General features: G+C 71.1%; 96 protein-coding genes and 5 pseudogenes (2 of these 101 only partly in view). 67 read left to right on the top strand and 34 right to left on the bottom strand.

Going from position 1 to position 115,343, the window contains the following annotated elements; genetic code table 11:
• Together ACIBL4_RS01040 and ACIBL4_RS01035 are read right to left on the bottom strand one after the other, a co-directional pair.
• Positions 1 to 117 carry the start of a SpoIIE family protein phosphatase gene (locus ACIBL4_RS01040; protein WP_399405177.1) on the bottom strand. The gene continues 2,322 nt to the left of window position 1, outside the view, so the window shows 117 of its 2,439 coding nt (coding positions 1-117); its start codon is at positions 115 to 117; its stop codon lies off the left edge, out of view.
• Positions 118 to 314: 197 nt separating this feature from the next.
• Positions 315 to 2,546, bottom strand: a complete 2,232-nt coding sequence (locus ACIBL4_RS01035) for an alpha-L-fucosidase (RefSeq protein ID WP_399405175.1) — start codon at positions 2,544 to 2,546, stop codon at positions 315 to 317.
• Positions 2,547 to 2,833: 287 nt separating this feature from the next.
• On the opposite strand from ACIBL4_RS01035, the gene ACIBL4_RS01030 reads away from it, so the two are divergent.
• Together ACIBL4_RS01030 and ACIBL4_RS01025 are read left to right on the top strand one after the other, a co-directional pair.
• Positions 2,834 to 3,571, top strand: coding sequence for a FadR/GntR family transcriptional regulator (locus ACIBL4_RS01030; RefSeq protein ID WP_399405173.1), 738 nt, complete (start codon positions 2,834 to 2,836; stop codon positions 3,569 to 3,571).
• Positions 3,572 to 3,820: 249 nt separating this feature from the next.
• Positions 3,821 to 5,347 (top strand): non-reducing end alpha-L-arabinofuranosidase family hydrolase, encoded by a 1,527-nt coding sequence (locus ACIBL4_RS01025; protein ID WP_399405171.1) that lies wholly within the window; start codon positions 3,821 to 3,823, stop codon positions 5,345 to 5,347.
• A 137-nt stretch (positions 5,348 to 5,484) separates the two neighbouring features.
• On the opposite strand, the gene ACIBL4_RS01020 is transcribed toward ACIBL4_RS01025, so the two are convergent.
• The 4 genes from ACIBL4_RS01020 to ACIBL4_RS01005 form a co-directional block, all read right to left on the bottom strand.
• Positions 5,485 to 6,507 (bottom strand): LacI family DNA-binding transcriptional regulator, encoded by a 1,023-nt coding sequence (locus ACIBL4_RS01020; protein WP_399405169.1) that lies wholly within the window; start codon positions 6,505 to 6,507, stop codon positions 5,485 to 5,487.
• A 77-nt stretch (positions 6,508 to 6,584) separates the two neighbouring features.
• Positions 6,585 to 7,412, bottom strand: a complete 828-nt coding sequence (locus ACIBL4_RS01015) for an ATP-binding cassette domain-containing protein (protein ID WP_399405166.1) — start codon at positions 7,410 to 7,412, stop codon at positions 6,585 to 6,587.
• Positions 7,409 to 8,422 carry an ABC transporter permease gene (locus ACIBL4_RS01010; RefSeq protein WP_399405164.1) on the bottom strand — a complete coding sequence of 338 codons (1,014 nt, stop codon included), beginning with the start codon at positions 8,420 to 8,422 and terminating at the stop codon, positions 7,409 to 7,411. Before ACIBL4_RS01010 ends, ACIBL4_RS01015 begins: the two co-directional genes overlap by 4 nt.
• Positions 8,423 to 8,674: 252 nt before the next feature.
• Positions 8,675 to 9,691 (bottom strand): sugar ABC transporter substrate-binding protein, encoded by a 1,017-nt coding sequence (locus tag ACIBL4_RS01005; protein ID WP_399405161.1) that lies wholly within the window; start codon positions 9,689 to 9,691, stop codon positions 8,675 to 8,677.
• Between the two features lie 244 nt (positions 9,692 to 9,935).
• Here ACIBL4_RS01005 and ACIBL4_RS01000 point away from each other — a divergent pair, with 244 nt between their 5' ends.
• Both ACIBL4_RS01000 and ACIBL4_RS00995 read left to right on the top strand, forming a co-directional pair.
• Positions 9,936 to 10,922 carry a carbohydrate kinase gene (locus tag ACIBL4_RS01000; RefSeq protein WP_399405159.1) on the top strand — a complete coding sequence of 329 codons (987 nt, stop codon included), beginning with the start codon at positions 9,936 to 9,938 and terminating at the stop codon, positions 10,920 to 10,922.
• Positions 10,923 to 10,936: 14 nt separating this feature from the next.
• A complete protein-coding gene (locus ACIBL4_RS00995; RefSeq protein WP_399405157.1) occupies positions 10,937 to 11,239 on the top strand; it encodes a putative quinol monooxygenase in 303 nt (100 codons plus the stop codon).
• Between the two features lie 48 nt (positions 11,240 to 11,287).
• On the opposite strand, the gene ACIBL4_RS00990 is transcribed toward ACIBL4_RS00995, so the two are convergent.
• Complete coding sequence (locus tag ACIBL4_RS00990; protein WP_399405155.1) at positions 11,288 to 11,623, bottom strand: hypothetical protein; 336 nt, start codon at positions 11,621 to 11,623, stop codon at positions 11,288 to 11,290.
• 368 nt (positions 11,624 to 11,991) lie between these two features.
• Here ACIBL4_RS00990 and ACIBL4_RS00985 point away from each other — a divergent pair, with 368 nt between their 5' ends.
• The gene (locus ACIBL4_RS00985; RefSeq protein WP_399405153.1) at positions 11,992 to 13,224 is read left to right on the top strand and encodes a GNAT family N-acetyltransferase; all 1,233 of its coding nucleotides are present in this window, start codon (positions 11,992 to 11,994) and stop codon (positions 13,222 to 13,224) included.
• A gap of 25 nt (positions 13,225 to 13,249) precedes the next feature.
• On the opposite strand, the gene ACIBL4_RS00980 is transcribed toward ACIBL4_RS00985, so the two are convergent.
• Positions 13,250 to 13,708, bottom strand: a complete 459-nt coding sequence (locus ACIBL4_RS00980; RefSeq protein WP_399405151.1) for a DUF4396 domain-containing protein — start codon at positions 13,706 to 13,708, stop codon at positions 13,250 to 13,252.
• A gap of 160 nt (positions 13,709 to 13,868) precedes the next feature.
• Positions 13,869 to 14,546: a TetR/AcrR family transcriptional regulator gene (locus ACIBL4_RS00975; RefSeq protein ID WP_399405149.1), complete on the bottom strand. Its 678-nt coding sequence runs from the start codon at positions 14,544 to 14,546 to the stop codon at positions 13,869 to 13,871.
• Between the two features lie 111 nt (positions 14,547 to 14,657).
• Between ACIBL4_RS00975 and ACIBL4_RS00970 the strand changes: the two genes are divergently transcribed.
• The 9 genes from ACIBL4_RS00970 (at position 14,658) to ACIBL4_RS00930 (ending at position 23,923) form a co-directional block, all read left to right on the top strand.
• A complete protein-coding gene (locus ACIBL4_RS00970; protein ID WP_399405147.1) occupies positions 14,658 to 15,299 on the top strand; it encodes a DUF2218 domain-containing protein in 642 nt (213 codons plus the stop codon).
• A 227-nt stretch (positions 15,300 to 15,526) separates the two neighbouring features.
• Positions 15,527 to 15,904 carry a hypothetical protein gene (locus tag ACIBL4_RS00965; protein ID WP_399405145.1) on the top strand — a complete coding sequence of 126 codons (378 nt, stop codon included), beginning with the start codon at positions 15,527 to 15,529 and terminating at the stop codon, positions 15,902 to 15,904.
• A gap of 728 nt (positions 15,905 to 16,632) precedes the next feature.
• Positions 16,633 to 17,733: a PLP-dependent cysteine synthase family protein gene (locus ACIBL4_RS00960; protein WP_399405143.1), complete on the top strand. Its 1,101-nt coding sequence runs from the start codon at positions 16,633 to 16,635 to the stop codon at positions 17,731 to 17,733.
• Positions 17,730 to 19,031, top strand: coding sequence for an MDR family MFS transporter (locus tag ACIBL4_RS00955; RefSeq protein WP_399405141.1), 1,302 nt, complete (start codon positions 17,730 to 17,732; stop codon positions 19,029 to 19,031). The genes ACIBL4_RS00960 and ACIBL4_RS00955 overlap by 4 nt, the downstream gene beginning before the upstream one ends.
• A gap of 236 nt (positions 19,032 to 19,267) precedes the next feature.
• Positions 19,268 to 20,353, top strand: a complete 1,086-nt coding sequence (locus tag ACIBL4_RS00950; RefSeq protein WP_399405139.1) for an S-(hydroxymethyl)mycothiol dehydrogenase — start codon at positions 19,268 to 19,270, stop codon at positions 20,351 to 20,353.
• Positions 20,353 to 20,988: an MBL fold metallo-hydrolase gene (locus ACIBL4_RS00945; RefSeq protein WP_399405137.1), complete on the top strand. Its 636-nt coding sequence runs from the start codon at positions 20,353 to 20,355 to the stop codon at positions 20,986 to 20,988. The genes ACIBL4_RS00950 and ACIBL4_RS00945 overlap by 1 nt, the downstream gene beginning before the upstream one ends.
• 214 nt (positions 20,989 to 21,202) lie before the next feature.
• Complete coding sequence (locus tag ACIBL4_RS00940; RefSeq protein ID WP_037673830.1) at positions 21,203 to 21,565, top strand: bifunctional 3-phenylpropionate/cinnamic acid dioxygenase ferredoxin subunit; 363 nt, start codon at positions 21,203 to 21,205, stop codon at positions 21,563 to 21,565.
• Positions 21,562 to 22,725, top strand: a complete 1,164-nt coding sequence (locus ACIBL4_RS00935; protein ID WP_399405135.1) for an NAD(P)/FAD-dependent oxidoreductase — start codon at positions 21,562 to 21,564, stop codon at positions 22,723 to 22,725. The genes ACIBL4_RS00940 and ACIBL4_RS00935 overlap by 4 nt, the downstream gene beginning before the upstream one ends.
• 37 nt (positions 22,726 to 22,762) lie before the next feature.
• On the top strand, positions 22,763 to 23,923 hold the full coding sequence (locus tag ACIBL4_RS00930; RefSeq protein WP_399405134.1) for an aromatic ring-hydroxylating dioxygenase subunit alpha: 1,161 nt from the start codon (positions 22,763 to 22,765) through the stop codon (positions 23,921 to 23,923).
• Here ACIBL4_RS00930 and ACIBL4_RS00925 read toward each other — a convergent pair.
• Positions 23,895 to 24,641: an IclR family transcriptional regulator gene (locus ACIBL4_RS00925; protein WP_399405132.1), complete on the bottom strand. Its 747-nt coding sequence runs from the start codon at positions 24,639 to 24,641 to the stop codon at positions 23,895 to 23,897. The genes ACIBL4_RS00930 and ACIBL4_RS00925 overlap by 29 nt on opposite strands.
• A gap of 208 nt (positions 24,642 to 24,849) precedes the next feature.
• Between ACIBL4_RS00925 and betA the strand changes: the two genes are divergently transcribed.
• From betA to ACIBL4_RS00870, 11 genes are all read left to right on the top strand, one after another.
• Positions 24,850 to 26,508: a choline dehydrogenase gene (betA, locus tag ACIBL4_RS00920; protein ID WP_399405129.1), complete on the top strand. Its 1,659-nt coding sequence runs from the start codon at positions 24,850 to 24,852 to the stop codon at positions 26,506 to 26,508.
• 197 nt (positions 26,509 to 26,705) lie between these two features.
• Complete coding sequence (locus ACIBL4_RS00915) at positions 26,706 to 28,175, top strand: aldehyde dehydrogenase family protein (protein WP_399405127.1); 1,470 nt, start codon at positions 26,706 to 26,708, stop codon at positions 28,173 to 28,175.
• A 19-nt stretch (positions 28,176 to 28,194) separates the two neighbouring features.
• Complete coding sequence (locus ACIBL4_RS00910; RefSeq protein WP_399405125.1) at positions 28,195 to 29,283, top strand: glycine betaine/L-proline ABC transporter ATP-binding protein; 1,089 nt, start codon at positions 28,195 to 28,197, stop codon at positions 29,281 to 29,283.
• On the top strand, positions 29,283 to 31,283 hold the full coding sequence (locus ACIBL4_RS00905; RefSeq protein WP_399405123.1) for an ABC transporter permease: 2,001 nt from the start codon (positions 29,283 to 29,285) through the stop codon (positions 31,281 to 31,283). The genes ACIBL4_RS00910 and ACIBL4_RS00905 overlap by 1 nt, the downstream gene beginning before the upstream one ends.
• Positions 31,284 to 31,296: 13 nt before the next feature.
• Positions 31,297 to 32,259, top strand: coding sequence for an ABC transporter substrate-binding protein (locus ACIBL4_RS00900; RefSeq protein WP_399405121.1), 963 nt, complete (start codon positions 31,297 to 31,299; stop codon positions 32,257 to 32,259).
• Between the two features lie 225 nt (positions 32,260 to 32,484).
• Positions 32,485 to 34,923, top strand: a complete 2,439-nt coding sequence (locus ACIBL4_RS00895; protein WP_399405120.1) for an FAD-dependent oxidoreductase — start codon at positions 32,485 to 32,487, stop codon at positions 34,921 to 34,923.
• An 89-nt stretch (positions 34,924 to 35,012) separates the two neighbouring features.
• A complete protein-coding gene (locus tag ACIBL4_RS00890) occupies positions 35,013 to 35,873 on the top strand; it encodes a bifunctional methylenetetrahydrofolate dehydrogenase/methenyltetrahydrofolate cyclohydrolase (RefSeq protein WP_399405118.1) in 861 nt (286 codons plus the stop codon).
• Entirely contained in the window at positions 35,870 to 37,153 is a 1,284-nt protein-coding gene (glyA, locus tag ACIBL4_RS00885; RefSeq protein ID WP_399405116.1) for a serine hydroxymethyltransferase, read from the top strand. The genes ACIBL4_RS00890 and glyA overlap by 4 nt, the downstream gene beginning before the upstream one ends.
• On the top strand, positions 37,150 to 38,382 hold the full coding sequence (locus ACIBL4_RS00880) for a sarcosine oxidase subunit beta family protein (protein ID WP_356927683.1): 1,233 nt from the start codon (positions 37,150 to 37,152) through the stop codon (positions 38,380 to 38,382). Before glyA ends, ACIBL4_RS00880 begins: the two co-directional genes overlap by 4 nt.
• 20 nt (positions 38,383 to 38,402) lie before the next feature.
• Entirely contained in the window at positions 38,403 to 41,975 is a 3,573-nt protein-coding gene (locus ACIBL4_RS00875) for a sarcosine oxidase subunit alpha family protein (protein WP_399405113.1), read from the top strand.
• Positions 41,968 to 42,573: a sarcosine oxidase subunit gamma gene (locus tag ACIBL4_RS00870; protein WP_399405111.1), complete on the top strand. Its 606-nt coding sequence runs from the start codon at positions 41,968 to 41,970 to the stop codon at positions 42,571 to 42,573. Before ACIBL4_RS00875 ends, ACIBL4_RS00870 begins: the two co-directional genes overlap by 8 nt.
• A 207-nt stretch (positions 42,574 to 42,780) precedes the next feature.
• Here ACIBL4_RS00870 and ACIBL4_RS00865 read toward each other — a convergent pair whose 3' ends face one another.
• Positions 42,781 to 43,572, bottom strand: a complete 792-nt coding sequence (locus tag ACIBL4_RS00865; RefSeq protein WP_399405109.1) for an IclR family transcriptional regulator — start codon at positions 43,570 to 43,572, stop codon at positions 42,781 to 42,783.
• 103 nt (positions 43,573 to 43,675) lie between these two features.
• Entirely contained in the window at positions 43,676 to 44,548 is an 873-nt protein-coding gene (gene purU / locus ACIBL4_RS00860; protein WP_399405106.1) for a formyltetrahydrofolate deformylase, read from the bottom strand.
• Positions 44,549 to 44,742: 194 nt separating this feature from the next.
• Between purU and ACIBL4_RS00855 the strand changes: the two genes are divergently transcribed.
• Positions 44,743 to 45,864, top strand: a complete 1,122-nt coding sequence (locus ACIBL4_RS00855; RefSeq protein WP_399405104.1) for an aromatic ring-hydroxylating dioxygenase subunit alpha — start codon at positions 44,743 to 44,745, stop codon at positions 45,862 to 45,864.
• A gap of 52 nt (positions 45,865 to 45,916) precedes the next feature.
• Here ACIBL4_RS00855 and denD read toward each other — a convergent pair whose 3' ends face one another.
• The 5 genes and pseudogenes from denD to ACIBL4_RS00830 all read right to left on the bottom strand — a co-directional run.
• Complete coding sequence (gene denD, locus ACIBL4_RS00850; protein ID WP_399405102.1) at positions 45,917 to 46,963, bottom strand: D-erythronate dehydrogenase; 1,047 nt, start codon at positions 46,961 to 46,963, stop codon at positions 45,917 to 45,919.
• A gap of 22 nt (positions 46,964 to 46,985) precedes the next feature.
• On the bottom strand, positions 46,986 to 47,141 hold the full coding sequence (locus ACIBL4_RS00845; RefSeq protein WP_399405100.1) for a hypothetical protein: 156 nt from the start codon (positions 47,139 to 47,141) through the stop codon (positions 46,986 to 46,988).
• Between the two features lie 299 nt (positions 47,142 to 47,440).
• On the bottom strand, positions 47,441 to 48,562 hold the full coding sequence (locus ACIBL4_RS00840) for a PP2C family protein-serine/threonine phosphatase (RefSeq protein ID WP_399405098.1): 1,122 nt from the start codon (positions 48,560 to 48,562) through the stop codon (positions 47,441 to 47,443).
• Positions 48,563 to 48,665: 103 nt separating this feature from the next.
• On the bottom strand, positions 48,666 to 48,797 hold the full coding sequence (locus tag ACIBL4_RS00835) for a hypothetical protein (RefSeq protein ID WP_399405096.1): 132 nt from the start codon (positions 48,795 to 48,797) through the stop codon (positions 48,666 to 48,668).
• A 312-nt stretch (positions 48,798 to 49,109) separates the two neighbouring features.
• Positions 49,110 to 49,199, bottom strand: a pseudogene (locus ACIBL4_RS00830) (TetR family transcriptional regulator); the annotation flags it as partial.
• Positions 49,200 to 49,298: 99 nt separating this feature from the next.
• Between ACIBL4_RS00830 and ACIBL4_RS00825 the strand changes: the two are divergent.
• From ACIBL4_RS00825 to ACIBL4_RS00815, 3 genes are all read left to right on the top strand, one after another.
• Positions 49,299 to 53,621, top strand: coding sequence for a helix-turn-helix domain-containing protein (locus tag ACIBL4_RS00825; RefSeq protein ID WP_399405094.1), 4,323 nt, complete (start codon positions 49,299 to 49,301; stop codon positions 53,619 to 53,621).
• Positions 53,622 to 53,746: 125 nt separating this feature from the next.
• Positions 53,747 to 55,201 (top strand): polysaccharide deacetylase family protein, encoded by a 1,455-nt coding sequence (locus ACIBL4_RS00820; RefSeq protein WP_399405092.1) that lies wholly within the window; start codon positions 53,747 to 53,749, stop codon positions 55,199 to 55,201.
• Between the two features lie 96 nt (positions 55,202 to 55,297).
• The gene (locus ACIBL4_RS00815) at positions 55,298 to 56,137 is read left to right on the top strand and encodes an alpha/beta fold hydrolase (RefSeq protein ID WP_399405090.1); all 840 of its coding nucleotides are present in this window, start codon (positions 55,298 to 55,300) and stop codon (positions 56,135 to 56,137) included.
• Here the strand turns inward: ACIBL4_RS00815 and ACIBL4_RS00810 are convergent.
• On the bottom strand, positions 56,118 to 56,285 hold the full coding sequence (locus tag ACIBL4_RS00810) for a hypothetical protein (RefSeq protein ID WP_399405088.1): 168 nt from the start codon (positions 56,283 to 56,285) through the stop codon (positions 56,118 to 56,120). The genes ACIBL4_RS00815 and ACIBL4_RS00810 overlap by 20 nt on opposite strands.
• Positions 56,286 to 56,433: 148 nt before the next feature.
• Here ACIBL4_RS00810 and ACIBL4_RS00805 point away from each other — a divergent pair, with 148 nt between their 5' ends.
• Together ACIBL4_RS00805 and ACIBL4_RS00800 are read left to right on the top strand one after the other, a co-directional pair.
• Complete coding sequence (locus ACIBL4_RS00805; RefSeq protein WP_399405086.1) at positions 56,434 to 57,507, top strand: SMP-30/gluconolactonase/LRE family protein; 1,074 nt, start codon at positions 56,434 to 56,436, stop codon at positions 57,505 to 57,507.
• A gap of 171 nt (positions 57,508 to 57,678) precedes the next feature.
• A complete protein-coding gene (locus ACIBL4_RS00800) occupies positions 57,679 to 58,245 on the top strand; it encodes a TetR/AcrR family transcriptional regulator (RefSeq protein WP_399405084.1) in 567 nt (188 codons plus the stop codon).
• Between the two features lie 19 nt (positions 58,246 to 58,264).
• Here ACIBL4_RS00800 and ACIBL4_RS00795 read toward each other — a convergent pair whose 3' ends face one another.
• The 3 genes from ACIBL4_RS00795 to ACIBL4_RS00785 form a co-directional block, all read right to left on the bottom strand.
• Positions 58,265 to 58,603: a hypothetical protein gene (locus tag ACIBL4_RS00795; RefSeq protein WP_399405082.1), complete on the bottom strand. Its 339-nt coding sequence runs from the start codon at positions 58,601 to 58,603 to the stop codon at positions 58,265 to 58,267.
• Positions 58,604 to 58,741, bottom strand: coding sequence for a hypothetical protein (locus ACIBL4_RS00790; RefSeq protein WP_399405080.1), 138 nt, complete (start codon positions 58,739 to 58,741; stop codon positions 58,604 to 58,606).
• Positions 58,742 to 58,920: 179 nt separating this feature from the next.
• Positions 58,921 to 61,602: a cellulosome protein gene (locus ACIBL4_RS00785; protein ID WP_399405078.1), complete on the bottom strand. Its 2,682-nt coding sequence runs from the start codon at positions 61,600 to 61,602 to the stop codon at positions 58,921 to 58,923.
• A gap of 321 nt (positions 61,603 to 61,923) precedes the next feature.
• Between ACIBL4_RS00785 and ACIBL4_RS00780 the strand changes: the two genes are divergently transcribed.
• From ACIBL4_RS00780 to ACIBL4_RS00755, 6 genes and pseudogenes are all read left to right on the top strand, one after another.
• Positions 61,924 to 62,946 (top strand): LacI family DNA-binding transcriptional regulator, encoded by a 1,023-nt coding sequence (locus tag ACIBL4_RS00780; RefSeq protein ID WP_399405076.1) that lies wholly within the window; start codon positions 61,924 to 61,926, stop codon positions 62,944 to 62,946.
• Between the two features lie 119 nt (positions 62,947 to 63,065).
• On the top strand, positions 63,066 to 64,307 hold the full coding sequence (locus ACIBL4_RS00775) for an extracellular solute-binding protein (protein WP_399405074.1): 1,242 nt from the start codon (positions 63,066 to 63,068) through the stop codon (positions 64,305 to 64,307).
• A 10-nt stretch (positions 64,308 to 64,317) separates the two neighbouring features.
• Complete coding sequence (locus ACIBL4_RS00770; RefSeq protein WP_399405071.1) at positions 64,318 to 65,304, top strand: carbohydrate ABC transporter permease; 987 nt, start codon at positions 64,318 to 64,320, stop codon at positions 65,302 to 65,304.
• Positions 65,301 to 66,125, top strand: a complete 825-nt coding sequence (locus ACIBL4_RS00765; RefSeq protein ID WP_399405069.1) for a carbohydrate ABC transporter permease — start codon at positions 65,301 to 65,303, stop codon at positions 66,123 to 66,125. The genes ACIBL4_RS00770 and ACIBL4_RS00765 overlap by 4 nt, the downstream gene beginning before the upstream one ends.
• 83 nt (positions 66,126 to 66,208) lie before the next feature.
• Entirely contained in the window at positions 66,209 to 67,948 is a 1,740-nt protein-coding gene (locus ACIBL4_RS00760) for an amylo-alpha-1,6-glucosidase (RefSeq protein WP_399405067.1), read from the top strand.
• 321 nt (positions 67,949 to 68,269) lie between these two features.
• Positions 68,270 to 68,563: pseudogene (locus ACIBL4_RS00755) on the top strand (glycoside hydrolase family 97 C-terminal domain-containing protein); the annotation flags it as partial.
• 73 nt (positions 68,564 to 68,636) lie between these two features.
• Here ACIBL4_RS00755 and ACIBL4_RS00750 read toward each other — a convergent pair.
• Both ACIBL4_RS00750 and ACIBL4_RS00745 read right to left on the bottom strand, forming a co-directional pair.
• A pseudogene (locus ACIBL4_RS00750) lies at positions 68,637 to 68,897 on the bottom strand (alginate lyase family protein); the annotation flags it as partial.
• Between the two features lie 49 nt (positions 68,898 to 68,946).
• Positions 68,947 to 70,620: an NAD-dependent malic enzyme gene (locus tag ACIBL4_RS00745; protein ID WP_399405065.1), complete on the bottom strand. Its 1,674-nt coding sequence runs from the start codon at positions 70,618 to 70,620 to the stop codon at positions 68,947 to 68,949.
• Between the two features lie 161 nt (positions 70,621 to 70,781).
• Between ACIBL4_RS00745 and ACIBL4_RS00740 the strand changes: the two genes are divergently transcribed.
• The 9 genes from ACIBL4_RS00740 (at position 70,782) to hypA (ending at position 78,446) form a co-directional block, all read left to right on the top strand.
• Entirely contained in the window at positions 70,782 to 71,249 is a 468-nt protein-coding gene (locus ACIBL4_RS00740) for a DUF6069 family protein (protein WP_399405063.1), read from the top strand.
• Positions 71,250 to 71,466: 217 nt separating this feature from the next.
• Complete coding sequence (locus ACIBL4_RS00735) at positions 71,467 to 73,506, top strand: hypothetical protein (RefSeq protein WP_399405061.1); 2,040 nt, start codon at positions 71,467 to 71,469, stop codon at positions 73,504 to 73,506.
• Positions 73,506 to 74,594, top strand: a complete 1,089-nt coding sequence (locus tag ACIBL4_RS00730) for a hydrogenase expression protein HypE (protein WP_399405059.1) — start codon at positions 73,506 to 73,508, stop codon at positions 74,592 to 74,594. The genes ACIBL4_RS00735 and ACIBL4_RS00730 overlap by 1 nt, the downstream gene beginning before the upstream one ends.
• 49 nt (positions 74,595 to 74,643) lie before the next feature.
• On the top strand, positions 74,644 to 76,437 hold the full coding sequence (locus ACIBL4_RS00725) for a nickel-dependent hydrogenase large subunit (protein WP_399405057.1): 1,794 nt from the start codon (positions 74,644 to 74,646) through the stop codon (positions 76,435 to 76,437).
• Positions 76,430 to 76,975: a NifU family protein gene (locus ACIBL4_RS00720; protein ID WP_399405055.1), complete on the top strand. Its 546-nt coding sequence runs from the start codon at positions 76,430 to 76,432 to the stop codon at positions 76,973 to 76,975. The genes ACIBL4_RS00725 and ACIBL4_RS00720 overlap by 8 nt, the downstream gene beginning before the upstream one ends.
• On the top strand, positions 76,972 to 77,568 hold the full coding sequence (locus ACIBL4_RS00715) for a DUF5947 family protein (protein WP_399405053.1): 597 nt from the start codon (positions 76,972 to 76,974) through the stop codon (positions 77,566 to 77,568). Before ACIBL4_RS00720 ends, ACIBL4_RS00715 begins: the two co-directional genes overlap by 4 nt.
• Positions 77,569 to 77,609: 41 nt before the next feature.
• On the top strand, positions 77,610 to 77,816 hold the full coding sequence (locus tag ACIBL4_RS00710; protein WP_399405051.1) for a hypothetical protein: 207 nt from the start codon (positions 77,610 to 77,612) through the stop codon (positions 77,814 to 77,816).
• Between the two features lie 116 nt (positions 77,817 to 77,932).
• The gene (locus tag ACIBL4_RS00705; RefSeq protein ID WP_399405050.1) at positions 77,933 to 78,082 is read left to right on the top strand and encodes a hypothetical protein; all 150 of its coding nucleotides are present in this window, start codon (positions 77,933 to 77,935) and stop codon (positions 78,080 to 78,082) included.
• Positions 78,083 to 78,089: 7 nt separating this feature from the next.
• The gene (gene hypA / locus ACIBL4_RS00700; protein ID WP_399405048.1) at positions 78,090 to 78,446 is read left to right on the top strand and encodes a hydrogenase maturation nickel metallochaperone HypA; all 357 of its coding nucleotides are present in this window, start codon (positions 78,090 to 78,092) and stop codon (positions 78,444 to 78,446) included.
• Between the two features lie 54 nt (positions 78,447 to 78,500).
• On the opposite strand, the gene hypE is transcribed toward hypA, so the two are convergent.
• The 7 genes and pseudogenes from hypE to ACIBL4_RS00665 form a co-directional block, all read right to left on the bottom strand.
• A complete protein-coding gene (gene hypE / locus ACIBL4_RS00695; protein WP_399405046.1) occupies positions 78,501 to 79,571 on the bottom strand; it encodes a hydrogenase expression/formation protein HypE in 1,071 nt (356 codons plus the stop codon).
• Positions 79,564 to 80,706, bottom strand: a complete 1,143-nt coding sequence (hypD, locus tag ACIBL4_RS00690; RefSeq protein WP_399405044.1) for a hydrogenase formation protein HypD — start codon at positions 80,704 to 80,706, stop codon at positions 79,564 to 79,566. The genes hypE and hypD overlap by 8 nt, the downstream gene beginning before the upstream one ends.
• The gene (locus ACIBL4_RS00685; protein ID WP_356928148.1) at positions 80,703 to 80,984 is read right to left on the bottom strand and encodes a HypC/HybG/HupF family hydrogenase formation chaperone; all 282 of its coding nucleotides are present in this window, start codon (positions 80,982 to 80,984) and stop codon (positions 80,703 to 80,705) included. Before ACIBL4_RS00685 ends, hypD begins: the two co-directional genes overlap by 4 nt.
• Before the next feature lie 3 nt (positions 80,985 to 80,987).
• On the bottom strand, positions 80,988 to 83,300 hold the full coding sequence (gene hypF / locus ACIBL4_RS00680) for a carbamoyltransferase HypF (RefSeq protein WP_399405041.1): 2,313 nt from the start codon (positions 83,298 to 83,300) through the stop codon (positions 80,988 to 80,990).
• The gene (gene hypB, locus ACIBL4_RS00675) at positions 83,297 to 84,034 is read right to left on the bottom strand and encodes a hydrogenase nickel incorporation protein HypB (RefSeq protein ID WP_399405039.1); all 738 of its coding nucleotides are present in this window, start codon (positions 84,032 to 84,034) and stop codon (positions 83,297 to 83,299) included. Before hypB ends, hypF begins: the two co-directional genes overlap by 4 nt.
• Positions 84,035 to 84,077: 43 nt before the next feature.
• Positions 84,078 to 84,661, bottom strand: a pseudogene (locus ACIBL4_RS00670) (hydrogenase maturation protease); the annotation flags it as partial.
• Positions 84,658 to 86,403, bottom strand: coding sequence for an enoyl-CoA hydratase-related protein (locus ACIBL4_RS00665; protein ID WP_399405037.1), 1,746 nt, complete (start codon positions 86,401 to 86,403; stop codon positions 84,658 to 84,660). The pseudogene ACIBL4_RS00670 and the gene ACIBL4_RS00665, both read right to left, overlap by 4 nt.
• 329 nt (positions 86,404 to 86,732) lie before the next feature.
• Between ACIBL4_RS00665 and ACIBL4_RS00660 the strand changes: the two genes are divergently transcribed.
• From ACIBL4_RS00660 to ACIBL4_RS00645, 4 genes and pseudogenes are all read left to right on the top strand, one after another.
• Complete coding sequence (locus tag ACIBL4_RS00660) at positions 86,733 to 87,467, top strand: dienelactone hydrolase family protein (protein ID WP_399405035.1); 735 nt, start codon at positions 86,733 to 86,735, stop codon at positions 87,465 to 87,467.
• Positions 87,468 to 87,569: 102 nt separating this feature from the next.
• Positions 87,570 to 88,604, top strand: a pseudogene (locus tag ACIBL4_RS00655) (LacI family DNA-binding transcriptional regulator).
• A 55-nt stretch (positions 88,605 to 88,659) separates the two neighbouring features.
• Entirely contained in the window at positions 88,660 to 89,418 is a 759-nt protein-coding gene (locus tag ACIBL4_RS00650; protein WP_399405033.1) for an IclR family transcriptional regulator, read from the top strand.
• Between the two features lie 118 nt (positions 89,419 to 89,536).
• Complete coding sequence (locus ACIBL4_RS00645) at positions 89,537 to 90,730, top strand: PP2C family protein-serine/threonine phosphatase (RefSeq protein WP_399405031.1); 1,194 nt, start codon at positions 89,537 to 89,539, stop codon at positions 90,728 to 90,730.
• Between the two features lie 8 nt (positions 90,731 to 90,738).
• On the opposite strand, the gene paaK is transcribed toward ACIBL4_RS00645, so the two are convergent.
• Entirely contained in the window at positions 90,739 to 92,028 is a 1,290-nt protein-coding gene (paaK, locus tag ACIBL4_RS00640) for a phenylacetate--CoA ligase PaaK (RefSeq protein ID WP_399405029.1), read from the bottom strand.
• A 184-nt stretch (positions 92,029 to 92,212) separates the two neighbouring features.
• Between paaK and paaA the strand changes: the two genes are divergently transcribed.
• From paaA to paaE, 5 genes are read left to right on the top strand one after another with little or no spacing between them, the layout of a single operon-like run.
• Positions 92,213 to 93,199: a 1,2-phenylacetyl-CoA epoxidase subunit PaaA gene (gene paaA, locus ACIBL4_RS00635; protein WP_399405027.1), complete on the top strand. Its 987-nt coding sequence runs from the start codon at positions 92,213 to 92,215 to the stop codon at positions 93,197 to 93,199.
• Positions 93,196 to 93,489, top strand: coding sequence for a 1,2-phenylacetyl-CoA epoxidase subunit PaaB (gene paaB, locus ACIBL4_RS00630; protein ID WP_020274713.1), 294 nt, complete (start codon positions 93,196 to 93,198; stop codon positions 93,487 to 93,489). Before paaA ends, paaB begins: the two co-directional genes overlap by 4 nt.
• A gap of 9 nt (positions 93,490 to 93,498) precedes the next feature.
• Entirely contained in the window at positions 93,499 to 94,326 is an 828-nt protein-coding gene (gene paaC / locus ACIBL4_RS00625) for a 1,2-phenylacetyl-CoA epoxidase subunit PaaC (RefSeq protein ID WP_399405024.1), read from the top strand.
• Positions 94,320 to 94,835 (top strand): 1,2-phenylacetyl-CoA epoxidase subunit PaaD, encoded by a 516-nt coding sequence (paaD, locus tag ACIBL4_RS00620; protein WP_399405022.1) that lies wholly within the window; start codon positions 94,320 to 94,322, stop codon positions 94,833 to 94,835. The genes paaC and paaD overlap by 7 nt, the downstream gene beginning before the upstream one ends.
• Entirely contained in the window at positions 94,835 to 95,950 is a 1,116-nt protein-coding gene (gene paaE / locus ACIBL4_RS00615) for a 1,2-phenylacetyl-CoA epoxidase subunit PaaE (protein WP_399405020.1), read from the top strand. Before paaD ends, paaE begins: the two co-directional genes overlap by 1 nt.
• A 140-nt stretch (positions 95,951 to 96,090) precedes the next feature.
• Here the strand turns inward: paaE and ACIBL4_RS00610 are convergent, their stop codons facing one another.
• Positions 96,091 to 97,713: a PucR family transcriptional regulator gene (locus tag ACIBL4_RS00610; RefSeq protein WP_399405017.1), complete on the bottom strand. Its 1,623-nt coding sequence runs from the start codon at positions 97,711 to 97,713 to the stop codon at positions 96,091 to 96,093.
• A gap of 226 nt (positions 97,714 to 97,939) precedes the next feature.
• On the opposite strand from ACIBL4_RS00610, the gene ACIBL4_RS00605 reads away from it, so the two are divergent.
• From ACIBL4_RS00605 to ACIBL4_RS00595, 3 genes are read left to right on the top strand one after another with little or no spacing between them, the layout of a single operon-like run.
• The gene (locus ACIBL4_RS00605; RefSeq protein ID WP_399405015.1) at positions 97,940 to 99,208 is read left to right on the top strand and encodes an aspartate aminotransferase family protein; all 1,269 of its coding nucleotides are present in this window, start codon (positions 97,940 to 97,942) and stop codon (positions 99,206 to 99,208) included.
• Positions 99,205 to 102,081, top strand: coding sequence for an FAD-binding and (Fe-S)-binding domain-containing protein (locus tag ACIBL4_RS00600; RefSeq protein WP_399405013.1), 2,877 nt, complete (start codon positions 99,205 to 99,207; stop codon positions 102,079 to 102,081). The genes ACIBL4_RS00605 and ACIBL4_RS00600 overlap by 4 nt, the downstream gene beginning before the upstream one ends.
• Positions 102,078 to 103,517: an NAD-dependent succinate-semialdehyde dehydrogenase gene (locus ACIBL4_RS00595; RefSeq protein ID WP_399405011.1), complete on the top strand. Its 1,440-nt coding sequence runs from the start codon at positions 102,078 to 102,080 to the stop codon at positions 103,515 to 103,517. The genes ACIBL4_RS00600 and ACIBL4_RS00595 overlap by 4 nt, the downstream gene beginning before the upstream one ends.
• 322 nt (positions 103,518 to 103,839) lie before the next feature.
• On the opposite strand, the gene ACIBL4_RS00590 is transcribed toward ACIBL4_RS00595, so the two are convergent.
• Positions 103,840 to 104,586 (bottom strand): IclR family transcriptional regulator, encoded by a 747-nt coding sequence (locus ACIBL4_RS00590; RefSeq protein WP_399406522.1) that lies wholly within the window; start codon positions 104,584 to 104,586, stop codon positions 103,840 to 103,842.
• A 294-nt stretch (positions 104,587 to 104,880) separates the two neighbouring features.
• Positions 104,881 to 105,627: an IclR family transcriptional regulator gene (locus ACIBL4_RS00585; RefSeq protein WP_399406519.1), complete on the bottom strand. Its 747-nt coding sequence runs from the start codon at positions 105,625 to 105,627 to the stop codon at positions 104,881 to 104,883.
• A gap of 279 nt (positions 105,628 to 105,906) precedes the next feature.
• On the opposite strand from ACIBL4_RS00585, the gene solA reads away from it, so the two are divergent.
• From solA to ACIBL4_RS00540, 9 genes are all read left to right on the top strand, one after another.
• On the top strand, positions 105,907 to 107,043 hold the full coding sequence (gene solA, locus ACIBL4_RS00580; RefSeq protein WP_399405009.1) for an N-methyl-L-tryptophan oxidase: 1,137 nt from the start codon (positions 105,907 to 105,909) through the stop codon (positions 107,041 to 107,043).
• Between the two features lie 12 nt (positions 107,044 to 107,055).
• Positions 107,056 to 108,027, top strand: coding sequence for a succinylglutamate desuccinylase/aspartoacylase family protein (locus ACIBL4_RS00575; RefSeq protein WP_399405007.1), 972 nt, complete (start codon positions 107,056 to 107,058; stop codon positions 108,025 to 108,027).
• Between the two features lie 84 nt (positions 108,028 to 108,111).
• Positions 108,112 to 109,215: an ABC transporter substrate-binding protein gene (locus ACIBL4_RS00570; RefSeq protein WP_399405005.1), complete on the top strand. Its 1,104-nt coding sequence runs from the start codon at positions 108,112 to 108,114 to the stop codon at positions 109,213 to 109,215.
• The gene (locus ACIBL4_RS00565; protein WP_399405003.1) at positions 109,208 to 110,347 is read left to right on the top strand and encodes an ABC transporter ATP-binding protein; all 1,140 of its coding nucleotides are present in this window, start codon (positions 109,208 to 109,210) and stop codon (positions 110,345 to 110,347) included. The genes ACIBL4_RS00570 and ACIBL4_RS00565 overlap by 8 nt, the downstream gene beginning before the upstream one ends.
• A 3-nt stretch (positions 110,348 to 110,350) precedes the next feature.
• On the top strand, positions 110,351 to 111,247 hold the full coding sequence (locus tag ACIBL4_RS00560; RefSeq protein WP_399405001.1) for an ABC transporter permease: 897 nt from the start codon (positions 110,351 to 110,353) through the stop codon (positions 111,245 to 111,247).
• Positions 111,247 to 112,110, top strand: a complete 864-nt coding sequence (locus tag ACIBL4_RS00555; protein WP_399404999.1) for an ABC transporter permease — start codon at positions 111,247 to 111,249, stop codon at positions 112,108 to 112,110. Before ACIBL4_RS00560 ends, ACIBL4_RS00555 begins: the two co-directional genes overlap by 1 nt.
• Positions 112,107 to 113,462 (top strand): aminotransferase class III-fold pyridoxal phosphate-dependent enzyme, encoded by a 1,356-nt coding sequence (locus ACIBL4_RS00550; RefSeq protein ID WP_399404997.1) that lies wholly within the window; start codon positions 112,107 to 112,109, stop codon positions 113,460 to 113,462. Before ACIBL4_RS00555 ends, ACIBL4_RS00550 begins: the two co-directional genes overlap by 4 nt.
• 37 nt (positions 113,463 to 113,499) lie before the next feature.
• The gene (locus ACIBL4_RS00545) at positions 113,500 to 114,453 is read left to right on the top strand and encodes a succinylglutamate desuccinylase/aspartoacylase family protein (protein ID WP_399404995.1); all 954 of its coding nucleotides are present in this window, start codon (positions 113,500 to 113,502) and stop codon (positions 114,451 to 114,453) included.
• Positions 114,450 to 115,343, top strand: partial view of an aldehyde dehydrogenase family protein gene (locus ACIBL4_RS00540; protein WP_399404993.1) — the 5' portion only. Its footprint extends 600 nt past the window's final position; 894 of the gene's 1,494 nt are visible here — the first part of the coding sequence; the start codon lies at positions 114,450 to 114,452; its stop codon lies beyond the right edge, outside the window. The genes ACIBL4_RS00545 and ACIBL4_RS00540 overlap by 4 nt, the downstream gene beginning before the upstream one ends.

Below are 115,343 nucleotides of genomic sequence, written 5' to 3'. Positions count from 1 at the left end.
GACCGCGTCCTCGGCAGTCCAGCCCAGCAGCAGCCGCCCGCTCTCGCTCCAGCCGCTCACCACGCCGTCCGGGTCCACCACGAGAGCGGCGGCGCGGACGTCCTGCTCATCGGCCATGTCCACGCGCCTCGCCTCCGTCCGGACACCCTGAGCCCGTCAGGACCGGTTTCCAGCCGCAGCTTCCAGCGTAGGTCGGCTCGTGCTCCACGGCGCTCCGGTCGGGGCGTGCCGGATCGCCGGGGCGTCCCGTACGCCTCCCGCCACCCGCCTCGACCCGTCGAATGCCATATGCATGCCATCCCCTTCCCTGCGGGCTACAGCGCGGTGAAGGTCCACAGCAGGTTGGTGCTGTTGCCGTAGGTCCACTGCTTGGTGAGGGAGCCCGAGGGGACGTTGCCGCCGCCGTCGAGGACCAGGCCGGTGGTGCGGTTGGCGATCGAATAGCGGTCGCCACCCCGGTGGGTGACGGTCCACTGCTGGTTGGTGCCGCCGTTCCAGGGGGCCTGCCGGGCGGGGGAGCCGTCGGCGGTGGCGCCCCAGCCGTCGGCGACCATGCCGTTCGTGCGGTTGACCAGCCTGTAGTAGCCGCCACCGACAGCCTCCGCATGCCACTGCAGGTTCGGACTGCCGTCCCAGGTCCACTGCTTGAGGTCGGAGCCGGAGGCGACGTCGCCCCCGCTGTCCAGGGCGAGGCCGTTCGTGGCGTTGGTGATCCGGAAGGACGTCGCCGGGTTGAACTGGACCCTCAGCGAGGTGATCTGGTCGTTGTTGCCGGTGTCCCTGAGGTCGGGGTTGTCGGCGGCGAAGGTCCAGGAGGTACCGGTGAAGTCGTCTCCGGAGTAGCCGACCACCTGGTACCCGGGAGCCGGCCGGAGGGAGGAGACGGTGCGCGGGCCCGGTCCGGCGGCGGACAGGTCGGCCGCGGTGTGGTCGCCGACCGCGAGGACGGCGGAGCCGCCGGTGTAGTGGACGTCCGTGAAGGCGACGGCTCCGGCGAGCGGCCGCAGGCCGGGGATCGTGCCGGAGAAGGTGAGCTTGAGGACATAGGCGTTGGCGCGGTACGGCGCCGAGGACGGCAGGGTGACCTTGAGGCCGGACGCACTCCGGACCGGCGTGGGCAGGTCGATGTAGGTGCCGGCGGTGGTGCCGAGGAGCTTCACTGAGGTCAGCGAGGACAGGTTGATCCGGTCCGAGCCGAGAGTCTTGATCGTCAGAGAGCTGCCGGGCCAGCCCAGAACGGTGGCGTACAGGACGTCGTTCGCCTTGTTGCGGGTGAAGCGGATGTCCTGCGCGGTACCGGCGTGCGGGGTGGTGAACGAACCGCCGCCCATCTTCGTCGGGCCCTCGCCGTACGCCGTCCAGGCGCGGGTCGCGTACACCGACTCGCCGAAGCGCTTCAGATGGTCCCCGATACCGAGCAGGATGTCCTTCTGCGCCTGCGGGATGGTGCCGTCGGCCATCGGCGCGATGTTCAGCAGCACGTTGCCGTTCTTGCTGACCCGGTCGATGAACGAGTGCAGCATCTGCTGGACGGTGTAGTAGCCGATGCCCTGGGTGTAGCACCAGCTGCTGCTGGAGATGCTGTCGTCGGTCAGCCAGTACGGGGTGGTGAGATCGGCCGGGCCGCCGCGTTCGTAGTCGAAGACCTCGCCCTTGCCGTTCATGCCGTCCTTGTAGGTGGCGACGACTTCACGGCCCCAGCTGTCCGCCTGGTTGTAGTAGTACGCCAGGAAGTTCAGGCGCTGTTTCTCGTCGACGGCGTCCAGATTGAAGTCCTGCCAGAGGATGTCGGGCCGGGCGCGGTCGATGACCTCCTTGAGCTTGTCGAACCAGAGCTGGTTCTGTGCGGCCGGCGCCAACTGCCCGTAGAGCTTCTTGAGGCTGGGGTCCGTCTGGGCGGGGGCGTACTCGTAGAAACCGGTGAAGTTGTACGCGTGGTGCATGGCCACCAGCAGCTTCAGGCCCTTGGCGCGGATGGCCGTGGAGAACAGCCGCAGCAGGTCGAGACCAGGGCCCTTCTTGACCGAATTCCACTCGTTGACCTGGCTGTCCCACATGGAGAAGCCGTCGTGGTGCTCGGCGACCGGACCGGCGAACCTGGCGCCGGCGTCGACGAACAACTGCACCCACTCGTCGGGGTCGAACTTCCCGCCGGCCGACTTCAGCTTCGGCGCGAACTTCACCGCGTTGCCCGCCAGGTCCTTCGCTCCGTCGATGAAGTTGTGGTACGGCCACGCCGACGGCCGGCCGTAGGTCGCGATGTGGTGCTTGTTGGGCGAGCTCCCGGCCTGGTACATGCTGCGCGGGTACCACTCGTTGTCGAAGGCGGGGACGCTGAAGGCACCCCAGTGGAAGTAGATCCCGAACTTCGCGTCCTGGAACCACTCCGGAGCCGGCGGGTGCCGGTCGACCGAGTCCCAGTCGGGCGTGTAGGCGCGGGGCGCCGCCTCGGCGGCACCGGCAGCCCACACATCTCCGGCAACGGCCGTCGCGGCCACGCCGGTTGCGGAGGCCACGAACTGGCGTCTGTTGATCGAGCTCGACATGGACACATCCCTGATGCGGAAGGGGCAGGGGAACGCAGGGCCACGCATGAAGGTCGGTCATGCCGCCCTGGGATGTCAACCAGCGCGCAGGGATGAAAGTGGCCATTGGTGTAGGTGAGTTGACTGATTTGCGGTGATGTGGCGAGTGTTTCGATCACCAGACATGGCATGTCTGGCAGTGCTCCATGTCTGGGTGATCGCCGCCCCGCACCCGCGTCCCAGTATCATCAGCGTCACGCTGATCAGGCCGGACGTGCTCACGGGCACGGCGGGGGGAGGGGCGAGCGGTGTCTCTGACGGACAAGGCCATCGAGCAGATCCGTGAACTGATCCGGACCGGTGCCCTGCCTCCGGGCTCCAAGCTCCCTCCGGAGCCGGACCTGGCCGTCCAGCTGGGCCTTTCCCGCAATCTCGCCCGCGAAGCCGTCAAGGCCCTGGCCGTCGCCCGGGTCCTGGAGGTCCGGCGCGGTGACGGCACGTATGTGACCAGCCTGCAGCCGAGCCTGCTGCTGGAGGGTCTCGGCGGCGCGGTGGAACTGCTGCAGGGCGACTCGGTCGCCCTGCAGGACCTCATGGAAGTACGGCGGCTCCTGGAACCGGTCGCCACGGCGCTGGCCGCGACCCGGATCTCCGACGCCCAACTGGCCGAGGTGAAGCGGCACTTGGACGCCATGCGCGACGCCCGCGACGACGTCGAACAGCTCAACGCCCACGACGCCGCCTTTCACCGCGCCGTCGTCTCGGCCACGGGCAACGAGAGCCTCCTCACCCTCCTGGAAGGGATCTCCGGCCGGACGCTGCGCGCCCGCATCTGGCGCGGTCTGGTCGACGACAAGGCCGCGGGCCGCACTCTCGCCGAGCACGAGGCGATCTTCAACGCGCTGTCCACCCGCGACGCCGCCCTCAGCCAGGCCGCCGCGCTCCTCCACGTGAGCAACACCGAGCAGTGGCTGAGGGAACACCTGCGCTCAAGCGAACCGCTCCCCGTGGGAACGCCCCGGCGTAGCCGGTGCCCAGGACCGTAATACATGGGATGTATTAGAGGGTGCAGGCTGGGTCAATCCCTGACGTCCCGGAGTTTTGCGGCTCAGGTAGCGGCTTCCTGCTTCCCATCATGGGATGTATTACCTCGGGTAGCTCTTGACGAGGGCATGTCGCATGCCTACTGTCCTGCGACGGAACCGAACAGGTTCCAACAATCAAAGAACCCTGGCCGCCCCTGGCCCGCACCTGCCGCGAGGCACTCACGCTGTTGAAGCGCAAAGGAGAGACGGATGAAGGGCATGCTCAGGGCAGGTGGGAGACGCACGGGAGTGCTCGCCGCCGTGACCGCCTTGATGGCGGCGCTCCTGACCGGGCTGGGTGCCGCTGGGACGGCGCAGGCGGCCACGGTGGACACCAACGCGTGGTACGTGCTCGTCAACCGGGGCAGCGGCAAGGCGCTCGACGTGTCGGGAGGGAGTACCGCCGACGGAGCGGCCCTGTCGCAGTGGACCCGTCACGACGGCGCCAACCAGCGCTTCCAGTTCGTCGACTCGGGTGGCGGCTACTACCGGCTGAAGGCGCAGCACTCGGGCAAGGTCCTGGACGTCCACAACTTCTCCGTCGCCGATCACGCCGACATCGTGCAGTGGGGTGACGCAGGCGGCGTCAACCAGCAGTTCCGGCTGGCCGATTCACCGGACGGTCACATCCGGCTGATCAACCGCAACAGCGGCAAGGCCGTCGAGGTCCAGAACGCCTCGACCGCCGACGGTGCCAAGGTCGTGCAATTCACCGACTGGGGCGGGGCCAACCAGCAATGGCAACTGGTCCGCGTCGGCAGTGGCAGCAACGCGCTGCCGTCGACGTTCCGGTGGTCCTCCAGCGGCGTCCTGGCCGGTCCGAAGCCGGACGCCCAGCACCCGGACGTGGCGGCGATCAAGGACTTCTCGGTCGTGCGGTACAACAACCAGTGGCTGGTCTTCGCGACCACCGCCAGCCCCACCTCCCACTGGGGGCTGGCGCAGTTCAGCTTTTCCGACTGGTCTCAGGCAGCCTCGGCGCCGCACACCTACCTCGACGAGACCACGCCCATAGGTGGCAACTACCGGGCCGCGCCCCAGGTGTTCTACAACGCACCACAGAAGCTGTGGTACATGGTCTATCAGACCGGTCCGCCCACCTACTCCACCAGCACCAACCCCGCCGACCCCCACTCCTGGTCCGCGCCGCGCCTCCTCATGTCCGAGGAGCCGCAGATCGTCAAGGACAACAAGGGCGATGGCACGTGGATCGACTTCTGGGTCATCTGTGACACCACCAACTGCCACCTGTTCTTCAGCGACGACAACGGCCACATCTATCGCGCCCAGACCAGCCTGGCGAACTTCCCGAACGGATTCGGCAACACGCAGTTGGTGATGTCGGACACCAAGAACAACCTGTTCGAGGCCACCAACGTGTACAAGGTCGCCGGCAGCAACCAGTACCTGCTGCTCCAGGAGGCCATCAACAACACCACATGGCGGCGCTACTTCAAGGCCTTCACCGCCACCAGCCTCACCGGCAACTGGACCCCCCTGGCCGCCACGGAGAACCAACCCTTCGCCGGCCGTGACAACGTCACCTTCCCCGACGGCGTCTGGACCGAGGACATCAGTCACGGCGAGATGGTCCGCGCCGGCAACGACCAGACCCTCACCATCAATCCATGCCGACTGCAGTACGTCTACCAGGGCATAGACCCCAAAGCCAACGGCGACTACCTCACCAAGCCCTGGCGGATGAGCCTGCTCACCCAGACCAACTCCCCCTGCTGACCGCCCACATCCCCGTCACCCCGCCGGGCAACTCACCCGGCGGGGCCGATGCCGACCTGGGCGGCCTGGATGCCGGTGCCGGTGCCGGCGTCGGCCAGCTCCTTGTGCAGGTTCATCACGCGTTGGCGGCGCCCCCCTTATCGACGGGGCGCGGCCTGCTCCCCCGAGCCGCGGACGATCAGCCGGGTGGGAACGGTGATGGTGCGAGCGCGGGAGCGGTCGCCGTCGAGGCGGGCCAGTGCGGTGTTCGCGGCGCTGCGGCCGAGTTCTTCGGGGTCCTGCGCGACGACGGTCAGGGCCGGTTCGAGTGCCTCGGCGAGGGAGACGTCGTCGAAGGCGACGACCGCCACGTCCTTGCGCTTGCCGCGGGCGAGTTGGGCGACGATGCCGAGCGCCATGATGTTGTTGCCGGCGAACAGGGCGGTGGGGGGATCGGCCAGTTCGAGGAGGCCGGCGGTCGCGGCCTCGGCGCCCGGCTGGTCATGAGCGTTGGCGACCAGCGAGCGGTCGTAGGGGAGGCCGGCTTCCCGCAGCGCCGCCCGGTATCCGGCGAGGCGCTCGCGGCGGGTGTACAGCTTGACGGGCAGGTCGCCGACGAATCCGATGCGGCGGTGCCCGTGGGCGATGAGATGGGCGACGCCCTCCTGGGCCCCGGCGCGGTTGGAGCTGACGATGCTGTCCGTGGGCAGGCCGGCTCCCGGGCGGTCGAGGAAGACCACGGGCAGTCCGGCCCTGCGGTGGGGCTTGAGGTGGGAGTGGTCGGCGCCGACGGACGGCACGACGACGAGGATGCTGACGCGACGGGCGAGGAACTTGTCCGTCAGGGCGCGTTCGCGGTCGGGGTCGTCCGCGGACGAGCCCATGAGCAGGGTCAGTCCACGTTCGCGGACCGTGTCCTCGATGGCGCGGGCCACCGCTCCGAAGAAGGGGTTGCCGAGGTCGGGGATGACCAGTCCGATGGTGGTGTCCGGGCCGCCGACGCGCATGTTGCGGGCCATGAGGTTCGGCTGGAAGCCCAGCTTGGCCACCGCGGCCAGTACCTGTTCCCGCGTCTGCGCCGAGACGGGACCGTCCTCGTTGAGGACGCGCGAGACTGTCTTGGCGCTGACGCCGACTTCTCGTGCGACATCGGCAAGGGTGGGGCGGCGGCTCGCTGCCATGGAGGAAACCGTCTCCTGAGTGCTCCCGGGTTCCGGCCGCGGCCTCGGCCGGAACATGCGAGAGCGGGGTTGAGCTGTCAAGTGGCCTGGACTCCGGCGGCCTTCGCCGCCGCGGAATCCGCAACGACAGTATCTCCGGCCTCGTCGACGCTGAGTGCGCCGGTCATGATGGCGACGACCTCCGCCATGGAGTAGTCGGAGGGCTTGATCACGGCGGCCCGCCTGCCCAGCCGGTGGACGTGGATCCGGTCGGCGATCTCGAACACGTGGGGCATGTTGTGGCTGATCAGGACGACCGGCATGCCCTTGTCGCGGACGCGGCGGATGAGGTCGAGGACCTGTCCGGACTCCTTGACGCCGAGCGCGGCGGTGGGTTCGTCCATGACGACGACACTGCGGGCCCAGGCCACGGCCCGGGCGACCGCGACGGCCTGCCGCTGTCCGCCGGAGAGCGTCTCGACCGACTGGGTCAGCGAGCGCAGCCCGATCTTCAGGTCGGCCATGTGCTCGGCGGCCTCCTTCCGCATGCGCTTCTTGTCGAGCATGCGGAAGGCGCTGCCGAGGATGCCGGGGCGGCGCAGTTCGCGGCCGAGGAACATGTTGGAGGCGATGTCCATCGAGGCGGCCACGGCCAGGTCCTGATAGACCGTCTCGATGCCGTGGGCGCGTGCGCTCTGCGGGCCGGAGAAGGTGATGGGCTCACCGTTCAGGCGTATCTCGCCCGCGTCGGGGACCACCGCGCCGGTGAGGGCCTTGATGAGGCTGGTCTTGCCGGCGCCGTTGTCGCCGATGACGGCGAGGACCTCGCCGGGCAGCAGGTCGAAGTCGGCGCCGTCGATGGCGGTGACATGGCCGTAGCGCTTGACCAGACCGCGGGCCTGAAGGACAGGGGTGGGGGAGGTCATCGGGCCTTCTTCCGGGAGATCTGGTCCACGGTCACCGCGAGGATCACCAGGACACCGGTGATGAGGGTCTGGTAGATGGAGGCGACGCCCATCAGCTGAAGGCCGTTGCGGAAGACGCCGACGATGAGGACGCCGATGAACGTGCCCAGGACCGAGCCGCGTCCGCCGAAGAGGCTGGTGCCGCCGAGCACCACGGCGGTGATGCTGTCGAGGTTGTCGGTCTGGCCGGCCTGGGGGTCACCGACTCCGGTGCGGGAGATGAGCAGCAGGGCGGCAACGCCGTACATCAGGCCGGCCACGGTGTAGACGCCGATGGTCAGCCGCGAGGTGCGGATGCCGTTCAGCCGCGCCGCTTCCGGGCTGTTGCCGAGGGCGTAGACGTGCCGGCCCCAACTGGTGCTGCTCAGCGCGTAGGCGAAGAGGAGGAACAGGGCGATGGTGACCAGCGAGCCGTAGGTGATGTCGGTCTTGCCGAGCGGGAAGGTCTGGCCGAGAGCCGTCAGCGGGCCGGGCAGGTTGGTGACGGTCTGTTCCTCGGAGTAGATGTGGGTCAGCGCGAACGCCACGTTGAGCATGCCGAGGGTGACGATGAAGGGCGGGAGCGGGATCCTCTGCACGAGCGCGCCGTTGAGCAGGCCGAAGCCGCCGCAGACCACCAGGCCCAGCGCGATCGCGGCGAGCGGCGGCAGGGAGCCCTCGGCCGCCATCTTGGCGATCACGATGCTGCCGAACGCCATCACCGCACCGCAGGACAGGTCGATGCCCGCGGTGAGGATGATCAGCGTCTGGCCGATGGCGAGGGTGCCGACGACCATGACCTGCTGCACGATCAGCGAGAAGTTCCCGCCGGTGAGGAACTGGTCGGTCGAGACGGAGAAGAAGACACAGGCCAGGAGGAGGGCGGCCAGCGGGCCGGTGGTCGGTTGCGTGAGCAGTCTGCGGACCGTGGTCGGTGCTTTGAGCTCTGCGTACGGGGAGGACGTGGAGGGTGGCGTGGACGTGGCAGTCATGCGAGGTCCTTGTCGGAAGACAGAAGTCCTTGCCGGTCCTTGTCGGATCTGAACGTCAGTCCGTGTCGGACGGGAGGACCAGTCCGTGTCGGACGGGAGGACCAGTCCGTGTCGGGCTGGAACGTCAGTCCTTGTCGGGTGGCAAGAGGACGAGGGGGCGGCCGTCCCCGGTCGGGGAGGAGGGGCGGGCCGCCCCGCTGAGGGGTGTCGAACGGCGGCGGCTACGGCGGCAGCCGGGGATCGGCCGGCGGCTCAGCCCCAGCAGTTGTCCAGGCCGTAGGCGGTGTCCTTGGACGTGACACCGTCCTGCGCCTTGTCGGTGATCAGTGTGACGCCGGTGTCGGTGTAACCCGACGCCTTCTTGCCGTCCTTGGCGAACGTCGCGACGGCCTTGACGCCCTCGGCGGCCATCTTCAGCGGGTACTGCTGCGAGGTCGCGGCGATCTTGCCGTCCTTGACGGCCTTGGTGCCCGTGCAGCCGCCGTCCACGGAGACGATCAGCACGTCCTTCTCCCGGCCCTTGGCCTTCAGCGCGGTGTACGCGCCCAGCGCGGCCGGTTCGTTGATGGTGTAGACGACGTTGATGCCGGGTTCCTTCTGGAGACAGTTCTCCATCGCGGTCTGGCCCTTGGACTGGTCGCCGCCGGTGTCCTGAGCACAGGCGACGTCCTTGTCGGTGGCGCCGAAGCCCTTGAGGAAACCGTTGTGCCGCTGAACGCCGACGGACACACCCGGCGCGAGGTCGAGGGCGGCTATCTTCGCGGTCTTGCCCTTCATCGCGGCCTTGGCGTACTCGCCGATCAGCTCGCCCGCCTTGAGGTTGTCGGTGGCGAACAGGGCGTCGGCCGCGCTCTCCGGGTCGGTCGGGGTGTCCAGGGCGATGACCAGCACACCCTTGGCCTTGGCCTTCTCGATCGCCGGCACGATCGCCTTGGAGTCGCTCGGCGTGATCAGGATGCCCTTCACCCCGGAGGCGACCATGTTCTCGACGGCGGTGACCTGCCCGGCGTTGTCCCCGTCGAACTTGCCCGCAGCGGTGACGAGTTGGACGCCGTTCTGCTTGGCGGCCTTCTCCGCGCCTTCCTTCATCTTCACGAAGAACGGGTTGGTGTCGGTCTTGGTGATCAGACCGACCTTGACGCTGCCCGATCCGGCGTTCGCCGTGCCCGATCCGGATCCGGATCCACAGGCGGTCAGGGTGAGGGCGGCGATGCCCGTGCACGCGGCGACTCTGAGCATGGAGGAAGGCAGACGAGAGATACGTGACATGAACGACTCCTGCGGGATTGCGGACGAGCGGCCTGCATCGGGCGCATGCCGCCCGAGGTGTCATCGTTGACTCATGTCAGCGTTGACACTGCTTGGCGAGGATGATGGACTCCGCCTTCAGGCAACGTCAATGCCTTTCACCCGTCACAAATCGGCAACGCCGTGGCCGCCGCCCGCCCGAACCCCTCCAGGGACTGCCCGAAACGTGCCCGTCTCACCGGCGCGTCCGAGAGAAGAGCCGCCCATGTACCCGCCTCGGATCACCGTCCTCGGGGAGTGCGTCGCCGACGCGTTCACCGCATCCGCAGGGGCCCGGAACGAACTCGCCCTGCGTGTCCTGCCGGGCGGCGGACCAGCCAATACAGCGGTGGCCCTGGCCAGGCTGGGCACCCCGGCCCGCTTCCTCGCCCGGCTGTCCGGCGACGTGTTCGGCCGCCTCTTCCGGACCCACCTGGAGTCGTCCGGCGTGGACCTGTCGCACGCCGTCGAGGCCGCCGAGCCCAGCACCCTGGCCGTGGCCGAGCTGGACGACCGGGGGCAGGCCGCGTTCTCCTTCCACGCCCAGGCCACCGCGGACTGGCAGTGGACGAGCGCGGAACTGGCCGGGGTGGATCCGGCCGGCACCGCTTGCGTCCATACGGGGTCACTCGCCCTGGTCAAGGAACCCGGGGCAGGGGTCGTGGAGGACTTCCTGGCAACGGCCGCGCCCCACGCGACCATCAGCATCGACCCCAACGTCCGCCCCCTCCTGGTGCACCCCGAGGTCTACCGCGCCCGGCTGGCGCACTGGTGCGGTCTCGCGGATGTGCTGCGGCTCAGCGAGGACGACCTGGAGCTCCTGCTGCCCGGGACGCCGCCCGAGCGGGCGTGCGACACCTGGCACGCGGCGGGGGCTCGGCTCGTCGTGATCACGCGCGGTGCCGACGGCGCCCTGGCCTCACTCGACGGCGAACGGGTGCGGGTGCCGGCGGCGCCGGCGCAGGTCGTCGACACGGTCGGGGCAGGGGACTCCTTCACGGCGGGACTGCTGCACCACCTCGGCGCCCGCGGACTCCTCGGCGGCAGGCTGACGGACCTGCGTCTCGGCGATGTCGAGGCGGCCTGCCTGTTCGCCGCGCGGGTCGCGGCCCTGACCTGCTCGGCAGCCGGCCCGAACCCGCCGTGGCGGGACCAACTGGCGCCACTCACGACGGACGAGGCCGTCGTCCGGCACCTCGACTCCACTCACTGAAAGGACTGGAAACCATGACAAAAACCCTGCTCGCCGAGTTCACCGCCCGAGAGGGAGCGGAGGGCGAGGTCGCCCGCCTGATCCGGGAGTACGCCCTGAAGGTGCGCGAAGAGGAAGGCAACCTGGCCTTCGACGTCTACACCAAGGCGGCCGACCCGCGCGCCTACTGGATCTTCGAGGTCTACCGTGACGAGGACGCCTTCAAGGCACACCTGGACGCCCCGTACGGCGCCCCGTTCAACGCCGCCCTCACTCCGCTGATCGAGGAGGACGCCTCGGTGCTGACGTTCCTCGATCCCCTGGACGCGCGTCCGTAGCGGGCGCTGTCCGAGAACTCTCAGCACGCCGCTTCCGTGACGGGATCCCTACGCGTATCCCATGGCCGGGACGACGCCGCCAAGTGCTCGTTCGACGAACTCGCGGGTCGCGCGGTCGAATTGGCCCTGGCGATGGTCAAGCCTGTGTGACTGGAACGTCGACATGGTCGCGAAGTCGTCGACACCGAGCAGTTCGAACAGGGCGCGGCGCTGCACGGGCCGGCCGGCCGCGAGATCCTGGGCCTTTACCTCCACGTACCGCTTGGCCGTCAGATCGGCCGTGGCCTTCCAGGCGAGCCATCGGTCATAGACCGGTTTGAGCCATGCCAGCGCTCCGTCGACCGTGGGCGGTGCCCATGGCTGGTCGACATGGGACGCGACCACCGCGACCGGGTGGCGCTTGATGTGGACGATGGTCGCCTCGGAGAAGAGCTCCTCGTCACCACCCGCCGGTGACTTCGAGGCTCGAACGGCCCGGCAGGCCAGTCGCCGTGCCCGAACCCCGCGGGTGTTCGCCGAGCATGGTCGCGAGGTGCGATGTTCCCGAACGGCCCGTACCCGCGACGAAGATCGGTGAGGGGGCAGACATGGCGTTCAGCCAAGTCCCGACACCGCGCCCGCGCAACGAAAATATCCCGGGAACGCCAGCGGGCCGAGCCGTAATTCGTTTGACCGTGCCACGGGTCGGACGCTGCACTGTGGCGGGAGACCACGAGTCGTGGTGCAGGTATCCCGAGGAGGCAGCCGCCGCAATGGAGATCCGTTCCACGACCGACGAGGATCTCGACGTCTTCGTCGACACGGTCCATGCCGCGTTCGGGCGCTTCCCGGCAACCCCGGTCGAGGGCGGCGGGCTCTGGTGGTCGGCGCTCGAAATGGACCGCTGCCTGCTCGCCCTGACGGCGGACGGGCGGCCCGTCGGCACCGCCGCCACCCACCCTTTCGAACTCACCCTGCCCGGTGAGACCCTCGTCCCGGCCGCCGGGGTGACCGCCGTCGGCGTCCTGCCCTCCCACCGGCGCCAAGGCGTGCTCGGCACGATGATGCGGCACCAGCTCACCGAGCTGCGGGCCCGAGGAGAATTCCTCTCCGTGCTGCTGGCCTCCGAAGCCACGATCTACGGCAGGTTCGGCTACGGACCGGCGACTTACACGCAGCAGCTGACGGTGCCGCGCCACCGGGCCGCCCTCACCGTTCCCCGGGCCCGCACCATGGCGGGCGCCCCGGCGGTCGGCTCGGACGACGACTCGGTCGAGGTACTGCGCCGTGCCGAGTGCGGCGACATCCTGGAAGAGGTGTACGACCGGTACCGCCGCGCCCAGCCCGGCGCGCTGTCCCGGCCGCATCGCTGGTGGGCGCTGCGCGCGGGGCAGCCCCCGATCTCGCCGGCGCCGCGCTACATCGCCGTCCACCGTGACGTCGACGGTGTCCCGGACGGGTACGCCAGCTACTCGATCGGCGAAACCAACACCTTGACGGTCGACGAGACCATCGCCACCGACGACGCCGCCTTCACGGCCCTGGCCCGGTTCGTACTCGGACACGACCTGGTCACTCAGGTCGTGTTCAAGCACGTCCCGCGCGAGCACCCGCTGCGATGGCAGCTTGCGGACTTCCGCGCCGGTCAGGTGGGCGACGACATGGACTGGCTCTGGGTACGGCTCCTCGACATCCCGCAGGCGCTGACCGCACGTGGCTGGTTCACGGACGGCGCACTCGTCCTCGACGTCGACGACCCGTTCCTCGGCGAGCGAAGCCGCTACCTGCTGACCGTCCAGGAGGGCAAGGCCGACTGCATCCCGACGGACCGGGAGCCCGACCTGTCCCTGGACGTACGCGACTTGGGCTCGGTCTACCTCGGCGGCACCGCCCCGAGCACGCTGGTGCGTGCCGGACACATCCGGGCCCACCACCCGGGAGCGGCCACCCTCGCCGACGCCCTCTTCCGCGCCGACCGTCCCCCGCACTGCCTGCACTGGTTCTGACCGCGCGCTCGCCGAGGGCTGATCGTCAGTGGTAGGCGTGGACGACGGCGTGGCCCTTGCCGCGGCCGATCATCCACTTGTTGACCGGCGTGGTGATCACGAAGGCGACCGCGAAGCCGCCCAGCAGGGCCGACCAGAACAGCCCGTCGGACAGCTGGGCGTCCATCGCGCCGGGCGTGAGGGCGATGATGCCGTTGTCGACGAGCTCCATCACGGCGATGGAGACGGTGTCGGCGGCGAGGGCGACCTTGATCGCGGTCTTGAAGTCCAGGCCGGCCCGGCGGACCGCGAACAGCGTGAACGAGTAGCCGAAGAGGAACGCGAGCGCGATCGCCAGGATCATGGTGGGCACGTTGCCCCACGTCAGGGCTGTGCCGATGACCATGCCGAGGATCTCGCCGATGGCGCAGCCGGTCAGGCAGTGCAGTGTCGCCTTGACCGCCGTTCCCCAGGACGCTCCGGCGTGGTGATCGGTGTGGTCCATGACCTTCTTCCCCAATCCCGTCGATTGTGGCCCGTTCCTTGAGCCCCACAGTCCGAAACAATATACCCCCCCTGGGTATATTCCTAGATGCTCGGTATCGGAAACGGGCACAGCAAGGAGGTGCGGCTCGAAGGGCCGCTGTGTCTTGGTGTCGGCGCGCTTACGGACGGGCCGAGCGGCCCTCATGGGCTGCGCCGTGCCGAGCGCGATGCGGCGCTTGCGCGGTGGCGTCGGTGTGTGGGGGAGTGCCCGATGTGCCGACGCCGCCCGGCCGCACCCCGGTGAGGGACACGGTGACGAGCCGGTGCACCGCGGCCTCGGACGCCAGGTCGCCGGCCGCGGTGAGGGCGTGCAGGCAGTAACTCGCGAGTTCGCCGGGAGCGATGTCGTCGCGGACGTCGCCGGATCGCGCACCGTCGGCCAGCAGGTCCTCGATCATCCTGTGGAGTCGCTGCCGGGCCTGGCTGACCTGGCGGTCACGGTGCAGGAACGCGGCCATCTCGCCGTCCTGGTGCTGCCGTGACCGCCGTGAGACGAGGGCGAACTCCCGGAGCACCGCTTCCAGGCGAGCTCCGGCACCTTCGGTCCGGTCGCGGACCTCGGCCAGGTGGTCGAGGTGATGGCTGATCTGTTGCTCGTGCCAGGCGAGGAGGATCGACTCGACATCCGGAAAGTACTTGTACAGCGTGGCGCGGCCGATCCCGGAGTCCTTGGCGATCCGCGACATCGTCACCGATGTCAGCCCGTGCTCGGCCACCAGTGCCGCGGTGGTTTCGAGGACCGCCTTGCGTACGGCGGCGCGGTGCGCGTCGATCGTCTCGTTCCAGAGCTTGGGCACGGCCCCAGCATACGATTCGGCAGTGCCGTGACACTGTGCATTGACAGAGACACTATGTCTCGATAAAGCTGAGGCCGTTACCGGGGGACCCGGACGATAGGACAGAAAGCCATGCCGACCGCCGAAGCCCGTGTCGAGACCGAACGGCCCAGCCGGTACCTCGTCCAGCTCTGCAAGCACTTCTCCACCAAGGGCCGCCACCTCGGCCGGCGGCTCCACGGTCATCCGGGCGGCGATGGGCAGGCGCTCCGCGAGATGAGGGCCGTGGCGGAGCGGGCGCAGGTCTCGTGGTCCGACGCCGAGGGGCACGTCGACCTCCCCTGGGGACAGATCGATCTGCGTGCCGTCCCAGGGATGCTGGTTCTGCGTGTCGAGGCAGCCGAAGAGGACGACCTACGGCGGCTGCGGGACCTCGTCGCCGGGCACGTGGAGAGGTTCGGCCGGCGCGACCGGCTGCGGGTGAACTGGGAGGCAACCGACTCTGCCACGGGTTCACCCGCAGCCCGTGGCGTCGGCGACGGGCTGCCCTCGGCGCCTGGTTCCGGGGCGCGCGGCAGTCGTCTCAAGGTGGTGGGCATCGCGGCCGTCATCGCCATCGTCCTCGCTGTCCACCTGGGACTCGGCGATGTCCTCCTGTCGAACTGGCGGTGGACCGGCTGGGCCGCAGGCGGCCTTCTCGCCCTTGTGCTGGTGAAGGCCGCGCTTCTGGGAGGGTTCGCCGTCCGCCGAGGCCGGGCCTCGAAGGGCCACTGAAGCCCCTGCGGCGCGGCGACGTCCGCTGTGACACCGGCCGTTGACCCGGTCCATGATCTCCGCCGAAGCGAACCGGTCATGTGTGTGGCTCGTTGACGCGCTGTACCACGCGAGTTGGCGGACCAAGGTCGACGAGCCGTTAGTATCACGGCATGATTACGGCCTGGTCACTCCCGCGCCTGGTGCGGGCTCGCGCGTCTGCGGGTCCGTTGCTTCGCGTGCTGGCCATGGTCGTGTTGCTGTTCGGCATCGTGTCCGCCCATGGACTGAGCGCCGAGAGCACGGCAGGACACCTGGTGACCAGCGCGGCGGCGCCTGTGACCCCGTCGGACGAGGAGCCCCTCGGAGCCGAGGACGAGCAGCCTCCTCCACGGCTCGTTGCGATAGATGAGCCGGACGGCGGCCATGGCGCCTCGCACACCGGTGAGCACTGCGTGTCCGGCCAGCCGCAGCAGGGTCCGGTGCTGACACCGCCGTGCCTCGCGGTGTCGGTCGCCGAATCGACCGGCGTCGGGCGCGGTCCGGGCAGGCCGAGCCTCGACGGACCGGCGCCGCCCGCCGCGTCGTCGTCCGCTTTGAGATTGTCCGTGGTCCAGCAGGTCTAGACACAGCAGCCCGCTTCTCCCTGCGGCTGCTCCGGCCACGCCTTCCACCGGGCGTGGGCGCCGCGTCTCGACGCCGTACTTCCCCCACCCATGCCCGCCGTTCCTCTCTGCCGTGGCTGCCACTGCGGCGAAGGGGACGAGCGCACGGAGAACCTGTGCCGGCACACTCCCGTACCCCCATGCCCGCCCTGCGCGCCCCGGCCGGCTCGCGTCGGCGGCGTCCGCTGCTCGCTCTGCTGTCCGGGGCTCTGCTCGTGATGCTCGGGCTGTGCAGCCTCCCGCATGGACAGTTCGAAGAGCGGGAGCGGCTGACACCCGCCGTCGCCACGGACTTCGGACGGCCGGCGGTGGCGGGCGATGTGGTGCCTCACGGGCCGCATCGGCACCATGAGGCCGAGGAGTGCGGCCTGGACGGGGCTGCCCGCATGACGGCGCAGGTCGCTCACCAGCCACCCGCCGAGGCCGGGGCGACGGTGTTCGCCGCCCTCCCCGAGGCTCTGGTACGGACGCGGCCTCGGCGTCGGCAGTTCCGAACCCGCACGAGACGTACAGGAAGAACCGCGCTCGTCCGCACCTCGCGGTGGCGTATCTAGACCTCTCGCTCGCAGCCGGCCCCGCCCGGCTGCCGCGCCACGGCCCCGCGGACTCGGACGGACCGACCGTCCCCCCTGTGGTCGTGGCGCGAGATGACCGTGCACCGCGTAATCATCGAGCGAGAGCGAAAAGACATGCAGTCGATGACGAACACCGACGCCCTGCCCGAGCGGTCCGCCTTGTCCGCACTGGTGGGCAACACGCCGCTGCTGCGGGTGTCCCAGCCACTGACGCCTCCGGACCGCGGCTTCTGGGCGAAGCTGGAGGGCTTCAACCCCGGCGGCATCAAGGACCGGCCGGGTCTGCACATGGTGGAACGGGCCCGCGCCCGGGGCGACCTGCGCCCCGGCGCCCGGATCATCGAGTCCACCAGCGGCACCCTCGGACTGGGTCTGGCCCTGGCCGGAATGGTGTACGGCCACCCGGTCACCCTGGTCACCGACCCCGGCCTGGAGATGTCGATGACCCGGCTGCTGACCGCGTACGGCGCCCAGATCAACGTCGTCTCCGAGCCGCACCCCACCGGCGGCTGGCAGCAGGCCCGCCGTGAGCGCGTGGAGCAGCTCATGGCGCGGCGCCCCGGTGCGTGGTGCCCGGACCAGTACAACAACCCGGACAACACCACCGCCTACACCCCGCTCGCCCTGGAACTGGCGTCCGAGCTGGGCCACGTCGACGTCCTCGTGTGCAGTGTCGGCACGGGCGGGCACTCCGCCGGCGTCTCCCGCGTGCTGAAGCAGCTCTACCCCGAGCTGAAGGTGGTCGGCGTCGACACCATCGGCTCCACGATCTTCGGCCAGCCCGCCCGGCCACGGCTGATGCGGGGCCTGGGGTCGAGCATCCACCCCCGCAACGTCGCCTACGACAACTTCGCCGAGGTGCACTGGGTGGCCCCGGCCGAAGCGGTGTGGACCTGCCGCCAACTGGCCGGCTCGCACTACGCCACCGGCGGGTGGAGCGTCGGCGCCGTCGCCCTGGTCGCCGGATGGCTGGCCCGCACCCTGCCCGCCGACAGCCGGATCGCCGCGATCTTCCCCGACGGCCCGCAGCGTTACCTCGGGACGGTGTTCGACGACGACTACTGCGCCGCGCACGGCCTCCTCGACGCCCCTCCTGCTCCGGAACCGGAGGTGATCGGACGCGCGGACGAGAAGGAGGTCGCACGCTGGACCCGGTGCACCACCGTGGTCGACCCGCTCACCCTGGCCGACGCCGCTGCGGAGGAGAACCGGTGAAGGGCACCCTCGCACAGGTACGCGGTCACGAACGCAGCGTCCAGCTGCTGATGGTCAATCAGTTCACCATCAACCTGGGCTTCTACATGCTGATGCCCTACCTGGCCGCTCACCTGTCCGGCACCCTCGGACTGGCCGGCTGGATCGTCGGGCTGATCCTCGGCGTGCGGAACTTCAGCCAGCAGGGCATGTTCCTGGTCGGCGGGACGCTCGCCGACCGGTACGGCTACAAGCCGATGATCGTGGCCGGATGCGTGCTGCGCACGGCCGGCTTCGCGACGCTCGGCATGGTCGACTCGCCGGCCGCTCTGATCGCCGCGTCCGCGGCCACGGGGCTTGCCGGGGCACTGTTCAACCCGGCCGTCCGGGCGTATCTCGCCGCGGACGCGGGGGAGCGCAGGGTCGAGGCGTTCGCCCTGTTCAACGTCTTCTACCAGGCCGGCATCCTGCTGGGTCCCCTCGTGGGCGTGGTGCTGACCGGCGTGGACTTCCGCGTCACCTGCCTGGTCGCGGCCGGGATCTTCGCGCTGCTCAGCATCGTGCAGATCCGTGCCCTGCCGGCGCGACGGGCCGACGACTCCAAGGGGGGCAATGAGGGGCAGGACCGCGACGGCGTCCTGGCCCAGTGGCGCGGCATCCTCGCCAACCGGCCGTTCCTGCTCTTCTCCGGCGCGATGATCGGCTCGTACGTCCTCTCCTTCCAGGTCTATCTCGCGCTGCCGCTTGAGGTACGACGGGTCGGCGGTGACGGGGAGTTCGGCATGGCGGCGGTGGCCGCGCTCTTCGCCGTGTCAGGGCTGAGCACGATCGTCGGTCAGACGCGGGTGACCGCCTGGTGCAAGGCCCGTTACGAGCCGGGTCAGGCCCTGACCCGGGGACTGGCCGCCATGGGCCTGGCTTTCGTGCCCCTGTCGCTGGCCACCGCGGTGCCCGTTGCGGACTCGGGCGTGGGCCTGTGGCTGCCGGCCGCGGTACCGCCCATGCTGGCGGCGCTGCTGCTGGCCGTTGGCACGATGATCGCCTACCCCTTCGAGATGGACACCATCGTCCGTCTCTCCGGTGACCGGCTCGTGGCCACCCACTACGGGCTGTACAACACCATCTGCGGCATCGGCATCACCCTCGGCAACCTCCTCACCGGCGCGTCGCTCGACGCAGCCCGAGAGGCGGGGATGCCCGCGCTGCCGTGGATCTGCCTGGGCGCGTTGGGCCTCGCCTGCGCGGCCGCCCTGTACGGCCTGCACCGCACGGGCCGGCTGGCTGCTCAGGTGGCCGGGCCGCAGCCCGTCGCCGCCTGACCGCCTGACCGCCTGACCGCATCACCGAATGACCGCCTGACCGTGTGCGGCTGAATCCGATCGGCCGCACACGTGTCGGCAGCGGCGGCTCGGGCGCCGGCCATGGCCGAGTCGGCCCGGGTGGAACCAAGCCCTTGACCCTCGGTGCGCTCCTCCGGGATGCTCGGTTGCGTATAGCGGTGCGTGTAGCGAATGAGGCAACGCGCTCGCGAGGATCCCCGCTTGAGGAGCAGCTCATGGCTCACGAGGTTCGTGCCGTCGTCGCCCGAAAGAAGGGCGCACCGGTCTCCGTCGAAACGATCGTCGTCCCCGACCCCGGTCCGGGTGAGGCGTTGGTCGAGGTCGAGGCCTGCGGCGTCTGTCATACCGATCTCCACTACCGCGAGGGCGGGATCAACGACGAGTTCCCCTTCCTGCTGGGACATGAGGCGGCAGGTCGCGTCGAGGCGGTCGGAGAGGGAGTCACCGGCGTCGAGCCCGGCGACTTCGTCATCCTCAACTGGCGTGCGGTGTGCGGCCAGTGCCGGGCCTGCAGCAGGGGCAGGCCGTGGTACTGCTTCGCCACCCACAACGCCACCCAACCGATGACGCTGCTCGACGGCACCCCGCTCTCGCCGGCGCTCGGCATCGGCGCGTTCGCGGAGAAGACGCTGGTCGCCGCCGGACAGTGCACCAAGGTGGACCCGGCAGCGCCCGCGGCGGCGGCCGGTCTGCTCGGATGCGGCGTCATGGCGGGCTTCGGCGCGGCCGTGAACACCGGGGCCGTCGGTCGGGGCGACTCCGTCACCGTCATCGGCTGCGGCGGCGTCGGGATGGCCGCCGTCGCGGGGGCGAGGCTCGCCGGAGCGAGCAAGGTCATCGCCGTCGACATCGACCGGCGCAAGCTGGACCGGGCCATGGCCATGGGGGCCACCCACACGGTCGACGGGGCGAAGGACGACGTCGTGGAAGCGGTGCGCGAGCTGACCGGCGGCTTCGGCGCGGACGTCGTCGTGGAGGCGGTCGGCCGCCCCGAGACGTACCGGCAGGCCTTCTATGCCCGCGACCTGGCGGGCACGGTCGTGCTGGTCGGCGTGCCCACCCCGGAGATGAAGGTGGAGCTGCCCCTGCTCGACGTCTTCGGGCGGGGCGGCTCGCTGAAGTCCAGCTGGTACGGCGACTGCCTGCCCTCGCGCGACTTCCCGGCCCTCATCGACCTGTATCTGGGAGGCCGTTTCGACCTGGACGCGTTCGTCTCCGAGACCATCGGCCTCGGTGACGTCGAGGAAGCGTTCGAGAAGATGCACCACGGTGACGTGCTGCGCTCGGTGGTGGTGCTGTGATGGCCGGCGCACCGCGTGTCGAACACCTCGTCACCCGCGGGACCTTCAGCCTCGACGGCGGGACCTGGGACGTGGACAACAACGTCTGGATCGTCGGTGACGACGACGAGGTGGTGGTCATCGACGCGGCACACGACTCCGACGCCGTCCTGGCGGCCGTCGGTGACCGTCGGTTGTCGGCCATCGTGTGCACCCACGCCCACGACGACCATGTGCGCGCCGCGCCGGACGTCGCCCTGGCCACGGGCGCGCCCATCCTCCTGCACCCTGACGACCAGGTCCTGTGGAAGATGGTGCACCCCGGCCGGCGCCCCGACCGCCCGCTCGCCGACGGTGCCGAACTCACGGTGGCGGGCATCGGCCTGCGCGTCCTTCACACGCCCGGACACGCTCCCGGTGCCGTGTGCCTGTACGCACCGGACCTGGGCGCGCTGTTCAGCGGTGACACGCTGTTCGCCGGCGGTCCCGGCGCGACCGGACGCTCGTACAGCGACTTCGGCACGATCGTCAGCTCCATCGGTGACCGGCTGCTGACCCTCCCGGGCGAGACGGTCGTCCACACCGGACACGGTGGGACGACGACCGTCGAGGCCGAAGCACCGCACCTGGAGGAGTGGGCCGCCCGCGGCTGGTGACCCAGCTCCGCCAAGCCGACCGGGGCGCTCGCGCCCCGGTTCTCAGAGGTGCTATGCCCTGACCTGCGTTTCCTATGGCGCAGAGCGTTTCGCATCGCGCAACCGAAAATGAGGCCGTCAGGTGTCCCTCGAACTCCTTGACAAGCGTTTGAAGGCGCCCTCAAACTGGCGTTGCGTTCACCGCAATCCGTTTCGCTATACGCACCGAGGTGTCATGATGATTGCCGCGTGCCGTCTCGTGGATCTGCCCCGAGGCGAGGCCCACAGGCTCGACATCGACCCGCCGGTCTCGGTGTTCCACACCGACGACGGCGAACTCTTCGCCATCGACGACACATGCACCCACCAGGACGCCTCGCTCGCCGACGGCTGGCTGGAGGGCTGCGAGGTCGAATGCCCGCTGCACGCCTCGAAGTTCAACCTCAAGACCGGAGCCGTGGACGCCCCGCCGGCCAAGCTCCCGGTGCGCACACACGAGGTCTTCGTCGAGGACGGCATGATCTACGTCCGGCTGTCCACGGCAGCCCCGAACCTGCCCCCCTGCATCGCCGCCCGGCTCGCCGGGGGCGTCGCGTGAGGACAGTGGCCGTGGTGGGCGCGTCGCTGGCGGGCCTGTCCGCGGCGCGCTCCTTGCGCAATCGGGGATACGACGGACGGCTGGTCGTCATCGGCGACGAAATCCACCGCCCCTACGACAGGCCGCCCCTGTCCAAGGAGTTCCTGGCCGGCGGCATCGGTGAAGCCGAGCTCGCACTGGAGCCGGACGACGAGGACCTGCGAGCGGAGTGGCTGCTCGGAGCCCGCGCCGCCGGACTCGGCACCACGCCCCGAGCCGTGCGGCTCACCGACGGCCGCGAGGTGCGGGCCGACGGCGTCGTCATCGCCACCGGCGCCGCCGCCCGGACCCTGCCCGGCATGGACGGACTGGCCGGTGTGCACACCCTGCGCACCCTGGACGACGCCCGCGCCCTGCGGGACGAACTGGCACAGGGTGGACGCCTGGTCGTGATCGGCGGCGGCTTCATCGGTGCCGAGGTCGCCTCCACCGCCTCTGCTCTCGGCCTCGACGTGACCATCGTCGAGGCGGCGCCCACCCCCCTGGCCGGACCGCTCGGCGCGGCCATGGGACGCATCGTCTCCGCCCTCCACGCGGACCACGGCGTACGCCTGTTGTGCGGCGTGGGTGTCAAGGGGCTGAGCGGCGAGACCCGCGTCGACGCCGTCCTGATGGAGGACGGCCGCAGCATCCCCGCCGACATCGTCGTCGTGGGTGTAGGGGCCCGTCCCTGCGTCGACTGGCTGGCCGGATCCGGCATAGAACTCGACGACGGCGTCCGGTGCGGTGCGGACGGCCGTACGAACCTGGCCGGGGTGGTGGCAGTCGGCGACTGCGCCTCCTGGTACGACCCGCGCGCGGGCACCCACCGCCGCGTCGAGCACTGGACCGGCGCCCGGGAACGCCCCGACGCGGCCGTGGCCGCCCTGCTGTCCTGGGGCGAGAGCGAACCGGGCCTGCCCCGGCCGCCGTACTTCTGGTCCGACCAGTACGGCGTGAAGATCCAGTTCGCCGGCAACGCGGCCCGCGCCGACAGCGTCACGATCGAGGCGGGCACCGCGGACGACCGCGACGTCCTCGCCGTCTACCGGCGTGCCGGACACCCGGTCGCCGTACTCGGGATGAACCAGCCGAAGCTGTTCACGCGCTGGCGCAAGCAACTCGCGGCCAAGGCGCCCTGACAGGGGCGATCCACCACGTCTCCCCGAGGAGTGCCCAGTGACCTCGACCGGCCTGCCGGACAGCCTGATCGCCACCCTCCCCGGCTCGTCCTACACGGATCCCGCGGTCTTCGCCCAGGAGCAGGAACACATCTTCGAGGCGATGTGGTTCTGCGCCGTGCGCTCCGCCGACCTCGCCAGGACAGGTGCCTTCCGCACCGTCGAGGTGGGCCGCGAGAGCGTCCTGATCACCCGGGCACGGGACAACTCCGTCCGTGCCTTCCTCAACGTCTGCCGGCACCGCGGAGCCAAGCTCTGCACAGCGGAGACCGGCGAGGTCAAGCGCGCCTTCCAGTGCCCCTATCACGCCTGGACGTACGACCTGACGGGCAAACTCGTCGCGGCGCCCAACCTCACCAAGATGCCCGACGTCAGCCGCACCGAGTACGGCCTGGCCCCTGTGGCCGTGCGGGAATGGCTCGGCTATGTGTGGGTGTGCCTCGCGGCGGACCCGCCCCCCTTCGACGAGGTCGTGGGGGAGGTGGTCGCGCGCCTGGGCGACACGGAGTCGATCGAGCACTACGACATCGACAACCTCGAAGTCGGCCGGCGCATCGTCTACGACGTGCGGGCGAACTGGAAACTCATCGTCGAGAACTTCATGGAGTGCTATCACTGCGCGACGATCCACCCCGAACTGACCGAGGTGCTCCCCGAGTTCGCCGACGGATACGCCGCCCAGTACTACGTGGGACACGGCGCGGAGTTCGGCTCCGAGGTCAAGGGCTTCACCGTCGACGGCTCCGAAGGACTCGACCGCATACCGGGCATCACCGAGGGCCAGGACCGCCGGTACTACGCGATCACCGTCCGGCCGCAGGTGTTCATCAACCTCGTGCCCGACCATGTGATCTTCCACCGGATGTATCCGGTCGCCGTGGACCGCACCGTCGTCGAGTGCGACTGGCTCTACCTCAAGCATGTCGTCGAGAGCGGCAGGGACGTCAGCCGGTCGGTGGAGCTCTTCGACCGGGTCAACCGGCAGGATTTCGACGCGTGCGAGCGCTGCCAGCCCGCGATGAGCTCACGGCTGTACGCCAAGGGCGGGGTGCTCGTGCCCAGCGAGCACCACATCGGCGAGTTCCACACCTTCGTCCAGGAACGTCTGGGCGTGGGGCGGCCGCAGGAGGTCAGCCCAGGTAGCCCATGCGGTGGCTGATCTCGTCCGCGCCCTTGACCAGCACGGGGGCGAGCTCGTGCATCCGGTCCTCGGTGAGCCGGTACGCCGGTCCAGAGGCGCTCAACGCCGCGATGACCTCGCCGTCCCTGTTACGGACCGGGGCGGCCATGGCGTGCAGTCCCACCTCGAACTCCTCCAGGGTCCAGGAGTAACCGCGTTCGAGCGCCTCGGCGAGGTTTTTCTCGAGCTTCGTCTTCGCGGTCAGGGTGCGGGGGGTCAGCTTCTTCAGACCCGCCTCCGACAGCAGCGCGGCACGCTCCTTCGGTGGCATGTGGGCCAGCAGGATCTTGCCGCTGGAGGTGGCGTGCAACGGCGTCAGCTGGCCGACCCAGTTGAACGCCGTGACAGCGCCGGGACCGCGCACTTGGTACAGGTTGATCGCGTAGTGCTCCTGCATCACGGCGAGGTTCACGGTCTCACCGATCTCCTCGGCGAGACGCTCGCAGACCGGGCGGCTCTGCTGGGTGATGTCGATGCGGCCGGTGACCGCGCCGGCGAGCCGCACGAGGCCGAAGCCGAGGCGGTACTTGCCGCGCTCGCCCGCCTGTTCCACCAGACCGCGCACCTCCAGGGCGCCGAGCAGCCGGAACGCGGTCGACTTGTGAACATCGATCTCGGCGGCCACCTCGCTGACTCCCGCCTCGCCGCGCCGGGCCAGGATCTCCAGCACGGTGATGGCGCGGTCGACGGACTGCACCCCACCAGTCGGTGCAGTTGTCGTTTCCGTTTCTGCATGGTAGTTGCTCACAACGCAACTATACGGGCGTTAAACATAGCGGCCAGCGATGCAGGTCAAGGCCTTGTGCAGGCCTCGGAGAAGTTGCGCGTTCCGCAACCTGGTGCACATAGAGGTACGAGTACTAGCATGCCGCGCATTCTCAACGGCGCGAGCGAGACGAGGCCCCATGGCTGACTTGCAGTACGACTTCGTCATCGTCGGTGGTGGATCCGCCGGCAGTGCGCTGGCCAACCGGCTCTCCGCGGATCCGGGCAACCAGGTGCTGGTCCTGGAGGCGGGTCGGCCCGACTACCCCTGGGACGTCTTCATCCACATGCCCGCGGCACTGACCTACCCGATCGGCAGCCGGTTCTACGACTGGAAGTACGAGTCCGAACCGGAGCCCCACATGGGCGGCCGGCGCGTCTACCACGCGCGAGGCAAGGTGCTGGGCGGTTCCAGCAGCATCAACGGCATGATCTTCCAGCGCGGCAACCCCCTGGACTACGAGCGCTGGGCGGCCGACCCGGGCATGGAGACCTGGGACTACGCGCACTGCCTGCCGTACTTCCGGCGGATGGAGAACTGTCTCGCCGCCGACCCGGACGACGAGTTCCGCGGTCACGACGGCCCTCTCGTCCTGGAGCGCGGCCCAGGAGCCGGCCCGCTCTTCGAGGCCTTCCTGAAGGCCACCGAGGAGGCGGGCCACGCTCCCACCGACGATGTGAACGGCTACCGGCAGGAAGGTTTCGCCCGGTTCGACCGCAACGTCCACCGCGGCCGTCGTCTGTCGGCCTCCAAGGCCTACCTCAAACCCGCACGCAAGCGCCCCAACCTCACGGTCAGGACACGCGCTCTGGTCACCCGCGTCCTCTTCGAAGGCAAGAAGGCCGTCGGCGTCGAGTACCGGCGGGGCCGCGGCAGGCCCCAGCGGGTGCGTGCCCGCGAAGTCATCCTGTGCGGAGGCGCGATCAACTCCCCGCAACTGCTGCAGCTCTCGGGCGTCGGCAACGCCGGGGAACTGCGCGCCCTCGGCGTCGACGTCGTACACGATCTGCCGGGCGTCGGCGAGAACCTCCAGGACCACCTGGAGGTGTACATCCAGTACGCCTGCAAGCAGCCGGTCTCGATGCAGCCGTACCTCGCGAAGTGGCGCGCCCCCTTCATCGGACTCCAGTGGCTCTTCCGTACGGGCCCCGCCGCCACCAACCACTTCGAAGCGGGCGGCTTCGTCCGCGGCAACGGGGACGTGGCCTACCCCAACCTGATGTTCCACTTCCTGCCCGTCGCGGTCCGCTACGACGGCTCCGTGCCCGCCGGCGGACACGGGTACCAGGTGCACGTCGGGCCCATGTACTCCGACGCCGTCGGCTCGGTGAAGATCAAGAGCACGGATCCGGCCGAGCACCCCGCGCTCCGCTTCAACTACCTGTCCACCGAGCAGGACCGCCGCGAGTGGGTGGAGGCCGTCAGGGTCGCCCGCGAGCTGCTCAACCAGCCCGCCATGGCTCCCTACAACGCCGGGGAGATCTCGCCGGGACCGTCTGTCGAGACCGACGAGGAGATCCTCGCCTGGGTCGCCAAGGACGGCGAGACCGCGCTGCATCCGTCATGCACCTGCAAGATGGGCACCGACGAGATGGCCGTCGTGGATCCGGCCAGTATGCGGGTCCACGGGGTGGAGGGGCTGCGCGTCGTCGACGCGTCGGTGATGCCGTACATTACCAACGGCAACATCTACGCACCGGTGATGATGATCGCGGAAAAGGCGGCCGACCTCATCCTCGGGAAGGATCCGCTGCCCCCGTCCGCCGCCGCCTATTACCGGCACCGTCCCCTGCCGTAACCAGCGCTTTTCAGACAGCCGACCGGCCCGGAGGCAAGGCGTTCCGGGCCTGCCGGCGCTGCGTCCTCGTGGCTGTCGCCTTGGCTAAACCGTCACCGTCAACCCCTTGACGTGGGTTGCCGCCTTCTCCAGAGTGTTCCACCACAAGCAATTCGATGCACGATGCGCAACGCGATTCAGCTCGAAGGGCCCTCGACGTGGCAGACCTGTACGTGGACGGACAATGGCGGGATCCCGTGGCCGGCGGCCGGCGGGAGATCCGCTGCCCCGCCGACGGCTCGCTCTCCGTGACGGTGTCCGAAGGCACCCGCCCCGACGCCGAGGCGGCCATCGCCGCGGCCCGCCGGGCCTTCGACGAAGGGCCCTGGCCACGCACCCCCGAGCGCGAGCGCGGCGCCCTCCTCCTGCGCACCGCCGACCTCCTCGAACGCGACGCCGACGCCTTCGCCCGCGCCGAATCGCTGGACACCGGCAAACGGCTCGTGGAGAGCGAGTACGATATCGCCGACGTCGTCTCCTGCTTCCGCTACTACGGAGGGCTCGGCGGCACCGACGCCGGCCGGGTGATCGACACCGGCCGCGACGACGCCGTCAGCCGCGTCGAGTACGGGCCGATCGGCGTGTGCGCACTGATCACCCCCTGGAACTACCCGCTGCTCCAGGCGAGTTGGAAGGTCGCGCCCGCTCTCCTCGCGGGCAACACGATCGTCCTCAAGCCCAGTGAGCTCACCCCCTCGACGTCCGTCCTGCTGATGAAGGCGCTGACCGAGGCCGGGCTCCCGGCCGGTGCCGCCAACCTCGTCCTGGGGGCCGGACCCGAGGTGGGCGCACCCCTCGCCGAGGACCCGGCCGTCGACCTGGTCTCCTTCACCGGCGGCCTGGACACCGGCAGACGCATCATGGCCACCGCCGCCGCGACCGTGAAGAAGGTCGCGCTGGAACTCGGCGGCAAGAATCCCAATGTCGTCTTCGCCGACGCCGACTTCGAGACGGCCGTGGACTTCGCGCTCACGGCCGTCTTCCTGCATTCCGGCCAGGTCTGCTCGGCCGGCGCCCGGCTGATCGTCGAGGACTCGCTGCACGACCGGTTCGTCGACGAGGTGGTCCGCCGCGCCCGCCGGATCCGGCTCGGCGGCCCCTTCGACCCGCAGGCCGAGACCGGCCCGCTGATCTCCGCTCAGCACCTGGCGAAGGTCGAGGCGTACGTCGCGGCCGGACTCGCCGAGGGCGCCGTCCTGCGCTGCGGTGGCGAACGCCCCGACGACCCGGCCCTCGCCGACGGCCACTACTACCCGCCCACCGTGCTCGACGAGTGCGGTCAGGACATGCGGGTGGTGCACGAGGAGTCCTTCGGGCCCGTGCTCACCGTGGAGCGCTTCACCGACGAGGACGACGCCGTACGCATCGCCAACGACACCGAATACGGGCTCGCCGGCGCCGTCTGGACGCAGGACGCCGGGAAGGCCCAGCGGGTCGCCCGCCGACTGCGCCACGGCACGGTGTGGATCAACGACTACCACCCCTATGTGCCGCAGGCGGAATGGGGCGGGTTCGGGCACAGCGGCGTGGGCCGCGAGCTGGGCCCGACCGGCCTGGACGAGTACCGGGAGCCCAAACACATCTGGCAGAACATCCAACCCAGGCCGCAGCACTGGTTCCGCGGCTGAACGCCGAAAGAGGTCGAACATGACCCCAGCAACGACCGAGGTGCCGCAGCGGCGCGGCACACCCCAGGACGCGGCAGGCACGCCGGTCATCTCCGTACGCGAGCTGTGGAAGGTGTTCGGACCGAAGGCGGACCAGGTACCGGGCTCCGAGGAACTGCGCGGGCTCACCCGCCGCGAACTGATGGACCGCACCGGATGCACCGCCGCCGTGCGCGACGTGAGCTTCGACGTCGCGCCGGGCGAGGTGTTCGTCGTCATGGGCCTGTCCGGCTCCGGCAAGTCCACCCTGGCGCGCTGTCTGACCCGGCTCATAGAACCCACCGCCGGGGAGATCCTCTTCGAGGGCGAGAACATCCGCGACGCGGACGCGGGCCGCCTGCGCGAACTGCGCCGGAGCAAGTTCTCCATGGTCTTCCAGCACTTCGGGCTGCTGCCGCACCGGCGCGTCGTCGACAACGTGGCGTTCGGGCTGGAGATCCGCGGCATGAGCCGGGCCCAGCGCACCAAGCGGGCCATGGAGGTCGTCGAACTCGTCGGCCTCTCCGGATACGAGAACTCCTACCCCGACCAGCTCTCCGGCGGTATGCAGCAGCGCGTCGGTCTCGCCCGCGCGCTGGCCGGCGACCCGGACGTGCTCCTCTTCGACGAGCCGTTCTCGGCGCTCGACCCGCTGATCCGCCGCGACATGCAGAACGAGGTCATCCGGCTGCACCACGAGGTCGGCAAGACGATGGTGTTCATCACCCACGACCTGTCCGAGGCGCTCAAGCTGGGCGACCGCATCCTCATCATGCGCGACGGCAGAACGGTCCAGTGCGGCACCGGCGACGAACTGGTCGGCGCCCCCGCCGACGACTACGTACGCGACTTCGTCAGGGACGTGCCCCGCGGTGACGTCCTGACCCTGCGGTGGATCATGCGCCCGGCGGAGCCCGACGACCCGCTGGACGGGCCCGAGCTCGGTCCGGACGTCGTGGTGAAGGAGGCCACGCGTGCGGTGCTCGCCGCCGAGAAGCCGGTCAAGGTCGTCGAGGACGGCAAGCTGCTCGGCATCGTCGGCGACGAGGAGATCCTCGCGGTGGTCGCCGGGCAGGAAGGCGACGCCTGATGACCGTCGCGATGGAGAAACCGGAGAAGACCGGGACCGCGGAGCCACCCGCTCCCGCCCGGCCCGCGCGCACGGTCAACCGCGCCGTGGTGGTGGCCGCGATCCTGCTCCTGTGGCTGGTGCTCTTCGCCGTGCTGCGCGGCAGGCAGACCCTGTCCCTCGCGGCGGCCGACCTGACCGATCTGCACCGGTGGTTCAACGACGTCAACGATTCGATCGGCGCCGACCGCAACTCCAACCCCCTCTTCCTCTACTTCTTCAACGAGATCCGCCTGGTCATCGACACCCTGGTGACCTTCGTCCAGGAGCTGATCTCCCAGCCGTCCGCTGATCGCCCGGTTCCGCAGATCGGCTGGCTCGGTGTCGTCGGCATCGCCGGCTATGTCTCCTGGGCGGTGGGCAACTGGCGGGTGGCGCTGCTGGCCGTGGCCGGCTTCACCTTCCTCGGCCTGCAAGGGCTCTGGCAGGAGAGCATGGACACGCTGGCGCTGACCCTCTCCGCGGTCTGCGTGGCGCTGCTGTTCGCCATTCCCCTGGGTGTGTGGGCCGGGCTGTCGGAACGGTTCCACCGGATCGTCACGCCGTTCCTGGACTTCATGCAGACGATGCCGACCTTCGTCTATCTGGCGCCGCTGACCCTGTTCTTCCTGATCGGCCCCGCCTCGGCCACGATCGCCACCGCCATCTACGCGGCGCCACCGGCGATCCGCATCACCGCGCACGCCATCCGCTCCGTACCGCAGACCACGGTCGAGGCGGCCAACTCGATGGGCGCGACGCGGCGGCAGGCCCTGCTCAAGGTCCTGCTGCCGATGTCCAAGCGGACCGTGGTGATGGGCGTCAACCAGACCATCATGGCCGCCCTGGCCATGGTGACCATCGCGGCCCTGATCGACGCACCCGGACTCGGCAAGACCGTCGTCCAGGCCCTGCAGTCGCTGGACGTCGGCACGGCCTTCAACGCCGGTCTGGCCATCGTCGTCATGGCCATCGTGCTGGACCGGGTCACCACCGCGGCGAGCACACGGGCGGAGACGGCCCGGGGCTCGGACAGTCCCTTCCTCAAGTGGCGGCGGCAGCTGCTCGCAGTGGGCGCGGTGGCGGCGCTGGTGCTGGCGTACCTGTCGCACACCTATGTGTGGGCGGCCGAGTTCCCCGGCGACGGCGGCATCGGCAGCAGCATCGCCAAGACGACAGCCGATGTGACCACCTGGGCACAGGACAACCTGTCGGGCCTGACCAACGCCTTCCGCGACGCCCTCACCAACGGCCTGCTCAATCCGTTCCAGACCGTGCTGACCGACTCCCCGTGGTGGCTCGTCGGGGCCGCCCTCGTCGCCCTCGGCACGGTGCTCGGCGGGTGGCGCGCCGGGGTCACCACGGCCGTGTGCGTGGGCCTGCTCGTCGGTACCGGTGTCTGGTCGGACGGCATGACGACGCTGGCGTCCACCGCGGTGGCGACGGTGCTCGTGATGCTGCTCGGCGTCGTCCTCGGGGTGTGGATGGGACGCAGCGCGCTCGTGGACCGGCTGCTGCGGCCCACCCTGGACGCGGCCCAGGTCATGCCGCCGTTCGTCTATCTCGTGCCGTTCCTCGCGCTGTTCGGCGCGACCCGGTTCACGGCCATCGTCGCCGCCGTCGTCTACGCGGCACCGGTCGCCATCAAGATCATCGCGGACGGGGTGCGGGCCGTGCCCGAGACCACCGTCGAGGCGGCCACGTCCACCGGGTGCAACACCTGGCAGATCATCACGAAGGTCCAACTGCCCATGTCGCGGGGCGCCCTGACCCTCGCGACCAACCAGGGCCTGATCTACGTGCTGTCGATGGTCGTGGTGGGCGGTCTGGTGGGCGCGGGCGCCCTCGGCTACGACGTCGTGGCCGGGTTCTCACAGGGCCAGCTGTACGGCAAGGGACTCGCGGCAGGGCTCGCCATCGTCCTGCTCGGAGTCATGTTCGACCGGATCACTCAGGCAGCGGCTCGCCGCGCCGGCGCATAAGGAGCACCACACCATGGCACGACACTTCAGAGCCGGCGCTGCCGGCCTGGCCGTCCTCGGCCTCACCCTCACGGCCTGCTCAGGCGCGAAGGTCGGTGACGACAGCGCGGGCAGCTCGGGCAGCTCGGGCAAGTGCGGCACCTTCAACCTCGCGATCAACCCCTGGGTGGGCTACGAGGCGAACGCGGCGGTCCTCGCCTACGTCGCCGAGCACGACCTCGGCTGCAAGGTCGAGCAGAAGGACCTGAAGGAGGAGATCGCCTGGCAGGGCTTCGGGACGGGCGAGGTCGACGCCGTCGTCGAGAACTGGGGCCACGACGATCTGAAGAAGAAGTACATCACCCAGCAGAAGACCGCCGTCGAGGCGGGCCCGACCGGCAACAAGGGCCTCATCGGCTGGTATGTGCCGCCGTGGCTGGCGAAGGCGCACCCGGACATCCTCGACTGGAAGAACCTGAACAAGTACGCGTCGAAGTTCAAGACCTCCGAGTCGGGCGGCAAGGGCCAGCTCCTCGACGGCGACCCGTCGTTCGTCACCAACGACGAGGCGCTCGTGAAGAACCTCAAGCTGGACTTCAAGGTGGTGTACGCGGGCAGCGAGACCGCGCTCATCCAGGCGTACCGCAACGCCGAGAAGAACAAGGAATGGGTGATCGGCTACTTCTACGAGCCGCAGTGGTTCATGTCCGAGGTGCCGCTCAAGAAGGTCACCCTGCCCGAGTACAAGACGGGCTGCGACGCCGACGCCGAGAAGGTCGCCTGCGACTACCCGGTGTACAACCTCGACAAGATAGTCAGCGCCAAGTTCGCCAAGTCGGGCAGCCCGGCCTATGACCTGGTGAAGAAGTTCAGCTGGACCAACGACGACCAGAACACCGTGGCCAAGTACATCGCGGTGGACAAGATGGCCCCCGAGGCCGCGGCGAAGAAGTGGGTCGAGGCCAACCGCGGCAAGGTCGACGCCTGGATCAAGTAGGCGCACGACTGTCTGTGTGAACCCCGCCGGAAAGGCCCGGCAGGCTGCGTGTCCAGCCTGCCGGGCCTCTGCGTTTTCCGGTGGTTCCTCCCCGCCGCTTCCGGGGGCTTTCCGGCGTCGCGGACCCCTTGACACGCCTGTCCACGGCGGGCACATTGAGTTGCGCAACCTGAACTCTGTTGCGCAGACAGCAACTGCATCGCTTTCAACGTCGGAGGTGCGGCGATGGCGGGACCCCGGGTGATCATCATCGGAGCGGGCGTCGTGGGAGCAGCGCTCGCCGATGAGATCTCCGCGCGAGGCTGGACCAACGTGACCGTCGTCGACCAGGGCCCACTGCCCGCCACCGGGGGATCGTCGTCACACGCCCCGGGCCTGGTCTTCCAGACCAACCCCTCCAAGACCATGACCGAGATGGCCCGCTACACCGTCGAGAAGCTCTGCTCGCTCGACGTCGACGGTGAGCCCTGCTTCCTCCAGGTCGGCGGCCTGGAAGTGGCGACCAGCCCGGAGCGCGTCAAGGAACTCCAGCGGCGCCACGGCTGGCTCACCTCCTGGGGCATCGAGTCCCGGCTGCTGAGCACCGAGGAGTGCGTGGCACAGCACCCGCTCGTCAACCCGGACAAGGTCCTCGCCGGCCTCCACGTGCCCACGGACGGCCTCGCGAAGGCGGTCCTCGCCGTCGAGGCGCAGATCCGCCGGGCCACCGAGCGCGGCGTGCGCTTCCTCGCCCGCCACGAAGTCCTCGACGTCCGGCGGGCCGACGGCGAGGTGACCGGCGTCCTCACCGACCAGGGCGAGATTCCCGCCGACATCGTCGTGTGCTGCGCCGGCATCTGGGGCCCGAAGATCGCCCGCATGGCCGGTATGAACCTCCCGCTCACGCCGCTCGCCCACCAGCTCGCCTGGACGGGCCCGGTACCGGCCCTGGCGGGCCAGACGCAGGAGGCGGTCCGCCCGATCCTGCGCCACCAGGACGCCGACCTCTACTACCGCGACCGCTTCGACGCCCTGGGTATCGGCTACTACGGCCACCGCCCGATGCCGGTCTCCGCCGACGACATCCTCTCCGTGGGCGAGTCCGAGGACATGCCGTCCGTCCTGAAGTTCACCGAGGAGGACTTCGAAGCGGCCTGGAGCGAGACCCAGTCCCTGCTTCCCGCGACGAAGGACGCCAAGGTCGAAGAGGGCATCAACGGCCTGTTCTCCTTCACCACCGACGGCCTGCCGCTGCTCGGCGAATCCCCGGACCTCAAGGGCTTCTGGGTCGCCGAGGCCGTCTGGGTCACCCACTCCGCGGGTGTCGGACGGGCCATGGCCGAGTGGCTGGTCGACGGCCACTGCTCCTCGTTCGACCTGCACGAGTGCGACGTCAACCGCTTCGAGCCGCACCAGCTCTCGCCCGAGTACGTGCTGGCCCGCGACTGTCAGAACTTCGTCGAGGTCTACGACATCCTCCACCCCCTCCAGCCGTCGGGAGATCCGCGCCCGATCCGCACGAGCCCGTTCCACACCCGCCAGCAGGAGCTCGGCGCCTTCTTCCTGGAGGCCAACGGCTGGGAGCGCCCGCAGTGGTACGAGGCCAACGCGGGCCTGGTCGAAGGCCGTTGCATCCCGACCCCGAACGACTGGGCCGCGCGCTACTGGTCGCCCATCGTCGGCGCCGAGGCCCAAGTCACCCGCGAGACCGTCGCGATGTACGACATGACGGCCCTCAAGCGCCTGGAGGTGAGCGGCCCCGGTGCCGCCGCCTTCCTGGAGCGGCTGTGCACCGGCAAGGTCGCCAAGTCCGTCGGCTCGGTGACGTACACGCTGCTGCTCGACCACGACGGCGGCATCCGCAGCGACATCACCGTCGCCCGCCTGGCACCCGACCGCTTCCAGGTCGGCGCCAACGGCAACCTGGACCTCGACTGGTTCACACGTCACCTCCCCGCCGACGGCACGGTCCAGGTCCGCGACATCACACCCGGCACGTGCTGCGTCGGCCTGTGGGGGCCGCGCGCCCGCGAGGTCCTCCAGCCGCTCACCGACGCCGACTTCTCGGCGACCGGCCTGAAGTACTTCCGCGCCCGGAGTGCCTATATCGGCTCCGTCCCGGTGACGGCCATGCGTCTGTCGTACGTCGGGGAGCTCGGCTGGGAGCTGTACACCACCGCGGACCTGGGGCAGAAGCTGTGGGACACGCTGTGGGGGGCGGCCGAGCCGCTGGGCGGCATCGTGGCGGGGCGGGGTGCGTTCAACAGCCTCCGCCTGGAGAAGGGCTACCGCTCCTTCGGCACCGACATGACCTACGAGCACGACCCCTACGAGGCCGGAGTCGGGTTCGCCGTCAAGCTCGACAAGGACGACTTCATCGGCAAGGCGGCGCTGGAGCGGCGCAGGGCCGACGTACGGCGGAAGCTCACGTGTCTCACGATCGAGGACCCGAGGGCCGTCGTGATGGGCAAGGAGCCGGTGTTCAACGGTGACCGTGCGGTCGGGTACGTCACGAGTGCGGCGTACGGCTACACGATCGGCAAGGGGGTCGCCTATGCGTGGTTGCCGGTGGAGCTTGCGGCTCCGGGGACGGTTGTGCACATCGGGTACTTCGACCAGAGCATCGAGGCGGTTGTCGCCGAAGAGCCGCTGTTCGATCCGGCCATGTCCCGTCTTCGCGGGTGAGTTTTCGGGTGCGGCTTCGTCGTGGCTGGTCGCGCAGTTCCCCGCGCCCCTGGGGGCGTCAGCCACAGCCTCGTTGGAAGGAACTCCAGGTGACCGCACAACTCCTTGACGGCAAGGCGACCGCTGCCGCCGTTCGGCTCGAACTCGCCGAACGCGTAGACAAGTTGACCGTTACCACCGGTCGGGTGCCGGGGCTCGGTACCGTGCTGGTCGGGGACGATCCCGGCAGTCGCGCCTACGTCGGCGGCAAGCACCGGGACTGCGCGCAGGTGGGTATCGCCTCCATACGGCGGGAGCTGCCCGCCGACGCCTCGCAGCAGCAGGTCGAGGAGACGATCGACGAGCTCAACGCCGACCCCGCCTGCACCGGCTACATCGTCCAGCTGCCGTTGCCGGGCCATCTCGACGCGGGCACCGTACTGGAACGGATGGACCCGGCCAAGGACGCCGACGGACTGCACCCCGTCAACCTCGGCCGGCTCGTCCTCGGCGTCGAGGCCCCGCTGCCGTGCACCCCGCGCGGCATCGTCGAACTGCTCCGCCGCCACGACGTGCCGCTCGCGGGAGCGCGGGTGTGCGTGATCGGCCGGGGCATCACCGTCGGACGGCCCATCGGGCTGCTGCTCACCCGCAGGTCCGAGAACGCCACCGTGACCCTGTGCCACACCGGAACCAAGGGCCTGGCCTGGCACGTCCGCGAGGCGGACATCGTCGTCGCGGCGGCCGGCTCGCCCGGACTGATCACCAAGGACATGCTGCGCCCCGGCGCGGCCGTCCTGGACGTCGGCATCACCCGCACCGACCAGGGCCTGGTGGGTGACATCCACCCGGACGCCGCCCGGGTCGCCGGATGGCTGGCGCCGATGCCCGGGGGAGTGGGCCCCATGACCCGGGCCATGCTGCTCGCCAATGTCGTCGAGGCCGCCGAGAGGAATGCGAACGCCGTATGAACGCGCTGAACACACCCCTGGCGGAGCTGGACCCCGAAGTCCACGCCGCGCTCCGCGCCGAGCTGCACCGCCAGCAGTCCACCCTGGAGATGATCGCCTCCGAGAACTTCGCGCCCACCGCCGTGATGGAAGCACAGGGCTCGGTCGCGACCAACAAGTACGCCGAGGGCTACCCCGGCCGCCGCTACTACGGCGGCTGCGAACACGTCGACGTCACCGAGCGGCTGGCCATCGAGCGCGTCAAGTCCCTCTTCGGCGCGGGCTTCGCCAACGTGCAGCCGCACTCGGGCGCCCAGGCCAACACCGCCGTCTTCTTCGCCCTCCTCCAGCCCGGCGACACCGTCCTCGGCCTCGACCTCGCGCACGGCGGGCACCTCACGCACGGCATGCGCATCAACTACAGCGGCAAGATGCTGAACATCGTGCCGTACCACGTGTCCGAGGGCGACAATCTCGTCGACATGGACGAGGTCGAGCACCTCGCCAAGGAACACCGCCCCAAGATGATCATCGCGGGCTGGTCGGCGTACCCGAGGCAGCTGGACTTCGCGGCCTTCCGCCGGATCGCGGACGAGGTGGGCGCCCTGCTCATGGTCGACATGGCGCACTTCGCGGGACTGGTCGCGGCGGGACTGCACCCCAACCCCGTACCGCACGCCCACGTCACGACCACCACGACCCACAAGACCCTCGGCGGCCCGCGCGGCGGCGTCATCCTCACCAACGAGGCCGACCTCGCCAAGAAGATCAACTCGGCGGTCTTCCCAGGGATGCAGGGCGGCCCCCTGGAGCACGTCATCGCCGCGAAGGCGGTGTCGTTCAAGGTCGCCGCGTCACCGGAGTTCGCCGAACGCCAGGCCCGCACCCTCGCCGGCTCCCGCATCCTCGCCGAACGCCTCACCCGGGCGGACGCGGCGGCGGCCGGGGTACGTGTCCTGACCGGAGGCACGGACGTCCACCTCGTCCTGGTCGACCTGCGCGACTCGGAACTCGACGGCCGGCAGGCCGAGGACCTGCTCCACGAGATCGGCATCACCGTCAACCGCAACGCCGTGCCCTTCGACCCGCGCCCGCCCATGGTCACCTCGGGCCTGCGCATCGGCACCCCGGCCCTGGCCACCCGCGGCTTCACAGAGGAGGACTTCGCCGAGGTCGCGGACGTGATCGCCCTCGCCCTCCAGCCGGCCCCGGACGTCGCCGCCCTGCGCGCCCGCACGGAGGCCCTGGCCGCAAAGCACCCGCTCTACCCGCACCTGTCCGAGGACGGAGACGCCCGATGAGCCCCCGCACCCCCGGCGCCGAGCTCCCCGAACACCCCGACTGGCTGTGGCGCAACCCCGAGCCGAAGCGCTCGTACGACGTCGTCATCGTGGGCGGCGGCGGCCACGGCCTGGCCACCGCGCACTACCTGGCGAAGAACCACGGCATCACCAACGTCGCCGTGCTGGAGAAGGGCTGGCTGGCGGGCGGCAACATGGCCCGCAACACCACGATCATCCGCTCCAACTACCTCTGGGACGAGAGCGCCGGCATCTACGAACACGCCCTCAAGCTGTGGGAGGGCCTGGCCGAGGAACTCGACTACCCGATCCTCTTCTCCCAGCGTGGCGTGCTGAACCTCGCCCACAGCCTCCAGGACGTCCGCGACAGCGTGCGCCGCGTCGAGGCCAACCGCCTCAACGGCGTGGACGCGGAATGGCTCGACGCGGACGGCGTCAAGGACGTCTGCCCCATCGTCAACATCTCCCCGGACGTGCGCTATCCGGTCCTGGGCGCGACCTACCAGCCACGCGCGGGCATCGCCAAGCACGACCACGTGGCATGGGGCCTCGCCCGCTCCGCCGACGCCGCCGGGATCGACATCATCCAGAACTGCGAGGTCACCGGCCTCGACGTCGTCGGCAACCGGGTGGTGGGAGTCCGGACCACCCGCGGCCCGATCGCGGCGGGCAAGGTCGCGCTCTGCTCGGCCGGCCACACCTCGGTCCTGGCGGCCATGGCGGGCATCGAACTCCCCGTCCAGAGCCACCCCTTGCAGGCGCTGGTGTCGGAGCTGCTGGAACCCGTCCACCCGACGGTCGTCATGTCCAACGCCGTCCACGTGTACGTCAGCCAGGCCCACAAGGGCGAGCTGGTCATGGGCGCGGGCATCGACGCGTACAACTCCTACACCCAGCGCGGCGCCTTCCACATCATCGAAGAGCAGATGTCGGCGGCCCTGGAGCTCTTCCCGGTCTTCGCCCGGGCCCACGTCCTGCGCACCTGGGGCGGCATCGTCGACGTCAGCCCCGACGCCTCACCGATCATCGGCCTCAGCCCGGTCGACAACCTCTACCTCAACTGCGGCTGGGGAACCGGCGGTTTCAAGGCCACCCCCGGGGTCGGCTGGGTCTACGCCCACACCATCGCCCACGACACACCGCATCCGCTGAACGCCCCCTTCTCGCTCGACCGTTTCACCACCGGCGCGCTCGTCGACGAGCACGGCGCGGCCGCGGTGGCCCACTAGGACCATCAGGGAGCCGACCCATGCTGCTCATCCCCTGCCCGTGGTGCGGGCCCCGCGACGAGGCCGAGTTCCACTACGGCGGCCAGGCCCACGTGCCGTACCCGCAGGACCCGTCCTCCCTCACCGACGAGGAGTGGGCCCGCTACCTCTTCTTCCGCGACAACCCCCGGGGCCCCTTCGCCGAACGCTGGACCCACGCGGCGGGCTGCCGCCGCTGGTTCAACGCGGTGCGGGATACGTCGACGAACGAGATCCTGACGGTGTACCGGGCGGGGGAGGAGCGCCCGGAAACGGTGGAGTCGCGTGCGAGCACTGTTGGATCGCGTGCGGGCTCTGTTGACTCGCCTCCGGCCACTTTCCAGGCGAGTTCGGATCAACCAGCCCGTCCGGCGTTTGAGGACGAGGCCGTTCAGGCCGAAGCGGGGTCCGGGGCGGAAGCCCCGGCGGGGGTGCAGGGGGCGAAGCCCCCGCGGGGGCCCGGGCTTGAGGCGGCAGCGCCGGTCGGGGTGCAGGGGGCGCAGCCCCCGGTGTCCGGGCTTGAGGCGGCAGCGCCGGTCGGGGTGCAGGGGGCGCAGCCCCCGGTGTCTGGGCTTGGGGCGGCGGCCCCGGTGGGGGTGCAGGGGGCGCAGCCCCCGGTGTCTGGGCTTGGGGCGGCGGCCCCGGTGGGGGTGCAGGGGGCGCAGCCCCCGCGGGGGTCTGGGGGCGCAGCCCCCAGCGGGGTCGAAGGGGCGGAGCCCCTGGAGGATGGGACGGGTAGGGGCGGCGGGGGCGAGGAAACCCAGCCGTTCCGCCACCCCACCCACGGCCGAATCCACCGCGACACCCCGATCACCTTCACCTTCGACGGCACCGCATACCAGGGCTACAAGGGCGACACCCTCGCCTCCGCCCTCCTCGCCAACGGCGTCATCCAGACAGGCACCAGCATCAAACTGGGCCGCCCCCGCGGCATCTTCTCGGCCGGCGCCGAGGAACCCAACGCGGTCGTCCAGATCGAGGCCCCGTTCCCCGAGCCCATGCTCCCCGCCACCACCGTCGAGCTCTACGACGGCCTCGCCGCGACCGGCCTCCCCGGCCAGGGCCGCCTCGCCACCACCCCGGACCCGGCCCGCTACGACGCCGTACACGCCCACTGCGACCTCCTGATCGTCGGCGCGGGCCCGGCAGGCCTCGCCGCAGCGGCAGCCGCCGCCCGCTCAGGCGCCCGCGTCATCCTCGCCGACGACCAGCCCGAACCCGGCGGCAGCCTCCTCGGCACCGGCGAACTCCTCGACTGGGTGGACGACACGACCGCCCTACTCGACGCAGCCCCCGACGTACGCGTCCTGCGCCGCACCACCGTCTTCGGCTACTACGACGACAACCACCTCCTCGCCGTGGAGCGCCGCACCAACCACCTCGGCGCCGAGGCCCCGGAGCACGTCTCCCGCGAACGCGTCTGGCGCATCCGCGCCCGCCGGGTCGTCCTCGCCACCGGCGCGCACGAACGCTCCCTGGCCTTCGCGGACAACGACCGCCCCGGCGTGATGCTGGCCGCCTCGGCCCGCGCCTACGTCAACCGCCACGGCGTCCTGCCCGGCCGTCACGCGGTCGTCTTCACCACCAACGACAGCGCCTACGCGGCAGCACTGGACCTCGCCGCGGCGGGCGTCGCCGTCGAGGCCGTCGTCGACACGCGCGCCGAGCCGGGGGAGTGGGCGGAGCGTGCCCGGCAGGCCGGCATCGAGGTGCTGGCGGGCCACGCCGTCACCGGCACGGAAGGCGCTCCCCGCCTCACGGCCGTGACCGTCGCCCCGTACGGCGAGACAACGGGCCGACGCCAGTTCGCCGCCGACCTGCTCCTCGTCTCAGGCGGCTGGAACCCGGTCGCGCACCTGTTCAGCCAGGCGGGAGGCAAGCTCCGCCACGACGAGGAACTCGGCACCTTCGTCCCCGACACCTGCCGTCAGGCCGTCGAGGTCGCGGGCGGCGCGAGCGGCGTCTTCGACCTGGCGCGAGTTCTCGCGCAAGGGGCCGCCGCCGGAGCCCGCGCGATCGAGGCCGAGGGCTGCACCCCGGAAGAGGCCCACCCGCCCCAGGTGGTCGGCACGCCGCAGACGCCGCCCATGCGGGTCTTCACCGTCCCGGGCCGCGAAGGCGCCCCACGCTTCGTCGACCTGCAACGCGACGTCACCGTCGACGACCTGGCCCGGGCGACCGGTGCCGGCATGCGCTCCGTGGAACACACCAAGCGCTACACCACGGCCGGCACGGCGAACGACCAGGGCAAGACCTCCGGCGTCCTGGCCAGCGGCGTCGTCGCCGAACTGCTCGGCGTGGACATCTCCGCGCTCGGCACCACCACCTTCCGGCCGCCGTATACCCCCGTCTCCTTCGCCGCCCTCGCCGGCCGCGACCGTGGTGCCCTGCTCGACCCGATCCGCACCACCGCCCTGCACGAGTGGCATGTCGCGCACGGCGCCCTGTTGGAGAACGTCGGCCAGTGGAAGCGGCCCTGGTACTACCCGCAGGACGGCGAGGACATGGAGACGGCCGTACTGCGCGAGTGCGCAGCCGCCCGCGAGGGCGTCGCCTTCATGGACGCCTCCACCCTCGGCAAGATCGACGTGCAGGGCCCGGACGCCGGCGTCTTCCTCGACCTGCTCTACACCAACATGATGAGCACGCTGAAGGTCGGCATGATCCGCTACGGCGTGATGTGCCGCCCTGACGGCATGGTCTTCGACGACGGCACGGTGATCCGCCTCGACCAGGACCGCTACCTCGTCACCACCACGACGGGCAACGCCGCCGCCGTACTGGACTGGATGGAGGAGTGGCTCCAGACGGAGTGGCCCGAACTGCGCGTCCACTGCACGTCGGTGACCGAACAGTGGGCCACCGTCGCCCTGGTCGGCCCGCGCTCCCGCGAGGTCCTCGGCTCGCTCGCGCCCCGACTCGCCGTCGCCAACGAGGACTTCCCGTTCATGGCGTGGCGCGAGACGACCGTCGCCGGCATCGACGCGCGCGTGTGCCGGATCAGCTTCTCCGGCGAACTCGCCTATGAGATCAACGTGTCACCGTGGGAGGCCCTCGCCCTGTGGGAGGCGCTGTACGAGGCCGGCGCGCCGTACGGCATCACCCCGTACGGCACGGAGACCATGCACGTCCTGCGCGCGGAGAAGGGTTATCCGATCGTCGGCCAGGACACCGACGGCACGGTGACGCCGCAGGACCTCGGCATGAGCTGGGCGGTGTCCAAGAAGAAGAAGGACTTCATCGGCAAGCGTTCCTTCGCCCGCGCCGACACCGCCCGCCCCGACCGCAAGCACCTGGTCGGGCTGCTACCGGAGGACCCGGGCACGTTCCTCCCCGAAGGCACGCACCTGGTCACCGGCAGTGTGCTGCCCGCGCCGCCCGTCCCGATGCTCGGTCACGTCACCTCCAGCTACCGCAGCGCGGCCCTCGGCCGGACCTTCGCCCTGGCGCTCGTCAAGGGCGGCCGGGACCGCATCGGTGAGCGCCTCTACGCCCCCGTGGGCGACCGGCTGGTCCCGGTGACCGTCGCGAGCCCCGTCCTCTACGACCCCGAAGGAGCCCGCCGCGATGGCTGACACCGCCGTTACCACCCCGCTCCGCAGCCCCTTGTCGCATGCCGCCGGCCGGCTGGCCGCCGCGACCCGCGCCTCCGGGGGCGCGATCCGGCTGGCGGAACTGCCCTTCCTGACCCAGATCAATGTGCGTCTCGACCCCAAGGGAGCCGCGGCGGACGCCGTGGGGCTGGCGCTGGGGCTCCCACTCCCCGTCGAACCCGGCACCGTGGTCCGGGCCGGGGAACTGACCGCGCTGTGGCTCGGCCCCGACGAATGGCTCGTGGTGGGACCGCCGGGCGGTGGGCGGGACCTGGAGAGCCGGATCCGTGAGGCCGCGGGCGAGGAGCCCGTGTCCGTCATCGATGTCTCGGCTCAGCGCACCACGCTCCTCGTCGCAGGCCCCCGGGCCCGCGACCTGCTGGCCCACGGCTGCTCGCTCGATCTTCACCCGCGGCTCTTCGGCCCGGGGCGCTGCGCCCAGACGAACCTGGCCCGCGCCCAGGTCGTCCTGGTCGCCCGTGACGAGCCCAGGGCCGGGTTCTGGGTGCTGGTCCGTTCGTCCTTCGCCGGCTACCTGACGGACTGGCTGCTGGACGCGGCCGTGGAGTGGACGGGCTGACGCGGGCAGCGTGAAGCGGGGGGGGGGGGGGGGGGGGGGCCCCCCCGCCCCCCCCCCCCCCCCCCGGGGGGGGGGGGGGGGGGGGGGGGGGGGGGGGGGGGGGCGCGGGGGGCGGGGGGGGGGGGGGGGGGGGCCCCCCCCCCCCCCCCCCCCCCCCCGCCGCTCGTCGCTTGTCGTGAGGGGCCTGTTCGGCGCTTGTCGTGAACCTCAGTCCGCATGGGCGAGACGGTGGCCGAGCTCGTCCGCTCCCGCGACCAGCAGCGGCGCGAGTTCGTGCATCCGCTCCACGGTGAGCCGGAAGGCCGGCCCCGACGCGCTGAGGGCGGCGACGACCTCGCCGCCGTCCGAACGCACGGGGACGGACAGGGCGTTGAGACCCTCCTCGTATTCCTCCAGCGTGATGGCATAGCCCTGCTCACGGGCTTCGGACAGGTCCGCCTCCAGCTTCTTCCTGGAGGTCACCGTGCGCGGTGTCAGACGGGGGAGGCCGGCCTCGGCGAGGAGCGCGTCACGTTCCTCGCGGGCGAGGTGGGCCAGGAGGATCTTGCCGCTCGACGTGCAATGCAGCGGCGTCAGCCGTCCCACCCAGTTCTGCGCGGCGATGGCCGACGAGCCGCGCACCTGGTAGAGGTTGATCGCGTGGTGGCCCTCGAGCACGGCGATGTTCATCGTCTCGCCCACGTCGTCGACGAGACGCTCGCAGATCCCGCGCCCGTGCCTGGTGACGGCGATACGGCCGGTCACGGCACCGGCCAGGCGTACGACGCCGAAGCCGAGACGGTACTTTCCCCGGTCGCTCTCCTGCTCGACCATCCCATGGGCTTCCAGCGCGCCGAGCAGACGGAAAGCGGTGGACTTGTGGACGTCGATCGCCGCGGCCACCTCACTCACGCCCGCCTCGCCGTGTTGGGCGAGGATCTCCAGCACGGCGACAGCACGGTCAACGGATTGCACTCCGCCACTCGGAGCGCCTGAGGTCTCAGCGCCGTGGTTGCTCATGGCGAAACCCTAGGTGAACTGGGCAACAGGTGTGAGGGGGTGGGAATGATTTTCCTCAGGGGATTCCTCAGGGGATTCCTCAGGCGATACCTCAGGGGATTCCTCACCGGAAGACGACCGTGCGGTTGCCGTTGACCATGACGCGGCTCTGACTGTGCCATTCCACCGCCCGCGCCAGGACCTGCGCCTCGACGTCGCGCCCCAGAGCGACCATGCTGTCGGGCCCCTGCGAGTGGTTCACGCGGATGACGTCCTGCTCGATGATGGGGCCCTCGTCGAGGTCCGGGGTGACGTAGTGGGCCGTCGCCCCGACGAGCTTGACGCCGCGCTCGTACGCCTGGACATAAGGGCGGGCGCCCTTGAAGCTCGGCAGGAACGAGTGGTGGATGTTGATCGCCCGGCCCTCGAGCTGCTTGCACAGGTCGTTCGACAGGATCTGCATGTAGCGGGCGAGGACCACCAGGTCGATGTCCAGCTCGTCGACGAGCTCCAGCAGCCGCGCCTCCGCCTCCGGCTTCGTCTCCCTGGTGACGGGCACGTGGTGGAAGGGGATCCCGTAGCTCTCGGCGAGCGGCTCGAAGTCGCGGTGGTTGGAGACGATCGCCGGCACCTCGATGTTCAGCGCGCCGGTGCGCCGGCGGAAGAGCAGGTCGTTCAGGCAGTGCCCGAACTTCGACACCATGATCAGCGTGCGCGTCGGCGTCGACGCCTCGTACAGCTGCCAGGAGATGCGGTACGCCTCCGCCACCTGCGCGAAGCCGGACTTCAGGTCCTCCAGCGATGTGCCGGGCTCCGATACGTCGAAGTGCACCCGCATGAAGAAGCGGTCCTGCAGCCGGTCGTCGAACTGCTGGCTCTCCTGGATGTTCCCGGAGTGCCGGACCAGGAAGCCGGTGACGGCGTGGACGAGGCCCGAGCAGTCGGGGCACGACAAGGTGAGGACGAACTCGCGGCCGGTTGTGGGTCGAAGAGACACGGAGCCCTCCCGGAGGGAAGTGCGTATTACGCAACGAGCTGACTGATACGCAACATGATCCTGGCTGCGGCGGTCCGCGGTCAAGGGCTTGACAGCGCTTCGGACGGACTGCACCGTGAGTTGCGTAGCAAGCAGCACGTTGCACATGAGGCAACCACTCGCCTGCCCCGAGGCGCTTCACTCCGAGGTGAACCATGACGACGACCGGCCTGCCGGAGAGCCTGATCGCGACCCTCCCCGGTGACCACTACACGGACCCGGAGATCTTCCGCCTGGAGCAGGAGCACATCTTTGAATCCATGTGGTTCTGCGCGGCACGCGCGTCGGAACTGTCGAAGCCGGGCGCCTTCCGGACCGTGGACGTGGGGCGGGAGAGCATCCTGCTGACCCGGTCGCGGGACGGCTCCGTCCGGGCCTTCTTCAACGTGTGCCGGCACCGGGGCGCGAGGCTGTGCACGCAGGAGTCCGGCGAGGTGAAGCGGGCCTTCCAGTGCCCGTACCACGCCTGGACGTACGGCCTCGACGGCAAGTTGGTCGCGGCCCCCAACCTGACCAGGATGCCGGACGTCGGCCGCACCGAGTACGGCCTGGCGAGCGTGGCGGTACGCGAGTGGCTCGGCTATGTGTGGGTGTGCCTGGCCGAGAACCCGCCCTCGTTCGAGCAGTCGGTGATCGCGGACGTGGTCGCCCGCCTGGGCGACGTGGAGTCCATCGAGCGGTACGACGTCGAGAGCCTGGAGGTCGGCCGGCGGATCGTCTACGACGTCAAGGCCAACTGGAAGCTCATCATCGAGAACTTCATGGAGTGCTACCACTGCGCGACGATCCACCCCGAGCTGACGGAGGTCCTCCCGGAGTTCGCCGACGGCTACGCGGCGCAGTTCTACGTGGGGCACGGCGCCGAGTTCGGCTCGGACGTCCAGGGCTTCACCGTGGACGGCTCACAGGGCCTGGACCGCATCCCCACTGTCTCCGAGGAACAGGACCGCCGGTACTACGCGATCACGGTGCGCCCGCAGGTGTTCATCAACCTGGTCCCCGACCACGTGATCTTCCACCGGATGTTCCCGGTGTCGGTCGACCGCACGATCGTGGAGTGCGACTGGCTGTACCTGAAGGGCGTGGTGGAGAGCGGCCGGGACGTGAGCCGGTCGGTCGAGCTGTTCGACCGCGTCAACCGGCAGGACTTCGACGCCTGTGAGCGCTGCCAGCCCGCGATGAGCTCCCGGCTGTACGCCAAGGGCGGCGTCCTGGTCCCCAGCGAGCACCACATCGGCGAGTTCCACGACTGGGTCCAGGTCGCGCTGTCGGAGTAGCCCGGCCTGGCAGCGACCGGTGACGCCCTCCCACCTTGGAAAGCAAGGTTTTCTATGGACCCTCGCTCGGCTGCCCCGCCGTGAGCGGCCCGTCGACCAGGACCGCGTCACGGTGGTCGGCGACGTAGTCCCGCACCACCGCCGCGAAGTCCGGATCGGGCCGGAGCCCGAGTGCCGCGGCCCGCGTGTGGTCGAAGACGGAAGGCCACGAACCCACGATGGCCTCGATATCAGGGTCGGGCGCGATCGTCACCAGGTCGGCGACGACGTCGCCCGCAAGCTGCCGCAGCGTGGCCAGCATCTCGGCGACCGAGACCGTGAGCCCCGGAAGGTTGACCGGCAGTCCGCCCTCCAACCGGCCCCTCCCGGTACCGCGCTCGGCCTCCGCGATGCGGAGGATCCCCTCGACCGTGCGCCGGGGCGACGCCAGGGCCACCCGCAGATCGGGACGCACGGGGCAGACCGCGAGCAGGCCCGCGAGCGGCTCGCGGATGATGCCGGACAGGAAGCCGGAGGCGGCCGCGTTCGGCTTGCCGGGCCGCACCGACACGGTCATCAGACGGGCCACGCGCCCGTCGAGGAAGCCCCGGCGGGTGTAGTCCGCGACGAGCTGCTCGCAGACGAGTTTCTGGCTGCCGTAGCTGGAGCGGGGCGTGGGCAGCGTCGACTCGCCGACCACCGGCGGGAGCGGCAGCGCCGGGTCGGAGCCGTAGACCGCCACACTGCTGGCGAACACCAGGCGCGGTGCGGGCCCGCCGGCGGCCGACTGCGCCCGGGCGGCTTCGAGCAGCGCGCGGGTGGTGTCCAGATTGGCACTCATGCCCAGGTCGAAGTCGGCCTCGCACTCGGCCGAGACGGCGGCGGCGAGGTGGATCAGCACGTCCACCCGTTCCGCGAACACGTCGTCGAGGCACTCGGCCAGATCACCCCGCACCGTCTCCACGAGCGGGTCGGTCGTCTCCGGGGCACCGGGCGGCACGATCCGGTCCGCGAGCACCAGCCGGTCGATCGGTGCGCCGCGGAAGGTCCGCGTCCTGAGCAGGGTGCCGGTGACCTGTCGTCCAAGGAAGCCGAAGCCGCCCGTGATGACGATCCTCATGCGGTGTCCCCTCGGTAGTCGTTCAACGGTAGTCCCTCAGCGAGCCGAGGCCTTCGCTCGTGCCGGCGAGGGGGACGTATTCGCAGCCGGTCCACCCGTCGAAACCCAGGTCGTCGACGACACGGAGCAGGTGACTCACATCGAGTTCGCCCCGGTCGGGCTCGTGCCGGTCGGGCACACCCGCGATCTGCAGATGACCGACCCGGCCGGTCGGCAGGTCGCGGCGGAGGGTGGTGAGGTCGCCTGATCCCGCGTTCTCCGGACTCCCACGCTCCGGGAGGGGCGTACCGAGGCCGTGGTCGTCGAGCCGGCGGCGCAGTTCCTCGGCGTCGTACGCGTAGGGGAAGAGGTATTCGACGGCGGTGAAGCCGTCCGCCGAGGCCGCGGCGAAGCGGTCGCGGAAGTCGTGCTCGGGGTACAGGGGTACATCAGGGACAGGTTCGCTGCGAACCTCGGCATGCCGGCTCCAGGACCTAATCAGCGGTACGGAGAGCGGCGGACGGTCAGGACGGCGACGTCGTCGTGCTGGTTGACGTCGCCGGCGAAGGCGCGGGCGTCCTCGTACAGGGCCCGGGGCAGTTCGGTGGGGGAGAGGGCGAGGTGTTCCGTCAGCCGTTCGTCGACCGGGTAGAACGTGCCCTCCGTGGCCCGGGTTTCGGTGAGGCCGTCGGTGGTCAGCAACAGGGTGGACCCGGCCGGGAAGTCGAACCAGCCCACGGTCGTCGGTTCGGAGGCCAGCTCGGCGAGACCGAGCGGCACACCGGACTCCAGCGGCGGTACCGTGACGACGCCATCGTGCATCAGGCGGGGCGGGATGTGCCCGCAGTTGACGATCTGCGCCTCGGCGTGGGCGTCGACGGAGACGACGAGCGCGGTGACGAACCGCTCGTCGTCGCCGTTCTGTTCGGCGTAGGAGTTGTGCCGGACGACCGAGGCGTCCAGCGTGTCGACGAGCGCGGTGAGCGTGAGTTCCCGGTGGGCCGCCTCGCGGAAGGCGCCGATCACGGCGAACGCGGCCCCCACGGCGGCCAGCCCCTTGCCCTGCACGTCACCGATCAGCACCCGGGTCCCGAAGGGCGAGGCGACGACCTCGTAGATGTCGCCGCCGACAAGCCGGTCCTCCTGTAGGGGCTCGTAGACGCCGTTGACCAGGACGTCGTCGGTGACCAGGGGCAGGGGGCGCAGGATGTGCCGCTGCATGGCGGCGGCGGTGGAGCGCAGGCGGAGCATCTCGTGCTCGCGCCTGATGCGGCGCTGGCAGGCGTAGACGGAGGTCACTCCCAGGGCGAGGGTCAGCAGGACCAGCAGGGCGCGGTCGAGCGACCGGCCCACGTCACTGCCGCGCAGCAGCACGGTGAGGGTGACGATGACCGTGGTCCAGGCGGCGACGAACCTCGTCTGCGCGGCGGTGCACAGCGCCGACGCCGTACCCGGGAGGAAGACCAGCAGGCCGAGGAGCCACACCGCGGACCCCGACAGGGCGCCCAGGATCTCCACCAGGGCCGTCACCGCGACCACGCCGGCGGCCAGCTCCAGGTTGCCCGGAGGCTCGATCGCCTCGAGGGCGTCCGACGGCCTTCTCCGGCGGGTGTCGATCATGGGAACTCCCGGGCAGCTCGTGATCTCTCCCGTACGTTAAGCAGGCCCGGCGCTCGCGGGCGGGCGCCCCGCCGCGCTCTTGTCCGCCCGGGTGGCGCTTCCCTTACTGGTTTTCCCGGTCGTCCCGGTCGCCTCCGTCGCCCTGGTCGAGCAGCAGACGGACGAAGTCGTTGACCGGTCCGATGATGTCGAGGTCCTGGTCCAGGACCCACTGTAACTGGAGGCCGTTGAGCACGGCGTGGAAGAGAGCCGCGGCGCCCGCCGGGCTGCCCCCTCGCGCAGCCGGCCGCGGGCCGCCTTGTCGAGGAATCCCTCGGCGAACTGTGTGCGCCCGCGTTCGTAACGCTCGACGAAGTAGGCGTGGGCCGGGTGATCCGTGCGGGAGGCCGCCGCGGCGAGTTCGATCCACAGGCGCATCAGCTCGGGCGCCTTCTGGTGGTGGCGGATGAGCTCGTCGAGGTAGGGACGCGAGCTGGTCGACGCTGTCGACCTGTGCGGCGCCGTGCTGCCACTCCTCGGAGTCCCGCTCGGCGAGCACTTCGGCGAGGATCTCGTCCTTGTTGCGGAAATGATGGAGGAGTCCGGCGTGGGTGATGCCGGCCCGTTCCGCGATGTCCCGCTGGGAGGCCTTGGCGTAGCCGTTCTCGGCTTGCGCTCACGCGGAGATTGCGAGAGATGGGGCGAAAACGTAACTTGAACGCCTGTTCGTCGAGCTGCGTGTTTGAGAGGTGTCCCGGTGGGGCGACGCGAGAAGCCGGTCGACCCCGACGCCGGTCCGATACAGCGGCTTGCGCACGATCTGCGGGTGCTTCGGGAGAAGGCCGGCAAGCCCCCGTACCGGGAGATCGCCCAGCGGGCCGGCTACTCGATCACAGCGGTGTCCCAGGCGGCGGCCGGTGAGCAGCTGCCGTCCCTGGCGGTGGTGCGCGCCTACGCCGAGGCGCTGAACGGCGATCCGGACGAGTGGGAGCGGCGATGGCGGGCGACGGACGCCGAGGTCCGTGGGCCCGCGCCGGACGAGAGGCCGCCGTACCGGGGGCTGGCCCGCTTCGAGCCGGACGACAGCGATCTGTTCTTCGGGCGGGAGGCGCTCGTCACCGACCTGATGGGGCTGGTGCGCGAGCACCGGTTCGCGGCGGTGTTCGGGGCGTCCGGCAGCGGTAAGTCGTCGTTGCTGCGGGCGGGACTGATTCTGCGGTTGCGGCAGGCGGCGGGGGCGGAGCGGCCGGCGGTGATCCGGGTGCTCACACCGGGGGAGCGGCCCGCGCGCACGCACGAGCAGGCGCTCGTCGCGCGCGACGGCGACGCGGAGACCTGGGTGATCGTCGACCAGTTCGAGGAACTGTTCACCCTGTGCCACGACCGCGCGGAACGCGACCGGTTCCTCGCTCTGCTGCTGGCGGCCTCGCGGCCGGAGAGCCGGCTGCGCGTGGTGGTCGCGGTCCGCGGCGACTTCTACGGTCACTGCGCCGACCACCGTGAACTGGCCGAGGCCGTCTGCCGGGCGAACCTGCTGGTCGGGCCGCTGGGCCGGGACGAACTGCGCGAGGTGATCACCGGGCCGGCCGCCTGTGCCGGCCTGACCGTGGAACGTGCTCTCACCGCTCGGATCATCGACGAAGTCGTCGACCAGCCGGGCGCGCTGCCGATGCTCTCGCACGCCCTGCTGGAGACCTGGCGGCGCCGTCGCGGCCGGATGCTGACCGTGGCGGCGTACGAGGAGACGGGCGGCGTACGCGGCGCGATCGCCGCCACTGCCGAGGAGGTGTACGGCGGACTGTCGGCGGCGCAGGGGCGTATTGCCCGGCGGATTCTGCTGCGGTTGATCGCGCCGGGCGACGGCACGGCCGACACTCGCCGTCCGGCATCCCGGACCGAACTCGGCAGCGGTGCGCGGGACGTGCTGGAGCGCCTCGCCGGCGCCCGTCTGGTCACCCTGGACGGCGACACGGTGGAGCTCGCGCACGAGGCGCTGATCACCGGGTGGCCGCGCCTGGCCGGCTGGATCGAGGAGGGCCGCGACCGCCTGCGCGCGCAACGCCGGCTCGGGGAGGCGGCGCGCGGCTGGGAGGAACTGGAACGTGACCCCGGCGCGCTGTACCGGGGGACGCGGCTGTCCCGGGCGGAGGAACTGTTCGCGCGGCAGCGGGACGGCGACGTCACGGGGCTGGTTCGGCGGGGCGGTGGTCCGGCGTGGGCGGTTCGGTGGGGCGGTGGGGTCACTGGGCTGGTGCGGCGGGGTGGTGGTCCTAGTGGTCGTTTCTGGTCGGTTCGGCGGGGCCGTGGGCTCACTGGGCTCGTTCAGCCGGACGGTGGTTCCACCTGGCCGGTTCAGGGGGACGGCGGCCACACTCGGCTGGCTGGTCCCGACGGCGGCTCCACTCGGCTGGACCGGCCGGGCGACGGTTGCGCCCGATCGGTTCGGCCGTACGGCGACCATCCGCGGTCGGCTGAGTCGGACGACGGCCCCGCCCGGCCGGTCCAGCCGGACGGCAACATCACCCGGCGGGGTCAGACAGACGGCGACCACCCCCGGCCGACCGAATCGGACGGTGACCACATCCGGTCGGCCAACTCGGACGGCGACCACCCCCGGCCGACCGAATCGGACGGTGACCACATCCGGTCGGCCAACTCGGACGGCGACCACCCCCGGCTGGCCAAGTCGCACGGCGACCACACCCGGCTCACTGAGCCGGAGGACGACCACGCCCGACCCACTGAGCCGAAGGACGACCACGCCCGACCGGCCGAGCCCGACGACGACCTCACCCCCCTGGAACGCGCCTTCCTCGCCGCTTCGCTCGCCGCCCGGGATGCCGAGAGGGAGGGCGAGAGCCGTGCCGCTCGGCGGACGCGGTTCCTGGTCGTCGGCTTGGCCGTGGGCCTCGTGCTGACGCTCGCCGCCGGCCTGGTCGCCTGGCAGCGTGACCGGGTGAGTGAGGAAGAGGCCGCCAAGGCCACCGCCCGCCGCCTGGCCACCGTGGCCGACAGCCTCCGGTCCACCGATCCGCGCACGGCCGCCCTGCTCGGGGCCGCCGCGTGGCGGACGGCCCCGCTCACCGAGTCCCGCTCGGCGCTGCTCGGTGCTCTGGCGCAACCGGAACGCGACGCCTTCACCGACCCCCGGGTCGGCAGAGACGTCCGGCGCTTCCTCACCGACGGCGGCCGGACCCTGCTCAGCGTCGACGACGGCACGGTGACCGTCCGGAACGTCGCCGACCACACGGTCACCGCCACCCACCACCTGCCGAGCGGTACGGAAGTGGCCGCTGCCGGTCCCGACTCCCGCTTCCTCGACGTCATGGGGCCGGACGGGGACGAGAAACTGTGGAGCCTTCCCCGGGGCAGGCCCGCCGCCGATCTGGGCGATGGGTCGCTGCAGGGCAGCGCGGACGACGGGAGCGCGTACCTCACCGGTTCCCTGGACGGGCCGGGCACGGTCCGGCTGCACCGGGCGAACGACGGCAGGGTTGTTTTCAGCACCGGCATTCCGCGCCCCCTCTCCTCGGGGGCCGTCGGCGCCGGCGGACGCCTGCTCGCCCTCTGCCCAGCCGACGGGCCGCTCCAGATGTGGGACGCAGCCGGCGGAAAGCGACTGCCGGGGGACTGGGAGAAGGCCGACAAGACCCTGTGCGGGACCGGCACCGGCGCGGACGGCGGCTCGCGCCTGCTGCGGTTCAGCCAGGACGGCAAGCGGCTGGCCGCCGTCTACGGCACGACAGCCGTGGTGTGGGACGTTGTCAGTGGCCGCACACTCGACGACTTCACCAGTGGTGGTGACGCCGGCTTCACGCAGGCGGCTCTCTCTCACGACGGGGAGTTCCTGGCCACGGCGGACGACCATGAGCTGGCCGTATGGCGGCTGGCCACCGGCGGCACCCAGGTCTTCCACCGGCCGCTGTCCGGTGCGGACATGAGGGGACTGACCTGGGACGCGGGCAGCCGTCGCCTCCTGCGCTACCTCGACGGCGCCACGGTCCACACCCTCGACCTGACCGACCGTCTCGCCCCGCGGTGGCAGAGCACGCCGGCCGACGGGAGCCTGCTCAGCCCGGACGGTGCCGCTCTGGCCACCGTCACCCGGTCCGGTGGCCGCTACGGCTTCGAGCTGCGTTCCACACGCACCGGCACCGTCCGTGCCCACGCCACGCTCGGCCCGCTGTCGAACCTGTCCGACGAGGAAACCCCGCTCTTGGCGTTCAGCCCGGACGGCCGTGCGCTGGCCGTCGCCGACACCGTGTCGTCGCACGGATCGCTGCGGCTGCGCTTCACGGTGTGGGACGTGGCTGGGCACCGGGTGCGTACGGTCCTCGACACCTCCGGCGCGGCGGACCGCCCGGCCACCGCCCTCGCCCTGGGGCCCGGCGGCCGCACGCTGCTGGCCGTCCGCGACGCCGCCGGCAGCTCCGCGACGGAGGTCTGGGACACCCGGACCCATCGGCGGTCGCGGGCCATGCCCGGTCCGTCCGCCGCGGCGCTGGCGCTACGGCCGGACGGACGTCTGCTCGTGGGCTCCGACGACCAGTACGCCGATCCGGTGTCCGGGAAGGTCACCGGGCGGGCGCTCGCCGACGGCCGCGAGGTCACCGCGCTGGCCTTCAGCCCCGACGGCTCCCGGCTCGCCGTCGGCGACACCACCGGGCACGTCACGCTCTGGGACGGCGGCCTCCGGCACCGCGCGGGTGCGCTGACCGGCACCTCCGACACGGTCTTTGAGGGCGAGCCGGAGGCGGTAAAGGCGCTCGCCTTCTCGTCCGACGGCAGCACCCTGGCCGTGGGCGGCGCCAACGGGACCCTGCGGCTGTGGGACACCGAGGGCCGGCAGCTCCTCGGGTCGGACCTGCCCACACCCGGCGACGAGATCCGGTCCCTCGCCTTCGCCGAGGACGGCGGCACGGTGTACGCGAGCGGCCCGTACGTGCCGCTCCAGCGTTTCCCCGTCGCCCCGGACCAGGCCGTCCGCACCATCTGCGCCCGTACCGGTGGCGGCCTGACCGAAGCGCAGTGGCGCACCTACGTCCCTGACGCGCCGTACGAGCCCGTCTGTGGGGATTGATTTTTTTCACACGCCCTTCCGGGTCGCTGAAAAACGCCTCTGACCTGCACGCTCCATGACCAGAACGACCGCGGCGTCCCGTCGGCGGTGCCGCGAATCCCCTCAGTCAGGTTCTGGTCTCACTCATGCGCATTCACCCCTCGGCCCCCTCCCTTCTGCTGCTCGGCGCCCTCTCCTTCACGGCGGCCTGCTCGTCCGGACCCGGCGGTCCGTCCGGGTCCGCGGGCGCTGCCTCCGCGCAGCCCGGCCCCGCCCCCGGCCCCTCACCCGTGCGCAGCGTCGACCCGTCGAAGATCAAGGGCCTGGAGATCGTCAGCGACAGCAGCGAGAACAAGTCCTGCCCCTTCGCGACGAGCTATCCCGACGTGCCCGGCGCCGACGCGATGACGGCGGCGATGAAGACGTACGTGGAGCGGCGCCTGGCCGGCTTCCGCTCGGACTCGGCGATCTGCCAGGACGGCACGGGCGGCGCGGAGAGCGGCGAGCTCAACATCAGTCACCAGTTCCTGGTCGCCTCCGGCGACGTCCTCGGCGTCCGGCTCAGCACCCAGGACCCCAGCAGCGCCGGGTCCGGGCAGTCGGCGACGACGTACTGGTACGACGGCAAGGCGGGCGCGTACCGAACGGCCCCCGGACTCGTCGCCTACGGATCCCGGGACGCCTTCCTCAGCGCTTTGAAGGACCGGCTCAAGGGACGCGAAGGCGTGGACGCCGCATCCCTGGACGACACGTTCTCCGACCCGGCCTCCCGCGCCGCCGTCCTGGACGACATGGCGTTCACCGCAGACGGCGGACTGCGGATGGCCTTCGACCGCGGCGACGTGGCCGTGCCGCCCGCCGGTGCCGTCACGGTGACTCTCCCCGAGGAGACGGTCACCCCCTGGCTGTCCGCGTTCGGGAAGCGTGCCCAGCAGCAGACGGTGACGCCCAGCCGGTCGCTCGACCTGGGCGCGACGCACGTCCCCACGCAGCCCGTCCCCACCCACGCCGCTCCCGGTGACGACGACACCGACTGCAAGAAGGTCCGGTGCATCGCGCTGACCTTCGACGACGGACCGGCAGCGCCGGAGACCGCGACCCTGGTGACCTACCTGGCGCGGTACAAGGCGCGCGCCACCTTCTTCACCGTCGGCCAGAACGTCGCCGCCCACCCCGGCCTGGTCCGCGCCGCCGTCCGCGCCGGGAACGAGATCGGCAACCACTCCTGGAACCACCCCGACCTCACCAAGCTCGCCCGCGGGCAGGTCGTCTCCCAGCTCAACCGCACCAGCGCCGCCATCGAAGCCGCCACCGGCAAGGCCCCCACCCTCTTCCGCCCGCCGTACGGTGCCGTCGACCACCGCGTCCGGGCCGCCACCCGCCTCTCCCCGGTGCTGTGGGACGTGGACACCGAGGACTGGAAGTACCGCGACGCCGACAAGGTCGCGCGGACCGTCATCGACAAGGTGCGGCGCAACGACGTCGTCCTGATGCACGACATCCACCCCACGTCGGTCGCCGCGGTCCCGCAGATCCTGCGCACCCTGACCGCCCGCGGTTACCACTTCGTGACCGTCAGCCATCTGCGCGCCACCCTCTGACGGTGCCACTTCGCCTGGACGGCCTCGCATTGCAGGCCGTCCGGGCCGCGGCGGAGACTGAAGGCAGACGGCGGCATCCCGGAAAGGCCCGGAGCGATGGGTGACTATGTGGAGCTCCCCGGAGTCAGGACGTGGTACGAGACCGATGGCGCCGGTGACCCGTTGCTCCTTCTCCACGGCGGCCTCTGCACGAACGAGACGTGGGAGGCGCAGCGAGCCGATCTCGCGGCGAACTTCCGTGTGCTGCTTCCCGAGCGCCGTGGGCACGGGCACACGCCCGATGTCGACGGGCCGCTCTCCTACCAGGACATGGCCGACGACACCGTCGCCTTCATCGAGAGGGTCGTCGGCGGTCCCGCCCATCTCGTCGGGTGGAGCGACGGCGGGGTCGTCGCCCTGCTCGTCGCCATCGCCCGTCCCGACCTGGTCCGGAAGGTCGTGGCCATCGGGGCCAACTTCCTCCCGAGCCCGGAGAGTGGTGCGGCACCGGAGATGCTCGACCGGATAGCGCCCGACGCACCCGACCTGACCATGTTCCGCGAGGCGTACGAAGCCGTGTCGCCCGACGGCGCCGCCCACTGGCCGGTCGTCGTGGGCAAGCTGGCGGCCATGTTCCGCACCGAACCGAACATCCGCACCGAGGACCTGGCTGGTATCACGGCGCCCACGCTCGTCCTGGCCGGGGACGACGACATGGTGACCCTCGAACACACGATTGCCCTGTATCGCGCGATCCCCGGAGCCCAGCTGGCCGTCGTGCCGGGAACGTCGCACGCGCTGCTCATGGAGAAGCCCAACGAGGTCAACCGGATCATTCTCGACTTCCTCACCAAGGAGCCGATCCACACACTGCTTCCCCTATGGCGTTCCCCGGCGGTAACCACCGCGGGCACCGGGGGCAGCACTCCGGTGGACGCTACTCGTCCGAGAGCGTGAGGTCGGGGACGTCCGCGGGGAACGCGGCGGCGGTGATGCCGTCGGGGCCGAGCGTGCCGACGGGGTCGTCGAGGTTGTCGCGGTTGCCGGAGATCATGGCGACGTCGAAGCCCTGGGTGCCGAAGGTGCGGGCGATGGCCAGGCCCATCCGGGGCCGGCTCCGACGATGGCGATGCTGGTCACGGCAACCCTCTCGTAAGGCCTTGATGGAGGCCGGACAGAGGCATCCTGGATCGATCACCGGATCAGTACTCGGATAGCCCTATCCGCTTGACTGCTGGTTCGATGGCCGGTACGTGTACATCGACATCCTCAGCGGTCGGCTCTTCGCACTGCGCGACACCACAGGTCCGGTTCGACTCGCAGGGCTGCGCCTGCCGTTGGGGGCTGTCGCGCCGGTGGCGGACCGGCCGGGCACCTGGATCGCCGCCGCGGGCACGGGCATCGCACTGCTCTCCGCCGACGGCTCCTTGGAACGGCTGGACCGCCCCGAGGACCGCACCCCGCTCCCCAGCCGGATGAATGACGGCGTCACCGACCCGGCCGGCCACTTCTGGGCGGGCAGCATGGCCTACGACGGCACCGAGGGCGCCGGTTCGCTCTACCGGACGGACCCCGACGGCACGGTCGTGCGCGTCCTCGATGGCCTGACCATCGCCAACGGCCCGGCCTTCATCGCCGACGGCACGATCATGTACCTCGCCGACACGGCCGAGGGAACGATTTTCCGTTGCGGGGTCGACCCCGTCTCGGGCGGCCTCTCCACAGGCCCGGATACCTTCGCCCGCCTGCGCGAGGACGAAGGAAGCCCCGACGGAATGACCGTCGACGAGGAGGGCTGTCTGTGGGTCGCGATGTCGGGCGCCGGCGCGTTCCGCCTGTACCACCCAGACGGCCGCCTGCTCCACACCTTGGCCGTGCCGGCCCCGCACCCGACGTCGGTCTGCCTGCACCCCGACGACTACGGCCTCCTCATCACCACGGCCCGGTACGGCGTGAAGAACCCGGACGAGGCCTTCGGTGCGGTACTCAGTGTCCCGTACCGGTCAAGGGAACGGCGGCGTGTTCCTGGCGGCGCTGAACACGGCATCCGCCACTACGCGGAGCCTGCCCCGGCTTCCGTGAACTGGTTGGTGTCGAAGAGACGGTTGATGTGGCCGCCGAGTTCCGACCAGTGCCGGCCGGAGAGTTCGGCCGCGGCGCGGGCGTCGCCGCCGGCGCAGACGGTGATGAGTTCGTCGTGGTGCTCGATGGTGTTGCGGCTGGCCACGGAGGCGGGTCTGCTCACGACGGAGCAACTGGACACGATCCTGCGCCCGGAGAACCTCACCGGCCGGAGCCCGCTGCCGGAGGTGCTGACCATGCCCTGAGGGAGAAACGGGACGGGGTGATCCGATCGCTAGAGTGGCCGGTATGAGTCCTGGCGCCCAGCATCCGACGGTCCCGCCGCCCAGCTGCTGCGCAAGGACGCCGAGCGCAACCGGGAGCGGATCATCGCCGCCGCACGCTCGGTGTTCGCGCGGGACGGCCTGAGCGCCTCCATGGCGTCGGTGGCCCGTGAGGCGGGCGTGGGGATCGCCACCATGTTCCGCCGCTTCCCGACGAAGGAGGAGCTGATCGACGCCGTCTTCTCCGACCGCATGGACGCTTACGCCGACGCGGTCGCGGCGGCCCTGGACGACCCCGACCCCTGGAACGGTTTCGTCGGTTACATCGAGGCGGCCTGCGCGATGCAGGCTGCCGACCACGGCTTCGCCGACGTCCTGACCACGACCTTCCCCACCGCCAAGGCCCTGGAGCAGCGCCGCAACGAGGCGTACGAGGCCATGGTCCGCCTCATCGACCGTGCCAAGGCAGCCGGCCGGCTGCGCGAGGACTTCGACCCCTCGGACCTGGTACTGATCCACATGGCCAACGCGGGTGTCGTCAACGCCACGGGCGACGCCGCGCCGGACGCCTGGCGGCGCGTGGTCGCCCTGATGATCCAGTCGTTGCAGGCCCCCGCCCGCGGCCCCCTGCCCGACCCACCCGAACACGACGCCCTCTACAAGGCGATGCTCCGCGCCGGCCCGGAGGGCCCCACCGCGTCGGCGCCGGGCAAGAGCTGACGACCGGGCCGGGATCCGCCTACCGCGTGACGGAGCCCGGCTCCTGAGTGGCGGCCCAGGTCGCGAGCAGGTTGACGTTCTCCTCGGAGGGCGAGCCGGGTTCGGCCGTGCAGACGGTGAGGGTGAGGCCCGGTTCGGCGTGCACGATGCCCTGCCGGTGGATGTCGCGCAGCGCCTCCGCGAGTTGTCCGGCCAGCCGGATGACGTCGGCCACCGGCAGCGGACCACCGGACCGCACCCGGTCGTCCAGGGAGTCGCCGACGACGTACTGCGTCGCCAGCCACGGCGGATCGCCGTCCGGGTCGGCGTCCAGGACGGGCGCCGTGAACGCCCCGCTCACCTTGCGTGCCGCCGCCACCTAGCGCCGGAACCTGGCCCGGAAGTGCGGCACGTCCGCGTACTCGGGCCGGATCACCTTCAGCGGCACGCGCCGCCCGGCGGCACTGCGCGCGAGGTACACCACCCCCATCCCGCCGGCACCGAGGCGCCGTTCCACGGTGCACTCCCCGATCCGCCGCACCGTGCCAACGTACCGGCGCCGGGAGTCCCGGTTTTTCCGCCTCCAGGGCGTACGGCCTCCCTCATCACACCTGTGGGTGACGTGCCGCGCGGCGCCTGACACGTGGGGCGAGGCGCCGACCGGGTTCCCGGATCGGCGCCTCGCGTTCACCAGGGCTACTTGGCCGCCATCGGCGTGACGGCGAGCCGGTCGATCACGGGTGCGTACGGGGACCGCTGGTCGTACTGGTTGTAGGTGTCGCCGTTGAAGTCGGGTAGTTCCTCGGCGGTGAAGGTGAGCCGGTTCGTGCCTTTCTTCAGGGTGACCGGGACGGTCAGGTCCCAGAAGTTGTTGAAGTGGAAGGTGGTCGGGAACAGCACGCGGCGGGCCGGTCCGCCGTTGACGGAGAGGTCGGCGTGGCGGGCGATCGGGTCGGGGTTGTAGTGGGTGGCGGGTGCCTGCTCGGCGTTGGAGTAGCGGATGGTCAGCGCGTGCCGCCCTGCCCCGGCGGCCACCACGTCGACGGTGAGGGCGTTGCCCTTGCCGTCGCCGATGTCCGTGACGGCCTTGCCGTTCGCGGCGAACGGGTAGGCGCCGGTGACCTTCGCCGCGCCGGTGAGCGTGCCGTTCTCGGCCTGGTAGACCGTGGGCACCAGGGTGCCCTTCGACGGGGCGACCCGCAGCCGGTCGAGGACCAGCTCGCCCGCCGTACCCGTGACGGTGATCTTGTTGACGCCGCCGGACAGGAACAGCCGGACCGTGTCCGTGCCCTTCCCGGTCCCGCCGGCCTTGGGCAGGTCGAGCTTCTCGCCGTTGAGGGCCAGACTCGCCCGGCCGCCGCCCAAGTGGTCGACCGACACGGTCGATTCACCGTCGGCGGGGGAGTGGACCCAGAACGTCGCGGAGGCGCCCTTCGGCAGCGGCACGGCACCGGGACCGGAGGCGCCGCGGTGGGTGTAGCCCGGCCGGGTTCCGGAAAGGGTGGCGTACTCGGCCTCGTAGATCGCCGGGGCGGTCACCTTCTCGTCGCGCAGGGACAGGTCGATCTTGTCGATGATCGCGTCACCCTTGGTGACCCCGAGGTCGGGGTCGTGAGCGGCCAGTGTGATCCGGTGCTTGCCCGCCGTCAGCTTCACCGTCGTGTCGGTGTGGCCCCAGACCACCCACTTGTAGCCCAGCGGCAGCCTCAGTTCCTGCGGCTCCTTGCCGTCGACCCGCAGGAAGACGTTGGTCGGGCCCTGTTCCTTGACCAGGTCGTACAGGTTGTAGGAGTTGGCGAAGACGCTCAGGTCGTAGGTGCCGTCCTGCGGGACCTCGACGTCGAAGGCGAGGACCCCGTCGGAGCCGGTGCGCAGACCGCCCACGTTGTAGGCGCCCGACGTGGCGAACTTGCCGACGTCGGAGGGCGTGCCCTCGGGGCCGTTCCTGGAGTAGCCCTTGCCGGTGTAGGCGGCGTTCTCGGCCTCGTACGTCTTGCGCCAACTGACCGAAGGGCCGGCCCGCTTCGCGCCGTTGCCGCCCGGGGAGAGAATGACCTGGTAGGCGGACATCTCGTTCATGCCGGTCATCGGCAGCGTCACCGAGCCGTCCGCGCCGACCGTCAACTCCTGGTCCGCGAGCCGTGACGGCTGGGCGGAGTCGCCGACCTGGCCGGTCCAGGGGATCTCCTGGACGGTGGCGCGCACGGTCTTCCCGAACAGCTTCGGGTCGATGTGGTCGAAGACGATGTCGGCGTCGCCGCTCTTGCCGCCGAAGAGGGCCCGGGACTGCCTCTTGTCCTTGTCGAGGGTCGCCACGCCCTGGAGGGTGTACTGCTGGTTGGGGTGCGGGGCGGTCACCTGGACCGTGTGGCCGGACATCTGCCCGTAGGCGTTGAACAGCCACCACTGGCCGTTGCCCTTGTTGGCCTCCACGGCCGAGTCGTTGAGGTTGCCGTCGATGTTCCAGTACGCCAGGTCGGCGTCGATCTTCGACTCCTCGATGGCGGAGACCCACTGGACGACCTGGCCGGGCACGGACAGGTGGTAGTTGTGCCCGTACTCGTTGACGTTGACCGGCAGCGGGCCGACGCCGACGTCCTTCTCCATCTGCCGGTACTTCGCCACGCTGGTGCGGACCGCGGCGGGTGACGACAGCTCGTGCCAGGTCATCACGTCCGGCACCACGTCGTTGGCCTTGGCGTACTGCAGGAAGCCCTTGACCTGGTCGTAGAGGATGCTGGTGTTGGGGCCTGCGATGCGGGCGTCCGGGTCGAGGCCCTTGATGAGGTGGTAGACCTCCTTCCAGGCCGCGAAGTAGTGCTGCGGGTCCTTCAGCCAGGAGACCTTGTTGTAGCTCCACTCGCCGGTCCCGAACATGTTGCCCTCGGGCTCGTTGAAGGGCACGTAGACGACGTGGTCCTTGTACTCGCGCATGGTCAGGACCTGCTGGACCTGCTTCTTGATCTTCGCCTTGAAGTCCGCGAGCCGCTCGGGGCCGTTGGCGCCCGGCCACTGGTACGGGAAGCCGCGGTAGATGTCGGTCATGTAGACGTAGACGTCCTTGCCGCCCGAGTCCACGAACGGCGGCAGCATCTCCAGCGCGTCCGCTCCCGGGTGCTGCGGACCGTCCTGCGCCTTCGTCGACACCGTGCGCAGGTGCATGCCCTCGATGAGGTTGCGGCTCGGCACGCCGTCGCCGTACACGCCGTACAGCGAGCCGGCGGCGCCACCGTGGAAGGCGCCGGTGTCGGTGGCGAGGTCGATGACGAGCCGTTCCCTTTCCACGGCCCCGGCGGTGCCCGCGGACGGGCCGGCCAGGAGCGTGGCGAGGGCGGCCGTCGCGACGGCTCCGGCCACAGTCGTTCTGCTTCGTCGCACTGAGGTCTCCGTGGGTTCCGTACTGCTCGGACGCTGAATCGGATGCTGAAGGAGTCGAACCGGTTCGACCAGTCGCGCGGAAATGGGCTGCGACCCGCCCGTCGTCCTTTGCGGCGCACAGAGACCACCCGCCCGTCGAACCGGTTCGCAGGAAGCTAGCACCGGCGAAATCCCCCAGCAATACCTCTGCCGCAGCCCAAGAAGTGCTGCGCAGGGTGTTGACAGGCCTGCGGGCAGTTCCTAGCTTCACTTCACGCGAACCGGTTCGATATTCGCCGGTTCGACAGCCATCGCTTCGGCAGTCCACGCAAGGAGCCGCCCGTGAACATCGGTGAGATCGCCCGGCGGGCCGGTGTCTCGCGGAGCACCGTGTCGTACGCGCTGAGCGGCAAACGTCCGGTGTCGGACGAGACCCGCCGGAAGATCCAGGACGTCATCGACGAACTGGGCTACCGGCCCAACGCCAGCGCACGCGCCCTGGCCAACGGCCGGACCAGCACGATCGGCCTGGTCTTCCCGCCCGCCGGGAACCACTACACGGGCATGCAACTGGACTTCATCGGCAGTGTCGTCGAAGCCGCCGCGGCCCACGACTACGACGTGCTGCTGTCCCCGAGCGGCGTGGACAGCGACCGCTCGTTCCAGCGGCTGCTGGGGGAGCGGCGGGTCGACGGCGCGATCCTGATGGAGATCCGGCTGGAGGACGACCGGGTCGACCACCTGGCCGCCCTGGACTTCCCGGCCGTCGCCATCGGCCGCACCGCGCACCCGGAGAGGGGCTGGTGGGTGGGCCTGGACCACACCGCACTGGCGGCGGCCTGCGTGCACCACCTCGCGGACCTCGGTCATCGCCGGGTCGCCTTCGTCAACCGGCCGGAGCAGCTCCTGCGGGCGGGGTACGAGTCGGCGCACCGGGGGCTGGACGGCTTCACCAAGGCGGCGGCCGAGCGCGGGCTGACGGTGCGGACGTACTGCTGCGGGGACGACGCCGCGTCCGGCCAGGCCTGCCTGGAACAGATCCTGCACGACGATCCGGCGACGACGGCCCTGGTCACGCTGAACGAAGCCGCCCTGGGCGGCCTCTACCGAGGGCTCTCCCGGGCGGGACGTCGCGTGCCGCGGGACTTCTCCGTCACCGGAGTCGTCGCCGGCCGGTGGGCGGAGACGGTGACCCCGCAGCTCACGGCGGCGGACGTACCGGCCGAGGAGATGGGCCGCCGCGCCGTCGACCTGCTCATCGAACGGCTCGACCATCCCGGCGCGCCGCCTCGCCACCACCTTCTCGCACCGCCCATCTCGCTGAGGGCGAGCACCGGTCCCGCCGGCGGTACGCCCCCCGCCTGACCCTCGATCCCTCCTCGCGCTCTCCTCACTTCACCCGGCACCACGCCGCCCCTCGGCGTACTCGCACACCCTCGTCACCCCGCCCACCGCACCCGTATGCCAAGAACGAAGGACCCGCCATGCACAGCTCCTCCAGACGGCGCCTCGCGGCCGTGGCCCTGTCGACCGTCGTCGCCGTCGTCGGCACCGCCTGTTCCTCCGGCGCGGGCAGCACCGACGCCAAGGACGCCGACAGCGGCACCTACACGATCTGGGACCCGTACCCGCAGTTCGCCAAGGGCTCGGCCTGGACGAAGCTGCTCGACAAGTGCGGCAGCCAGGCCGGCGTGAAGGTCCAGCGGACCGGCTTCGACACCAGCGACCTGGCCAACAAGACGCTGCTCGCGGCCCAGCAGGGCAACTCCCCGGACGTCCTGATCGTCGACAATCCGGTCGTCTCGACCCTGGCCGAGGCGGGCGTGCTCACCACGACCGACGAGAACAAGCTGGACACCTCCAAGGTGGACCCCAACCTGCTCGCGGCCGGCCAGTCGGGCGGCAAGACGTACGGCACCCCCATCGGCGCCAACACCCTCGCCCTCTACTACAACAAGAAGGTGCTGAAGGAGGCCGGGGTGGACATCGCCTCGGTCAAGGACTGGAAGTCGCTGACGGCGGCGCTGCGGAAGGTCAAGAAGGCGGGCAAGAAGGGCATCACCTTCTCGGCGATCGGCACCGAGGAGGGCAGCTTCCAGTTCCTGCCCTGGTTCTGGGGCGCGGGCGCGGAACTGACCGAACTCGACTCCGCCCGGGCCGTGTCCGCACTGTCACTGTGGAAGGACTGGCTGAAGCAGGGCCACGCCCCCAACTCGGTCATCAACAACACCCAGACGACCAGCTGGCAGGAGTTCGCCGGCGGCGACTACGCCTTCGCCGAGAACGGCACCTGGCAGCTCGCGAACGCCGAGAAGGCCGGCTTCGACTACGGCGTCCTGCCGATCCCGGGCTCCGGCGGGGGCCACGCCGCCGCCCCGACCGGCGGCGAGTTCGTCACCCTCCCGGTCCAGGAGGACACCGGCCGGTACGCCACCTCGCAGAAGCTGGCGACCTGCCTGACCAGCACCCAGAACCTGTACGACACCGACACCACCCTGTCCTACGTGGCCCCCACCGGTGAGGTCCAGGACAAGCAGGTGGCGGCGAACCCCGCACTGAAGCCGTGGGTCGACGCGGTCAAGTCGGCCAAGGGGCGCACCAGCGGCGACCTCGGCACCAAGTACCCCAAGATCTCGGAGCAGTTGTGGAAGGCGGTCCAGTCCGCCCTGAGCGGATCCAAGTCGCCCGAGGACGCGCTGACGTCGGCGCAGGCCGCGGTCAAGTGACATGGGCCCGATGAAGCAGACGGCACATCCGCCGGACCACCGGCCCGTGCGCACGCCGACCGGCCCGGCGGTGGTATCCGACCCGCCGCCGGCCCGTCCCGGAACGCGACGCCGTCCGACCTCCCAGCAATGGGCCGCCTGGGCGTTCCTCACCCCGGTCACCCTCTACCTCGTCCTCTTCTACGCCTATCCGCTCTACCGCAACCTCGACCTGAGCCTGCGCGACTACACGGTCCGCTCCTTCGTCCAGGGCAACGCGCCCTTCACGGGCCTGGAGAACTACGCGAAGGTCCTCGACGATCCGACCTTCGCCCCGGCCCTGCTCCACACCGTGGTGTTCACCGCCGTGTGCCTGGTCTTCCAGTACGCCATCGGCCTGGCCCTCGCGGTCTTCTTCCACCAGCACTTCCGGCTGTCGGCGACCCTGCGGGCCCTGTTCCTGGTGCCGTGGCTGCTGCCGCTGATCGTGTCGGCCTCCACCTGGTCGTGGATGCTCAACAGCGACTCCGGCATCGTCAACGCCCTGCTGAGCACCGTCGGAATCGACCCGGTGAACTGGCTGACCTCGCCATCCTGGTCGCTGACCTCGGTGATCATCGCCAACATCTGGATCGGCGTCCCCTTCAACCTGGTAGTGCTCCACAGCGGCCTCCAGTCCATCCCGGCCAGCCTGTACGAGGCGGCGGCACTGGACGGGGCGAACGCCTGGCACCGCTTCTGGCGCATCACCTTCCCGCTGCTGCGCCCGGTGTCCGCGATCACCCTGCTCCTGGGCCTCGTCTACACACTCAAGGTCTTCGACATCATCTGGATCATGACCAAGGGCGGCCCGGCGGACTCGTCCACCACCTTCGCCACCTGGTCCTACCAGCTCGGCTTCGGCAACCTCCTGCCCGCCTTCGGCCCCGGAGCGGCCGTCGGCAACCTGCTCGTCGTCGCCGCGCTGGTGTTCGGCCTCGTCTACATCCGGGTCCAGCGAAAGCAGGCGCTGTCATGAAACGAAGCACCGGCCGTTCGTGGTGGAAGACGGCCATCGGTCTGCTGCTGACCGGGGTCATGCTCTTCCCCGTCTACTGGATGCTCAACGTCTCCCTCACCCGCGACCAGGACATGCGCAAGAGCCCGCCGGACCTGCTGCCGCTGCACGGCACCCTGGCCGGTTACCGCACCGTCCTGGACGAGCAGTTGCCCTACCTCGCGACCAGCCTGGTCATCGGCCTGGGCACGGTCGTCCTGACGGTGGCGCTGGCCGCCCCCGCCGGCTACGCCCTGGCCAAACTGCGCCCGCGCGGCGGTGGCCTGCTCGGCTTCCTCCTCCTGGTCGCCCAGATGATCCCCGGAATCATCATGGCGATGGGCTTCTACGCGATCTACCTCCAGCTCGGCCTGCTGCGGTCCGTGCCCGGCCTGATCGTCGCCGACTCCACCCTGGCCGTCCCGTTCGCGGTGCTCATCTTCACGGCGTTCATGTCCGGCATCCCCGGCGAACTGCTCCAGGCCGCGACGATGGACGGCGCCGGGCCCCTGACCACCTTCCGGTCCATCGTCCTGCCGATGAGCCGCAACGCCGTCGTCACGGTGTCGCTGTTCGCGTTCCTGTGGTCGTGGTCCGACTTCGTCTTCGCCGGCACCCTCGTCAACGGCGGCGCCCACGAGCCGATCACCCTCGGCATCTACCACTACATCGGCAACAACAACCAGGAGTGGAACGCCATCATGGCGACGGCCGTCGTGGCCTCGCTGCCGGCCGCGGTGATCCTCGTCCTGGCCCAGCGCTACGTCGCCGCCGGCGTGACCGCCGGAGCCGTCAAGGACTGACCTGACCTCCCGCGGACCTTCCCTTCCGCCGACGATCCCCGCTTCTGCCGACGATCCCTGCTCGAGAAACGAGTCACGCCTCCATGACCGCCGCCCCGCCGTCCGGACCTGCCTTCTCCGTCCACGACATCCCGTTCAGCACGTCCGGATCCTGGTTCGGCATCTCACCCGTGGTGGCGGAGAAGACGTACGCCGAGGACCTCCACCTCGTCTCGCACCAGAACGGCATGCACGCCGTCCTCCGCCTCGTCCCCCTGGACCCGGAGACGGGCGAGCGCACAGACACCCGTGTCGAGGCAACCCCAGGACTGCTCAGCTGGGTCGGCCCGGCCGGGCGCGTCGACCTCGCCTACGAGTCGCCGGACACCGTGCGCCTGCGGGGCAGCGGACTGGGCCTCGGCGTCCGTGCGGCCGCGCAGGTCCTGACGCCGTTCAGCGGGACGTACTTCTTCCACGACCCGGCGGCGGACGCCCACGTGTTCACCTCGTACGAGACGGGACGCCGCTACCGCGTCACCCTCCTGTCCGGCCGTATCGCCCACACCGCCGGAGCCCAGGCCCTGGGCGCCGGCGACCGCGGCCTCGCCGTGGCCGCGGCGGCGGACGGTGAGTGGGAGATCGCCGTCGAGGAACTCGACACCGCTCGCCCGGCCTACGCGTCCCCGGCCGCCTTCGGCGAGATCGTGGCGGCGGCCCGCGGGTCCTTCGCGGACTTCGTCGACGCGGTGGCCCCCTGGCGCTCGTCCGCCACCCCGGCCGCCGAACTCGCCGCCTACGTCCTCTGGTCGGCGACCGTACGCCCGGCCGGACTCGTCTCCCGGCCCGCCGTCCTCATGTCCAAGCACTGGATGGACAAGGTCTGGAGCTGGGACCACTGTTTCAACGCCCTGGCCCTGGCCCCGGGCTGTCCCGGACTGGCCGTGGACCAGTTCGCCCTGCCCTTCGACCACCAGGACGGCAGCGGAGCCCTGCCCGACTCGGTCACCCACTCCGAGGTCCTCCACAACTTCGTCAAACCGCCCATCCACGGCTGGACGTCGGGCCGTCTGCGCCGACGGCTGCCGGTGCCTCCCGGCCGGGCGGAACTGGCCGAGACGTACGACCGGCTGGAACGCTGGACCCACTTCTGGCTCAGCGCGCGACGCGGACCCGGTGCCTCCCTGCCCCACTACCAGCACGGCAACGACAGCGGCTGGGACAACGCCACCACCTTCGACCCCGAGCGGGTGGTCGTCACCGCCGACCTGGCCGCCTTCCTCGTCCTCCAACTCCACGAACTCGCCGCCCTGGCTGTGGAGTTGGACAAACCGGACGAAGCGAGCCGGTGGACCCGCACGGCCCGCGAGGTCCAGTCGGCGCTGCTGGACGAGCTGTGGACCGGCGAACGGTTCGTCGCCCGGGGAGCCGCCACCGGGCACACCTGGAGCAGCTCCAGCCTCCTCGACCTGATGCCCATCGTGCTGGGCGAGCACCTGCCCGGCGACGTCGGCAGCGCGCTCGCCGACCACATCAAGGCCCATCTGACCCCGTACGGCCTCGCCACCGAACTGCCCACCTCACCGCACTACCTCTCCGACGGCTACTGGCGCGGTCCCGTCTGGGCCCCCGCCACCGTCCTCATCGAGGACGGCCTGCGCCGCGCCGGACACGACCGGCTCGCCGACGACATCAGCGCCCGCTTCCGCGCCCTGTGCGAGACCCACGGCTTCGCCGAGAACTTCGACGCCCTCACGGGCACGGGTCTGCGCGACCGCGCCTACACCTGGACCGCCGCGAGCTACCTCCTCCTCGCCGAAGCACACGCAGACCGGGGCCGCCTCTGACCGTGCGTCACCGCAGTGGATGAAGCGCCGCCAACTCGGCAGCCCCACGGCCCGTGACGATCGACTCCGCCAGCAGCTTGCCGCTGAGGGGTCCCAGGGCGATGCCCCACATGCCGTGGCCGCCGCAGACGTGGACGCAGCGGGGTCCCGGGCGGCTTTCGTTTTACGTCGCCGGGGTACCCCCCGGGGTACGGGCAGCTCGGCCTCGGGCCGTTGTATTCAGCTCGACGCTCCACGAATAGCGACATTCACGAGTGGCGCCTGAAATTGTGAGCCGCAATCTTCTTAGTGGCAGGGTGGTGAGGTGGGCGGCGGTGTCGGTCGCGGCTGCTCGCCGGACGGCCCGGCCGGGACGCCGTGCTCGACCGCCGCAGCGGCGACCGCTGGTTCCTAGGCGGGGTGTACGCCGGGTCCGCCCGCAAGGCCGAGGTGCCGCTGACCATCGGCTCGGGGAGGTGGCTGGTCGAAACGATCCAGGACGGTCCCGACGGGCTCGTCAGGAACCGGCAGGTGCTGCGCGGCGGCGACACGTTCGCCGTGGACCTGGTCGAGGGCGGCGGCTTCGCCGGGATCGCCTGCCGCTGGCGTGCGGGTGTCACCACCTGCCACCGCTGAGCCTGTTCACCGTGCGTGCATACCGAGTTGGAGGGATCAGCACCTCTCCACGGTCTGACCGGCAGGGTGCCGCTCAGCCCGCGATGGAGTCCAGCTGTTCCGCCGCCGGGCGCGGAACCCACAGGTCGCCACCCGGCGGCTCGAGCTCCGGATGCGCCCAGGCGGCGGCTCCCGTCGCGGCGGGCAGGAGGTAGCCGACCGCCTTGAACAAGCCCTCTTGTTGCGGCCCCTATAGGCCCACAGATCCACGTCGGCGTTCCGGCCGATGGCTGTCAGCCGCGCAGGGGCGACCAGGATGAACGTCGAGTAGTGCCCAGCTCCTGGTCCGCGTCAGCGCGCCGTCGGTGAGGGGCTGTCCCTGGGGCCGGCGCACGTGGCGGCGCTCAGTCCTCGTAACGGGGTGTCCACTGCGCCTGCGCCACTGCCTTGCGCAGTTCCTCTTCCGTCGCCTGCGGAGCGACCCCGTCCTCCACGGCGGCGAGAGCCGCCGCCAGGGCGATTTCGCGGGCGGACTCGCGCATCCCGTTCAGGGGCGGCAGCAGCGGCACGGGACCGTCGTCGCCGCGCGCCGCCCGTACCGCGCACTCGGCGACGGCCCGGGCGGCGGCCACCATCATGCGGTCGGTGACGCGCCTGGCCCGGCTCGCCGTCACCGCGAGCCCCATGGCCGGGAAGACGTACACGTTGTTCGACTGCGCCACCGGCACCTCGTGCCCGTCCACCGTCAGCGGTGGGAACGGCGAGCCGGTGGCGATCAGCGCCCGGCCGTCGGTCCAGCGGGTGAGGTCCGCCGGATCGGCCTCGGAGTGGGAGGTGGGGTTGGAGAGCGGGAAGATGACGGGCCGTTCGCAGGTCGAGCCCATCTGCCGCACGATCTCCTCGGTGAACGCGCCGTGAGCCGTCGACAGCCCGATGAGCGCCGTCGGCTCGACACGGCGCACCACCTCCGCGAGGCCGGTGCCGTCCCAGCCGTTCACCTCGTCGTCGTCGCGCGCGAACATCCGCTGCTGCGGCGTCAGTTCCGAGCGCGAGCGCACCAGCAGACCGTCGACGTCCAGGATCCAGAACCGTGCCGTGGCCTCGTCCTCGGACAAGCCCTCCTCGATCATGGCCGTCCGGATCATGTCGGCGACACCGATGGCGGCCGACCCCGCCCCCAGGATCACCAGGCGCTGCCCGGACAGCGCAGTGCCGGACACGTTCGCGGCCGTGGACAGGGCGCCGAGCGTGACGGCCGCCGTGCCCTGGATGTCGTCGTTGAAGGTGAGCAGCCGGTCCCGGTAGCGGGCCAGGATCGGGTACGCGTGAGCGGTGGCGAAGTCCTCCCACTGCAGCAGCGTGCCGGGCAGCTCCGCCTCCACCGCCGAGACGAACGCCTCGATCATCTCGTCGTAGTCGGCGCCGGTCAGCCTGCGGTCGCGCCGGCCGAGGTAGCGCGGGTTGCCGAGCAGGTCCTCGTTGTCCGTGCCGACGTCCAGCAGGATCGGCAGGGTGCGGGCGGGGTGGATGCCGCCGATCGCCGTGTAGAGGCTGAGCTTGCCGATCGGGATGCCCATCCCGCCGACGCCCTGGTCGCCCAGGCCGAGGATGCGCTGCCCGTCGGTGACGACGATGACGTCCACGTCCTCGTCGCGGTGCGGGCGGTTGCGCAGGATGTCCCGGAAGCGGTGCCGGTCCTCCCACGTCAGGAACAGCCCGCGCGGCCTCCGGTAGATCTCGCTGAAACGCTGACAGGCCTCGCCCACCGTCGGCGTGTAGACGACGGGCAGCAGTTCCTCCAGGTACTCGGTGACCAGCCGGTAGAAGAGCACCTCGTTGGTGTCCTGGAGCTGGCGCAGGTAGATGTGCCGGTTGAGGGGCTTGTCGTAGCCGTGGAACGCCTCGTAGGCGCGGGCGACCTGCTCGTCCAGGGTTTCCACGGCGGGTGGCAGCAGCCCGTCGATGCCGAGCTCGGCGCGCTCCTGCCGGGTGAAGGCGGTGCCCTTGTTGACGAGCGGGTCGGCCAGGGTGGTGAGGGCGGGGCTGGTGGTCGTGCGGGGGTGCTGGGTCTGGTCCATGGGGTGACGCCTTCCCTGGACTCATCGGTTCGTGCAGGCGACTTGCGCTGTTCGGCCGATGGGCCGTGCCGGTTCTCGGCGCACCGATGAGTTCCGGCGCCCCGCCCGGTCCACCTCTCCGTAAGGCGTACCGAGCCAAACACCGAGCAGGAGAAGGCGACATGAGCGTGACGACCCCTCAGACGCAGACCCGGACCGACGCCCGGCCCACCACCGGCTTCCTCTCCACGCGCCCCGTATGGCTGGTGGGCGTCCTGGCGACGCTCGCCGGTGCCGTCGTGACCGAGGCCTTCGCGCTCGTCGCCTGGGCTGCGGGCGTCCCGATGGAGGCGGCCAGCCCCGGGGCCGAGGAGGCCGCGGAGATCCCCGTCGGCGGCTTCGGCGGCGGCGTGGTGTTCTGGTCGGTCGCCGGGATCGTCCTGGCGGTGGTGCTGGTCCGCTGGGCCAAGCAGCCCGCCCGGACCTTCACCGTGACCACCGTCGCCCTCACCGCACTCTCCCTCGCCGGCCCGGCCGTCGCCCCGCACACGGCCACGTCCACCCAGATCGTCCTCGCCGTGTCGCACGTCGTGGCCGCCGCGGTGATCATCCCCCTGGTGGCACGGCGGCTGTCCCACGTGCGGAGGTGACGCCCTCGACCCCCACGATCCCGGCACCGGCCCGTCGCGCTCACCGCGGACGGGCCGTCGTCGTGTCCCACGCGACGGCCCCGAACGGCCCAACGGCACTGCGCCGGAGGAGGCGATCGGGGATGAGCGGTGTGACCGTGGTGGAAGGGATGCTTGCGCACCACCTGGATGCGTGTGAACCCCTGAACACGTGTGCACACCCGGACGAGGAGACGCGATGGCGGAGGGACTGGCCGAGGGCGGCACGACGCGCGCTGCCACCGGAGGTGGCGACGACGTGCCCCCGGGCAGGACCCCGGACGCCTTCGAGCAGGTGAGCGCCGTCGCCGACGCCGTCCTCTACGAGGGCTACCTCCTCTACCCCTACCGCCGGTCCTCGGCCAAGAACCGCGTCCGATGGCAGTTCGGGGTCCTGTTCCCGAGGGACTGGGTCGAGGCGGACGGCCCCGTGGTCCCCGGAGTCTCCGGCAGCGCCGACTCCTGGTACCAGCAGACCGAGTGCCTGCTGAGGATCCGGCAGCCCGGCAGCGCGTCCGTACGTGTGCGGATCCGTCACCTCCAGATGCAGCGCAAGCAGGTGGAGGAGACCCGGGAGGGCCGTCATCACGCCGTCGCGTCACTGCGCACCTCCGACGGCACGACGCATCTGACCTTCGACGAGGCCGTGCCGCGTGACCACGAGGTCGAGGTCCTGCTCGACGAGCTCCTTCAGGGCGGACGCACCGTTCCCGTGGTCGCGCCGGCCGGCGTGGACGTCGAACCGCTGCCCGGTGGGGCCGGGCGGGTGGTGCGGCACCGCGACGAGGTGCGGGCCGACACCACCGTCACCGCCGAGCGACTCTCGGACGACCTCTGCCGGCTCCGCGTGCGCACCACGAACAGCGGGCCCGCACCGGAACCGCGGACCGCTCGGGACCAGGCACTGCGCCGCGCCCTCATCGCCACCCACACCCTCATCGGCGGCGACGGCGTGGAGTTCGTCTCGCTGACCGACCCGCCGACGGACCTGCGTGAACTCGCCCGCTCATGCCGGAACGAGTTCACCTTCCCCGTCCTCGGCGACGCCGACGGCCACGTCCTGCTCTCCGCGCCGATCATCCTGCCCGACCACCCCCAGGTGGCCCCCGAGAGCCCGGGCGATCTGCACGACGCCGCCGAGATCGACGAGATCCTCACGCTGCGCACGATGCTGCTGACCGACGAGGAGAAGCGCGAGGCCCGGGCGACCGACCCGAGGGCGGCCGCGATCCTCGACCGCGTCGACACGATGCCGCAGGAGGTCTTCGAACGCCTGCACGGCGCCGTCCGCTCCCTGACACCGGTTGCCGCGGCGCCCCCGGCGCCCGGGGCTGCCGTCCCCGGGGCCTCGCCGCTCGGGGGTGTCGCGTCCGGGTCCCTGGCGCCCCCGGTTGCCGCGGCCGGGACGTCGGCGCCCCGGACTGCCGCGCCCGCGACCTCGGCGCCCGCGCTCGGGGCTGCCGTCCCCGGGGCTTCGGCGCCACGTGCTGCCGCGCCCGGGACCTCGGTGCCCGCGGCTGTCGCGCCCGCGACCTCGGCGCCCGGGGCTGCCGTCCCCTGGGCTCCGGCGCTCGGGGGTGTCGCGCCCGGGTCCCTGGCGCCCCCGGTTGCCGCGGCCGGGACGTCGGCGCCCCGGACTGCCGCGCCCGCGACCTCGGCGCCCGCGCTCGGGGCTGCCGCCCCCGGGGCTTCGGCTCCACGTGCTGCCGCGCCCGCGACCTCGGGGCCCGGGACTGCATTCCCCGCGACCCCGGCGCCCGGCGCCGCGTCCCCGGGGGCGGAGCCGGACGCGACTGGTGCCGCGGCGACCCCCGCCTCCGCGCGCCCCACCCCCACCGACCGCCCCACCTGGTGGCAGGAGGGGGCCGATGACGGGCTCTCCCCGGTCACCGACACCGTGCTCGTCGACGGTGTCCCGCTCGGTGGTGGCAGCCGCGTCCGGCTGCGGCCCCGGGGACGCGGCGCCGACGCTCAGGACATGTTCCTGGCCGGCCGTACCGCCGAGGTCGCGGCCGTCTTCCACGACGTGGACGGCAGCGTGCATCTCGCCGTCACGCTCGACGACGACCCCGCGGCCGAACTGCACGCCTGGTACGGCCGTTTCCACTACTTCCGGCCCGACGAGCTCGAACCCCTCGAACCCGCCGGATCCCCGGACGAGCCGTCGGCACCGGCTCCCGCCGCAGCCCCCTCGCGGCACACGACCGACTCCGAGACCCCCGCAGCGGAGGCCGAGTGATGACCACGCACAGCAGTACCACAGAAGTCAGCAGGGAACCCGACCGTTCCGAGGAACGGCAGGGCGTGGAGGAGATCCACATCCTCTGGATCTCCGAAGGCATGAGCTGCGACGGCGACACCGTCTCCCTCACCGCCGCCGGCCAGCCCTCCATCGAGGACCTGGTGCTCGGACTGATCCCGGGCCTGCCCAAGGTGAACCTCGTCAACAAGGTGCTCTCCCCGAGCCTGGGCGGCGAGGACTTCCTCGCCCCCTACCGGGCGGCCGTACGCGGCGAACTCGGCCCGTTCATCCTCGTCATCGAGGGCTCCGTCCCCAACCAGAACATCATCGAGGGCGACGGCTACTGGACCTCCTTCGGCAACGACCCGGAGACCGGCGAGCCGCAGACCCTCAACTGGTGGATCGACCAACTGGCCCCCAAGGCTTGGGCGGTGGTCGCCGCCGGCACCTGCGCCACCTTCGGCGGCATCCACGCCATGTCCGGCAACCCCACCGGCTGCATGGGCCTGGCCGACTACCTGGGCTGGGACTTCACCTCCCTGGGCGGCCTGCCGATCGTCAACGTGCCCGGCTGCCCGATCCAGCCCGAGAACTTCATGGAGACCCTGGTATGGGTCCTCTATCACGCGGCGGGCTCCGCACCCCCGCCCCCACTGGACCACATGCTGCGACCGCAGTGGCTGTTCGGGAAGACGGTCCACGAGGGCTGCGACCGCGGCGCGTACTACGAGCAGGCCAGCTTCGCCAAGGACTACAACTCGCCCAAGTGCCTGGTGAAGACGGGCTGCTGGGGACCGGTCGTCAACTGCAACGTGCCCAAGCGCGGCTGGATGGCCGGCATCGGCGGCTGCCCCAACGTCGGCGGCATCTGCATCGGCTGCACGATGCCCGGCTTCCCCGACGCGTTCATGCCGTTCATGGACGAACCCCCCGGCGGAACCCTGTCGTCCCTGGCCATCAAGCCGTACGGGGCCGTCATCCGCCGCCTGCGCGGCATGACCAACGAACTGGTCAACCACGAGCCCAGGTGGCGCCACAACAAGCGCAAGCTGACCAGCGGTTACGACCCGCACTGGCGCCCCTGATGAGACCCGCGACCCATCCCACCACCGACAGCGAGGGGCAGTACCGCAGATGACGACCACCGAGGCCCGGCCCACCGAGCGCAAACCGCCACAGCTCGTGGACATGTCCTGGGATCCGATCACCCGGATCATCGGGAACCTGGGCATCTACACGAAGATCGACTTCGCCAACCGGGAAGTCGTGGAATGCCACAGCACCTCGTCGCTGTTCCGCGGCTACTCGGTGTTCATGAAGGGCAAGGACCCGCGCGACGCGGGCTTCATCACGTCCCGGATCTGCGGCATCTGCGGCGACAACCACACCACCTGCTCCGACTACGCCCAGCAGATGGCCTACGGCGTCAAGCCGCCCCCGCTGGCCGACTACATCGTCAACCTCGGCGAAGCAGCGGAGTACATGTTCGACCACACGATCTTCCAGGACAACCTGGTGTTCGTGGACTTCTGCGAGGCGATGGTCAAGGCCACCAACCCCGGTGTGCTGGCCCGCGCCGAACGCACCGAAGCGCCCCACGGGGACATCCACGGCTACCGGACGATCGCCGACATCATGCGGGCCTTCAACCCCTTCGAGGGCGAGGTCTACAAGGAAGCCCTGAAAATGAGCCGGATCACCCGTGAGATGTTCTGCCTCATGGAGGGCCGGCACGTCCACCCGTCCACGCTCTACCCCGGTGGCGTCGGCACGATGCCGCAGCCGAACACCTTCACCGACTACCTCAGCCGGCTCATGCGGGTCATCGACTTCGTGAAGAAGGCCGTCGCCATGAACGACGACGTCTTCGACTTCTTCTACGAGGCGCTACCCGGCTACGAGGAGGTCGGCCGCCGCCGCATCCTGCTGGGCTGCTGGGGCGCCTTCCAGGACCCCAAGACCGTCGACTACCGCTACGAGACGATGAACTCCTGGGGCAAGGACATGTACGTCACCCCCGGCATCATCGTCGACGGCGAGCTGGTCACCAACAACCTCGTCGACATCAACCTCGGTCTGCGCATCCTGCTCGGCAGCTCGTACTACGAGGACTGGGTCAACGAATCGCCCTTCGTCACGCACGACCCGCTCGGCAACCCCGTCGACATGCGCCACCCGTGGAACCAGACCACCGTCCCGGTGCCGCAGAAGCGCGACTTCGCCGACAAGTACAGCTGGGTCATGAGCCCGCGCTGGTTCGACCAGCGCACCGGCGACCACCTCGCCCTGGACACCGGCGGCGGCCCACTCGCCCGCTTGTGGTCGACCGCGCTGAACGGCCTGGTCGACACACCGTACGTCAAGGCCACCGGCCACAGCGTGCGCATCTCCCTGCCCAAGGGCGAGAAACTGCCGGAGACGACCCTGGAATGGCGCATCCCGCAGTGGAGCAACACCATCGAACGCGACCGCGCCCGGCCGTACTTCATCGCCTACGCGGCCGCCATGGCCCTCCAGTTCCTGGAAGAGGCCATGGGGCTCGTGCGCGCGGGCGAGACCAAGGTGTTCGAGAACTACGAGGTGCCCGACGAGGCGATCGGCTGCGGCTTCCACGAGGCGGTGCGCGGTGTCCTCTCCCACCACCTGGTGATCAAGGACAAGAAGATCGCCAACTACCACCCGTACCCGCCCACCCCGTGGAACGCCAGCCCCCGCGACATGTACGGCACCCCCGGCCCGTACGAGGACGCCGTCCAGGGCCAGCCCATCTTCGAGGAGAACGGGCCGGACGACTTCAAGGGCGTCGACATCATGCGCACCGTCCGCAGCTTCGACCCCTGTCTGCCGTGCGGCGTGCACATGTACGTCGGCAAGGGCAAGACGCTCACCACCCTGCACTCGCCGACGTACGGGGCGAACCATGGCTGAGTCCACCGGCACCGGCGCCCGGCTGGCCGACCCTGACGTAGAGGCCCGCCTCGCCCGGCTGGACGAGGTGCTGGCAGACCTCGAACCCCTGCCCCGCGCCGCCACGGAGGCGGTCCGGCTGCTCACCGAGGTCTATGGCGAGGCCCTGGCCCGCGTCCTGGACCAAGCGGACGAACAGCTGGCGGAACGCCTGGCCGACGACGAACTGCTGGGCCACCTGCTGGTGCTGCACGACATCCACCCCGAGCCCCCCGAACGCCGGGCCGCCCGCGCCGTCGAACGGCTGCGGCCCGCCGTACGGGAACGGGGCGGCGACGTGGAATGGGCCGGTGCGCAAGGGCAGGTCGGCCGGGTGCGGCTGACGACCGGCGGAGGCTGCGGCTCCGGCTGCGGCGGTGGAGGCTCCGAGGTCACCGACGCGGTCCGCGAGGCGGTGCTCGCCGTCGCTCCCGAACTGACGGCGGTGGAGCCGCTGCCGAGCACACCGGCTCCCGCGTTCGTCCCGCTGTCGACACTGACGCACCGAGGCGCGCGGTGACCACCGACGGGGCGCTGGCCCGCCTCATCCGCTCCTCGGCCGACCGTACGGCGGCGGCCGGGGTGGAGAGGTGCGACCTGTGCGCCGCGCCGGTCGCCGACGAGCACGCCCACCTGTACGACACCGGGCAGCAGGAGGTGCGCTGCGCCTGCGGCCCCTGCTCGGTGCTGTTCGCAGAGGCCGGGGCGGGCGCCGGGCACTACCGGCTCGTGCCCCGGCGCCGGGTCCGGCTGCCCAAGGTCGACACGGCCGCGCTGGGCGTACCCGTCGGCCTGGTCTTCTTCGTGCCCCGGGCGGACGGAACGGTCACGGCGGAGGGCCCGAGCCCGGCGGGGGCCATGCGGTGGGAGGTGGACGCGGCGGCCTGGCAGGAGCTGGCCCGGACGTGTCCGCAGCTCGCCGGCGTGGAACCCGAGGTGGAGGCCCTGCTGGTCAACACCGTCCACGGCCTCGACCACCACTGGATCGTGCCGGTCGACGACTGCTACCGGATGGTCGCGGTCGTACGCCGGGAGTGGCGCGGCCTGTCCGGCGGTGGCCGGGTCTGGCCGGCCGTCGAGCGGTTCTTCGAGGAGCTCACCGAGCGGCCGTGAACACGTCTCCGCAGGTCGGAGGCGAGGAAGGAGAGCACCCCATGGGCAGCATCAGAGTAGGCCGGGCGCAGGCGAAGCCCGACACGCCCACGCACGTCGCCGGCATGCACCAGGGCAACAAGGGGCGGTACGACGAGCAGAAGGGGCACCACGAGGACGGCACCGCCGACGCGCGCCGCTCCACGGGGATCCACTGGAAGCGGCATGACGCCCTCGCGGAGACCATGCCGAACATCTCGCCGGGATGAGAGCCGGAATGAGAGCCGGAATGGGAACCGGGATGAGAGCCGTCATGAGAGAGCAGGGAGTCGCCGCAATGAAGGTCCGACGAGCACGCAGACCCGTCGCGCGAAGGCGAGGCGGGATGAGCGGACAGCGGATGCTGAAGGCCGAGGCCGTCCTGGTGGGCGGTGTGGCCCTGGCACTGCTGTGCTGGGAGTTTCCCAGCCTGAGGCGGGAGATGCGGATCTGGCGGATGGCCGGCGGTTTCCGCGCCGGCCACCGCTACCCGTGAGCCGGCCGTGCACGAGCTGTCGATCGCGGCCGCGATCATCGAGCGGGCCGGCGAGCTGGCCCGGGCGGACGGGACGGTCGCCGTCTCGGCGGTGACCGTCCGGGTCGGCGAACTGGCGGGCGTCGTCCCCGACGCCCTCGACTTCGCCTTCGAGGTGGCCCGCGACGGCACGGCCCTCGCCGGGGCCCGGCTCGTGGTCGAGCAGGTCCCCGCCCAGGCCTGGTGCGGCCCGTGCGCCGAGGAGTTCCCGGTGGGCATGCCCCCGTTCTTCTGGTGCCCGCGCTGCGACCAGCCCACCAACGATCTGCGCAGCGGCCGGGAACTGGAGATCACCGGGATCGAGCCGTCACCGGCCCCGGCATAGCGTGAAGGGGCCCCGCCGAGCAGGTCGGCTGGGCCCCCTCGCGTCCCAACCGGATCAGCAGATCCTCGGCAGCTGCTCCCCGAGCGGCATATCCACCACTCGCGTCCCGCCCAGGCCGGTGGCGACCACCACCATCCCGGGGTGTTCGGCGACGCACTCGCCGATCAGCGTGGCCCCGGCGCCCTGGGGGTGGGCACGCATCGCGGCGAGCACCTCCTCCGCCTGTGCCGGCGGTACGAAGGCGACCAATCTGCCCTCGTTCGCGACGTAGAGGGGGTCGAGCCCCAGGAACCCGCACGCGTTCGCCACCGCGTCCGGCACCGGAATGGCGCGCTCCTGAAGCCGGACCCCGGTCCCCGAGGCACGGGCGATCTCGTTGAGCGACGCCGCCAGGCCGCCCCTGGTGGGGTCGCGCAGCACATGGATGTCCGGGGTGACGGCCAGCATCGCCGCCACCAGATCCGCCAGTGGCGCGGTGTCGCTGGCGATCTCCACGCCGAACTCCAGCCCTTCCCGCACGCTCATGATCGCCACCCCATGCAGACCGATCGGCCCGCTGACGATCACGGCGTCCCCGGGCCGCGCACGCTGCGGCCGGATGTCCACCCCGTCCGGGACGAGCCCGACACCGGCGGTGGTGACGTACACACCGTCCCCGTGCCCGGACTCCACGACCTTGGTGTCACCCGTGGCGATGGCGACCCCCGCGGTCTCGGCCGCCGCACCCATCGCGCGGGCGATCCGCTCCACGACGGTCAGCTCCACGCCTTCCTCCAGCACGAACGCGGCGGAGAGATACGCGGGCCGCGCACCGCTCATCGCCAGGTCGTTGACGGTGCCGTTGACCGCGAGGTCGCCCAGGCTGCCGCCGGGGAAGAACAGCGGCCGGACCACGTAGGAGTCGGTGGAGAAGGCCAGCCGCGCGCCGCCCAGTTCGAGGACGGCGGAGTCGGCGAGACCGGCGAGCGTGGCGTTGCCGTAGGCGGGGGTGAAGACCTGCTCCATCAGCTCCGCCGACAGGGCTCCGCCGCCGCCGTGGCCCATCACCACGACACCCTGGTCGCGCAGCGGGGCGGGGCAGGTCCAGTTGGCCGGGTCGACGACCTCGGCGAGTTGCTCAGGCAACGGGAGCCACCCCTTCCTGCGTGGCCCGGCCGGCGTGCGGCGTCGGGACGTTCATCCGGCGGTACAGGTAGTAGGCCGCGCAGGCGCCCTCGCTGGAGACCATGGTGGCGCCGAGCGGGGTGCGCGGGGTGCAGGTGGTGCCGAACGCGGCGCACTCGGTCGGCTTGATCAGCCCTTGGAGCACCTCACCGCTGCGGCACTCCGCGGGCTCCTCGGTACGGATCCCGGTGACGTCGAAGCGGTGCTCGGCGTCGTACGCGCGGAAGGCGTCGCGCAGCCGCCAGCCACTGGCCGGGATCCGGCCGATACCGCGCCAGTTGCGGTCGGTGACCTCGAACACCTCCTCGATCATGCGCACGGCCGCCGGGTTGCCCTCCTCGCGCACGGCACGCGGATACGCGTTCTCCACCCGGTGCTCGCCGCGTTCCAGCTGGCGGACCGCCCGGCGGATGCCCTCCAGGATGTCCAGCGGCTCGAACCCGGTCACCACCATCGGCACCTTGAACCGCTCGGCCAGCTCCGGGTACTCCGCCGTGCCCATCACGCTGCACACGTGCCCGGCGGCCAGGAAAGCCTGCACCCGGCAGGCCGGAGCCGTCATGATCGCCTCGACGGCCGGGGGGACCCGCACATGCGACACCAGCAGGCTGAAGTTGCTCAGACCCAGCCTGCGCGCCTGGTGCACGGCCATCGCGTTGGCCGGGGCCGTGGTCTCGAAGCCGATCGCGAAGAACACCACCTCCCGGTCCGGGTGGCGGCGGGCCAGCTCCAGGGCGTCGAGCGGCGAGTAGACCACGCGGACGTCGCCGCCCTCGCCCTTGACCCGGAACAGGTCGCGGCCGGTACCCGGCACCCGGAGCATGTCGCCGAAGGAACAGAAGATCACCCCGGGTCGCGAGGCGATCTCCAGCGCCTTGTCGATGACCTCCAGCGGCGTGACGCAGACGGGGCAGCCCGGGCCGTGGATCAACTCGACCTGCTCGGGGAGCAGTTGGTCGATGCCGTGCCGGATGATCGAGTGGGTCTGCCCGCCGCACACCTCCATCAGGGCCCACGGCCGGGTCGCGGTGGCCCGGATCTCGTCCAGCAGCCGCCGGGCCAGATCCGGGTCGTTGAACTCGTCGATGTACTTCACGCCGTTCCCGCCTCCTTCGCCGCCTGCTCCCAGGCGTCGCCGAACTCCTCCTCCAGCAGCCCCAGTTCCTCGAACAGCTTCAGCGAGGCCAGGGCCGACTCCTCGTCCAGGCGCTGGAGCGCGAAGCCGACGTGCACGATGACGTACTCGCCCACCCGCACCTCGGGCACGTACTCCAGACACGCCTGTTTCTGCACTCCGCCGAAGTCGATCAGCCCGGTGAGCGGATCCGCGCCGTCGTCGATGGCCACGACCTTGCCGGGCACTGCCAAACACATGGGTCACTCCTCCTGTCGTAGGTGCGCCGCGACCACCAGCTGGCCGAGGGCCAATCCGCCGTCGTTCGGAGGGACTTCGCCGTGGCGGAGCACCACGAAGCCGTCGTCGTCCAGCAGCCGTGCGCACTCCTCCTCCAGCAGCGCGTTGGCGAAGACACCGCCGCTGAGGGCCACGGTGGCCAGGCCGGTGTCCCGGCGCGCTCGCCGGCAGATCTCCGCGACGGCCCGTGCCACCGAGCGGTGGAAGCGGGCGGCGAGCACGGGGGCCGGGGTGCCGCGCCGCAGATCGGCGACGAGTGCGCTGAGCACGGGCGCCGGGTCGAAATCGCCGGCGAAGGCGTACGCCGAGGTCTCGGCGTCCCAGGCCGAAGCGGCCGCCGCCTCCAGTTCCAGGGCGGCCTGGGCCTCGTACTCCGCGCGATGGCACACCCCGACGAGCGACGACACGGCGTCGAAGAGCCGGCCCATGCTGGAGGTCGCCACACAGGCCAGGCCGCGCTCCAACTGCCTGCTCAGCAGCGCCAGTTCATCGGGTGGGCAGGCCTCGACGCAGGGCAGGCCCGCGTCCCACGGCAGGCCCGCCGCCCACAGCCGGGCCAGCGCCAGGCGGCGCGGATGGGCCACGCCCGCGTCGCCGCCGGGCAGCGGGGCGGGAGCGAGGTGGGCGTAGCGCCGGAAGCCGCTGTAACCGGCGAGCAGGATCTCGCCGCCCCAGACGGTGCCGTCGTCGCCGTAGCCCGTGCCGTCGAAGGCGACCCCGATCACGGGGGCGGTGCCGTCGAGACCGTGCTCGGCCATAGCGGAGGCGATGTGCGCGTGGTGGTGCTGCACCAGCACCGGGGCTCGACCGGTCGGCCGGGCGGCCCACCGCGCCGAGTGGTATCCGGGGTGCCGGTCCGCGACGACGACCTCGGGGGTGACGCCGGTCAGGCACCGCAGGTGCGCCTCCGCCCGCCGGGCCGCCTCCAGGGTGGTCAGATCGCCCATGTCGCCGATGTGCGGGCCGAACCAGGCCTGGTCGCCCTCGCCGAGACACAGGGCGTTCTTCAGATCGCCGCCCACGGCGAGCGCGGGCCGCACCGGGACCGGCAGCCGCAGCGGGCGGGGCACGTACCCCCGCGAGCGGCGCAGCACCTGCTCTGTGCCGTCGGGGCGCACCCGCAGCAGCGAGTCGTCACAGGGCGAGGCGATGGGCCGGTCATGGGCGAGCCACGCGTCGGCCAGCCCGGCGAGCCGGGTCAGCGCCTCGTCGTCGTCCGTGACGATCGGTTCGCCGGAGCGGTTGCCGCTCGTCATGACCAGCACACGCGGTCCCGGCGGATCGCCGGGCAGCCCGAACAGCAGGGTGTGCACGGGCGTGTAGGGCAGCATGACGCCCAGGTGGGGGCTGCCGGGGCAGACGCCGGCCGCGAGGCCTGCCTGCCCGGCCCGTCGGCGGAGGAGGACGATGGGGCGCCGGGGGCTGGTGAGGGCGGCCAGTTCGGGCGTGGAGAGCACGGCGATCCGCCGTACGGTGTCCAGGTCCGCGCACATCACCGCGAACGGCTTGCCACCGCGCGCCTTGCGGGTGCGCAGCGTCTCGACGGCCCGCGCGTCGGTCGCGTCGCACGCCAGGTGGTAGCCGCCGAGGCCCTTGACGGCGACGATCCGCCCGGCGGCCAGCAGTGCGCGTGCCGCCGCGAGTGCGTCGGCGTCCCGCGCCGGGCGGACGTCGCCGTCGGCGGCGGGCACCAGGCGCAGCCGGGGACCGCAGCCGGGGCAGGCCACGGGCTGGGCGTGGAAGCGCCGGTCGAGGGGATCGCCGTACTCCCGGGCGCAGTCGGCGCACATCGGGAAGCCGGCCATGGTCGTCACCGCCCGGTCGTACGGCATGCCCGTGGCGATGGTGAAGCGGGGCCCGCAGTGGGTGCAGGTGACGAACGGGTGCCGGTGCCGGCGGTCGGCCGGATCGGCCAGCTCCCGCAGACAGTCCGCGCAGGTCGCCGTGTCGGGCGGGAGATGAGTACGGCCGGGGGAGCGGTCGGTGGAACGGATGGCGAAGCTGCCCTCGGCGCCGCTGACGGGCAGGTCCTCGACCCCGACGCCGGTGACGGTGGCCAACGGCGGCGGCTGGGCGGCCAGCCGGTCGCAGAAGTCGGCGACCCGGTCCGGCGGTCCCTCCACCTCGATGAGGACTCCGCTCGCCGTGTTGCTCACGAACCCCGCGAGCGAGAGATCGGTGGCGAGGCGGTGCACGAAGGGCCGGAACCCCACGCCCTGCACGGTGCCGCGCACGGTGACCCGGCGGCGCACCGCCTGTGTGGCGGGCGCTGTCACGAGACGAGGCCGGCTTCAGCGCCCTCATGGGTGTGGGTGTGCGGGCGGGGCGCCAGCGGAGGCCGGTGCACCGGGGCCCCGTCCCGTACGGCGAGCACCCGCTCCAGGAGCGCGTCGACGCCGGCGCCGGTGCGGGCGCAGGACCGCAGCACCTCCACCCCGGGGTTGACCCGCTGCACATGGGTGTCGAAGGCGGTTTCGTCGAACCCGGCGGGTCCGGCCAGGTCGGTCTTGGTCAGCACCACCAACTGGGCGGACCCGAAGGCCGTCGGGTACTTCAGCGGCTTGTCCTCGCCCTCCGTCACCGCCATGAGCACGATCCGCAGACTCTCGCCCAGGTCGTAGGAGGCCGGGCAGACGAGGTTGCCGACGTTCTCCACGAACAGCAGCGAGGTGTCCTCGGGCAGCCAGCCCTCCACATGGCCGCGCAGCTGCCGCGCCTCCAGATGGCACAGCCCGTCCGTCAGCAGCTGCTTCACCGGGGCTCCCGACCGGGCCAGCCGCTCGGCGTCGTTCTCGGTCGCCAGGTCGGCGGTGAGCGCCGCCACCGGAAGGCCCCGCTCCACCGCCCTGGCGAGCACCCGCCCGAGCAGCTCCGTCTTGCCGCTGCCCGGACTGGACAGCAGATTGACCACGCTCACTGCGCGCCGGGCCAGCTCCTCGCGCAGGCCCGCGGCCAGACCGTCGTTCTTCGCCAGGACGGCCTGAGTGACCTCGTCCACGGAATCGCACATGGGCGCCGCTCCTCGCGGTCGGTGGGGAAAAATCGGTCCGCCACCGATCCTCGGCGCCATCTCTCACAGCGCCGGGCAGCCCGGCGGGGACAGGGCGGGGGATTCGTCCGGGCGGCTCAACGGGGGCGTGGCCGCCGGGTCGGCCAGCAGCACCGGAACCATGGCGTGCAGGGCGGCGACGGCCCGCCCGACCGCCTCGCGCACCGTCGCGCTGATGCCCGGGGCGATGTCCTCGTCGGCGGGTGCCCGCAGCTCCGGCTCGCAGGCCAGGACGAGGACGCGCGGGACCGGCTCGTCACCCAGGTGGGCGGCCAGGGCGAGGACCTTCGCCGGGTCCATGCCGTGCGCCTCGGGCGGGGCACCGGCCGAGGCGCGGCCGGGCATCTCCGGCTCGATCAGCGACAGAGTGCCCGGCTCGTGTCCCCGTACGGCGGCGTCGACCAGGACGGCCGTGTCATAGCCGTCGAGCAGTGCGTACGCGAGGTCCATGCCGCGGATGCCGAAGTCGCGGACCCGCACCTCGGGCGGCAGCGGGCGCTGGTCCAGGGCGTGGATCACCTCGGGGCCGAAGGCGTCGTCCGCGAGGAAGATGTTGCCGACGCCCGCCACGAGCAGCCGCGCACTCATACCGCGCCTTCGGGGGCCAGCGGCCGGGCGGAGCCGGTCGGGTTCTTGCGGACGAAGGCGGACCGCAGCTCGTGGTACGGGGCCTGCGGATCGAAGAAGACGGCGCGCATGCGGGCGAGTTCGCTCCGCCGGTATTCGGCGAGGGGGCGCTGGAGTTCGTCCGCGTGACGTGCCGTGGCCTTGGTGGTGATCCGGCGTGCGAGATCCGGGTCGCCGGCCACCTCGGCGGCCAGGCGCTCGACCTCCCCGGTGAACTCCTGGGGAGCAACCGGCACCAGACGATCCACCAGCCCGATCCGCTCGGCCGTCGCGGCGCTCACCGGCAACGCCTCGCTCGTCAGCCGCTCGGCCGTCTCGGCTCCCACACGCCGCGGCAGCGAGTACGTCCAGAACTCCGAGCCGTACAGGCCCATGTTCCGGTAGTGCGGGTTGAGGACGCTGCCCGTGCGGCACCAGACCTCGTCGGCGGCCAGCGCCAGCATGACACCGCCGGCCGCCGCGTTGCCGCCGAGCGCCGCCACCACCAGCCGGTCGGTGGTGCGCAGCACGGCCTCCACCAGGTCGTTCATGGCGACGAGGTTGGACCAGGACTCGCCCGCCGGGTCGCTCGACGCCTCGATGACGTTCAGGTGGATGCCGTTGGAGAAGAAGTCGCGGGCGCCGCCGAGCACCAGCACCGAGGTGGAGCGGGTGAGCGCGTACCGGTAGGCGGCGAGCAGCCTGCGGCAGTGGTTGGTGCTCATCGCCCCGCCCGGGAACGAGAAGGACAGGAAGCCGACGTCGCCCCGCTGCCGGTAGCGGATGTCGGACCAGGTGGTGCGCTTCGGCGGCAGTTCGAGCGGGGCGGCGATCTCCGGCAGCCAGTACGGGCGGTCGTTCGAACCCGGCATGCCCGGGCCGCTGCCGGGCGGCGCCGGGAAGGAGGCGAGCACCGAGGCCGCCGGGCGGCGGAAGGGGGCCGGATCGCCGGAGCTCTTGCGGGGGCGCAGTTCCGGGATCCACACCGCGCCGTCGCGGGTGGCCCGGCACAGAGCGCCGGACCGGGTCGCGAGCAGCTCGCCCGGCTGTCCGCGCAGCCGGTCCTCGGGATGCCCGCCGTGCAGGAACACCTCCCGGCCGCAGAGTTCGTCCAGGACGCCCGGCTGCGAGTCGGCCCCGCGGAGCTTGCGCAGCACCGTTGCCGTGCTGTCGTTCTCCCAGTCGATCCGCCGCTGCTCCTGGCGGAAGAAGTCCCGCCACACCACACGGATCCCGGGATCGCTCTGCGGCCGCGGCTTGAACGACCCGTCGGCGTACCGCCCCACGGCCAGCAGCACCGCGTCTGCGGCGGCGTCGGACAGTTCGCCCCGGTACACGTCGCTCTTGCCGGCCGGCGGCACCGGGAAGGACCCGTCGGCCCAGATGTCTCCCGCGTCCATCGCCGCCTCGGCCTGGAGCACCGTCACGCCCCACTCGGGCGTCTCCTCGGCGATCGCCCAGTCCAGCGCCGCCGGGCCCCGGTCGCCGGGCGGCCCCGGGTGCACGATCAGGCAGGTGTGCTCCTGCCACACGTCCTCCGGCAGGGCGGACTTCAGCATCGGGGCGACGATCAGTTCCGGGCGCACCTCGCGTACGGCGGCCCGGACCGCGTCGGGCCCGTGGGAGGCGAGGACGACGTCCACACGGTGCCCGTGGTCCGACAGTTCCGCGTACACGCGCTGGGACAGGCTGTTGAACGCGCTGGCGACGAGCAAGATGTCCATGACATCGCATGGTCGCCGCTCCGGGGAGGCCCGAGAAGGACCACGGCGGCGTTTCGCCTGTCTTCGCGGGCCTCTTGCTCCATCCGGATCGCCCGCTGTCCGTTCCCGACGCCCGGACAGTCTTCAGGCCGCTCGGCTAGGCTGCACCTCCATGAATACCGGGACGGCGTCGCGCCACACACGGATCGGTGACCCGGTGCTCTCCTGAGCGCCGTACGGGCCGGTGCGGGCCCGCCGCGTGAACGAGGGCCTCGCGCTGCCGCGCGGGCTCCGCCTCCGTCGTGTTGATCACAGGTTTCGGCACATCAACCACGACAGGAGAACAGAACATGCCCGTCAAGGCGCTGCAGATCCCCACCGCGGACGGCCTGGCCGACGCCGTCGCCGCCTTCCCCCACGACGGCGAGCGGTACCCGGGGGTGCTGATGTACGCGGACGGCTTCGGCATCCGGCCCGTGCTGCGGGAGATGGCCCGCGAACTGGCCGGGCACGGGTACTACGTGCTCGTTCCCAACCTCTTTTACCGGCACGGCCCGGCACCGGTGATCGACCTTCCCGCCCACATCGGAGAAGAGGCCCGGCCCGCGCTCATGGCCCAGGTGATGCCCTTGATCGAGGCGCACACCGCCGAACGGGTCCTGAGCGACGCCGACGCCTACCTCAGGTTCCTCACCACCCGGCCCGAGGTCGGCGCCGGACCGGTCGCGGTGACCGGTTACTGCATAGGCGGCCTGCTCGCGGTGCGCACCGCCGCGGCCCACCCCGGCCGAGTGGCCGCCGTCGCCGCATTCCACGGACCCGTGGGCGCGGACGGCCCCGACGCCCTCGCCGAGATCACCGCCGACGTCCACTTCGGCCACGCCGAGAGCGACCTGACACCCGAGGCCCTCGACGAACTCAACCGGGCCCTGGACGCCGCCGGTGTCCGCCACACCTCCGAGATCTACCCCGGCACCGTCCACGGCTTCACCATGTCCGACACCGACGCCTTCGACCCCGCCGGACTACGGCGCCACTGGGACCGCCTGCTGCCCCTCCTCGACCGCACCCTCGCCAACAGGTGAGGCTCCGACGGCATGTTCAGCGGACATGATGGACGCGGCCCGTTTCGCCGCGTACGCATGACTGCGCAGTCCGGCAGGACACCAGGCCCCAGGGAGAGACGCATGGCGCGAGAGGGAGGGCGGGCCGGCGGCGCCGCGCCGCGCGGTGTGGACGTGGCCCGGCTGGCCGGCGTCTCGCAGAAGACGGTGTCGAGGGTCCTCAACGGGGAGCGGTACGTCTCCGAGGAGGTGCGCCGGCGGGTGCTGGAGGCGGCCGGGGAACTCGGCTATCGGCTGAACAGCGCGGCCCGGGCGCTGGCCTGCGGCCGGACCCGCTCCATCGGCGTGGTCACGCTCGGGACCGCCCTCTACGGGCCCGCGTCGCTCCTGATCGGCGTCGAGCGGGCCGCGCGGGACGCCGGATACGCGCTCCGGGTCGTCACCACCCTGGAGGGCGACCCGCGAGGTGTCGTCTGCGCCTGGAGTCGCTGCTGGAGCAGGGCGTGGACGGCATCGTCGTCTCCGAGCCCATCGACGAGGGAGCGGTCTCCCTCAGCGTCGGCGTGCCGGTCCTCGTCCTCGGGGCGCCTGCCGCGTTCGGCGGCACCCGGACCGTCGCCACGGGCGTCGGCGCCGAACTCCTCGCGCGGACGGCCACCGAACACCTGCTGGACCTCGGCCACAGGACCGTCCACCACGTCGCGGGCCCCGAGCGGTGGTTCGCCGCCCGGGACCGCCTGGAGGGCTGGCGCGGCGCCCTCACCGCGCGGGGCGCCGAGCAGCCGGCCGTGCTCGTCGGCGACTGGTCGGCCGCGTCGGGCCACGAGGCGGGCCGCGCACTCGCCGCCGACCGTGACCTCACCGCCGTGTTCGCCGCCAATGACGACATGGCCATCGGCGTGATCCGCGCCCTGACGGAGGCCGGGCGGCGCGTGCCGGACGACGTCGGCGTGGTCGGCTTCGACGACATCCCGGTCGCCGCGTACGTGACCCCGCCGCTGACCACGGTGCGCCGGCCGTTCGACGCCGTGGCGCGAGAGGGACTCCGGCTCCTGGTGCAGGCCATCGAGATGCCCGGCGCACAACCGCCACCGGCGAACGACCCCCCCGGTCGAACTCGTGGTCCGCGCCTCGACCGCACCTCCGCCGCCCCGGTAGCCACCGGGGCTGCAGCGGTCTCGTCGCCGCCCCGCCCGCGCCGTACCCTGGTCCTATGGGTGCGCAGGACGGCCCTACGCTCATCACCTCCGTCCAGCGGGCCATGCGGCTGCTGGAGGCGGTGAGCTCACACCAGAACGGCGCGCCGGCCAAGCAGCTGGCGCGTGAGACCGAGCTGCCTCTGGCCACCGCCTATCACCTGCTGCGGACGCTGGTGCACGACGGCTACGTGCGGAAGCTGGACGACGGCGGGTTCGTCCTCGGCGACAAGCTGCAGAACCTCCGGACCACGGGCCGTGCGCAGGCCCTGCTCAGCCGCGTCCGGCCCACGCTCGCCGCGCTGCGGGACGAACTCGCGACCCCCGCCTACCTCACCTTCTACGAGGAGGGCGAGATCCGGGTCACCGAGATCGTCGACGGCCCCGGGACGCCCCGCGTCGACCTCTGGGTGGGCTTCGAGGACGCCGGGCACGCGACCGCCCTGGGCAAGTCCGTGCTCAGGGAACTGGACGAGGAGTCCCGCAAGGACTACCTCTCCCGCCACCACCTCGCCGACCTCACCCCGCGGACGATCACCAGCCCGCCCGAACTGCTCCGGCGGCTGGAGACCTCGCCCCTGGCCCCGGCCGTCATGGACCTGGAGGAGTACGCCCTCGGCACGGTCTGCGTCGCCGTCCCGGTCTACAGCGGGGACACCCTCGGCTCCCTCGGCGTCTCCCTGCCGGCGAACCGGCTCTCCCGGCTGCCGGAGATCAGCGCGCGGCTGCTGCCGACCGCGAGCCGCGTGACGCGGAGCCTCTCGCTCACTATCTGAAAATCCGCTCCTTGCCGGTGCCCCGCTCACCCCGTTTTCTGGATGAAACGGACATTGCAGGGGTGCGTGCGTCGCCAGGCCGGCGCCCCGCTCACAGATGAGGACCACGGATACCGACATGAGCCACACCCGAGACCTTGGTGACGACCACTGGGCCGTACGGCCGTTCAGCAAGCGGGTGGCCGGTGCCGGGGGCTCGGCGCGCAGACGCGTTCTCGCGCGGCTGGCCGCCGGTACGCCCGTCCTGCCGGTGCTGATCGTCACCGTCGTCGTGCTCGTCGACCTCGCCGGCGGAGCCGGGATGATCTGGCTGCCCCTGCTCGCGGCCGGTCCCGCCCTCGCCGCCACGACCAACGGCCCGCGCGGAGTCCTCTGGGTCGGCCTGCTCGCCGTCGTGTCCGGCCTGACGCTCGGCATCCGGGACGGTATGCCGGGCGGGGAACTGACCGCCGTACTGGCGGCGCTGACGGCCGTCACCCTCGCGAGCGGCCTGGCCGGCGTGCTGCGGGTGCGCAGCGAGCGCGTGCTCGCGGCCGTCCGCTCGGTCGCGGAGACCGCCCAGCACGCGCTGCTCAAGCCCGTGCCGCCGACCGTCGGGCCGTTCCAGGCGGCCGTGCGCTACAGCGCCGCCGCGGCCGAGGCCCGGATCGGCGGGGATCTCTACGCCCTGATACCCACGCCGCACGGGGTGCGGCTGATCGTCGGCGATGTGCGCGGCAAGGGGCTGCCCGCCGTGGGGACCGCCGCGCTGGTGCTCGGTGTCTTCCGGGAGGCCGCCCACGACGAGCCCGACCTCCTCGCCGTGGTCGACCGGATCGAGCGGAGTCTGGCGCGCAACCTCGGTCACGACGACTTCGTCACCGCGGTGGTGGCCGGATATCCGCGGGACGGGCACCTGGAGGTGGTGAACTGCGGGCACGCACCGCCGCTGCTGGTGCGCTCCTGCGGGCAGGTCACGCCGGTGGAGCCCGCTCATCCGTCCCCGCCCCTCGGGCTGCGCGCCCTCGCCGGCCACGGGCCCGGGCTCCATGTGCTGCCCTTCCACGACGGTGACCAGCTGCTGCTCTACACCGACGGGGTCACCGAGGCCCGGGACCAGGAGCGGGCCTTCTATCAGCTCGCTGATGGGCTGGAGCGACACGTGTCCCACGAGCCGGCCCGTACCCTCGGCGCGCTCCACGACGAGCTGCTGGACCATGTGGGCGGCCGGCTGCACGACGACGCGGCCCTGCTCCTGATCCGCAAACCGGCCGCCTCCGAAACCGGCATGCCGCAGAAGGTGACCGCTCCCGAGGCGCGGTGCGCCCTGTGAGGGCAGGGTTACGGCGTGCCGCGCAGGTCCTTGACCCGGCGGAGTTTGCCGAGGGAGCGCTCCAGGGTCTCCGGTTCGACGATCGACACGTCGACGGTGACACCGACGCCGTCCTTGACGTCCTTCGCGATCGCGCGGGCGGCGGCGTCGCGCAGACCGGCGGGCGTGCCGGGGCGGGTTTCGACGCGGACGGTCATGTGGTCCATCCGGCCGCGCCGCGTCAGCTCGATCTGGAAGTGCGGAGCGACACCGGGCGTGCGCAGCACGATCTCCTCGATCTGGCTGGGGAAGACGTTCACGCCCCGCAGGATGATCATGTCGTCGCAGCGGCCGGTGATCTTCTCGATGCGGCGGAAGGCGGGCCGGGCCGTGCCGGGCAGCAGCCGGGTCAGGTCGCGGGTGCGGTAGCGGACGACCGGCAGGGCCTCCTTGGTCAGCGACGTGAAGACCAGCTCGCCCTCCTCGCCGTCGGGCAGCACCTCGCCCGTGAGCGGGTCGACGACCTCGGGGTAGAAGTGGTCCTCCCACACGTGCAGGCCGTCCTTGGTCTCCACGCACTCCTGGGCGACACCCGGGCCGATGACCTCGGACAGGCCGTATATGTCGACGGCGTGGATGTCCAGGCGCTCCTCGATCTCGCGGCGCATCTCCTCCGTCCACGGCTCGGCACCGAAGATCCCGACCGTCAGCGAGGTCGAGCGGGGGTCGACGCCCTGACGCTCGAACTCGTCGAGGAGCGTGAGCATGTAGGAGGGGGTGACCATGATGATCTCGGGCTGGAAGTCCTGGATGATCTGCACCTGGCGTGCGGTCATGCCTCCCGACGCGGGGATGACGGTGCACCCTGCCCGCTCGGCCCCGTAGTGCGCGCCGAGGCCGCCGGTGAACAAGCCGTAACCGTAGGAGATGTGCACCTTGTGCCCGGGCCGCCCGCCGGCGGCGCGGATCGAGCGGGCGACCAGGTCCGCCCAGATCGACAGGTCGTTCTCGGTGTAGCCGACGACCGTGGGGCGGCCGGTGGTGCCGCTGGAGGCGTGGACGCGGCGGATCTGGTCCATGGGGACGGCGAACATGCCGAACGGGTAGGTGTCGCGCAGATCCCCCTTGGTCGTGAAGGGGAAGCGGGACAGGTCCGCCAGGGTCCGGCAGTCGTCGGGTCCGACCCCGGCCTCGTCGAACTTCCTCCGGTATGTCTCCACGTGGTCGTAGGCGTGGCGCAGGCTCCGGCGCAGCCGGTCGAGCTGGAGCTCGCGCAGCTCCTCGCGCGTCAGGCGCTCGGCGTCGTCCAGCAGCAGCATCAGTTCGCACCACCCTGTGGCTCGATCGCATCATCCTGTGACCCGACCGACCATTCGGTCAGCTTCGGCGCTGCCAAGTAATCCAGCCGCCCCAAGGCCTGTCAAGAGCCAGTGGGGTCTTACCAAGGCGCGCGTGCTCGTTCTATGATGGACCGAACGAATGGTCGGTTGGGAAGTGGGACGGATGGACACGACACACTCCAGCCCCCCGGGGGCGGACGAGACCGAGCCGGTTCTCCAGGAGCACTTCGACGCGACGATCGCGCGGGATCAGCGGATCGAGCCGCGCGACTGGATGCCGGAGGGCTACCGGAAGACGCTGGTGCGGCAGATCGCGCAGCACGCGCACTCGGAGATCATCGGCATGCAGCCGGAGGGCGAGTGGATCACGCGTGCGCCGTCGCTGCGCCGCAAGGCCATTCTGTTCGCGAAGGTCCAGGACGAGGCCGGGCACGGGCTGTATCTGTACTCGGCGGCGGAGACGCTGGGCGCCGACCGCGCGGATCTGACCGAGCGGCTCATCGAGGGCCGCCAGAAGTACTCCTCGATCTTCAACTACCCCACGCTGTCCTTCGCGGACGTCGGGGTGATCGGCTGGTTCGTGGACGGCGCGGCGATCTGCAACCAGGTGCCGCTGTGCCGGTCGTCGTACGGGCCGTACGCGCGGGCGATGGTGCGGATCTGCAAGGAGGAGTCGTTCCACCAGCGGCAGGGCTACGAGCTGCTGATGACGATGATGCGGGGTACCCAGGAGCAGCGGGAGATGGTGCAGGACGCGGTGGACCGCTGGTGGTGGCCGTCGCTGATGATGTTCGGCCCGCCCGACGACGCCTCGCCCAATTCCGCGCAGTCGATGGCCTGGAAAATCAAGCGGCACAGCAACGACGAACTGCGTCAGCGGTTCGTCGACATGACCGTCCCGCAGGCCGAGAAGCTCGGCGTGACGCTGCCCGACCCGGAGCTGCGCTGGAACGAGGAGCGCGGACACCACGACTTCGGCACGCCCGACTGGGACGAGCTCATGCGGGTCATCAAGGGCGACGGCCCGTGCAACGCCCAGCGGATGGAGCGGCGCCGCACCGCTCATGAGGAGGGCGCCTGGGTGCGTGAGGCGGCCACCGCCCACGCCGTCAAACAGGCCGCCCGCGCGCGGAAGGGAGCCGTGGCATGACCGACGGGAAGCAGAACTGGCCGCTGTACGAGGTGTTCGTGCGCGGCAAGCGCGGGCTGAACCACGTCCACGTGGGGTCACTGCACGCCGCCGACGACCGCATGGCGCTCACGCACGCCCGTGACCTGTACACGCGGCGCAACGAGGGCGTGAGCATCTGGGTCGTGCGCTCCGAGCACATCGCCGCGTCCACGCGCGACGAGAAGGACCCGTTCTTCGAGCCCAGCGCGGACAAGGTCTACCGGCACCCGACCTTCTACGACATCCCCGACGATGTCCCGCACATCTGAGGAGAGGGCATGAGCGACGACCACGTCTACATGACCCTCGCCGAGGGACACGAGGACGACGCCCGCTGGGCCTACGGCACCGGCTTCGAGGACCCCCTGCACGGCGTGGACACCGCCGTCCCCGACGGTCTGGACGCCGGGGAACTGGCCGCCCTGTGCGTCACCCTGGCCGACGACGCCCTGGTCTCGGCCCAGCGGCTGGCCGAGTGGACCACCCGGGCGCCCGAGCTGGAGGAGGAGGTGGCGCTGGCCAACATCGGGCTCGATCTGCTCGGCCAGGCCCGCCTGCTGTACTCCCGCGCCGGCCAGGTCGACGGGACCGGGCGGGGCGAGGACGCCTACGCCTACTTCCGCGACGCCGGCGAGTTCCGTAACGTACGCCTGGCCGAAGTGCCCAACGGTGACTTCGCGTTCTCGATCGTGCGGCTGCTGGTGTTCGCGAGCTGGCGCCTCGCGCACTTCGAGCGGCTCACCGCCCACCGCGACCCGGTGCTCGCGGCGATCGCCGCCAAGGGCGTGAAGGAGCTGGCCTACCACCGGCAGTACGCGGCCGAGTGGGTGGTGCGGCTGGGCGACGGCACCGAGGAGTCCCACCGCCGGACGCGCAGGGCGCTGGAGCAGGTGGCGCCCTACCTCGGCGAGTTGTTCACGGCGTACGACGTACGGGACGAGGTCGTCGCCGTCCTGCGCCAGGTCACCGAGGCGGCCGGACTGCCCATGCCCGTCTACCGGCCGCTGCCCGGCTCGGGCCGCACCGGCGAGCACACCGAGCATCTCGCCCCGCTGCTGGCCGAGTTGCAGGGCGTGGCCCGCGCTCACCCGGAGGCGACATGGTGACGACGGCCCTGGACGCGCGACGGGCCCGGCGCATCGCCGAGGAGGTCCCCGACCCCGAGCTGCCCATGCTCACACTGGCCGACCTCGGGGTGCTGCGCGAGGTGTCCCTGGAGCCGGACGGGACAGTGGTCGCGAGCCTGACCCCGACCTACTCGGGCTGCCCGGCCATGGCCGAGATGCGCGCGGGCGTGGCCGCCCGGCTCAAGGATGCCGGCTACCCGCGCGTGGAGATCCGCACCGTCCTCGACCCGCCGTGGACCAGCGACTGGATCACGCCGCAGGGCCGCCGCAAGCTCGCCGAGCATGGCATAGCCCCGCCCGGCGCCGCGCCCGCGCGCGCCGCCGGACCGGTCCCGCTCGTGCTGTCGCCGACCCGCCGCTTTGTGCCCTGCCCCCGCTGCGGCAGCGCGGACACCGAGGAGACCTCCCGCTTCGCCGCCACGTCCTGCAAGGCGCTGTGGCGCTGCCTCGCCTGCCGCGAGCCGTTCGAGTACGTCAAGGAGATCTGATGGAGGACCTGATGCAGCCGGCCCCCGCCCCGGCGCCGCGCGCGCGAGCCCGCCGGCGTCCGGTCTTCCATCCCCTGCGGGTCGCCGCCGTGCAGCCGCTGTGCGAGGACGCGGTGGCCGTCAGCTTCGACATCCCGGCCGAGCTGGCCGAGGAGTTCGCCTTCGCGCCCGGCCAGTCGCTCACCCTGCGGCGCCAGATCGACGGCCGGGACGAGCGCCGCTCCTACTCGATCTGCTCGCCCGCCGGAACGGCACCGCGCATCGGCGTCCGGGTCGTACCCGGCGGCCTGTTCTCCTCCTGGCTGGTGCACGAGGTACGGCCCGGCGACACCGTCGAGGTGATGGCCCCCACCGGCGCCTTCACCCCCGACCTCACCACCCCCGGCCACCACGTCCTGATCGCGGCCGGCTCCGGCATCACGCCCATGGTGTCCATCGCCGAGTCCGTCCTGGCCGCCGACTCCCGCTCGACGGTCACTCTCCTCTACGGCAACCGTCGCACGGGCACGGTGATGTTCGCCGACGAGCTGGCCGACCTGAAGGACCTCTACCCGACGCGGTTCCAGCTCGCCCACGTCCTCTCCCGTGAGCCCCGCGAGGCCGAGGTGCTCTCCGGCCGCCTCGACGCCGACCGGCTGTCGGCGCTCATCGACGCGCTGGTCGACGTGGAGTCCGCCGACCACTGGTGGCTGTGCGGCCCGCACGGCATGGTCCGCGCCGCCCAGGAGGTCCTCGCCGGCCTCGGTGTTCCCGGCGACCGCGTCCACCAGGAGCTGTTCTACGCCGACGACGAACCCGTACGCGAGGTCCACCACGCCGAGACCGGCCCTTCCGGCCCGGTCAGCCAGGTCACCGTCACCCTCGACGGCCGCTCCACCACCTCCGCCCTGCCCCGCGAGCGGACCATCCTCGAAGGCGCCCAGCAGACCCGCCCCGACCTGCCGTTCGCCTGCAAGGGCGGGGTCTGCGGCACCTGCCGCGCCCTGGTCACCGACGGCAAGGCCGACATGCGCCGCAACTTCGCCCTCGAACCGGCCGAGGTCGACGCGGGCTACGTCCTCACCTGCCAGTCGTTCCCGGTCTCCGAAGCCCTGACGGTGGACTTCGACACCTGAGCCCGGGCCCTCAACGGACGGATCGCGCCGGAGTCTTGACCGCGTCCCGAGGGGCGCCGCTCACCCTCCGGAACGAGGCCGCGGACGGCTTACAGGAATGGCGTCTGGTCCGGCAGCCGGGGCCTCGGCCCGAGTGACGCTCACTCGGCGCGCAGGACGCGCAGCGCCGTCAGCGCCACGTGGAGTTCGGTGCGCCGCTCACCGGATTCGAGGTCGGTGTCGAGGAGGCGTTCGATGGTGCGCAGACGCTGGTACATGGTCTCCCTGGACAGGCCGCCGCGGCGGGCCGCGGTGGTCTTGTTGCCCGCGGCGTCGAGATAGTGGCCCAGCGTCGTCAGCAGGCCCGTGCCGTGCCGGGTGTCGTGGTCGATGAGCCGGCCGAGCCGCCGTTCGGTGTAGTCCTGGACGCGGGTGTCCTCGCGCAGGGCGTACAGCAGGCGGCGCAGGTCGATGTCCGGCAGCTCGTGGAAGGAGCGGTCCGCGGGGAGGGGCTGGCCGGGCGGGGTGGCCTCGGTGACCCGGGCCGCCTCCCGGAAGGAGCGTGCGGTGTCGGCGAGTTCCGCCACCTCCGAGCCGACGCTCACGATCGCCTCCGGGACCAGGCTCAGCGCGGTGCGGCTCAGCCGTTCGGCCACGGGGCGCCACGGCTGAGAGGGGCGCAGGGCCAGCAGCACGCCGAGGCGGCCGGGGGAGAGTTCCCCGACCAGCGCCGGGACACCCGCCGATCGGAGCTCCCCGTGCAGCCGGGTCTCGGGTTCGCTCCCCCCGGCGCCGGTGCCCAGGTCGACGAGGATCGCCAGGAAGCGGCTGTCCCGGGTGGGCAGGCCGAGCGCGGCACAGCGGGCGCGGGCGTCCTCGGGGGAGTGGTGGCGCTGCTCCGCCAGCTCCCGCAGGGCGGAGCGGTGGGCCGTGTGCTCCCACGGCGTGGCGTGGATGAGCCGGGCGACGGTCAGGGCCATCGCCGTTCTCTCCAGGACGGTGACGTGCTCCGGCCCGAAGCCCTGCCCCTCGCCGGGGGACGGGAGCATGGCCAGGCGGCCCCAGCGTTCCCCCTGGTAGGAGACCGGTGCCGTGAGCCAGCCCTCCGGGCCGCCCACCTCCGTGTGGTCGCCGGGCGCGGTGGCCCGGGAGCGGTCCTCCCAGCCGGTGAGCGCCTCCTGCACCGTGCTGCCCGACGGCTCGCAGATCAGCGCCTGGTGCACCAGGTTCTCCAGGACGACCGTCCGGCCGCTCATCTCCGCCGCAGCGCGCACCACGTCCTCCGGGCCCGCGCCGCGCAACGTCAGGGCCGTGAACGCCTCGTGGACACGCTGCGTCCGGCGCATCGCGTCGGCCTGGCTGCCGAGGATGAGGGCGTGGACGACCTGGGTGACCTCCAGGAAGTTGACGTCCCGGGCCAGGGTCACCAGGGGCAGCCCCCGGGCCCGGCAGGCCTGGACGAGGGCGTCGGGCGGACGGTGGTAGCGCCGTACCAGCTCGATGACCAGGGCGGCCGCTCCCACCTCCGTGAGTTCGTCCACGTACCGCCGCACCCCCGCGGCGTCCTCGGGCAGCGGCATGCCCGTGGTCAGGACCAGCTCGCCGCCCTTGAGGAAGGAGGCCGGGTCCGTCAGCTCGGTGATGTGCACCCAGCGCACCGGCCGGTCCAGCTGGGCCAGCCCGGTGACGACCTGGGGCTGTCCGGCGGCCAGGACGGGCAGGGCGAGGACGTCGGCGACCGTCGGCGCGCGACCGGCCGGGGTCGTCGGGTGGTTCTCGTTCACGGTGTCTCCCTGCTCGCCCGGTCACTCTGACAAGCGGCACTGACCTGCGCAAGAGCTGCCCACGGGAGGGGCGGGCGGGAACCGAGGGGTCCGGCGGTTGACACAACGTCCGAACAACGCGTTCCGGCTGGACAGATCACGCGTTGTCGCCTTCCGCGGCGGCTTGGATGCTCGGGTACCGGAGCTGAGCAACCCATCAGACCTCGACGCACGGCCGGGAGACGAAATGACCGCACTGTCGCCGCACCTTCGCCAGGCCACGCCCGTGGTGGCGGCCCGGGGCGAGGGCGTCCACCTCTACGGCGAGGACGGCCGCCGCTACCTCGACTTCACCGCCGGCATCGGCGTCACCAGCACCGGGCACTGCCACCCCAAGGTCGTGGCGGCGGCGCAGGAGCAGGTGGGCACGCTGATCCACGGCCAGTACACCACCGTCATGCACCAGCCGCTGCGCCGCCTCGTCGACAAGCTGGGCGAGGTGCTGCCGGCCGGCCTGGACAGCCTGTTCTTCACCAACTCCGGCAGCGAGGCCGTCGAGGCGGCACTGCGGCTGGCGCGCCAGGCCACCGGCCGGCCCAACGTCATCGTCTGTCACGGCGGTTTCCACGGCCGTACGGTCGCCGCCGCCTCCATGACCACGTCCGGGACCCGCTTCCGGTCCGGTTTCTCCCCGCTGATGAGCGGTGTCGTCGTCACCCCGTTCCCGACGGCCTTCCGCTACGGCTGGGACGAGGAGACCGCCACCCGCTTCGCGCTGAAGGAGCTCGACTACACCCTCCAGACGATCTCCTCGCCCGCCGACACGGCCGCGATCATCGTCGAGCCGGTGCTCGGCGAGGGCGGGTACGTGCCCGCGAACAGCGCCTTCATGGAAGGGCTGCGGGAACGGGCCGACCGGCACGGCTTCCTGCTGATCCTCGACGAGGTGCAGACCGGCGTCGGCCGCACCGGGCGCTTCTGGGGCCACGACCACTTCGGCGTCACCCCGGACATCCTCGTCACCGCCAAGGGCCTGGCCAGCGGCTTCCCCCTCTCCGGCATCGCCGCCTCCGAGGAACTGATGACCAAGGCCTGGCCCGGCTCGCAGGGCGGCACGTACGGCGCCAACGCCGTCGCCTGCGCCGCCGCCTGCGCCACCCTCGACGTCGTACGCGACGAGAAGCTCGTCGAGAACGCCGAGACGATGGGCAAGCGGCTGCGCCACGGCCTGGAGGCGGTGGCCGACCGGACCCCGGGCATCGGCGACGTCCGCGGCCTCGGCCTGATGCTCGCCACCGAGTTCGTCACCGAGGACGGCGGCCCCGACCCCGAGACCGCCGCCCGCGTGCAGCGCGCGGCCATCGACGAGGGCCTGCTCCTGCTGCTGTGCGGTGCGTGGAACCAGGTCGTCCGCATGATCCCCGCGCTCGTGATCGACGAGGCGGGCGTGGACGAGGGCCTCCAGGCCTGGACGAACGCCGTCGAGGCCGGCACCTCCGGAGCGGCGGAGCGATGACCACCGCCACCCGCGACCTGGCGGGTCTCACGGCCCGGATCGCCGAGATCGCGCCCGGTCTGCGGGTGGAGACCGGCCCGGGGGCGACGGGCCCCTACGCCTACGACGCCTCCAACTACCGTGTGCCGCCCCGAGCCGTGGCCTTCCCGCGCACCGCCGACGACGTGGTCGCGGTGCTGCGGGCCTGCCGGGAGGCCGGCGTCCCGGTCACGGCCCGGGGTGGCGGCACCAGCATGGCGGGCAACGCCGTCGGGCTCGGGGTCGTCCTGGACTTCTCGCGGTACATGAACCGGATCCTGGACATCGACGTCGAGGGCCGTACCGCGCGGGTGGAGGCCGGTGTCGTCCTGGACGCGCTGCGCGGGGCGACGGCGTTGCACGGGTTGGACTTCGGACCGGATCCGTCCTCGCACAGCCGTTGCACCCTCGGAGGCATGATCGGCAACGACGCCTGCGGCAACCGGTCCGTCCGTGATGGACGGACGAGCGGGCACGTCGAGGCCCTGGAGATCGTGACGGCCGACGGCGTGCGGGCCGTGGCCGACCACTCCGGGCTGCGTGCCGCGGAGCCGGGCGACGCGGAAGCTGTGCGGCGCGTCGCCCGGCTCGAATCCGACCTCAGGCGGCTGGTCGAGGACAACCTCGCGCTGATCCGCACCGAACTGGGCCGCATCCCGCGCCAGGTCTCCGGCTTCCAGCTGCAGCACCTGCTGCCCGAGAAAGGCTTCGACCTGGCTCGCGCCCTCGTGGGCACCGAAGGCACCTGTGCGGTCGTCACCGCCGCGACGGTCCGCCTGGTGGCGACCGCACAGGCCTCCACCCTGCTGACGCTCGGCTACGAGGACGTGGTCGAAGCGGCCCAGGACGTGCCGGAGATCCTGCGCTGGTCACCCAGCGCCGTCGAAGGCATGGACGAGGCGATCGTCGCCACCATGCGCGCCCGGCGCGGCCCGGACTCCGTCACCGGGCTGCCGGAGGGACGGGCCTGGCTGTACGTCGAGCTCGAAGGCGACGACCAGGCCGCGGTGAACGCCCGCGCCGCCGAGCTCCTCGACGCTCTCAAGGCCCGGGGGCGCATGACCGGCGGCCGGGTCGTCGAGACTCCGGCCGAGCGGCGCTCGTTGTGGCGGGTGCGTGAGGACGGGGCCGGGCTGGCCGCCCGGCTCGTGGACGGCGGGGAGTCCTGGCCGGGCTGGGAGGACGCGGCCGTCGCCCCGGAGAACCTGGCCGCCTACCTGCGCGACTTCCGCAAGCTGCTGGCCTCGCACGAACTGACCGGCGTGATGTACGGGCACTTCGGCGCGGGCTGCGTCCACGTGCGCATCGACTTCGACCTGGCCACCGAGACCGGCCGGACGGTCATGCGGCGCTTCCTGACCGAGGCGGCCGCCCTGGTCGTCGGGCACGGCGGCACGCTGTCGGGAGAGCACGGCGACGGACGTGCCCGCAGTGAGCTGCTGGAGGTCATGTACAGCCACCGCATGATCGCCGCGTTCGCCGCGTTCAAGAAGACCTTCGACCCCGACGGGCTGCTCAACCCCGGCGTGATCGTCGACCCGGCCCCCTTGGACGCCGACCTCGCGCTGCGGGAACTCCCGCTGCTGGACACGACCTTCGGCTTCCCCCATGACGAGGACGGATTCGCGGGCGCCGTGCGCCGCTGCGTCGGTGTCGGCCGCTGCCGCAGTGACGCGGGCGGGGTGATGTGCCCGAGCTACCGGGCCACGGGCGAGGAGAACGCCTCCACCCGCGGCCGGGCCCGCATGCTCCAGGAGATGGTGCGCGGTGAGGCCGTGCGGGACGGCTGGCGCTCGACCGAGGTCAAGGACGCCCTCGATCTGTGCCTGTCCTGCAAGGCCTGCTCCAGCGACTGTCCGGTCGGCGTCGACATGGCCACCTACAAGGCGGAGTTCCTCCACCAGCACTACAAGGGCCGCCTGCGCCCCCGTTCCCACTACTCCCTCGGCTGGCTGCCCAGAACCTCCGCGCTTGCCGGTTACGCCGCCCGGCCGGTCAACGCACTGCTGCGCGGGCCGCTCGGCAGGCTCCTGGCCCGTCTCGGCGGCGTCACGACCAAGCGGAGGATCCCCGCCTTCGCCTCCCGCCGCACCCTGCGCAAGACCCTGCGCGCGGCCAGGACGCCAGGGCCCGCGAAGGCCGTGCTCTTCGTCGACAGCTTCACCCGCGCCTTCCGCCCCGAGGTCGCGGGCGCCGCGAGCCGTGTGCTGGCCGACGCCGGCATCCCCTGCGCGCCCCAGGACGGACTGTGCTGCGGGCTGACCTGGGTCAGCACCGGACAGCTGAACGTCGCCCGCAAGATCATGGCCCGCACGGTCGCCGCGCTCGACGACGGTGACGACCGGCCGATCATCGTGGCTGAGCCCAGCTGTGCGGCCGCGTTGAAGCGTGACGTTCCCGAACTGCTCGGCACCGAGGCCGCCCAGCGCGTGGCGAGCCGCGTCCACACCTTCACCGGGGCCCTCACCGACCTCGCCGACCAGGACTGGGGCCCGCCGCCGCTGCCCTTGAACGTCGTGCTCCAGACCCACTGCCACGAGTACGCCACCTTCAAGGGCCGCCGCCCCGCCGACCTGCTGCGCCGGCTCGGCGTACGTGGCGTCGACGAGGCCGAGGGCTGCTGCGGACTCGCCGGGAACTTCGGCTTCGAGGCAGAGCACTACGACACCTCGATGGCCGTCGCCGATCTCGCCCTCAAACCCCGTATCGACCACCTCGACGGACGCACCGTCGTGGCCGACGGCTTCAGCTGCGCCACCCAGATCGACCATCTCGCCGGAGACCGCGGCGTCCGCGCCCTGCACCTCGCGGAACTCCTCGACCCCGCCGCCGACCGACCAGGAGAGACGACATGACCGAGGTACTGACCCAGTTGTTCATCGGCGGTGCCTGGGTGGACGCCGCGGACGGCGCCACCATGCCCGTCGACGACCCCGCGACCGGCGAGATCCTCTGCGAGGTCGCCGACGCGGGCCCCAAGGACGCCCGGCTCGCGGAGGAGGCGGCCGTCCAGGCACAGCAGGAGTGGGCCCGAACGGCGCCCCGGGCGCGCAGCGAGATCCTGCGCCGCGCCTACGAGCTCATCCTGGAGCGCACCGACGAGCTCGCCCACCTGATGACGTCCGAGATGGGCAAGCCGCTCGCCGAGGCCAGGGGAGAGGTGGCGTACGCCGCCGAGTTCTTCCGCTGGTTCTCCGAGGAGGCCGTCCGCATCGACGGCGACTGCGGCACGCTGCCCGACGGGCGCAACCGCATGCTGCTCTCCCGCCGCCCGGTCGGGCCCTGCCTGCTGATCACACCGTGGAACTTCCCGCTGGCCATGGGCACCCGCAAGATCGGCCCGGCCATCGCGGCGGGCTGCACGATGATCCTCAAGCCGGCCCCGCAGACCCCACTCTCCAGCCTCGCGCTGGCGGGCATCCTCCAGGAGGCCGGCCTGCCGGACGGCGTGCTGAACGTCGTCACCACCTCCCGCGCCGGAGAGGTGTGCGAGCCGCTGCTGCGCGGCGGCCGGATCCGCAAGCTCTCCTTCACCGGCTCCACCGGCGTCGGCCGCATCCTGCTCGCCCAGTGCGCCGACACGGTCGTCCGCACCTCGATGGAGCTGGGCGGCAACGCGCCGTTCATCGTCTTCGACGACGCCGACCTCGACGTGGCCGTGGACGGCGCCATGGTCGCCAAGATGCGCAACATGGGCGAGGCCTGCACCGCCGCGAACCGTTTCTTCGTCCACCGGTCGGTCGCGGACGAGTTCGGCCGGCGGCTCGCCGAGCGGATGGGCGCGCTCGTGGTCGGTCCCGGCACCCGAGAGGGAGTCGACGTCGGCCCGCTGATCGACCGGACCGGACGCGGCAAGGTCGAGGAACTCGTCGCCGACGCGGTGGAGCGCGGCGCCCAGGTGCTGGTCGGCGGCCGTACGCCGGAGGGACCGGGCTGCTTCTACCCGCCGACCGTGCTCACGGACGTCTCTCCCGAGAGCCGCCTGATGGACACGGAGATCTTCGGCCCCGTGGCCGCGATCCTCACCTTCGACGACGAGGACGAGGTGCTGCGCCGGGCCAACGACACACCCTGGGGCCTGGTCGGTTACGTCTTCACCCAGGGCCTGGACCGCGGCCTGCGCGTCAGCGAACGCCTGGAGGTCGGCATGGTGGGCCTGAACACCGGCCTCGTCTCCAACCCGGCCGCACCGTTCGGCGGGGTCAAGCAGTCCGGCCTCGGCCGTGAGGGCGGCCGGGTCGGCATCGAGGAGTTCCTGGAGTACCAGTACGTCGCGGTGCCCGTGCGGTGACGGCGTTTCCCGCCTGACGCACGTCTCCCATCACGCACCGCGGGTACAGCCCCCGCGTACCGTCCCACCCCCCGGGCCGCACGCGGGCGCCCCGTGCCCGGCCTCCCCCTCCCCCCGGCCGGGCACGGGGCATACGGCCGACACGGCCGGGGCACCGGCCCCATGACATCGGAGAAAGCATCATGGCGAGTCACACCCCGGGCCAGGACGACTTCTGGGAGCACGGCCGCGCCGCGGAAGTGGTGGACAAACAGAGCGCGGGCCGCCCCTGACGCGGAAACGGGTCACACCCCCCGCCGACCGGCGGCGGCAGGGGGCGCCGTCACGCGCCCAGTCGGCGGTCACTGATGCCGGACGCCGTGTCGGCGACCAGGCGGCCCCACTCGGGCAGCCGGTCGGCGTCATAGCGGGAGTCGGGCATGGAGACGGCCACGGAGGCGAGCGGTGTGCCGTTCTCGTCGACGACGGGCGCGGCGATCGCGCAGACATCGGGACGGTACTGGTTGCGGTTGACGGCGTAGCCGTCCGTGCGCACCCGCTTCAGCTCGGCGCGCAACTCGGCCGGGTCGACCGTGGTCGCGTCGCTGTAGCGCTCCAGCCCCTGGGCGACCAGTTCGTCCACGTCGGCGGGCGGCAGATGGGCCAGGATCGCGCGCCCGGTGGCGGTGGCGTGCAGGGGAGAGGTGTCGCCGATCGCGTGGTACGTCCGCACCGCGTGAGCGCAGTCGACCCGGTCGACGACGACCATGCACTGCAGGGCGTCCGGCACCGACAGGTGGATCGTCTCGTTCAGCGCGTCGCGCAGCCGGATCATGGGCTCCCTCGCCGCCGCGAACAGGCTGGAGCCCTGAAGTGCCGCCGGACGTACGGCGAGCACCCGGGCACCGATCTCCCAGCGGGTGGTGTCCCGGCGGTTCGCCCGCAGCCATCCCGCCTCGCTCAGGCTGACCAGCGTGCGCTGCACCGTCGACTTGGGCAGGCCGAAGAGCTTCGTCAACTCGCCCACCGTCACGGGCTGGTGGTGGGCGACCGCCTCCAGGATGCGCAACGACCTGGTCACGCTCTTCATTTCCATCGAGGCCCCGTCAGTCTTCGTTCGTCGGTCTCAACCTCTTGACTCCCTCTCGGGGTCGCAGGCATGATCGTGCCGGATATTAGCATGGCGTTCCACATTACGGCATGCGTCCAGGGTCCCGCGGTGACGAACGGCGGTAGCACCCTGACTGCGCCTGCCCCCGCGGGGCGGCCCCCTGCGCCCGGCCCTCCCCCCGGCCGGGCGCAGGGTGGCGGCTGTCGTCCGAACGTGAGAAATGGGCTGGCCCCCACGCTGATGCGTGAGGGCCGGCCCTTTGCCGGTGCCCGGTCAGGCGCCCATGCGGCGCCCTGAGATCTCCGCGGCGGCGTCGGCGACCAGGCGGCCCCACTCGGGCAGCCGGTCCGCGTCGTAGCGCGAGTCGGGCATGGAGATGGCCACGGTCGCCAGTGGCGTGCCCTCCTCGTCGAGGACGGGCGCGGCGATCGCGCAGACGTCCGGCCGGTACTGGTTGCGGTTGACCGCGTATCCGTCGACGCGGATCCGGTCCAGCTCGGCGCGCAGCTCGTCCGGGTCGGTGGGTGTCGTCTCGCTGTAGCGCTCCAGCCCCTGAGCGATGAGCTCCTCGACGTCCTGCTTCGGCAGATGGGCCAGGACGGCACGCCCGGTCGCGGTGGCGTGCAGGGGCGAGGTGTCGCCGACGGTGTGGAACGTCCGTACGGCGTGACTGCAGTCCACGCGGTCCACCACGACCATGCACTGCAACGCGTCCGGCACCGACAGGTGGATCGTCTCGTTCACCGTGTCCCTCAGGCGGACCATGGGCTCGCGCGCGGCGGCGAACAGGCTGGACCCCTGGAGCGCGGCGGGCCGTACGGCCAGGACGCGGGCGCCGATCTCCCAGCGGGTGGTGTCCTTGCGGTTGGCCCGCAGCCAGCCGGCCTCGGCCAGCGTGACCAGGGTGCGCTGCACGGTCGACTTCGGAAGGCCGAAGATCTTCGTCAATTCCCCCACGGTGACCGGCTGATGCTGGGCCACCGCCTCCAGAACACGCAGCGACCTGGTGACGCTCTTCATTTCCATCCGGTTTCCCCCTGTTAATCCTCAGAATCCCTGGCGGACACCTCTTGACTCCCCTGGGAGCCGCTGTCATTCTCTGTGCCAGATACTAGCACAGCATTCCACATTGTGGCACGGCTCGCCGGAAGATCCCGAGGACACAGCCGGAACTCCGAGACAGGGCGTTCGTGAGCCGAGGTCCCCCGAAGGCCCCGCCCCCTCCGCCCGAACCGCCTCGAATCGAACAGCCTCACGCCGGGGCTCAGCATGCGCCCCGGCGATACGAAAGGAAAGCCCGTGTCAGCTGGCAGGAAGCGAGTCGCCGTCGTCGGCGTGGGAACCATGGGAAGCCAGGCCGCCTGGCGCCTCGCGGCCCGTGGCGCGGAAGTCGTCGCCTACGACCGCTTCGCCCCCGGCCACGACCGCAGCGCCGCCGGCGGCGAGACCCGCATCTTCCGCAGCGCGCACTTCGAGGACTCCCGGTACGTCCCGCTCCTCAAGCACGCCGACGTCCTGTGGGAGCGGCTCCAGCAGGAGACCGGACGCGAGCTGCGCCGCCTGACCGGATGCCTGCTCATGGGGTCCACCAAGCACCAGCAGATGGCCACGGTCCTGCAGTCCATCGCCGAGCACGGCCTCGATCACGAGGTGCTCGACGCCGAGGCCATGGCCAAGCGCTTCCCGCAGTACCGGCTGGAGGACGGCGACGCGGCCGTGCTCGACCGCCGCGCCGGCTTCATCCGGCCCGAGCTCACCGTCCAGACCGCGGCCCGGCGCGCCGAGCAGCTGGGTGCCCGTATCGAGCGCTACACGCCGGTGCGGGAGATCACCCCGGCCGGCGGTGGCGTGGAGGTACGCACCGACACCGGCAGCGAGCGCTTCGACGCGGTCGTGGTCACCGTCGGCCCCTGGGTGAACGATCTGCTCCCCGACCTGCCGTGGGAGGTGGACATCCGCCGCCTGATCAGCGCCTGGTACGTGCCCACCACCGACGCCTGGTTCGGCGAGGAGCGTCCCGCGTTCATCCGCACGACCCCCACGCACTGCTACGGACTGCCCTCCCCGGACGGCGTCTCCGTCAAGCTCGGCCTCTCCCGCGCGCTGCACAAGCCCGCCGGCGACCCCAACGCGCTGGACCGCACCGTCCAGCCGGAGGAGCTGGACATCTTCACCGAGCAGATCCGCCGCCACCTGCCGGACCTGCACCCGGACCCGACCCGCCTGGCCGTCTACATGGAGGGCTACACCGAGAGCAGCCGCCCGCTGATCGGCCCGCTGCCCGGCGCCGACAACGTCGTACTGCTCGCGGGCTTCTCCGGCCACGGCTTCAAACTCTCACCCGCCTTCGGGGACATCGCCGCCGACCTGGCGTTGGACGGCACGTCCTCCCAGCCGATCGACTTCATCAGCACGCTCGGCCGCACCACCGCCTGAATGAGGAACGACATGACACTCACCGTAGGCCGGCTCCGGGCCGAGCCGGGCCGCAAGACCCGCGGGGTGATCCCCGTGGACCTCGGACCCACGACCGTCGAGATCCCCCTCGTCCTCGTCAACGGCTCCCGCCCCGGGCCCCGGGTCGTCATCACCGGCGGCGTCCACGGAGGCGAGTTCGTCGGTATCGACGCGGCCACCCGCCTGGCCGGTTTCCTGGAGCCGGACGACGTCACCGGCCAGGTGGTGATCTGCCCCGTGGCCAACCCGCCGGCGGTGTACGACGGCCGCCTCGGCAAGTCCCCGCTGGACGACGTCAACATCAACCGCGTCTTCCCCGGCGACAAGGACGGCGGACCCACCGAGCGGCTGGCGGCCTGGCTCTTCGAGAACGTCATCTCCGGCGCCGACGCCTACGCCGACCTGCACAGCGGGGGCATCGACGAGACCCTGCTCGACTTCGTCGGCTACCGCCTCACTTCCGACGCGGAACTGGACGCCAGGACGCGGGCCATGGCTCATGCCGTCGGCTACGAACGAGTCCTGTTCGGCCGCAACGCCGAAGGCGGAAACAGCCACGCCGCGGCCGCCCGGCAGGGCATCCCCGCGATCCTCATCGAGACCGGCCAGCTCGGCGAACGCGACCCCGCCCAGGCAAGGGCCCTGCTCGACGGCCTGTACCGGCTGCTGCATCAACTCGGCGTCATCGATGCGCCGCACCACGTCGCACCGGTGACCGCGCAGCCGCGCGACTGGGTCTGGACCGGCTCCGTCGTCTCACCGGCCACCGGCCTGTGGTACCCGGACGCCGCGACCGGCGACGAGGTGACAGAAGGTCAGGCCGTCGGCCGCGTCATCGACCCGGCCGACGGCAGCGAACACAAGGTCACCGCCACCGCCACCGGACAGATCCTCTACGGCATGAACGGGCTCACCGTCGCCACCGGCGCCGAACTCGCCGCCATCGCGGTGCCGCACGACTGACCGGCACCACCCACAGACCCGCCCCTCGAAGCACCACTCACCTCGAACAGCTGGTTCCCACGCGCCAATTTCAGGAGATTTGTCATGAGTGATCCCATGATCGGTCGCAGAGCGCTCCTGCGCGGAGCAGGCGGCCTGGCCGCCCTCGCCGCCGTGCCCTCGCTCGCGGCCTGCGGCACCGGCACCAGCCGGGCTTCGTCCAGCAGCGCCAAGGGCGGCGGCAAGTCGGTGGTCGTCCGCGACAGCGGCGGCTCCTTCGGGGAGGCCCTCCAGAAGGCGATCTACACGCCGTTCACCCAGGAGACCGGCATCAGCGTCCAGGTCGTCAACCTCCAGGGCACCCAGATGCTGGCCCAGATCAAGCAGGGCCGCCCCCAGTTCGACCTCATCAACAACTCGATGATGGAACACATCAAGTTCGCGGCCCAGGACGCCCTGGAGCGGCTGGACACCGACCGGATCAAGAGCCTGAAGAGCGCCAGGATCCCTCAGAACCAGATCACCGACCATGCCGTCGGCAACAGCTTCTACGGCCAGTGCATGGCGTACCGCACCGACGCCTTCGGGGGGAAGAAGCCGGAGACCTGGGCGGACTTCTGGGACACCAAGGCGTTCAAGGGCAGCCGCTCGATGTGCAACCCGGACGCCGACCTGCCCGAGCTGGAGTTCGCGCTGCTGGCCGACGGCGTCCCCATGGACAAGCTGTACCCGCTGGATGTGGACCGCGCCTTCAAGGTGCTGACCCGGCTGCGGTCCGACATCAAGAAGTTCTGGGACAGCGGCCCACTCCCCGGTGTGCTCCTCAGCCGTCAGGAAGTGACCATATCCACCGTCTGGGACGGCCGGATCGCCGATCTGCAGAAGCAGGGCGTCCCGGTCGCGCGGCAGCTCAACGGCATGCGCCGCCAGTTCCAGGGCTACGGCATCGCCAAGGGCGCCGCCCATGTGGACGCCGCCTACCAGCTCATGGACTACTCGCTGCAGCCCGAGGTGCAGGCCCGCCTGGCGAAGACCTTCCCGTCGAACCCGTCGTCCCCGATGGCCTACGAGAAGCTCACCAACGAGGAGCGCAACGCTCTGGCGGGTGCGCCGCAGTACTACGACAAGGGCTTCGACGCGGACATCAACTGGTGGGTCAAGAACGAGGCTTCGGTCACCAAGCGCTGGTTGGAGTGGGCTCGTGGCTGAATTCGGTGTGGTCACACCGTCCGTGGAGGTGGCCGGGGGCAAGCTGCCCACCGCGACGGGCAAAGCGCTGTCGGTGGTGGCCCTGCGCAAGACGTACGGGGACGTCGTCGCGGTCGACGAGGCGTCCATGGAGATCGCCGCCGGGGAGTTCGTCACCTTCCTCGGTGCCTCGGGGTCGGGCAAGACCACGACCCTGATGATGATCGCCGGGTTCTGTGAACCGGACTCCGGCACCATCACCGTCGGGGACCGCGACGTCACGAAGCTCGCTCCGCAAAAGCGCAACCTCGGCTTCGTCTTCCAGCAGTACCTGCTCTTCCCGCACATGACGGTCAGTGAGAACGTCGCCTTCCCGCTCACCCTGCGCGGGGTGCCGAAGGACGAGATCCGAAGGAGGGTCGGGGAAACCCTGGAGATCGCGGGTCTGTCCGGCTTCGGCGGCCGTCGTCCCCGGGAACTGTCGGGTGGTCAGCAGCAGCGCGTTGCCTTGTGCCGGGCGCTGGTCTACCGGCCGCCGGTCATTCTCATGGACGAGCCGCTCGGCGCGCTGGACAAGAAGCTGCGCGATCAGCTCCAGGTCGAGATCAAGGTGATCCAGCAGGAACTCGGCCTGACCGTCATCTATGTGACGCATGATCAGGAAGAGGCGCTGGTGCTGTCGGACCGGATCGCGGTGATGCGCAACGGTCTGATCGAGCAGTTCGACACGCCGCGCGAGCTGTTCGAGCGGCCCAGGACCCCGTTCGTGGCGGACTTCCTGGGCGCGGCCAACTTCCTGCCCGGCCGCGTCCTGCAGCACACCGATGAACACACCGTGGTCCGCCTCGACCAGTCCGGCGGTCTGCTGAAGGCGCGACGCCATGGGCTGGCCTCCGGCACCGAGGTGAAGGTCGCCGTGCAGCCGGGCCGGCTGCGGGCCTGTGCACCGGACGACGGTTTCTGTACCGGCACGGTCGAGACAGCCACGTACGTCGGCACTCTGGTCCGCGCGGGTGTGCGCATCGACGGCGGGGACGCGCCGCTGCTGCGTCTCGAAGTACCGGCCGGCCGCGGGCCCGTCACCGGCGAGCGGATCGGCATCACCGTCGACCCCGAGGACGTCAACCTCTTCCCCGTAGAACAGGGCGGGTGAGCCGTGGCCGCCACCCTGACCGCCAACGCCCCCGCCCGTCCGCGCAAGCTGCTGGCCTCCCGCAGAACAAGGGTCGGCATCCTCTACGCGCTGCCGGTCGTCGTCTACCTGCTGGTGCTGTTCGTCTACCCGATCCTCAGCACGCTGTTCCTCAGCCTGAAGAACACCGACGGCTCCCTCACCCTGCACTGGTACGTGGAAGCTCTGACAGGCCTCAACCTCTCCGTTCTGTTGACCACCGTACGGATCTCCGCGGAGACGGCGCTGTTCAGTCTCGTCTTCGGTTTCGTCCTGGCCAACGCGATCTCCCGGCTGAAGCCCCTGTGGGCGGGAGTGGCGATGCTGATCGTGGTCGTGCCGCACTTCATCAGCGCCCTGGTGCGCACCTACGGCTGGATCATCCTGCTCGGTGACAAGGGCCTGGTGAACGAGACCCTGGCCAAGCTCTGGGTCCCCGGAGCGCCGTTCCAACTGCTGTACAACGAGATCGGCGTGGTCATCGGCACCACCTCGGTGATGCTGCCGTACACCGTGCTGCTGCTCTACGGCGTGATGCGCGGCGTGGACCGGCGGCTGCTCGCCGCCGCGGCGAGCATGGGCGCGGGGCGAGTGACGATCTTCCGCCGGGTCTACCTGCCGCTGGTCGCCCCCGGGCTGGCCAGTGCCGGACTGCTCAGCTTCATCCTCTCGCTGGGCTACTACATCACCCCCGCCCTGATGGGCGGCCCCGACCAGACGATGATCGCCTCGCTGATCAACCAGCAGGTGATGAAGCAGAACCAGTGGAACGGGGCGGCCGCCGAGGGCGTCGTGCTGCTGCTGCTGACCTTCGCGGGACTGCTGCTGGTCAAGGTCATGACCTCCTTCGGCGCCAGCCGTAAGAAGCGGAGGACGTCATGATGGAGCTGCGCAGAACCCTCGCCGGACGGATCGCCCTGACCGCCGCCGCCACCATGATCCTGCTGTTCCTGGCGCTGCCGATCGTCGTCATCCTGATCACCTCCTTCAGCAACAACGCCTTCGCCGCATTCCCCCCGGACTCCTGGACGCTCGGCTGGTACAAGGCGCTGTTCGCCGACGGCAGCAAATGGCCGGCCGCCCTGTCACTGAGCGCCCTGGTCGCCGCTATGAGCACCGTCTTCTCGCTGGTCATCGGGGTGACCGCGGCGACCGCGCTGACCCGCAGCGAACTGCCGCTGCGCTCCGCGGTCTACGCCCTGGTCCTCGGGCCGCTGCTCATCCCGCAGATCGTCACCGCCCTGGGCCTGTTCCTGCTTTTCGAACCGGCCTCCATGCTGGGCAGCCCGATCGCCATCGCCCTCGGCCACACCGTGCTGGCCTCACCGATCGCGGTGCTGATCCTGGTGGCGACGCTGCGCGGGATCGACGAACGGCTGGAGGACGCCGCCGCCAGCATGGGTGCCGGACGGCTGACCATCGCCCGGCGGATCACCTTCCCCCTCGCCGCCCCCGGCATGATCGCGGCGGCGGTCTTCTCCTTCATCACCAGCTTCGACGAGTTCTACATCTCCCAGTTCCTGTCCTCGGTCGACACCGTCACCCTGCCGGTACAGATCTACAACTCCCTCACCTTCGACATCGACCCCAGCGTCACCGCGATCAGCGCGATCCTCATCGCCTTCGCGGTCCTCGCCCTCGCTCTGGTGGCCCTGGTGCGCTGGCTGGGCTCGGGGCGGCAGGACTCCCTGCTGTCGGTCGAGAACACGGCAGGGATCGCCGCACCCGGAGGTGAGGCCGTATGACCGCCACCGCTCAGCGGCACCTGCTGCTGAACATGACCGCCAACGGATCGCTCGCGAAGCCCGGTAAGGACCTCTTCGTCGTGCGCCACGGCGAGGGCCCCTACGTCGACGACGCGGCCGGCAACCGCTACATCGACGGCCTGTCCGGGCTGTACTGCTGCCAGATCGGCTACTCCTACGCCGACGAGATCGCCGAAGCGGCCCAGAAGCAACTGCGCGAACTCTGCTACAGCCCCCTGTGGTCGGATTCCGCGCACCCCACCGGCCTGGCCCTCGCGGAGCGCCTCGCCACCCTGGCCCCCGACGGCATCGAGCACGTCTTCTTCAGCGGCGGCGGCGCCGAGGCGGTGGAGACCGCCTGGAAGATCGCCCGCAGGTACCACACCCTGCGCGGTGAGCCCGGCCGGATCAAGGCGATCGCAAGGCGCGGCGCCTACCACGGCCTGACCCTGGGGGCGCTGTCCTTCACGGACGACCCCGGCCTCACCGAGCCGTACGGGCCGCCCGCCGTGGAGACCCACTTCGTCGCCAACACCGACCGGACCGCCCTGCAAGAGCCCCTCGACGAGGCGGCCTTCACCGATTACCTGCTCGCGGACGCGGAGGCCACGGTCCTCGCCGCGGGACCGGAGAGCGTGGCCATGCTCATCGCCGAGCCGGTGCAGAACCGGGGCGGCTGCATCACCCCGCCGGAGGGCTACTGGCAGGGCCTGCGCCGACTGGCCGACCGCTACGGCTTCCTGCTGGTCGCCGACGAGGTCATCACCGCCTTCGGACGGCTGGGGGAGTGGTTCGGCGGCGAGTGCTACGGCGCCCGCCCGGATATCGTCACCGTCGCCAAGGGCATCACCGCCGGCTACGCCCCCATGGGCGCGACCCTCGTCTCGGACCGTGTCGCGGAGGTGATCAACCAGCCGGGCGAGGTCCTCAACCACGGCTACACCTTCAGTGGTCATCCGCTGAGCGCCGCCATCGCCCTGCGCAGTCTGGAGATCATGGAGCGGGACCGGATCCTGGAGAACGTCCGCGGCCACCAGGGCCACCTGGCCGGGCGCATGGCATGTCTGGGCGAACTGCCGATCGTCGGTGATGTCCGCGGCGCCGGATACTTCTACGCCCTCGAACTCGTCGGCGACCTCGACGGCGGCGGCTTCAGCGACACCGCTCGCGCCGCGCTCGTCGCCGACCTGATCCCGCGCCGGCTGCGCGAGGCCGGGCTGCTCGCCCGCGTCTACAACCGCGCCGCCCCGCTGGTGCAGATCGCGCCCCCGCTGATCAGCGACCGCGCACTTCTGGACCGTATCGCCGACATCATCGCGGACACCCTCGCCGAGGCCTCCGCCCGCCTGTAGTCCGCCATTTCCAGTCCGCCATTTCGGAAGGAACGACATGTACTCCATCGGCCCCCTGACCGTCGCCCCCGGCGAGCGCGCCCAGGGTCTGATCCCGGTCGGCACCAGCACCTACGGTGTGGAGCTCGGCATCCCGCTCATCGTCGTCAACGGCACCGAGGACGGCCCGGTGCTGTGCGTGGACGCCGGTGTCCACGGCGACGAGTACGACGGCCAGGAGGCCATCCGCCGCGTCCTCGCCTCGATCGACCCGGTCGGCCTCCGCGGCACCCTCGTCGGCATCCCCTGTATGAACACTCCGGCGTTCGAGGCGGCGGCCCGCACCAGCGGCCTGGACTACCTGAACCTCAACCGGATCTTCCCGGGCGACGCGGACGGCTCGTACTCGCTGCGGCTGGCCGCCACCTTCGTCGAGCAGGTCGTGCCCGCCGTCGACGCCCTGGTCGACCTGCACACGGGAGGCACGTTCGGTGAGATCGCCCCGCTGGTCATCCTCCAGGGCGGCTACGAGGAGCTGGCCACGGACCTGGCTCTCGCGGCCGGACACGAACTGGTCTGGAAGGGCGGCAAGTGGGGCGGCACGGTCCGTCACCCCACCCTCGCGGCCGGCAAGCCCGCCGTCACCATCGAGGCGGGCGGCGGCACCTACCGCGAGCAGAACGTCGCCCTGCACGTCCACTCGATCCGCAACATCATGCGCCAACTCGGCATGATCGACGGCGAGGCGGAACTGCGTGACACCTACACGACGGTCTCGGGCACCTTCGCCCGGTCCGCCGCCGGCGGCTTCTTCCTCGGCCACGCCGAACCCGGTGAGACCTGCAAGGAAGGCGACCTGATCGCCCAGATCGTCGACCACTACGGCAACACGCTGGAGGAGGTCCGCGCCCCGCAGGACGGCATCGTGCTCTGGGTGCGCCGGATCCGCACCGTGCGGCCGGGCGACGAGGTGGTCATCTTCGGCGAGGTGCAGGGAGAGATCCTGCCATGAGCGGCGAACTTCCCTTGACCGAGCTTCCGTTGAACGAACTTCCGCTGACCGAGCTGCTGCTGATCGACGGCAAGCGGGTTCCCGCCGCCGACGGCCGGAGCTTCACGGTCCTCGACCCGTCGGACGGCACGGCCCTCGCCGAGGTCTCCCACGCCGGCCCGGCGGACATCGACCAGGCGGTGGCGGCGGCGCGCGCGGCGTTCACCTCTCCCGAGTGGGCCCGGATGCGCGCCGCGGACCGCGGCAGGCTCCTCCTGCGCATCGCGGAGGCGATCCGGCGCGAGGGCGAGCGGCTGGCGCGACTGGAGTGCCGGGACGTCGGCAAGCCGCTCAGCCAGGCGAAGGCCGATGTCGAGTCAGCCGCCCGCTACTTCGAGTTCTACGCGGGCATCGCCGACAAGCTCGGCGGCTCCACGATCCCCCTCGGACCCGGTCTGATCGACTACACCGTCCGCGAGCCGATCGGGGTCTCCGGCCAGATCATCCCGTTCAACTACCCGCTCCAGAACACCGCGCGGGGTTCCGCCCCCGCACTGGCCGCGGGCTGCACCGTGGTGCTCAAGCCCTCCCCGGAGGCGCCGCTCACCCCGCTGGAGATCGGCCGTATCGCACTGGAGTGCGGGCTGCCGCCGGGCGTGCTGAACGTCCTACCCGGCGACGGCGAGACCGGCGCGGTCCTTGCCGGCCACCCCGGCATCGACCAGGTCACCTTCACCGGCTCGGTGCCGACCGGCATCAAGGTCGCCCAGGCGGCCGCCGCCAACGTGGTGCCCTCCGTCACCGAGCTGGGCGGCAAGTCGCCGTTCGTCGTCTTCGCGGACGCCGACTTCGACCTGGCGCTGCAGGCCGTCCTGGGCGCGTCGTTCAGCAACGCCGGGCAGATGTGCTCG

It is taken from the genome of Streptomyces sp. NPDC050416, assembly GCF_044458845.1.
GTDB lineage: Bacteria > Actinomycetota > Actinomycetes > Streptomycetales > Streptomycetaceae > Streptomyces.
This window is presented reverse-complemented; position numbering and strand designations above follow the sequence as displayed.

Coding starts and splice junctions, on each gene's coding strand:
- ACIBL4_RS01035 (WP_399405175.1), bottom strand. CDS start 2,546: ATGTCGAGCTCGATCAACAGACGCCAGTTCGTGGCCTCCGCAACCGGC.
- ACIBL4_RS01025 (WP_399405171.1), top strand. CDS start 3,821: ATGAAGGGCATGCTCAGGGCAGGTGGGAGACGCACGGGAGTGCTCGCC.
- ACIBL4_RS01020 (WP_399405169.1), bottom strand. CDS start 6,507: ATGGCAGCGAGCCGCCGCCCCACCCTTGCCGATGTCGCACGAGAAGTC.
- ACIBL4_RS01015 (WP_399405166.1), bottom strand. CDS start 7,412: ATGACCTCCCCCACCCCTGTCCTTCAGGCCCGCGGTCTGGTCAAGCGC.
- ACIBL4_RS01010 (WP_399405164.1), bottom strand. CDS start 8,422: ATGACTGCCACGTCCACGCCACCCTCCACGTCCTCCCCGTACGCAGAG.
- ACIBL4_RS01005 (WP_399405161.1), bottom strand. CDS start 9,691: ATGTCACGTATCTCTCGTCTGCCTTCCTCCATGCTCAGAGTCGCCGCG.
- ACIBL4_RS01000 (WP_399405159.1), top strand. CDS start 9,936: ATGTACCCGCCTCGGATCACCGTCCTCGGGGAGTGCGTCGCCGACGCG.
- ACIBL4_RS00995 (WP_399405157.1), top strand. CDS start 10,937: ATGACAAAAACCCTGCTCGCCGAGTTCACCGCCCGAGAGGGAGCGGAG.
- ACIBL4_RS00985 (WP_399405153.1), top strand. CDS start 11,992: ATGGAGATCCGTTCCACGACCGACGAGGATCTCGACGTCTTCGTCGAC.
- ACIBL4_RS00980 (WP_399405151.1), bottom strand. CDS start 13,708: ATGGACCACACCGATCACCACGCCGGAGCGTCCTGGGGAACGGCGGTC.
- ACIBL4_RS00970 (WP_399405147.1), top strand. CDS start 14,658: ATGCCGACCGCCGAAGCCCGTGTCGAGACCGAACGGCCCAGCCGGTAC.
- ACIBL4_RS00965 (WP_399405145.1), top strand. CDS start 15,527: ATGGTCGTGTTGCTGTTCGGCATCGTGTCCGCCCATGGACTGAGCGCC.
- ACIBL4_RS00960 (WP_399405143.1), top strand. CDS start 16,633: ATGCAGTCGATGACGAACACCGACGCCCTGCCCGAGCGGTCCGCCTTG.
- ACIBL4_RS00950 (WP_399405139.1), top strand. CDS start 19,268: ATGGCTCACGAGGTTCGTGCCGTCGTCGCCCGAAAGAAGGGCGCACCG.
- ACIBL4_RS00945 (WP_399405137.1), top strand. CDS start 20,353: ATGGCCGGCGCACCGCGTGTCGAACACCTCGTCACCCGCGGGACCTTC.
- ACIBL4_RS00940 (WP_037673830.1), top strand. CDS start 21,203: ATGATGATTGCCGCGTGCCGTCTCGTGGATCTGCCCCGAGGCGAGGCC.
- betA (WP_399405129.1), top strand. CDS start 24,850: ATGGCTGACTTGCAGTACGACTTCGTCATCGTCGGTGGTGGATCCGCC.
- ACIBL4_RS00910 (WP_399405125.1), top strand. CDS start 28,195: ATGACCCCAGCAACGACCGAGGTGCCGCAGCGGCGCGGCACACCCCAG.
- ACIBL4_RS00905 (WP_399405123.1), top strand. CDS start 29,283: ATGACCGTCGCGATGGAGAAACCGGAGAAGACCGGGACCGCGGAGCCA.
- ACIBL4_RS00900 (WP_399405121.1), top strand. CDS start 31,297: ATGGCACGACACTTCAGAGCCGGCGCTGCCGGCCTGGCCGTCCTCGGC.
- ACIBL4_RS00895 (WP_399405120.1), top strand. CDS start 32,485: ATGGCGGGACCCCGGGTGATCATCATCGGAGCGGGCGTCGTGGGAGCA.
- glyA (WP_399405116.1), top strand. CDS start 35,870: ATGAACGCGCTGAACACACCCCTGGCGGAGCTGGACCCCGAAGTCCAC.
- ACIBL4_RS00880 (WP_356927683.1), top strand. CDS start 37,150: ATGAGCCCCCGCACCCCCGGCGCCGAGCTCCCCGAACACCCCGACTGG.
- ACIBL4_RS00875 (WP_399405113.1), top strand. CDS start 38,403: ATGCTGCTCATCCCCTGCCCGTGGTGCGGGCCCCGCGACGAGGCCGAG.
- ACIBL4_RS00870 (WP_399405111.1), top strand. CDS start 41,968: ATGGCTGACACCGCCGTTACCACCCCGCTCCGCAGCCCCTTGTCGCAT.
- ACIBL4_RS00865 (WP_399405109.1), bottom strand. CDS start 43,572: ATGAGCAACCACGGCGCTGAGACCTCAGGCGCTCCGAGTGGCGGAGTG.
- ACIBL4_RS00855 (WP_399405104.1), top strand. CDS start 44,743: ATGACGACGACCGGCCTGCCGGAGAGCCTGATCGCGACCCTCCCCGGT.
- denD (WP_399405102.1), bottom strand. CDS start 46,963: ATGAGGATCGTCATCACGGGCGGCTTCGGCTTCCTTGGACGACAGGTC.
- ACIBL4_RS00840 (WP_399405098.1), bottom strand. CDS start 48,562: ATGATCGACACCCGCCGGAGAAGGCCGTCGGACGCCCTCGAGGCGATC.
- ACIBL4_RS00820 (WP_399405092.1), top strand. CDS start 53,747: ATGCGCATTCACCCCTCGGCCCCCTCCCTTCTGCTGCTCGGCGCCCTC.
- ACIBL4_RS00815 (WP_399405090.1), top strand. CDS start 55,298: ATGGGTGACTATGTGGAGCTCCCCGGAGTCAGGACGTGGTACGAGACC.
- ACIBL4_RS00810 (WP_399405088.1), bottom strand. CDS start 56,285: ATGGGCCTGGCCATCGCCCGCACCTTCGGCACCCAGGGCTTCGACGTC.
- ACIBL4_RS00800 (WP_399405084.1), top strand. CDS start 57,679: ATGGCGTCGGTGGCCCGTGAGGCGGGCGTGGGGATCGCCACCATGTTC.
- ACIBL4_RS00775 (WP_399405074.1), top strand. CDS start 63,066: ATGCACAGCTCCTCCAGACGGCGCCTCGCGGCCGTGGCCCTGTCGACC.
- ACIBL4_RS00770 (WP_399405071.1), top strand. CDS start 64,318: ATGAAGCAGACGGCACATCCGCCGGACCACCGGCCCGTGCGCACGCCG.
- ACIBL4_RS00765 (WP_399405069.1), top strand. CDS start 65,301: ATGAAACGAAGCACCGGCCGTTCGTGGTGGAAGACGGCCATCGGTCTG.
- ACIBL4_RS00760 (WP_399405067.1), top strand. CDS start 66,209: ATGACCGCCGCCCCGCCGTCCGGACCTGCCTTCTCCGTCCACGACATC.
- ACIBL4_RS00745 (WP_399405065.1), bottom strand. CDS start 70,620: ATGGACCAGACCCAGCACCCCCGCACGACCACCAGCCCCGCCCTCACC.
- ACIBL4_RS00740 (WP_399405063.1), top strand. CDS start 70,782: ATGAGCGTGACGACCCCTCAGACGCAGACCCGGACCGACGCCCGGCCC.
- ACIBL4_RS00735 (WP_399405061.1), top strand. CDS start 71,467: ATGGCGGAGGGACTGGCCGAGGGCGGCACGACGCGCGCTGCCACCGGA.
- ACIBL4_RS00730 (WP_399405059.1), top strand. CDS start 73,506: ATGACCACGCACAGCAGTACCACAGAAGTCAGCAGGGAACCCGACCGT.
- ACIBL4_RS00725 (WP_399405057.1), top strand. CDS start 74,644: ATGACGACCACCGAGGCCCGGCCCACCGAGCGCAAACCGCCACAGCTC.
- ACIBL4_RS00720 (WP_399405055.1), top strand. CDS start 76,430: ATGGCTGAGTCCACCGGCACCGGCGCCCGGCTGGCCGACCCTGACGTA.
- ACIBL4_RS00710 (WP_399405051.1), top strand. CDS start 77,610: ATGGGCAGCATCAGAGTAGGCCGGGCGCAGGCGAAGCCCGACACGCCC.
- ACIBL4_RS00705 (WP_399405050.1), top strand. CDS start 77,933: ATGAGCGGACAGCGGATGCTGAAGGCCGAGGCCGTCCTGGTGGGCGGT.
- ACIBL4_RS00685 (WP_356928148.1), bottom strand. CDS start 80,984: ATGTGTTTGGCAGTGCCCGGCAAGGTCGTGGCCATCGACGACGGCGCG.
- hypB (WP_399405039.1), bottom strand. CDS start 84,034: ATGTGCGATTCCGTGGACGAGGTCACTCAGGCCGTCCTGGCGAAGAAC.
- ACIBL4_RS00665 (WP_399405037.1), bottom strand. CDS start 86,403: ATGGACATCTTGCTCGTCGCCAGCGCGTTCAACAGCCTGTCCCAGCGC.
- ACIBL4_RS00660 (WP_399405035.1), top strand. CDS start 86,733: ATGCCCGTCAAGGCGCTGCAGATCCCCACCGCGGACGGCCTGGCCGAC.
- ACIBL4_RS00650 (WP_399405033.1), top strand. CDS start 88,660: ATGGGTGCGCAGGACGGCCCTACGCTCATCACCTCCGTCCAGCGGGCC.
- ACIBL4_RS00645 (WP_399405031.1), top strand. CDS start 89,537: ATGAGCCACACCCGAGACCTTGGTGACGACCACTGGGCCGTACGGCCG.
- paaK (WP_399405029.1), bottom strand. CDS start 92,028: ATGCTGCTGCTGGACGACGCCGAGCGCCTGACGCGCGAGGAGCTGCGC.
- paaA (WP_399405027.1), top strand. CDS start 92,213: ATGGACACGACACACTCCAGCCCCCCGGGGGCGGACGAGACCGAGCCG.
- paaB (WP_020274713.1), top strand. CDS start 93,196: ATGACCGACGGGAAGCAGAACTGGCCGCTGTACGAGGTGTTCGTGCGC.
- paaC (WP_399405024.1), top strand. CDS start 93,499: ATGAGCGACGACCACGTCTACATGACCCTCGCCGAGGGACACGAGGAC.
- paaD (WP_399405022.1), top strand. CDS start 94,320: ATGGTGACGACGGCCCTGGACGCGCGACGGGCCCGGCGCATCGCCGAG.
- paaE (WP_399405020.1), top strand. CDS start 94,835: ATGGAGGACCTGATGCAGCCGGCCCCCGCCCCGGCGCCGCGCGCGCGA.
- ACIBL4_RS00605 (WP_399405015.1), top strand. CDS start 97,940: ATGACCGCACTGTCGCCGCACCTTCGCCAGGCCACGCCCGTGGTGGCG.
- ACIBL4_RS00600 (WP_399405013.1), top strand. CDS start 99,205: ATGACCACCGCCACCCGCGACCTGGCGGGTCTCACGGCCCGGATCGCC.
- ACIBL4_RS00595 (WP_399405011.1), top strand. CDS start 102,078: ATGACCGAGGTACTGACCCAGTTGTTCATCGGCGGTGCCTGGGTGGAC.
- ACIBL4_RS00590 (WP_399406522.1), bottom strand. CDS start 104,586: ATGAAGAGCGTGACCAGGTCGTTGCGCATCCTGGAGGCGGTCGCCCAC.
- ACIBL4_RS00585 (WP_399406519.1), bottom strand. CDS start 105,627: ATGAAGAGCGTCACCAGGTCGCTGCGTGTTCTGGAGGCGGTGGCCCAG.
- ACIBL4_RS00575 (WP_399405007.1), top strand. CDS start 107,056: ATGACACTCACCGTAGGCCGGCTCCGGGCCGAGCCGGGCCGCAAGACC.
- ACIBL4_RS00570 (WP_399405005.1), top strand. CDS start 108,112: ATGAGTGATCCCATGATCGGTCGCAGAGCGCTCCTGCGCGGAGCAGGC.
- ACIBL4_RS00555 (WP_399404999.1), top strand. CDS start 111,247: ATGGAGCTGCGCAGAACCCTCGCCGGACGGATCGCCCTGACCGCCGCC.
- ACIBL4_RS00550 (WP_399404997.1), top strand. CDS start 112,107: ATGACCGCCACCGCTCAGCGGCACCTGCTGCTGAACATGACCGCCAAC.
- ACIBL4_RS00545 (WP_399404995.1), top strand. CDS start 113,500: ATGTACTCCATCGGCCCCCTGACCGTCGCCCCCGGCGAGCGCGCCCAG.